This is a genomic window from Cupriavidus sp. USMAHM13, assembly GCF_001854285.1.
Taxonomy (GTDB): Bacteria; Pseudomonadota; Gammaproteobacteria; order Burkholderiales; family Burkholderiaceae; genus Cupriavidus; species Cupriavidus malaysiensis.
This window is the reverse complement of record NZ_CP017753.1, coordinates 114,230-229,572: the sequence shown is the minus strand read 5'-3', so window position 1 is coordinate 229,572 and position 115,343 is coordinate 114,230. Positions and strand designations below refer to the sequence as shown.

The 115,343-nt window shown below is 62.1% G+C and carries 93 protein-coding genes and 16 pseudogenes (1 of these 109 cut by a window edge); 60 read left to right on the top strand and 49 right to left on the bottom strand.

The annotated features are described in order from the left end of the window. Positions 1 to 542 (bottom strand): annotated as a pseudogene (locus BKK81_RS37190) (hypothetical protein); it reaches 391 nt to the left of the window's first position. Between the two features lie 361 nt (positions 543 to 903). Here BKK81_RS37190 and BKK81_RS33805 point away from each other — a divergent pair. Then, entirely contained in the window at positions 904 to 1,242 is a 339-nt protein-coding gene (locus tag BKK81_RS33805; protein ID WP_071023318.1) for a hypothetical protein, read from the top strand. A gap of 1,639 nt (positions 1,243 to 2,881) precedes the next feature. Beyond that, positions 2,882 to 3,013, top strand: coding sequence for a hypothetical protein (locus tag BKK81_RS36805; RefSeq protein ID WP_257786976.1), 132 nt, complete (start codon positions 2,882 to 2,884; stop codon positions 3,011 to 3,013). 20 nt (positions 3,014 to 3,033) lie between these two features. Here BKK81_RS36805 and ftsH read toward each other — a convergent pair whose 3' ends face one another. Continuing rightward, positions 3,034 to 4,980, bottom strand: a complete 1,947-nt coding sequence (ftsH, locus tag BKK81_RS33795; protein WP_071023312.1) for an ATP-dependent zinc metalloprotease FtsH — start codon at positions 4,978 to 4,980, stop codon at positions 3,034 to 3,036. Positions 4,981 to 5,016: 36 nt separating this feature from the next. Beyond that, complete coding sequence (locus tag BKK81_RS33790) at positions 5,017 to 5,463, bottom strand: universal stress protein (RefSeq protein WP_071023308.1); 447 nt, start codon at positions 5,461 to 5,463, stop codon at positions 5,017 to 5,019. Between the two features lie 366 nt (positions 5,464 to 5,829). On the opposite strand from BKK81_RS33790, the gene BKK81_RS33785 reads away from it, so the two are divergent. Beyond that, complete coding sequence (locus BKK81_RS33785; protein WP_231908272.1) at positions 5,830 to 6,513, top strand: phosphoribosyltransferase; 684 nt, start codon at positions 5,830 to 5,832, stop codon at positions 6,511 to 6,513. Positions 6,514 to 6,683: 170 nt separating this feature from the next. On the opposite strand, the pseudogene BKK81_RS36685 reads toward BKK81_RS33785, so the two are convergent. Beyond that, positions 6,684 to 7,025 (bottom strand): annotated as a pseudogene (locus BKK81_RS36685) (IS630 family transposase); the annotation flags it as partial. On the opposite strand from BKK81_RS36685, the gene BKK81_RS36215 reads away from it, so the two are divergent. From BKK81_RS36215 to BKK81_RS33740, 12 genes and pseudogenes are all read left to right on the top strand, one after another. Next, positions 7,014 to 7,334, top strand: coding sequence for a hypothetical protein (locus tag BKK81_RS36215; RefSeq protein ID WP_071023302.1), 321 nt, complete (start codon positions 7,014 to 7,016; stop codon positions 7,332 to 7,334). The pseudogene BKK81_RS36685 and the gene BKK81_RS36215 sit on opposite strands and share 12 nt — an antisense overlap. Positions 7,335 to 8,983: 1,649 nt before the next feature. Continuing rightward, complete coding sequence (locus BKK81_RS35010) at positions 8,984 to 9,274, top strand: ATP-binding cassette domain-containing protein (protein WP_335582895.1); 291 nt, start codon at positions 8,984 to 8,986, stop codon at positions 9,272 to 9,274. 208 nt (positions 9,275 to 9,482) lie between these two features. After that, positions 9,483 to 11,258, top strand: a complete 1,776-nt coding sequence (locus tag BKK81_RS33775) for an AMP-binding protein (RefSeq protein ID WP_231908271.1) — start codon at positions 9,483 to 9,485, stop codon at positions 11,256 to 11,258. Continuing rightward, on the top strand, positions 11,242 to 14,061 hold the full coding sequence (locus BKK81_RS33770) for an AMP-binding protein (RefSeq protein WP_071023460.1): 2,820 nt from the start codon (positions 11,242 to 11,244) through the stop codon (positions 14,059 to 14,061). Before BKK81_RS33775 ends, BKK81_RS33770 begins: the two co-directional genes overlap by 17 nt. A 221-nt stretch (positions 14,062 to 14,282) precedes the next feature. Further along, complete coding sequence (acsA, locus tag BKK81_RS33765) at positions 14,283 to 16,052, top strand: acetate--CoA ligase (protein ID WP_071023297.1); 1,770 nt, start codon at positions 14,283 to 14,285, stop codon at positions 16,050 to 16,052. Beyond that, on the top strand, positions 16,049 to 17,071 hold the full coding sequence (gene pdhA / locus BKK81_RS33760; RefSeq protein WP_071023294.1) for a pyruvate dehydrogenase (acetyl-transferring) E1 component subunit alpha: 1,023 nt from the start codon (positions 16,049 to 16,051) through the stop codon (positions 17,069 to 17,071). Before acsA ends, pdhA begins: the two co-directional genes overlap by 4 nt. Continuing rightward, positions 17,068 to 18,042, top strand: coding sequence for an alpha-ketoacid dehydrogenase subunit beta (locus BKK81_RS33755; RefSeq protein ID WP_071023291.1), 975 nt, complete (start codon positions 17,068 to 17,070; stop codon positions 18,040 to 18,042). The genes pdhA and BKK81_RS33755 overlap by 4 nt, the downstream gene beginning before the upstream one ends. A 60-nt stretch (positions 18,043 to 18,102) precedes the next feature. Next, complete coding sequence (locus BKK81_RS33750; protein WP_071023457.1) at positions 18,103 to 19,200, top strand: dihydrolipoamide acetyltransferase family protein; 1,098 nt, start codon at positions 18,103 to 18,105, stop codon at positions 19,198 to 19,200. Beyond that, a complete protein-coding gene (locus tag BKK81_RS33745) occupies positions 19,197 to 19,445 on the top strand; it encodes an acyl carrier protein (protein WP_071023289.1) in 249 nt (82 codons plus the stop codon). The genes BKK81_RS33750 and BKK81_RS33745 overlap by 4 nt, the downstream gene beginning before the upstream one ends. A gap of 337 nt (positions 19,446 to 19,782) precedes the next feature. After that, positions 19,783 to 20,070 carry a hypothetical protein gene (locus tag BKK81_RS35890; protein ID WP_156811594.1) on the top strand — a complete coding sequence of 96 codons (288 nt, stop codon included), beginning with the start codon at positions 19,783 to 19,785 and terminating at the stop codon, positions 20,068 to 20,070. Positions 20,071 to 20,280: 210 nt separating this feature from the next. Further along, positions 20,281 to 20,622, top strand: coding sequence for a transposase (locus BKK81_RS37185; protein WP_083384905.1), 342 nt, complete (start codon positions 20,281 to 20,283; stop codon positions 20,620 to 20,622). A gap of 108 nt (positions 20,623 to 20,730) precedes the next feature. After that, a pseudogene (locus BKK81_RS33740) lies at positions 20,731 to 21,761 on the top strand (IS481 family transposase). A 286-nt stretch (positions 21,762 to 22,047) separates the two neighbouring features. Here the strand turns inward: BKK81_RS33740 and BKK81_RS33735 are convergent. The 4 genes from BKK81_RS33735 to BKK81_RS36670 all read right to left on the bottom strand — a co-directional run bounded on the left by BKK81_RS33735 (position 22,048) and on the right by BKK81_RS36670 (position 23,251). Then, positions 22,048 to 22,296 (bottom strand): hypothetical protein, encoded by a 249-nt coding sequence (locus BKK81_RS33735; RefSeq protein ID WP_071023286.1) that lies wholly within the window; start codon positions 22,294 to 22,296, stop codon positions 22,048 to 22,050. A gap of 351 nt (positions 22,297 to 22,647) precedes the next feature. Then, positions 22,648 to 22,968: a helix-turn-helix domain-containing protein gene (locus tag BKK81_RS33730; RefSeq protein WP_071023283.1), complete on the bottom strand. Its 321-nt coding sequence runs from the start codon at positions 22,966 to 22,968 to the stop codon at positions 22,648 to 22,650. Next, the gene (locus BKK81_RS36675; protein ID WP_231908270.1) at positions 22,965 to 23,114 is read right to left on the bottom strand and encodes a hypothetical protein; all 150 of its coding nucleotides are present in this window, start codon (positions 23,112 to 23,114) and stop codon (positions 22,965 to 22,967) included. Before BKK81_RS36675 ends, BKK81_RS33730 begins: the two co-directional genes overlap by 4 nt. Beyond that, positions 23,111 to 23,251: a type II toxin-antitoxin system RelE/ParE family toxin gene (locus BKK81_RS36670; RefSeq protein WP_231908269.1), complete on the bottom strand. Its 141-nt coding sequence runs from the start codon at positions 23,249 to 23,251 to the stop codon at positions 23,111 to 23,113. Before BKK81_RS36670 ends, BKK81_RS36675 begins: the two co-directional genes overlap by 4 nt. A 270-nt stretch (positions 23,252 to 23,521) precedes the next feature. Between BKK81_RS36670 and BKK81_RS33720 the strand changes: the two are divergent. Beyond that, positions 23,522 to 23,818, top strand: a pseudogene (locus tag BKK81_RS33720) (SDR family oxidoreductase); the annotation flags it as partial. 100 nt (positions 23,819 to 23,918) lie between these two features. On the opposite strand, the gene BKK81_RS33715 reads toward BKK81_RS33720, so the two are convergent. Then, on the bottom strand, positions 23,919 to 24,329 hold the full coding sequence (locus BKK81_RS33715; RefSeq protein WP_156811593.1) for a hypothetical protein: 411 nt from the start codon (positions 24,327 to 24,329) through the stop codon (positions 23,919 to 23,921). A 651-nt stretch (positions 24,330 to 24,980) separates the two neighbouring features. On the opposite strand from BKK81_RS33715, the gene BKK81_RS33710 reads away from it, so the two are divergent. Then, entirely contained in the window at positions 24,981 to 28,001 is a 3,021-nt protein-coding gene (locus tag BKK81_RS33710; RefSeq protein ID WP_071023454.1) for a transglycosylase domain-containing protein, read from the top strand. A 126-nt stretch (positions 28,002 to 28,127) separates the two neighbouring features. Here the strand turns inward: BKK81_RS33710 and lon are convergent, their stop codons facing one another. The 10 genes and pseudogenes from lon to BKK81_RS33665 all read right to left on the bottom strand — a co-directional run bounded on the left by lon (position 28,128) and on the right by BKK81_RS33665 (position 40,559). Next, positions 28,128 to 30,518: an endopeptidase La gene (lon, locus tag BKK81_RS33705; protein ID WP_156811592.1), complete on the bottom strand. Its 2,391-nt coding sequence runs from the start codon at positions 30,516 to 30,518 to the stop codon at positions 28,128 to 28,130. An 8-nt stretch (positions 30,519 to 30,526) separates the two neighbouring features. Then, complete coding sequence (locus BKK81_RS35000) at positions 30,527 to 30,907, bottom strand: Hsp20/alpha crystallin family protein (protein WP_231908291.1); 381 nt, start codon at positions 30,905 to 30,907, stop codon at positions 30,527 to 30,529. 2,462 nt (positions 30,908 to 33,369) lie between these two features. Beyond that, positions 33,370 to 33,939: pseudogene (locus BKK81_RS33685) on the bottom strand (IS5 family transposase); the annotation flags it as partial. A 233-nt stretch (positions 33,940 to 34,172) separates the two neighbouring features. After that, complete coding sequence (locus BKK81_RS34995; RefSeq protein ID WP_083384899.1) at positions 34,173 to 34,295, bottom strand: zinc-binding dehydrogenase; 123 nt, start codon at positions 34,293 to 34,295, stop codon at positions 34,173 to 34,175. Between the two features lie 697 nt (positions 34,296 to 34,992). Beyond that, positions 34,993 to 35,652, bottom strand: coding sequence for a carbonic anhydrase (locus BKK81_RS34985; protein WP_083384894.1), 660 nt, complete (start codon positions 35,650 to 35,652; stop codon positions 34,993 to 34,995). A 259-nt stretch (positions 35,653 to 35,911) separates the two neighbouring features. Next, a complete protein-coding gene (locus tag BKK81_RS33680) occupies positions 35,912 to 36,877 on the bottom strand; it encodes a TIGR01777 family oxidoreductase (RefSeq protein WP_083384891.1) in 966 nt (321 codons plus the stop codon). Next, complete coding sequence (cho, locus tag BKK81_RS33675; RefSeq protein WP_083384889.1) at positions 36,874 to 37,797, bottom strand: excinuclease Cho; 924 nt, start codon at positions 37,795 to 37,797, stop codon at positions 36,874 to 36,876. The genes BKK81_RS33680 and cho overlap by 4 nt, the downstream gene beginning before the upstream one ends. Further along, positions 37,794 to 39,323 carry a cryptochrome/photolyase family protein gene (locus tag BKK81_RS33670; RefSeq protein ID WP_071023268.1) on the bottom strand — a complete coding sequence of 510 codons (1,530 nt, stop codon included), beginning with the start codon at positions 39,321 to 39,323 and terminating at the stop codon, positions 37,794 to 37,796. The genes cho and BKK81_RS33670 overlap by 4 nt, the downstream gene beginning before the upstream one ends. A 31-nt stretch (positions 39,324 to 39,354) precedes the next feature. Beyond that, positions 39,355 to 39,507: a DUF2256 domain-containing protein gene (locus BKK81_RS34980; protein WP_083384887.1), complete on the bottom strand. Its 153-nt coding sequence runs from the start codon at positions 39,505 to 39,507 to the stop codon at positions 39,355 to 39,357. A 131-nt stretch (positions 39,508 to 39,638) separates the two neighbouring features. Continuing rightward, positions 39,639 to 40,559: an alpha/beta hydrolase gene (locus tag BKK81_RS33665; RefSeq protein WP_071023265.1), complete on the bottom strand. Its 921-nt coding sequence runs from the start codon at positions 40,557 to 40,559 to the stop codon at positions 39,639 to 39,641. A gap of 220 nt (positions 40,560 to 40,779) precedes the next feature. On the opposite strand from BKK81_RS33665, the gene BKK81_RS33660 reads away from it, so the two are divergent. Genes BKK81_RS33660 through BKK81_RS33650 form a run of 3 tightly spaced genes read left to right on the top strand, consistent with a single transcriptional unit; the run spans position 40,780 to position 43,876 of the window. Then, the gene (locus BKK81_RS33660; protein WP_071023262.1) at positions 40,780 to 41,982 is read left to right on the top strand and encodes an SAM-dependent methyltransferase; all 1,203 of its coding nucleotides are present in this window, start codon (positions 40,780 to 40,782) and stop codon (positions 41,980 to 41,982) included. Between the two features lie 2 nt (positions 41,983 to 41,984). Continuing rightward, positions 41,985 to 42,782: a DUF1295 domain-containing protein gene (locus tag BKK81_RS33655; protein WP_071023259.1), complete on the top strand. Its 798-nt coding sequence runs from the start codon at positions 41,985 to 41,987 to the stop codon at positions 42,780 to 42,782. Continuing rightward, positions 42,779 to 43,876, top strand: a complete 1,098-nt coding sequence (locus BKK81_RS33650) for an SAM-dependent methyltransferase (RefSeq protein ID WP_071012736.1) — start codon at positions 42,779 to 42,781, stop codon at positions 43,874 to 43,876. Before BKK81_RS33655 ends, BKK81_RS33650 begins: the two co-directional genes overlap by 4 nt. Here the strand turns inward: BKK81_RS33650 and BKK81_RS33645 are convergent. Next, on the bottom strand, positions 43,866 to 44,426 hold the full coding sequence (locus BKK81_RS33645) for a DUF2878 domain-containing protein (protein ID WP_071023256.1): 561 nt from the start codon (positions 44,424 to 44,426) through the stop codon (positions 43,866 to 43,868). The genes BKK81_RS33650 and BKK81_RS33645 overlap by 11 nt on opposite strands. Before the next feature lie 54 nt (positions 44,427 to 44,480). Here BKK81_RS33645 and BKK81_RS33640 point away from each other — a divergent pair, with 54 nt between their 5' ends. Together BKK81_RS33640 and BKK81_RS33635 are read left to right on the top strand one after the other, a co-directional pair. Then, positions 44,481 to 45,044, top strand: coding sequence for a lipocalin family protein (locus tag BKK81_RS33640; protein ID WP_197524087.1), 564 nt, complete (start codon positions 44,481 to 44,483; stop codon positions 45,042 to 45,044). Positions 45,045 to 45,099: 55 nt separating this feature from the next. Beyond that, on the top strand, positions 45,100 to 45,609 hold the full coding sequence (locus BKK81_RS33635) for a chalcone isomerase family protein (protein ID WP_156811590.1): 510 nt from the start codon (positions 45,100 to 45,102) through the stop codon (positions 45,607 to 45,609). A 112-nt stretch (positions 45,610 to 45,721) separates the two neighbouring features. On the opposite strand, the gene BKK81_RS33630 is transcribed toward BKK81_RS33635, so the two are convergent. Together BKK81_RS33630 and BKK81_RS33625 are read right to left on the bottom strand one after the other, a co-directional pair. Continuing rightward, positions 45,722 to 46,564, bottom strand: a complete 843-nt coding sequence (locus tag BKK81_RS33630; RefSeq protein ID WP_071012732.1) for a DUF1365 domain-containing protein — start codon at positions 46,562 to 46,564, stop codon at positions 45,722 to 45,724. Next, entirely contained in the window at positions 46,561 to 47,856 is a 1,296-nt protein-coding gene (locus tag BKK81_RS33625; RefSeq protein ID WP_071023253.1) for an NAD(P)/FAD-dependent oxidoreductase, read from the bottom strand. The genes BKK81_RS33630 and BKK81_RS33625 overlap by 4 nt, the downstream gene beginning before the upstream one ends. Positions 47,857 to 48,000: 144 nt before the next feature. Here BKK81_RS33625 and BKK81_RS33620 point away from each other — a divergent pair, with 144 nt between their 5' ends. From BKK81_RS33620 to BKK81_RS33610, 3 genes and pseudogenes are all read left to right on the top strand, one after another. Then, positions 48,001 to 48,624 (top strand): TetR/AcrR family transcriptional regulator, encoded by a 624-nt coding sequence (locus BKK81_RS33620; protein WP_071012729.1) that lies wholly within the window; start codon positions 48,001 to 48,003, stop codon positions 48,622 to 48,624. Positions 48,625 to 49,498: 874 nt separating this feature from the next. After that, positions 49,499 to 50,733 (top strand): annotated as a pseudogene (locus BKK81_RS33615) (IS110 family transposase). A gap of 172 nt (positions 50,734 to 50,905) precedes the next feature. Continuing rightward, positions 50,906 to 52,285 (top strand): ISNCY family transposase, encoded by a 1,380-nt coding sequence (locus tag BKK81_RS33610; protein WP_083384526.1) that lies wholly within the window; start codon positions 50,906 to 50,908, stop codon positions 52,283 to 52,285. Positions 52,286 to 52,443: 158 nt separating this feature from the next. Here BKK81_RS33610 and BKK81_RS35880 read toward each other — a convergent pair whose 3' ends face one another. Both BKK81_RS35880 and BKK81_RS33605 read right to left on the bottom strand, forming a co-directional pair. Continuing rightward, positions 52,444 to 52,779 carry a hypothetical protein gene (locus BKK81_RS35880; RefSeq protein ID WP_071073779.1) on the bottom strand — a complete coding sequence of 112 codons (336 nt, stop codon included), beginning with the start codon at positions 52,777 to 52,779 and terminating at the stop codon, positions 52,444 to 52,446. 894 nt (positions 52,780 to 53,673) lie between these two features. Further along, positions 53,674 to 54,627, bottom strand: coding sequence for an aromatic alcohol reductase (locus BKK81_RS33605; RefSeq protein WP_071023251.1), 954 nt, complete (start codon positions 54,625 to 54,627; stop codon positions 53,674 to 53,676). Between the two features lie 92 nt (positions 54,628 to 54,719). Between BKK81_RS33605 and BKK81_RS33600 the strand changes: the two genes are divergently transcribed. Together BKK81_RS33600 and BKK81_RS33595 are read left to right on the top strand one after the other, a co-directional pair. Then, the gene (locus BKK81_RS33600; RefSeq protein ID WP_071023248.1) at positions 54,720 to 55,133 is read left to right on the top strand and encodes a winged helix-turn-helix transcriptional regulator; all 414 of its coding nucleotides are present in this window, start codon (positions 54,720 to 54,722) and stop codon (positions 55,131 to 55,133) included. Positions 55,134 to 56,257: 1,124 nt separating this feature from the next. After that, positions 56,258 to 56,845, top strand: coding sequence for a LysE family translocator (locus BKK81_RS33595; RefSeq protein ID WP_071023245.1), 588 nt, complete (start codon positions 56,258 to 56,260; stop codon positions 56,843 to 56,845). Between the two features lie 27 nt (positions 56,846 to 56,872). Here BKK81_RS33595 and BKK81_RS34970 read toward each other — a convergent pair whose 3' ends face one another. Continuing rightward, entirely contained in the window at positions 56,873 to 57,709 is an 837-nt protein-coding gene (locus BKK81_RS34970) for a helix-turn-helix transcriptional regulator (protein ID WP_083384885.1), read from the bottom strand. A 1,142-nt stretch (positions 57,710 to 58,851) separates the two neighbouring features. On the opposite strand from BKK81_RS34970, the gene BKK81_RS33590 reads away from it, so the two are divergent. From BKK81_RS33590 to BKK81_RS33560, 7 genes are all read left to right on the top strand, one after another. Next, the gene (locus BKK81_RS33590) at positions 58,852 to 59,292 is read left to right on the top strand and encodes a universal stress protein (RefSeq protein WP_156811589.1); all 441 of its coding nucleotides are present in this window, start codon (positions 58,852 to 58,854) and stop codon (positions 59,290 to 59,292) included. Positions 59,293 to 59,343: 51 nt separating this feature from the next. Then, positions 59,344 to 60,060 (top strand): ABC transporter ATP-binding protein, encoded by a 717-nt coding sequence (locus BKK81_RS33585; RefSeq protein WP_071023239.1) that lies wholly within the window; start codon positions 59,344 to 59,346, stop codon positions 60,058 to 60,060. Positions 60,061 to 60,074: 14 nt separating this feature from the next. After that, positions 60,075 to 62,420: an ABC transporter permease gene (locus BKK81_RS33580; protein WP_231908290.1), complete on the top strand. Its 2,346-nt coding sequence runs from the start codon at positions 60,075 to 60,077 to the stop codon at positions 62,418 to 62,420. A 4-nt stretch (positions 62,421 to 62,424) separates the two neighbouring features. After that, positions 62,425 to 63,612 carry an efflux RND transporter periplasmic adaptor subunit gene (locus BKK81_RS33575; protein ID WP_071023234.1) on the top strand — a complete coding sequence of 396 codons (1,188 nt, stop codon included), beginning with the start codon at positions 62,425 to 62,427 and terminating at the stop codon, positions 63,610 to 63,612. Between the two features lie 262 nt (positions 63,613 to 63,874). Continuing rightward, positions 63,875 to 64,786 (top strand): cation diffusion facilitator family transporter, encoded by a 912-nt coding sequence (locus tag BKK81_RS33570; RefSeq protein WP_071023231.1) that lies wholly within the window; start codon positions 63,875 to 63,877, stop codon positions 64,784 to 64,786. Between the two features lie 106 nt (positions 64,787 to 64,892). Then, positions 64,893 to 67,190 (top strand): heavy metal translocating P-type ATPase, encoded by a 2,298-nt coding sequence (locus BKK81_RS33565; RefSeq protein ID WP_071023228.1) that lies wholly within the window; start codon positions 64,893 to 64,895, stop codon positions 67,188 to 67,190. 5 nt (positions 67,191 to 67,195) lie between these two features. Then, complete coding sequence (locus tag BKK81_RS33560) at positions 67,196 to 67,807, top strand: hypothetical protein (protein ID WP_071023437.1); 612 nt, start codon at positions 67,196 to 67,198, stop codon at positions 67,805 to 67,807. A 98-nt stretch (positions 67,808 to 67,905) separates the two neighbouring features. On the opposite strand, the gene BKK81_RS33555 is transcribed toward BKK81_RS33560, so the two are convergent. Next, the gene (locus BKK81_RS33555) at positions 67,906 to 69,261 is read right to left on the bottom strand and encodes a sensor histidine kinase (RefSeq protein WP_071023225.1); all 1,356 of its coding nucleotides are present in this window, start codon (positions 69,259 to 69,261) and stop codon (positions 67,906 to 67,908) included. Positions 69,262 to 69,263: 2 nt separating this feature from the next. Then, positions 69,264 to 69,923 carry a response regulator gene (locus tag BKK81_RS33550; RefSeq protein ID WP_071023223.1) on the bottom strand — a complete coding sequence of 220 codons (660 nt, stop codon included), beginning with the start codon at positions 69,921 to 69,923 and terminating at the stop codon, positions 69,264 to 69,266. A gap of 143 nt (positions 69,924 to 70,066) precedes the next feature. Here BKK81_RS33550 and BKK81_RS33545 point away from each other — a divergent pair, with 143 nt between their 5' ends. From BKK81_RS33545 to BKK81_RS33520, 6 genes are all read left to right on the top strand, one after another. Next, positions 70,067 to 70,480 (top strand): PepSY domain-containing protein, encoded by a 414-nt coding sequence (locus tag BKK81_RS33545; RefSeq protein ID WP_071023220.1) that lies wholly within the window; start codon positions 70,067 to 70,069, stop codon positions 70,478 to 70,480. Positions 70,481 to 70,593: 113 nt separating this feature from the next. Continuing rightward, the gene (locus BKK81_RS33540; RefSeq protein ID WP_071023217.1) at positions 70,594 to 71,061 is read left to right on the top strand and encodes a DUF2271 domain-containing protein; all 468 of its coding nucleotides are present in this window, start codon (positions 70,594 to 70,596) and stop codon (positions 71,059 to 71,061) included. A gap of 25 nt (positions 71,062 to 71,086) precedes the next feature. Further along, entirely contained in the window at positions 71,087 to 73,294 is a 2,208-nt protein-coding gene (locus BKK81_RS33535) for a PepSY domain-containing protein (protein ID WP_071023215.1), read from the top strand. Continuing rightward, positions 73,275 to 74,258, top strand: a complete 984-nt coding sequence (locus tag BKK81_RS33530; protein WP_071023212.1) for an FAD:protein FMN transferase — start codon at positions 73,275 to 73,277, stop codon at positions 74,256 to 74,258. The genes BKK81_RS33535 and BKK81_RS33530 overlap by 20 nt, the downstream gene beginning before the upstream one ends. 601 nt (positions 74,259 to 74,859) lie before the next feature. Continuing rightward, positions 74,860 to 75,363 carry a hypothetical protein gene (locus tag BKK81_RS33525; protein WP_071023210.1) on the top strand — a complete coding sequence of 168 codons (504 nt, stop codon included), beginning with the start codon at positions 74,860 to 74,862 and terminating at the stop codon, positions 75,361 to 75,363. A gap of 299 nt (positions 75,364 to 75,662) precedes the next feature. Continuing rightward, positions 75,663 to 76,148, top strand: coding sequence for a carboxypeptidase-like regulatory domain-containing protein (locus BKK81_RS33520; RefSeq protein ID WP_071023208.1), 486 nt, complete (start codon positions 75,663 to 75,665; stop codon positions 76,146 to 76,148). 293 nt (positions 76,149 to 76,441) lie between these two features. Here BKK81_RS33520 and BKK81_RS33515 read toward each other — a convergent pair whose 3' ends face one another. Continuing rightward, entirely contained in the window at positions 76,442 to 77,335 is an 894-nt protein-coding gene (locus tag BKK81_RS33515; RefSeq protein WP_071023434.1) for an amino acid ABC transporter substrate-binding protein, read from the bottom strand. A 205-nt stretch (positions 77,336 to 77,540) separates the two neighbouring features. After that, a pseudogene (locus BKK81_RS34965) lies at positions 77,541 to 78,039 on the bottom strand (ISNCY family transposase); the annotation flags it as partial. 11 nt (positions 78,040 to 78,050) lie between these two features. Here BKK81_RS34965 and BKK81_RS34960 point away from each other — a divergent pair. From BKK81_RS34960 to ppk2, 3 genes and pseudogenes are all read left to right on the top strand, one after another. Further along, positions 78,051 to 78,703, top strand: a pseudogene (locus BKK81_RS34960) (IS6 family transposase); the annotation flags it as partial. Positions 78,704 to 79,027: 324 nt separating this feature from the next. Then, on the top strand, positions 79,028 to 79,522 hold the full coding sequence (locus BKK81_RS33505) for a hypothetical protein (protein ID WP_071023203.1): 495 nt from the start codon (positions 79,028 to 79,030) through the stop codon (positions 79,520 to 79,522). Further along, entirely contained in the window at positions 79,519 to 80,325 is an 807-nt protein-coding gene (ppk2, locus tag BKK81_RS33500; RefSeq protein WP_071023200.1) for a polyphosphate kinase 2, read from the top strand. Before BKK81_RS33505 ends, ppk2 begins: the two co-directional genes overlap by 4 nt. Before the next feature lie 446 nt (positions 80,326 to 80,771). Here ppk2 and BKK81_RS33495 read toward each other — a convergent pair whose 3' ends face one another. The 3 genes and pseudogenes from BKK81_RS33495 to BKK81_RS33485 form a co-directional block, all read right to left on the bottom strand. Then, positions 80,772 to 81,896, bottom strand: coding sequence for an IS481 family transposase (locus BKK81_RS33495; RefSeq protein WP_071023198.1), 1,125 nt, complete (start codon positions 81,894 to 81,896; stop codon positions 80,772 to 80,774). Between the two features lie 75 nt (positions 81,897 to 81,971). Further along, positions 81,972 to 82,685: pseudogene (locus BKK81_RS36860) on the bottom strand (HAD-IC family P-type ATPase); the annotation flags it as partial. Positions 82,686 to 82,928: 243 nt separating this feature from the next. Further along, positions 82,929 to 83,948: an IS30 family transposase gene (locus BKK81_RS33485; protein ID WP_083384881.1), complete on the bottom strand. Its 1,020-nt coding sequence runs from the start codon at positions 83,946 to 83,948 to the stop codon at positions 82,929 to 82,931. A gap of 438 nt (positions 83,949 to 84,386) precedes the next feature. Between BKK81_RS33485 and BKK81_RS34950 the strand changes: the two genes are divergently transcribed. The 3 genes and pseudogenes from BKK81_RS34950 to BKK81_RS34940 all read left to right on the top strand — a co-directional run. Further along, positions 84,387 to 85,361, top strand: coding sequence for an acyltransferase family protein (locus tag BKK81_RS34950; protein WP_083384879.1), 975 nt, complete (start codon positions 84,387 to 84,389; stop codon positions 85,359 to 85,361). Between the two features lie 89 nt (positions 85,362 to 85,450). Next, entirely contained in the window at positions 85,451 to 85,921 is a 471-nt protein-coding gene (locus tag BKK81_RS34945) for a transposase (protein ID WP_231908267.1), read from the top strand. Positions 85,922 to 86,134: 213 nt separating this feature from the next. Further along, positions 86,135 to 86,772 (top strand): annotated as a pseudogene (locus BKK81_RS34940) (IS3-like element ISAzo10 family transposase); the annotation flags it as partial. Positions 86,773 to 87,550: 778 nt separating this feature from the next. Here the strand turns inward: BKK81_RS34940 and BKK81_RS33470 are convergent. After that, positions 87,551 to 88,615, bottom strand: a complete 1,065-nt coding sequence (locus BKK81_RS33470) for an AMP-binding protein (RefSeq protein WP_071023186.1) — start codon at positions 88,613 to 88,615, stop codon at positions 87,551 to 87,553. Between the two features lie 27 nt (positions 88,616 to 88,642). Continuing rightward, positions 88,643 to 88,972: a hypothetical protein gene (locus BKK81_RS35875; protein WP_156811587.1), complete on the bottom strand. Its 330-nt coding sequence runs from the start codon at positions 88,970 to 88,972 to the stop codon at positions 88,643 to 88,645. A gap of 557 nt (positions 88,973 to 89,529) precedes the next feature. Between BKK81_RS35875 and BKK81_RS33460 the strand changes: the two genes are divergently transcribed. Both BKK81_RS33460 and BKK81_RS33455 read left to right on the top strand, forming a co-directional pair. Beyond that, a complete protein-coding gene (locus tag BKK81_RS33460; protein WP_071023182.1) occupies positions 89,530 to 89,862 on the top strand; it encodes a DUF883 family protein in 333 nt (110 codons plus the stop codon). 69 nt (positions 89,863 to 89,931) lie between these two features. Further along, entirely contained in the window at positions 89,932 to 90,360 is a 429-nt protein-coding gene (locus tag BKK81_RS33455; RefSeq protein ID WP_071023428.1) for a TraR/DksA family transcriptional regulator, read from the top strand. A gap of 39 nt (positions 90,361 to 90,399) precedes the next feature. Here BKK81_RS33455 and BKK81_RS33450 read toward each other — a convergent pair whose 3' ends face one another. From BKK81_RS33450 to BKK81_RS33440, 3 genes are all read right to left on the bottom strand, one after another. After that, entirely contained in the window at positions 90,400 to 90,879 is a 480-nt protein-coding gene (locus BKK81_RS33450; RefSeq protein WP_231908288.1) for a dienelactone hydrolase family protein, read from the bottom strand. A 526-nt stretch (positions 90,880 to 91,405) separates the two neighbouring features. Next, positions 91,406 to 92,035, bottom strand: a complete 630-nt coding sequence (locus BKK81_RS33445; protein WP_335582899.1) for a phosphoribosyltransferase — start codon at positions 92,033 to 92,035, stop codon at positions 91,406 to 91,408. Positions 92,036 to 92,608: 573 nt separating this feature from the next. Further along, entirely contained in the window at positions 92,609 to 92,800 is a 192-nt protein-coding gene (locus BKK81_RS33440) for a hypothetical protein (RefSeq protein ID WP_071023176.1), read from the bottom strand. A 174-nt stretch (positions 92,801 to 92,974) separates the two neighbouring features. On the opposite strand from BKK81_RS33440, the gene BKK81_RS33435 reads away from it, so the two are divergent. Together BKK81_RS33435 and BKK81_RS33430 are read left to right on the top strand one after the other, a co-directional pair. Further along, entirely contained in the window at positions 92,975 to 93,439 is a 465-nt protein-coding gene (locus BKK81_RS33435) for a CBS domain-containing protein (RefSeq protein ID WP_071023173.1), read from the top strand. 49 nt (positions 93,440 to 93,488) lie between these two features. Further along, positions 93,489 to 94,133, top strand: coding sequence for a BON domain-containing protein (locus BKK81_RS33430; protein WP_071023171.1), 645 nt, complete (start codon positions 93,489 to 93,491; stop codon positions 94,131 to 94,133). A 114-nt stretch (positions 94,134 to 94,247) separates the two neighbouring features. On the opposite strand, the gene BKK81_RS36665 is transcribed toward BKK81_RS33430, so the two are convergent. From BKK81_RS36665 to BKK81_RS33415, 6 genes and pseudogenes are all read right to left on the bottom strand, one after another. Then, positions 94,248 to 94,595, bottom strand: a complete 348-nt coding sequence (locus BKK81_RS36665) for a hypothetical protein (RefSeq protein WP_071023168.1) — start codon at positions 94,593 to 94,595, stop codon at positions 94,248 to 94,250. 146 nt (positions 94,596 to 94,741) lie between these two features. Next, positions 94,742 to 95,019, bottom strand: a pseudogene (gene tnpB / locus BKK81_RS36660) (IS66 family insertion sequence element accessory protein TnpB); the annotation flags it as partial. Beyond that, positions 95,019 to 95,288: pseudogene (locus tag BKK81_RS34925) on the bottom strand (hypothetical protein); the annotation flags it as partial. The pseudogenes tnpB (BKK81_RS36660) and BKK81_RS34925, both read right to left, overlap by 1 nt. Before the next feature lie 122 nt (positions 95,289 to 95,410). Then, positions 95,411 to 95,506 (bottom strand): DUF3560 domain-containing protein, encoded by a 96-nt coding sequence (locus tag BKK81_RS37180; protein WP_442873424.1) that lies wholly within the window; start codon positions 95,504 to 95,506, stop codon positions 95,411 to 95,413. 11 nt (positions 95,507 to 95,517) lie between these two features. Further along, a complete protein-coding gene (locus BKK81_RS33420) occupies positions 95,518 to 96,381 on the bottom strand; it encodes a DNA-binding protein (RefSeq protein WP_071023166.1) in 864 nt (287 codons plus the stop codon). 232 nt (positions 96,382 to 96,613) lie between these two features. Next, entirely contained in the window at positions 96,614 to 96,868 is a 255-nt protein-coding gene (locus tag BKK81_RS33415; RefSeq protein ID WP_071023163.1) for an H-NS histone family protein, read from the bottom strand. A 318-nt stretch (positions 96,869 to 97,186) separates the two neighbouring features. On the opposite strand from BKK81_RS33415, the gene BKK81_RS33410 reads away from it, so the two are divergent. The 7 genes and pseudogenes from BKK81_RS33410 to BKK81_RS33385 all read left to right on the top strand — a co-directional run bounded on the left by BKK81_RS33410 (position 97,187) and on the right by BKK81_RS33385 (position 102,995). After that, a complete protein-coding gene (locus tag BKK81_RS33410) occupies positions 97,187 to 97,963 on the top strand; it encodes an EAL domain-containing protein (RefSeq protein ID WP_071023161.1) in 777 nt (258 codons plus the stop codon). Positions 97,964 to 98,095: 132 nt separating this feature from the next. Further along, positions 98,096 to 99,376 carry a sensor domain-containing diguanylate cyclase gene (locus BKK81_RS33405; protein ID WP_071023158.1) on the top strand — a complete coding sequence of 427 codons (1,281 nt, stop codon included), beginning with the start codon at positions 98,096 to 98,098 and terminating at the stop codon, positions 99,374 to 99,376. Between the two features lie 97 nt (positions 99,377 to 99,473). After that, positions 99,474 to 99,881 (top strand): IS66-like element accessory protein TnpA, encoded by a 408-nt coding sequence (gene tnpA / locus BKK81_RS34915; protein WP_083384873.1) that lies wholly within the window; start codon positions 99,474 to 99,476, stop codon positions 99,879 to 99,881. Next, complete coding sequence (tnpB, locus tag BKK81_RS33400) at positions 99,878 to 100,225, top strand: IS66 family insertion sequence element accessory protein TnpB (protein ID WP_071023156.1); 348 nt, start codon at positions 99,878 to 99,880, stop codon at positions 100,223 to 100,225. Before tnpA (BKK81_RS34915) ends, tnpB (BKK81_RS33400) begins: the two co-directional genes overlap by 4 nt. Positions 100,226 to 100,321: 96 nt before the next feature. Beyond that, positions 100,322 to 100,804: pseudogene (locus BKK81_RS33395) on the top strand (LysR family transcriptional regulator); the annotation flags it as partial. Then, positions 100,764 to 101,726 (top strand): annotated as a pseudogene (locus tag BKK81_RS33390) (iron-containing alcohol dehydrogenase); the annotation flags it as partial. The pseudogenes BKK81_RS33395 and BKK81_RS33390, both read left to right, overlap by 41 nt. A 313-nt stretch (positions 101,727 to 102,039) precedes the next feature. Then, positions 102,040 to 102,995, top strand: a pseudogene (locus tag BKK81_RS33385) (IS5 family transposase). 129 nt (positions 102,996 to 103,124) lie between these two features. Here BKK81_RS33385 and BKK81_RS34910 read toward each other — a convergent pair. Both BKK81_RS34910 and BKK81_RS34905 read right to left on the bottom strand, forming a co-directional pair. Further along, entirely contained in the window at positions 103,125 to 103,310 is a 186-nt protein-coding gene (locus BKK81_RS34910) for a hypothetical protein (protein WP_083384868.1), read from the bottom strand. Further along, the gene (locus tag BKK81_RS34905; protein ID WP_083384866.1) at positions 103,307 to 103,924 is read right to left on the bottom strand and encodes a hypothetical protein; all 618 of its coding nucleotides are present in this window, start codon (positions 103,922 to 103,924) and stop codon (positions 103,307 to 103,309) included. The genes BKK81_RS34910 and BKK81_RS34905 overlap by 4 nt, the downstream gene beginning before the upstream one ends. 232 nt (positions 103,925 to 104,156) lie before the next feature. Between BKK81_RS34905 and BKK81_RS33380 the strand changes: the two genes are divergently transcribed. The 3 genes and pseudogenes from BKK81_RS33380 to tnpA (BKK81_RS34900) form a co-directional block, all read left to right on the top strand. Beyond that, complete coding sequence (locus BKK81_RS33380; RefSeq protein WP_071023152.1) at positions 104,157 to 105,575, top strand: HNH endonuclease; 1,419 nt, start codon at positions 104,157 to 104,159, stop codon at positions 105,573 to 105,575. A 26-nt stretch (positions 105,576 to 105,601) separates the two neighbouring features. Continuing rightward, positions 105,602 to 107,734 carry a phage integrase family protein gene (locus tag BKK81_RS33375; RefSeq protein WP_071023426.1) on the top strand — a complete coding sequence of 711 codons (2,133 nt, stop codon included), beginning with the start codon at positions 105,602 to 105,604 and terminating at the stop codon, positions 107,732 to 107,734. A 113-nt stretch (positions 107,735 to 107,847) separates the two neighbouring features. Beyond that, positions 107,848 to 108,150: pseudogene (gene tnpA / locus BKK81_RS34900) on the top strand (IS200/IS605 family transposase); the annotation flags it as partial. A gap of 364 nt (positions 108,151 to 108,514) precedes the next feature. Here tnpA (BKK81_RS34900) and BKK81_RS33365 read toward each other — a convergent pair. From BKK81_RS33365 to BKK81_RS33360, 4 genes are all read right to left on the bottom strand, one after another. Continuing rightward, complete coding sequence (locus BKK81_RS33365; RefSeq protein ID WP_071023149.1) at positions 108,515 to 108,805, bottom strand: hypothetical protein; 291 nt, start codon at positions 108,803 to 108,805, stop codon at positions 108,515 to 108,517. A 379-nt stretch (positions 108,806 to 109,184) separates the two neighbouring features. Then, positions 109,185 to 110,261 carry a ParB/RepB/Spo0J family partition protein gene (locus BKK81_RS34895; protein WP_083384864.1) on the bottom strand — a complete coding sequence of 359 codons (1,077 nt, stop codon included), beginning with the start codon at positions 110,259 to 110,261 and terminating at the stop codon, positions 109,185 to 109,187. Then, positions 110,261 to 110,950 carry an AAA family ATPase gene (locus tag BKK81_RS34890; protein WP_197524091.1) on the bottom strand — a complete coding sequence of 230 codons (690 nt, stop codon included), beginning with the start codon at positions 110,948 to 110,950 and terminating at the stop codon, positions 110,261 to 110,263. The genes BKK81_RS34895 and BKK81_RS34890 overlap by 1 nt, the downstream gene beginning before the upstream one ends. A 1,393-nt stretch (positions 110,951 to 112,343) precedes the next feature. Next, positions 112,344 to 113,681 carry a replication initiation protein gene (locus BKK81_RS33360; protein WP_071023145.1) on the bottom strand — a complete coding sequence of 446 codons (1,338 nt, stop codon included), beginning with the start codon at positions 113,679 to 113,681 and terminating at the stop codon, positions 112,344 to 112,346. Between the last annotated feature and the right edge of the window lie 1,662 nt (positions 113,682 to 115,343).

The window sequence follows — 115,343 nt, the reverse complement described above, 5'->3', positions numbered from 1 at the left end:
TCCACCACAATCCGGTAGTCTTTTGTGCTTAGCGGACCTCTGACGGCGGAAAGTTCCACCCGAAGATAATGTGGCGTGTTTGACGTCGCGAGATAGTTAAATTGCACTCGATAAGACGAAGAAAGCGACTATTCTGTTTTTTTACCGATATTAACCACAAGAACAATACCACTGTTACTAGTTGAGGCGCTGCAGTACTTAATGTTCAGGTGTAGGATCAGCACGTCGCACCAGTTGGCAGGACCTTCAGTCTTGTCGTTGAGCGAGCCGCTGACCACCGAAAAAGGATAGTCGACTACACCGTAAATGTTGCCATTGATCGCGGATGGCGACTCCTGTGATTCGAGGTAAAGCGGTCGGTGAAACTGGTTTTGGCTGAGCTGCTGTGTCAGACTTTGATATTTTTTGCGAAGGCTTGTTATGCTGTCCTCAGGCTGCACGGCGGCGCTATGACACAGGATACGCAGCACAGTCGTCAGCATCACTAGCCGCCAAACTCGCGCCCGCCCGTTGCCTGTTGGGGAGTCGTGAGGTCTGCCCATGCTCTTACTCCTGCGTTGGCCTAGGTTGCCGCGCAACAGGCACGGATCTGATTTTGGCCCACTGTGACGCTCCCATTCCCGCAGCCGGTAGCGCGCCGATCATGCGCTACTCCCATAGGACCACGCGGCGGATGCCCGGGGCGTCGATTGGATGCGCCCGAGGCCACGGGGATGCGGCCGTCCTTGAACGCCTCGGTCTGAGCAAGCACAAGATTCATCGACGATCGGAGAGCCGCGATTGATCAGCGCCCGATCGAACTATTCATGCAACCTCCGCCCAGTCGATAGTTGCAGTGTAAGCATCTTGTAAGCACCGCGTTTGCGTCAGCAGCAGCTAAGCTGGCTTAGCCGGTCGCTCGGAATGATCTATGGCAGCAGCTCGTCGACATGGCTGCCCGTGCCGCACGGAGTGGTGACGGCGGCCGGCCAGTACTTGTTCACAATAGGCTACGCGACAAATCCACGGGGCCAGTGTGAGCCCGTCGCGCGGCTGGCGCACCGCGAGAATGCGAGGGCCCTCGCGCAGCCGACGATCGCGCCAAAGCATCTGAGCGCAGAAGTAAAGACTTTGTTACCAGTGCTGCATGCGACCCGGGACGGCCGGAGTTTCACCGCGCTGTATTCCGACACCATGCGCGCCTATGAGCTCGGGCGTACTGGGGATTGGGTGGTGCTTTATTTCTATGACGACGCTCACTAGGATAGCCAGACGACGGTGGTCACCGAGACCCTCGGTGTCACGCTGATCGCGGAAGGAAGGCTGTAGGTTTGAGGCCAGGCAGACGCGGCGTACCGCAGGCATGCCCCGTCAAATATTGCCGGAGACAAGAGATGCTGAGTCCCCGCGAGATCACAGCCATGATGGTTCTCAGTGACGCAACTGATCATCGCGACCTGGATCCCGCCAAAATTGGCGCTCTTGTCGAGCGCCAGTTGGTCCGCTTCGAAACTGCGACTCCAGGCCGCAGGCCGATCCGCGTGACTGGGGCAAGGCGGTATCTCTTGGAAGCGATCAGCGTGCCGCCAACTGGGCCGGTTCAGAGCGGATGGAGGGCGCGGTGCCTTGGTTTGGCGAGGTATTCTCTGCCAGAAGCATCCTCGCTCCATTTTCCTGTCCCAATGCACGCATCGTCTCCATTGCCCGCCTTTCGGTGCGCCGAATTTTTTCTTGGGACATGCCAGTGAGCCTGCCGAATTCCTCGCAGCCCATCGGGGCAGGGGCCCAAATGTCGAACACGTGTCGCAACGCACTGGCTTCAATTGGCGTCATCGCAGCAAGCATAGTAGAGACACAAGCGCGCGCGACTATCGGTCGCCACCCTGAATGGGGCCGGCGCCGTTTGATTGCAGAACATCTCCACGAGCGCGATATCGCCCAGCGGTACTGGCGCATCGAGCGACTGTGGCTCGTTAGGCAGCATGAGTGAATCGGAGGCTTTCTGCTGGTCCAGTCCGCTCTTACCAGTGATTTGAGCCGGGACGGCCTTCAGCCCGGTGCGCTGACGGATGCTTTTAGACGTCAGACGTACTCGTCGTAGGTTGACATCGATATGCCCCGGCAGTCCGCCAGAGTCAGCCCGCGATGCTGGTATCGCCTGGCGATCGACACTACCAGCCGGAGGCTGGCTTCCACCATGTTGCGGGTAGCACACGCGATCCTTTCTTCGGCGGCTAACGCGTCATTTACCAACGCGCTTGTCGCGGCGAATCCATTCATGGCGGCGCCGCGTCACACTTCGCATATCCCGAGGCTCCGCATGACGCTCCATGCGCTGTCGGAGGTGCGTGTAGGAGCCCCTTGTGCGAGTAACTTCGCAAAGATAGACTGGTGTGCGCGCTGCTACTCAGCCGATTCGGTGCTCCTTTGTCACAAGGCGGTCCAAATGCGCGCAGAGACTGACCGGTCTCCTCAGCCTGTGCGGGGGCTGCGCCTGCAGCCTGCAATGGCGCGGCCAGGCAGATCTGCAGCGCACGACGGCAGGGCGGGCCGCCAAACTCTTGTCTTCTTTTCCAGCATTTGCCAGCATCACTTCCACGTTCTCGGTAAGCAGGAGGACGGCCTCCTTGTGCCGCGCATAGATAGTGAGCGTTCTGTTGATGTGTTCACCCCAGCGGCTCCTGCAGCCCGCCAACTGTGCGTTTCCTCGCGCGCGCAGACATGGGCGCGCAGGTGGCCAAGCCGGAACCGCCCGGTGGGCCCGAGCTGCTGCGCACCGCCAACCTGGACCGAGATCTTCACCATCTCGGACATCGTCGACGAAGCGCATTTCCAGGCGCGAGGCCATCGTGCGCCTGCCCGACCCGGACATCGGCAGCATTCCCGCGCCCTGCGTGGTGCCGTGTTTCTCCGGCCACGTGCCGGCGCCCGCGCGCAGCGGGCCGGGCGTGGGCAGCACAACGCCGGGGTCTACGGCGCGCTCGGGCTGGACGCGGCCGAACTGGAGGCGCTGCGGCGCGAGGGCGTGGTGTAGCGCAGTCGCGCGGCGCAGCTTCAGGGCTGCTGCCGGTCCGGCTCAGGCTTTGGCGCTGCGGGCCTGGGCGTGCTGTCCGCCTGCGGCCGCACGGGCGGCAGCGGCAGCACCTTGCCGCTCAGCAGACGGTCGAGATCGTTGCGGTCGACTACCTCGCGTTCTAACAGCAGCCGCGCCAGCGCGTCGAGCCGGGCGCGCTGGCCGGCCAGCGTGGCGCGCACACGCTGGCCGGCCTCGACCAGCGTCTTGCGTACCTGCGCATCGATCAGCTGCGCGGTGTGTTCGCTGTACTCCTTGCGCTCGTGCTGCGGCAAGCCACTGCCGGCGAACAGCGGATTGGGCGGGCTTTCGTAGGTGGCCAGACCGAGCGCCTCGTTCATGCCGAACTGGGTGATCATCCGCCGCGCCATGTCGCTGGCGCGCTGCAGGTCGTCCTGCGCCCCGGTGGAGACGTCGCCGAACACCAGTTCCTCGGCGATGCGCCCGCCTAGCAGCACGTCGAGGCGGTCGAGAAGTTCGCTGCGCTTGAGCAGGTAGCGGTCCTCGGCCGGGGTCTGCTGCGTGTAGCCGAGCGCGGCGATGCCGCGCGGGATGATGGAGATCTTGGTGACGCGGTCGGCATGCGGGCGCAGCTCCGCCACGATGGCATGGCCGGCCTCGTGGTACGCGATGGTTTCCTTTTCCAGCGCGTTCATCACGCGGTTCTTGCGCTCCAGGCCGCCGACGATGCGGTCCAGCGCCGCGTCGAAGTCGGACATCGAGACCGCGGCCTTGCCCTCGCGCGCGGCCAGCAGCGCGGCCTCGTTGACCAGGTTGGCGAGGTCGGCGCCGACGAAGCCGGGGGTGCGCGCGGCCAGCGCGGCGAGTTCGACGTCGGGGCCGAGGGTCACGCGCCTGGCATGCACCTTGAGGATCTGCTCGCGACCGCGCAGGTCGGGCCGGTCCAGCGCAATGTGGCGATCGAAGCGACCCGGTCGCAGCAGCGCCGGGTCGAGGATTTCCGGCCGGTTGGTGGCGGCCATGATGATGACGCCCTTGTCGGTGTCGAAGCCGTCCATCTCCACCAGCAGCTGGTTGAGCGTCTGTTCGCGCTCCTCGTTGCCGCCCACCGCGTTGAGGGCACGGGTCTTGCCCAGCGCGTCGAGTTCGTCGATGAAGATGATGCAGGGCGCGCGCGTCTCGGCCTGCTGGAACAGGTCGCGCACGCGTGCCGCGCCGACACCGACGAACATTTCGACGAAGTCGGCGCCGCTCAGGCTGAAGAAGGGCACCCCGGCCTCGCCGGCCACCGCCCGCGCCAGCAGCGTCTTGCCGGTGCCCGGCGCGCCGAGCAGCAGCACGCCCTTAGGAATCTTGCCACCCAGGCGCTGGTAGCGGCCCGGCTCCTTGAGGAAGTCGACGATCTCCGCCAGTTCCTGCTTGGCTTCGTCGATGCCGGCGACATCGGCGAAGGTCACGCCGGTCTCGGTCTGCATATAGACCTTGGCCTTGCTCTTGCCGATCTCCATCAGCCCGCCGGCGGCGCCGCCGATGCGGCGGATCAGCAGGCTCCAGATGGCGAAGAAGATCAGCGCCGGCAGTACCCATGAGAGCAGGGTGCCGAGCAGCTTGTTGTCCACCTGGCCGGCGAAGCGCACGTGGGCGGCCTCCAGCTCCTGCACCAGCGACGGGTCGGCCACGCGCACGCTGCTGAAGGCGCGCGGGCCGTCGCCGTGGCCGCGCGCGGCTTCGGCGCGCGCCTTGCCGAGCACGTCGTCGATGCCGGCGGTGGAGAAGGTGCCGCTGATGACCTGCTCGCCGACCGACACTTCCTCGATCTTGCCGGCGTGCAGCAGCGCCTTGAAGTCGCTGTAGGGCAGCGTCTCCACCTCGCCGGAGAAGAGATAGGCCTGTAGCGCAAACATGGCCAGCATGGCCGCGGCCAGGTACCAAAGGGAGAACTGCTGGCGAGACTCCTTCGGTGTCATCGGGCGATGCCCCAGCGTGGTGGCGTCGGCGCGGCGCTAGTCGGCCCGCACCAGCAGTACCGGCCGGCTTGTCTTCGTCAGCAGGGTGTGCGGCACGCTGCCCAGCAGCCGTTCGCCGAGGCTGCGCCGGCTGTGGGTGCCTAGCACCACAAGGTCGGCGTTGCAGGCGTCAGCTTCGGCGGCGATGGCGGCCGCGACCTGCCCGCTGTTGCCCGGTCGTTCCAGCAGGCGCGTGGTGTTGGCCACGCTGGCTTCCGCGCAGCGGGCGGCGGCGGCGGCCAGCAGGTGCCGTCCGTGCGTGCTGGCGTTGCCCGCCTGCGCCGCGTGCGCGCCGTCGCTGCCCTCGAAGAACACGTCGCTGTCGTCGGCCACGTGGAGCAGCCGCAACTCTGCCCCGCTGGCGCGCGCCAGGTCGATGGCATGGGCGAGCACGATGGCGGCACAGGCGCCGCCGTCGATAGCGAGCAAGATGCGTCGGTACATGAGGACTCTCCGCGCCGCAGGGGCTCCGATCGCGGCAGCGGCCGGCCCCGGCACTGCCCTATGCGCATAGCGTAGGCGCACCGCGCGCGGGCGGCTTGATCCGGGTCAAGCTGTGCGGACGGCGCTCGCCTAGCCTAAGCAAGGCGGGGCGGCGGTGTGCGGCGCGCGTTGGAGGACAACCATGGTGGCGAAGCGGAAAGCCAGCCAGGGCCGGCAAGGCCGGTGGCGCGGATGTGCGCTGCGCTGCGCCGGCGCCGATTGGCTGCGTCCGCACAGGCCCAGGCCCAGGGCGGACGCGGTGCCGGCGGCGCTCGCCGCGTGCGCGCGGCGGCGGGCAAGTTTGCGCATGGCAAGGATAGGACAGCGATGACAGCGACACAGACAACGATGGCGGCATCCGGCGCGGCGCGCTGGGCGGACCGCGCGGCCGCCGGCCGCTGCCTGGCGGAGGCACTGGCCGCCTACCGGGGCGCGCATGCCCTGGTGCTCGCAGTGCCGCGTGGCGGCGCAGCTGTCGGGCGCGCCGTGGCGGATGCCCTGGGCGCGGAACTGGACGTGGTGCTGGCGCGGAGGCTGCGCGCGCCGGTCGAGCGCGAGGCCAGCGTGGGCACGATCGACGAACTCGGCTGGAGCCATGTCGTCGCCTTCGCCGACCGCCTCGGTGTGGAGGCCGCCTACCTGGAGCAGGAGCGCACCAGTCAGCTCGAACTGCTGCGGCACCGGCGCGCTGCCTACACGCCGGCGCGCGGCGCCCTGCCGGTGCGCGGGCGCACCGTGATCCTGGTCGACGACGGCGTGCTCAGCGGCGAGACCCTGTACGCGGCGCTGGAGGCGGTACGCGCCCGGCGGCCGGCGCGCCTCGTCTGCGCAGTGCCGGTCGCGGCGGCGGCTGGGCTGACCAGGCTGCATGGGCTGGCCGACGAAATGATCTGCCTGGCGGCGCCGGCGGGAGACTGCGTCGAACTGTCCGGGCACTTCACCGACTTCCGGGAGGTCAGCGATGCGCAGGTGGCAAGGCTGCTGGAGCGGGCGTCGCGCCACGGCGGCTAGACAGGCCACCGCGCGCCGAGCTGATGCTTGCTGTTCGGGCTACAGAGCCGGTCCGATTCCCCATAAGGGCAGGCGCCGGCTGAGCGCGGCGGCGTGAGTGACACCATCGGCTTCCTTCTGGCGCTCGCTGGTCGGATCACACCAACGGCTTCATCTTGTGTGGCTCCCTGCTAATGTGCTGTCCTACTAATACGTAAGCAAAGTCGATGCAGCTTTTCGAGATTTGAGTCAATTGGATCGGCAGTGGCAGTCCAGCGGAACGGCTCGCAGTTCGCGTTGTAAGAGGTTACAAAGTGGTCGATACATTGAACCAACTGCTTAACGCTGGTTAAACCAGGAACTGTAGGTCGGGATGAAGTGCATCTGCCAACGCGGGTGGGGCATCAGCCCGGCATTGACTCTCGAATGGCGTTGCGTGGCGAAGTTGTCGACGATGTAGTGACGTCTAGTTCCATGGGTGCCGCCTGATCGGTCTCTCGCAGAAATGACAGAAACTCCTGATGGCGATGGCGATGGCGTTGGCGTTGGCGTTGGCGTTGGCGTTGGCGTTGGCGTTGGCGTTGGCGTTGGCGTTGGCGCAGCTTACAGCACGCCAGCACAGCGCAGTTCCGTATGTCTTGGCGGATCGAGGCATTGATGCGAAGATCGACTGCGCCGAGCGCGAGAGTATCTGCAAAAAAATGGAAGCGACCTTCCGATGCGGCGAGTACCAACGCGGCGTCATCGCCGGCATCGAGGCCATCAGTCGCCATCTGCGGCAGCACTTCTCGGCACGAGACGGTGGCAAGAATGAGCTGAGCAACGGACCGGTGGTCTTGTAGCGGGGCCAATCCGCTCCGTGGCCGGCTGCTGCGCGTCAACAGCAGCCGAGTGCGCATTCACGACTCGTCTCCCGTCACAATGCGGCCGCCCCCCTTTCGTCCGATGCGTCCCACACAGAATGCGCAAAGCGCAACGCAAGCGTCGGAAGCACAATCGGATTCAGTGCAGTGGAGGTGGCAAGCCCGCGGAGGATCACAATCGCCATGGGCTCTTTGATGTCATTGCCCAACGCGCCGCTGGCAGCGGCGAACCTTAGCAGAGCTAGTGCCGTGCCAAATGTGGCAACCTGTCGTCCCCGAGCGGGGCTGGCCACCAATGCTGTCTGATGTTGCCAACCAGGGGTCACGCGTAGCGCTGCGAGCATGCAAAAAATACGGCCTGCCCCCCCAACTCTAGGCGCAATGGCCCGCGAAGGCGGCGCCAACAGCACCTGAGTGTGCAATGCGCAATGTGCGCGATATCACCCAGATCGGCCTCTGACAAGCGGAGACGCAACTAGGGTAGAAGTCGCAGGCTGCGCCACCTGTCTTTCGCCTCTGATAGCTGATGGCGGCGCCCAATTGCGCAGGGAACAGCCGCCATGCCGGCATTGTCAAGAGAGACATGTCATGTTTGTGCTGGTGACGTCCGCACGTCAGCAGACGATGCGTCGCTCGGCCACATCCGTCGAACTGCAGCCACTCAATGTCTTGACGTCAATCAAGGGGAGCCGATTATCGCAGTCAATAATGATCTCTGCAGTAGCCTAACAGGAGCGAGTGTTATGAGTGATTCCGCGTCCAAGCCGCCGCAGTCGAGGTTAAAAGATGGGCTCAAGCATCCGGAGGTTGTAGCGCTGGCGCGCCAACGTGCTTGCACCGCGACATCGGCCGACTGCTAGGTCCGTTCGATCCGGCCGGTCTCTTGTCGCTTTCTCGCCATCATCGAGTCGGAGCATAGCTATGGGATCAGGGCAAGAATCGCGGTATGGATTGAGAGAAACATCTGGTTCGAGCGCGTCAAGAGGAACCCGACCAAAGGCAACCTTGTTGGACCAGGGAGAGCGGCGCAAGGACTACTCGCAGCGTAAGCGGGAGATAGGCTCCCTTGACGATTCTTCCTTTTGCCCTGTGGTATCAACGCCGACAAGGTCGATGTGCGATTCAAGCATGGTGTGCTGACCGCTGCGGTTTCGAGAATGGCTGAAATCCAGAGCGCCGAAATGAGAAACCCAGTAAGGAATGTCTGATCTCCATGCGCGAGGCTTGGTCATTGCGTCTCCGATGCAAAGGACAGCACGCCTGATTTCTCAGGCTCGCGCGAGCGCGGCCAAGCTCCATTTTGGGGAAAGAATACTTAAAGGAACTGTCAAAATGGAAGAGTCGACCATCCGTCCAATGATTGTTAGGCGGTTCCTACGTACATCTGCCTCCTACTTTTGGCAAGCACGCCAACCGATGCCTCGCATCTCATTGGATCGTCTTCGCAGAAGGGTGCGGCGAGCGGTTGACGCACAAGCGTTGCCGCCGCCGAAATCATGAATGGATGTGGCCGTTTCACAGAGTGAAGGACGAGCGTGCAGGGACAAGGGAACCCTCCCATCGTCGACGCCGACCACTTGGACAGGCATCTTGGCTCCGTATGCCCAGTGGCCGCCTTCCGTTTGTTGATGAGCAAGAGCGAGGTTCCCGGCTTACTCGGGCGCAATGGCGCGGGCAACACGACCGTGATCAAGATGCTGACAACGCTGTTGAAACCTACCTCGGGGACCGCGAAGGTGGCTGGATTCGATGTTGTCGAGCAGGCACCGAAAGTGAGACGGTCAATCCGCTATGTGCAACAGGCGCTATCGGCGGACGGCGACCTAACGGTGTTCGAGAATCTTCTCGTGCTCGCCATGCCCTATGACATGGCACGAGGAGCGTATTCGTGCAACGCTCCATTTTTGCGAACTCTCTGACTCCGGAGATCGCCTAGTGAGAACCTACTCTGGAGGAATGATCCGCAGTCTCGAGATCGCGCAAGGCATCCCGCTTCCTGGCGCCGGTCGGCGCCCGCATCTGCCTGGATATCGCGCAATAAGAAAACGTGCCTTATTGGGCGCCATGGATTCTTGCGCTTGGCGGAGAAGGTGAGAGCGGTGGTCGAAGTGCAGGGCGACATGAAATATGAAAAAGGGAAGAAAAAAGGAAATGAATGTGCATATCAACCCTTGGGAGGTCGACCATCGGGCCGCATGGCTAGCACACTATCCACAAGGCGTGCCTGCAGAAATCGACCTTTCTCTCTTAACTTCGCTGCCAGAGATGCTGTCGCAAAGTTGCCGGCGCTATTCCGCGCAGCCAGCCTTTACTCAACAGCGCGTCTCCCTTACCTACGCAGATTTGCAACGACTGAGCTGCGATCTCGCATCCTTTCTGCAGCAGGAGGGACTGCGGCCTGGTGACCGAGTTGCGATAATGCTCCCGAACCTCTTGCAGTACCCGGTAGCCTTCTTCGGCGTGCTGTGCGCCGGCTTGGTGGTGGTGAATGTCAATCCGTTCTGTCCGGCTTCCGAACTGCAGCAACGGCTGGTCGATTCTGGCGCGCGGGGGATCATCGTGCTTGAAGGCGCGACACACACGTTGCAGGAGATTATTCGCACGACAGACTTGCATCTTGTTGTGACCACCAACGTTGGTGATCTTCTCCCGCCGCTGCGGGGTTGCCTGATGAGCTTGATGGCCAAGTGGATTGGACATGGCGTGCGGAACAGCTCTCTGTCGGGCGAGATTCGGCTGCGAACGGCGCTGCGGCGTGGCCACAATCGTGCATTGGAGAAACCGGAACTCAAGCCTGCAGATATCGCCTTATTGCAGTACACAAGCGGAACTACAGGCACGCCAAAAGGCGTGGTGCTAACGCATGGCAACCTGCTGGCCAATGTTGAGCAGATTTCCGCCTGGCTCGGTAGCGTCTTGGATGCCGGTTCGGAAGTTGTCGTGACGCCGCTGCCGCTTTATCACATATTTGCCTTGACGGCGAACATGCTGACCTTTGTACGGTGGGGTGGAAACAATGTGCTCATTCTTGACCCGAGGGATTCCCACGCTTTGCTGCGTACTTTGCGTACAACCCGCTTTACTGCGATCAGCGGGGTGGATACCTTGTTCCGGCGCTTGCTCGATGCGCCGGGCTTCGAAGCTGCATGTGCGGCAAACCGAGGTGTACTTAAGCTGGCTGTCGCGGGTGGCATGGCGGTCACGCCCGAGGTAGCCCAGCGCTGGCTGCAAGCCACAGGAATCGCTCTGACAGAGGGCTATGGCCTAACCGAGGCTGCGCCGGTGGTCTGTGTTGGCGCAGTCGACGGCCGAATGCGCGAGGGGATGATCGGGATGCCATTGCCCTCTACAAGGGTCGAGATTCGCGACGAGACGGGCCGAGCGCTACCGCCTGGGCAGGCTGGAGAGATCTGCGTGCAGGGGCCGCAGGTCATGCGGGGCTACTGGAACCTTCCAGCGCAGACGGCAAGTGTTCTCGATGCCGCCGGCTGGCTGCGTACTGGCGACCTGGGGAAGATGGATGCGCTCGGCAGCTTTCGCTTCTTGGCGCGCTGTGCGGAAGTGATTGTGGTGTCCGGCTTTAAGGTCTATCCAAAGGAGGTGGAGGAGGTTGCCATGCAGCACCCGGGGGTGCGCGATGCCTGTGCTGTTGCGGTTACCGACGCGCGCTCTGGCGAGGCTGTCAAGCTGCTCGTCGTGCGGCACGATCCCACGCTATCGGCTGGAGCGCTCATCGCTCACTGCAGGGCGCGGCTGATTGCGTACAAGGTGCCTCGCCACATCGAGTTTCGGACCGAACTGGTCCATTCCGAACTGGGTAAGCACCGGATCGGACCCGGGTTAGTCGCACCAAAGAGCCATCGTGGCGACGCGGCAGGGGATCCAGATGAGCGAGACGAATAACTCCATACCGCGCGCGACTGTCGATGCGCAAGAACTGCTTGCCATCGTGCGCCGCCTGGCCGCCGAGTTGCGGCCAGGGGCGGCGGAAGTCGACACGCTGGGGCTCGATGATTCGCTTGAACGCGATTTTGGATTGGATAGCTTGGCGCGCACCGAATTGCTGGCGCGTGTCGAGCGGGTCTGCGACAGTAGGGTCGACGAGAAGGCGCTGATGGCCGCCGAAACTCCCCGTGACCTGCTGCGTCTCGCCGGAAAGGCGGAGGCCCCGGCCCGGCTCGCCCGGGTAGCGGCAGCACCTGTGCCGGGCTCGGCCAGGACTGTGGCCTCCCATCGTCCGCCCGAATGTGCTGCTACGCTGATGGACCTGATCGACTGGCATGTGGCCGCGCATGGCGACGAGCCATACGCCGCTATCGCCGGGGCAGATGAGCTCAGCTACCGGTCGATTCTTATGGGCGCACTCTCGGTCGCCGCCGGCCTCACGCAGCAAGGGCTGGGTGCCGGCGAGCGGGTGGCACTTATGTTGCCGACTGGGCGCGAGTTCTTCGAGGTCTTCTTCGGCGCGCTCTATGCGGGGTGTGTTCCAGTGCCACTCTATCCTCCGGCCCGCCTGTCGCAGATTGAAGATCACATGCGGCGTAGTGCTGGCATCCTAGCCAATGCCGAGGCGACAATCCTGGTCACGCTGCCGCCGGCCAAACCGCTGCTTCGCCTTCTTCATGCGCAGTGTCCGTCCTTGCGCCGAATCCTGGCGGCTACGGACCTCCATGCCGTCGGCAATCTGACCAGCGTCGTGAGGCGGGGGGGGGCCGACGACATCGCCTTTCTACAATACACGTCGGGAAGTACAGGCAACCCCAAAGGGGTAGTCCTGACACACGCGAACCTGCTCGCCAACATGCGGGCGATGGAACGTGCTGCGCGCGTCAGCGCGACAGATGTCTTCGTGTCGTGGTTGCCGCTGTACCATGACATGGGCCTAATCGGTGCTTGTATGGGTAGCCTCCTTGTGGGCTTCCGACTGGTGCTTTTGTCGCCCACTGATTTCTTGGCGCGGCCCGCTTCCTGGCTATGGGCCATCCACCAGAATCACGGCACGCTGTCCGCGGCGCCGAACTTTGCCTATGAACTGTGCGCCAGCAGGATAGACGAAACGGACCTGGTGGGTCTGGACCTGCATACGTGGCGTGTGGCGTATAACGGTGCGGAGCCGGTGAGTCCCGAGACGGTGGAGAAATTCGCCGCGCGTTTCGCCCGATTTGGCTTCAACCGAGGCACCATGGCGCCCGTCTACGGTCTCGCCGAGTGCGCGGTCGGACTGGCTTTCCCCCCCCCAGGGCGCGGCCCGCGCGTCGACGAAGTCGATCGCGACGCCCTGGCACGCCGCGGTATTGCGCGAGCCCCGGAGTCTGACAAACGGTACGCTCTCAGGTTGGTCTCCAGCGGACTGCCGCTGCCCGGCCACCAGATCCGTATTGCCGACGCGGCCGGCCGCGAGTTACCTGAGCGCACGCTTGGACATGTGGAATTCCGCGGCCCATCTGCCACCACAGGCTACTTCCGCAATCCGGCGGCCACTGCCGGCCTGTTCGATGGTCAGTGGTTAAGGACGGGCGACATGGGCTATCTCGCGGGAGGCGAACTCTATCTGACCGGGCGCCTCAAGGACATCATAATTCGCGCGGGACAGCACTGGTTTCCGCAAGAGCTGGAAGAAGCCATCGGACAGTTGGTGGGCGTCCGCAAGGGCAGCGTGGCGGTGTTCCCGGCCACCGATGCGCGCAGCGGCACCGAACGGCTGATCGTGCTGGCCGAGACTCGCACACAGGATGACGCTGAGCACGCGCGCATGCGTGGCGATATCGCGCACTTGGCGGTCGACCTCATGGGTATGCCCGTTGACGAGATCCTGCTTGTGCCACCGCGCACGGTGCTCAAGACGTCGAGCGGAAAGCTGCGCCGCGCCGCTTGTCGTGAACTATACGAGCGCGGAGAACTTGGCGGTGCGCCAAAGGCGCCGTGGCGACAGCTGTTGAACCTTGTTGTGGCTGGCGCGCGCATCCGTGTTTCGCGGTTTCAGCAGAAAGTCGGTGGCTGGATGTGGGGCGCCTGGGCATGGTTGGCTCTTGCCCTGGTGGGAGGGCCAGCATGTCTGCTGATTGCGCTGTTGCCCGGTCGCGCCTCATGTCGCGCCGTCGCACGCCGTGCTGCGCACCTTGGTTTGATGTTGACGGGCCTGATTCCCCGAACTGAAGGGCTGTCTGAGCTCGACCGGAACAGGCCTGTCGTGATCGTGGCCAATCACGCCAGCTATACCGACGTGCTGCTGTTGACGGCAGTGTTGCCCGCCCACTTCACTTTTGTGGCCAAGCAGGAACTGCTGCAGAGTAGCGCTCTGGCCCTCTTGTTGCGTCACTTGGGCTGCGCCTTCGTTGAGCGCTTCGACCCTGAGCGCGGCGTTGAGGACACCGTTGTCCTTGAGCAGCGTGCTCGGGCGGGCGAGTCTCTCGTCTTCTTCCCAGAGGGGACTTTCCGACGCGAGCCGGGTCTGATGCCATTCCGGCTGGGTGCGTTCCTGTGCGCCGCCCGTGCGCAGATGCCAATCGTGCCTATCACGCTGGTCGGGACCCGCTCCTTGCTGCGGGATGGGCGCTGGTGGCCAAGCCGGACGCACCTAGCGGTCTTGGCCGGGCAGGCTGTGCACGCGCCAGGAGACGACTGGCCTTCACTGTTGCAGCTACGTGACTTGGCACGCCAAGCAATCCGCGCCAGGTTGGACGAGCCGGATACTACGGAGGAATGACCCGATCGACCGGATCAGGGCAGGAGGCGGTCCGACGATCCAGTGCGCCGCTCTCGCACGCTTGACTTTTATCAAGCCGGCAGGAATACCGCAAGCCATACTTAACCGCACTGTAGGAGGCGGCTAGCAAGGCGGTTGAACTTTTGAGGGCGCGATGTAACCGCTACGCCGCTCGAGCGCAACGGCGCGGAATACGCTGTATCGGACCTCTGGATGGAAACATGAATCCGTTACCCATTATCCACAAGACGCTAGCGGACACGCTTGTGACGCCGAACCTTGTCGATTATGCGCAGGCGTGCCGGCAGTTTTCGTGGGAGAGCGTTCGCAGCACGCTTGCCGTGCAGCCTGATGGCGGCATGAACATCGCCTGGCAGGCGATCGACCGGCACGCACAAGGCGGCATCGGAAATAAGATTGCTTTTCATCATCTATCTCGTAGCGGATCGAGAGCGCAGTCGATCAGCTATGCGGAGCTTGCTAGCCTCACCAATCGCTTCTGCAATGTGTTGCGTGGACTCGGCGTGACAAAGGGAGACAGGCTTTTTATCCTGTGTGACAGGCTCCCTGAGCTGTATACGACTCTTTTCGGCGCGCTGAAAAACGGCACGGTGGTGTCGCCATTGTTCTCCGCCTTTGGGCCAGAGCCCATCGCCACAAGGCTAAATTTGGGGCAGGGTGCGGTGCTGGTCACTACCGATCGGCTTTTTTTGCAAAAGGTGGAGAAATGGCGAAGCCGCATACCTAGCTTGAAATATGTCCTGCTGGTCGCCGAAGAGGGGGGGGCGACCGCTATTAATGGAACGCTGGACTTCGCTTCGTTAATGCGCTCTGCGTCAGAAACGTGTGTCATGACGCCGACCTCGGGCGAAGATATGGCGCTATTGCATTTCACCAGCGGTACGACAGGAAGACCGAAGGGCGCCATCCATGTGCATGGCGCCGTGGCGACGCACTGGGCCACCGGGAAATACGCGCTCGATCTTCATCCTGAGGACGTTTATTGGTGCACGGCGGATCCGGGTTGGGTGACCGGCACGTCCTATGGCGCCATCGCGCCGCTGTTGCATGGCATCAGTTCAATCGTCGATCCGGGAGATTTCGACGCAGAACGCTGGTATCGGATTCTGGCCGAACAGTCGGTCACGGTTTGGTACACAGCGCCGACTGCTATCCGCATGTTGATGAAGGCCGGCGCCGACTTGGCAAACGCGCTTGCCTTCCCACATCTGCGGTTCGTTGCCAGCGTTGGTGAACCATTGAATCCGGAAGCCGTATGGTGGGGCAGGGATGTCCTGGGCCTGCCGATCCACGACAATTGGTGGCAAACCGAAACCGGCGGCATCATGATCGCGAACACGGCCGCCTTTGACATCAAGCCGGGCTCGATGGGCAGGCCGCTTCCCGGGGTGGAAGCGGCAGTCGTCCGGCGGCTTGCCGATGGCGTTGCGGAAGTGCTCGAGATTCCCGGGACCGAGGGAGAATTGGCGCTCAAGCGTGGCTGGCCATCCATGTTCCGAGGCTATCTGAATGACGATGAGCGCTACCAAAAGAGCTTTTCGGGCGACTGGTACCTGACCGGAGACATGGTGCGGCGCGATGCTGACGGCTACTTTTGGTTCATCGGGCGCACGGATGACGTGATCAAATCGGCAGGACACCTGATTGGCCCGTTTGAGGTCGAAAGTGCGCTGATGGAGCATCCCGCCGTCGCGGAGGCCGGCGTAATCGGAAAGCCTGACCCGGTGGTCGGGGAAGTCGTAAAGGCGTTTGTTTCGCTTAACAGTAGCTTCGAACCGAGCGACGCACTACGCATGGAACTCATCGCCCATGGTCGCAGCCGCCTAGGTGCAGCAGTTGCACCGAAGGAGATTGCGTTCCTTCCGACATTGCCGCGGACGCGCAGCGGCAAGATCATGCGTCGTCTGCTCAAGGCACGCGAGCTTGGTCTTCCCGAGGGCGACACTTCCACACTCGAGGCAGGCTCATGACGCCGATCGACCATCCCGCACCGCCGCCACCGACCGGAACAGTGCCTTATGAAAAGGGCTTTGCGCTGAGTCTACTGCGTGACATGCTACGCATCCGCCGCCTCGAAGAAAGGTGCGCCGAGCTCTATGGCGAAGGCAAGATCCGTGGTTTCCTGCACCTGTATGTCGGCGAGGAAGCGGTTTGTGTGGGGGCACTGCATGCGCTCGCGGTTGAAGACAACGTGGTTGCTACCTATCGCGAGCATGGGCACGCATTGATGCGCGGCATGGGTATGGGACCGCTCGTGGCAGAAATGTACGGCAAGCAAGAAGGTTGCGCCCGGGGCCGAGGCGGCTCCATGCATTTGTTTGATCGCTTCCACAAGCTCTTCGGCGGGAACGCCATCGTTGGCGGTGGCTTGCCGTTGGCGGTGGGATTGGCTCTTGCAGATAGGATGCAGGGCAGCGCCAGCATCACTGCTTGCTTCTTCGGCGATGGAGCTGTGGCCGAGGGTGCATTCCACGAAGCTATGAACCTGGCTGCACTTTGGAGGCTGCCCCTCCTGTTTTGCTGCGAGAACAATCTCTACGCGATGGGCACTGCGCTCGAGCGTCATGAAGCGCAGACGGACCTCTGCGTCAAGGCAGCGTCCTACGGCATGCCTGCGGTCACGGCGGACGGCATGGACGTGGTGGCCGTATACGGTGCGGCAAAAGAAGCCGCCGCCCGCGTCCGACAGGGCGCCGGCCCGGTTTTCATGGAGTGCCGCACGTATCGTTTCCGTGCTCACTCCATGTACGATCCGGACCTTTATCGCGATCCGGTCGAGGTGGAGGCTTGGAAGGCCCGTGGCCCCATTCACACGTTTACGGCCCGTCTGAAGGCGGAAGGTAAACTGACGGAAGACGAATTCCTCTCGCTGGACGCCGCTGCTGGTGCGGAAGTTGCTGAAGCTGTGGCCTTTGCTGAAGCGGGAACCTGGGAGCCGGTCGAAGCGCTGTTGCGCGACGTCTATTTTCCCGAAGGCGGTGCGCCATGAGTGTACATCTCAGTTACCGTGAAGCCGTACGCGAAGCTCTACGCGAAGCGCTTCTCCAGGATCCGCGTGTCTTCCTCATGGGAGAAGATGTGGGTCGCTACGGGGGCAGCTATGCCGTTTCAAAGGGGTTGCTAGCCGAGTTTGGCCCCGAGCGAGTTCGTGACACGCCGCTGTCCGAACTCGGTTTCACGGGCGCTGGAATTGGAGCCGCATTAGGGGGCATGCGGCCCATCGTTGAAATCATGACCGTCAACTTCAGCCTGCTGGCGCTCGATCAGATCATCAATACGGCCGCGCTGTACAGGCATATGTCCGGCGGGCAGTTCTCCGTGCCGCTGGTGATCCGAATGGCCACCGGCGCAGGCCGACAGGTAGCCGCGCAGCATTCGCACAGCTTCGAAGGCTGGTATGCGGGCATTCCAGGCATCAGGGTTTTGGCTCCCGCAACAGTCGAGGACGCGCGCCGCATGCTGGCGCCGGCACTGGCTGACCCGGATCCGGTCTTGATCTTCGAGCATGCGGGGCTATACAACGTGGAGGGTGACATTCCGGAAGCCTCCACAGTGGATATCCGCTCGGCTTGCGTGCGGCGTCCTGGGAAGGATGTGACGCTGATCGCCTACGGCGGATGCCTGCCCAAGACCATGCGGGCCGCTGAACAGCTCTCCGGCGCCGGCATCGACGCCGAAGTAGTTGATTTGCGCGTGCTGCGCCCGCTCGACGACTCGACCATCATGGCATCGGTTGCCAAGTGCCGCCGCGCAGTCATCGTGGACGAAGGCTGGCGCAGTGTCAGCCTCGCCTCCGAGGTCATGGCGCGCATCGTCGAGCAGATTTTCTACGAATTGGACGCGCCGCTTGCAAGGGTCTGTACGATGGAGGTGCCAATCCCATATGCGCGACACATGGAAGACGCCGCACTGCCACAGACCGACAAGATCGTGGCGGCGGCAAGTCAGCTGGTTTCCTGATGGATGCTGCAGCCCCTTCCCTGATGCGCCAGACTTGTGCTCAGCTTTCTGGAGCATTGCGTGATTGAGTTCCGACTTCCCGCACTGGGCGCCGACATGGACGAGGGCACATTGCTCGAGTGGGTCGTTCAACCTGGCGATCGAGTGAAGAAGGGGCAGGTCATTGCCGTCGTCGACACGAGCAAGGCGGCGATCGACGTCGAGACCTGGCACGATGGAACTGTGGGAGAGTTGCTGGTGTCTCCAGGCACCAAGATGCCAGTCGGCACGCTGATGACGACCCTTCTCGAAGAAGGCGAAATGCCGGGAACCGTGCGGATAGCGGCCGTCACGGGGCGTCGTCGTGCGGTAACGCCGGCGGCACGTAGGTTAGCTCGGGAGAAGGGAATAGACGCCGAGGCACTGGCTGGAACCGGGCCGGAGGGCGCGGTTACGCTGGCCGACGTACAACGCGGAGGAAAAAGCTTGGCTACGGCGACGACCGCCCGCTCAGCGGAGATCCGTAAAACCATTGCCTCGGCGATGGCGCGGAGCAAGCGGGAGATCCCGCACTACTATGTGGCCGAGAACATTCCATTGCGGATCGCTTTGGCATGGCTGGATCGTGTGAACGCCAAGCGTAGCGTTGCGGAACGCATACTGCCGGCCGCGCTGCTGATCAAGGCGGTGGCAGTGGCACTAAGAGCCTTCCCGGAACTCAATGGATTCTTCCGCGATGGGAAGTTCGAGTCGGCAGCCAGCGTCCATGTCGGCGTAGCGATATCGCTGCGCCAGGGCGGCCTGGCCGCCCCTGCGCTGATGGATGCCGACCGCAAGCCGGTCGAGCAGTTGATGCGGGAGCTGGCAGACCTCGTGAAGCGTTGCCGGGCCGGCTCGTTGCGGAGTGCTGAGCTGATCGAGCCAACAGTGACAGTCACCAACCTGGGAGACCAGGGGGTGGCCCAGGTCTTCGGTGTCATCTATCCGCCACAGGTAGCGCTGGTGGGATTCGGTCGGATCGTGGATCAGCCATGGGCGGAAGACGGCGCCTTGCGTATCGCACCAGGCGTCACCGCCAGCCTGTCGGCGGATCACCGCGTCTCCGACGGCCACCGCGGTGCCATGTACCTGGCTGGCTTGCGTGATGCGCTGCAACTACCGGAGGAGCTCGACAGATGAAGGGTACTCCCATTCGCGCCGTTGTCCTGGCAACGCTGCAGGGGATAGCGCCGGAGATCGAACCGGCCACGTTGCACCCCGACCGCCCCCTGCGTAGGCAGGTCGATCTCGATTCCATGGACTGGCTGAATTTCTTAATTGGGCTTCACGAGAAGTTGCAAGTCGAGATCCCGGAATCGGACTATGCGCGCCTGGTTACGCTGGATGACATCGTTTCCTACCTGGAGTCGGCGGCCAACTGCTGACATTTCCCTGCGGCTTTCTTGCACGAACGCGTGGTCGTCATCCGGGCCAAACGCCTTCACCTCACGGTTGCAGCACCAGATCCTGGTACCTCTTGATGGTGCCCTGTCGTAAGCAAAGCGCGGTACCGGCGCTCAGCAGCGCCGTCGACGCCACAGTCACGCCGTAGCCGAATGACTCTTCCTCGACGGGAACCCGGGTTAGTGCCGAGACCATGGCGGAGAGGCAACTGTCTCCGGCGCCGATTGCGCATTCCGCCGCTTGCCCAGCAGCTCTTTTTGAAACGACCTCTGAAGTGGGCCAGCAGTGTAGGATGTGCATGTGCCACAGAGAAATTCCATGACCCTCGAAGAAGCATTTGCAGCAATCGAACACCTACCCGCCCATGAGCCGCTTCTGGTCGCTCATATCAAGGGCAGTGAAACCAAGAGGTCGGCTGGACACATTGATCCGCTCGAAATACTGAATAGCCTCGACGGCACAGCCGCAAGAATTATTGACGAGTTCCGATATGGCGACGCCCGAAGCGCCATACTGATGGCCGAGGCCACAACCGATGAGCAGACGGTCATCGCCATGGGGCCGGAATCACCTCAGTCGATTCGGAGGCGATCATTCGCTGCATGAGAGAGTATGCGCAGGAGCACGCTCACTGACGGGCACTGATATGCCACTTTTGGTGGGTGGCCGCTCCCGCTCATCGAGTATACAGTTATTAGGGGGTGTTCGACACGTCCCGTTCCCTTTCAGCCCCCGTTACCTTGCTGGGGCTTTTTCTTTTGTGGATTCCCCCCCATGTCAGGATAGTTGTCGCCCCGTCTAATTCGATGAAAGACAATGGAGGGCGGTGGCGGTTGGAAGGTGAAACGCTATCCAGCGGAGTACCGGGAGTGGGTGGTTGAGCAGATGATGTCGCCCTTGAATCGATCGGTCATCGAGTTGGTCAAGGAAACGGGCGTCACAACGGTGACGCTGCGCACTTGGCGGGCCGAGGCCAGGAAGCAAGGAAGAGTTGTGCCAGGCCGCGCGCGTACGCTTCATTCACAGCATTGGTCGAGAAAAAACCGGGATTGGTGCTGCAGGACGCCGTCTGCCTCAACCCGGAAAGACTCCTCAGACAAGCTGACGCCTACCGAGAGGCAGCATAGCGACGGACGCGACAACTACCTTGACATGTGAAAGACTAGACTTAATCTGACAGTGGTTGGTTTCTCGAGCCGCTGCACGGCGGCGCCGAGGGCGTAGCCCGAAGCGTCGCAGTGCAGCGGGATTCACAAGGAGTCCGCCATGACTCAGGAACAGAAAGTCATCCGCGCCAAGGTCGGCATACTCGAACTGGCTCGGCAATTGGGCAATGTCAGCCAGGCCTGCCGTGTGATGGGCTATTCGCGCGACAGCTTCTACCGCTTCAAGGAGTTGTACGATCGCGGCGGTGAGGCGGCACTGCAGGAGATCTCTCGGCGTCGCCCGTTGCACAAGAACCGCGTCGATCCCGAAGTCGAGAGCGCAGTGGTGAATCTGGCGCTGGAGTTGCCCGCCTACGGTCAGGTCCGGATTGCCAACGAAGTTCTCAAGCGGCATGCCTTGCATGTCTCGCCACAGGGAGTTCGCAGCATCTGGCTGCGCCACGACCTCGAGACCATGAAGAAGCGCCTGAAGGCGCTGGAAGCCAAGTCGGCCCAGGAAGGGCTGGTACTGACCGAAGCGCAGTTGGCCGCGCTCGAGCGCGCCAAGCTGGAGAAGGAAACTCACGGTGAATTCGAGTCCGAGTGCCCCGGTTACTGCGGTGCCCCGGACACACCTTCTACGTGGGCACCCTCAAGGGCGTCGGCCGCGTCTACCAGCGGACCTTCGTCGACACCTATTCGAAGGTGGCCTTCGCCAAGCTCTACGACCGCAAGACACCGCTCGACCTGCTCAACGATCGTGTGCTGCCATTCTTCGACGGTCACGGCATTCCGCTGGCGCGGGTGCTGACCGATCGCGGCACGGAGTATTGCGGCAATCCGGAGCACCACGAGTACGAGCTCTATCTGGCCGTGGAGAACATCGACCATACCCGCACGCGGGCCAGGTCACCACAGACCAACGGCATCGTGGAGCGATTGCACAAGACCATGCTCAACGAGTTCTACCGGGTTGCCTTTCGCAGGAAGGTCTATGAATCGATCCCAGCCTTGCAGGAAGACCTCGACACCTGGCTTGACCAGTACAACAACGAGCGCGAACATCAGGGACGATGGTGCTATGGCAAGACGCCAATGCGCACCTTTCTTGACTCGCTAGAACTCGCCAAGGAAAAGCTCGTTCCTCATTGAATCGGTGGGTGCCGATTCAGCAGTCCAGCCACATGTCAGATCGAGTCATAGCTAATACACATGAGAGAGCACCGCCCGCGGTGTCTGCACCTTCCGCCTCGGCGGGAGAACCTCGACATTGCAATTTACAGGCGTCGGTAATTTGGCGCCGGTCACCCCATTGAAGTGATTTGGGGATGCTTGAGCCGTATGCGGGGAAACTCGCACGTACGGTTCTTCGGGGAGGCTACGGCGGCGACGCCGTGGCCTTACCCGCTCATTAGCCCCGCCGGGGCGGGTTTTGTGTCTACGCCAGACGCTGGAAGCGCAGCAGATCGACAAATTGCTGTCCTGTCTGGTTTTCCCGGTGGCGCAAGATGATTTTGACCTTACCCTGTTGCTCCAGCGCTTCCAGGTCAGCGACGAGTGCGGCGAAACGCTCCAGGTGTGCGTGCGGCGCGGACTCTCCCCCGCCGGCGATCACCTCAGGGGTGGCCGAGATCAGCATGGTGCTGCCCACTGGAGTCTTTTCGTAGATCGGCGTGATTGTGCTCATCGATTCTCCCTCAAGTTCCGTCAGCAGCCCCTGTCGTCCGACTTATGAATTGCCCTGAGTGACGAACTATTGAGCAATAGGCTTGCAAACCTTGGCGCAAGAACGTGGCGTCGAACCACTCGGCTTGGGGCGGAATGCCGCGAAGCTATTAGAATTCGACAGCGGTGAGCCTGAGCGGTTGGGCAGCCAGGGCGCTTATGGTGCTAGTCCCGCTCCATGTTGTGCTCCATAGCGGTGCGCTCATCCGCCGACATCCCGCCAGACGCGTAGACGCACAACCCTGCCCCTTTCCAGTTGCAAAAGCGAGCCAAATGGCACCGAATCGCCCCTCGCGTTGTCAGTCTTATTTACTCAGCCCTTGACAGCTTTGCGTTGTCGCTTGAACGCTTTCAGATCAGCCACGGCAAATAACTGGTTGCGGCCAACTTCGGCATGGGCCGCCAACTTGCCATCGCGCACGAAGCGACGAAAAGTAGCCATTGAGACCTCTAGGTATTCGGCGGCTTCGGCTACCGTGAAGTCGTCGTCTGCCAAATGGCCGAAGACCTCCTCGTGGCTCACGTTCTCGTCGCGGAAGGCCTGTTGACCCACCAGGGCGAAAAACTTCACCCGCTCTTGTGCGGGCATCTTGCCAAGGCTCTGCATCAGCTCTTCTGCGATCATGATGTTCATGCTTTCCTTTCTGCCTTCAGGTACTTCTTGAGCTCGCTATGAAAGTTCTCATGCGAGCCCACCTGGTAAAAATCGATCCACAACAGATCCACCTCGATGCCTTCAGCCCGCTTCTCCGGGGTGAGGGGGGGGCGATAGGCAATCAAGTATCCTGACGGTTGAACTTGTGGACCAAGACCCCCGCGAGATCACCCACCCTCGCTTCCCCGACGTCCTGATTGTCGCAGACCACTTCCACTTCGTCCTCAATAGCCAGTTGAAGTGGCTTATGCGCTTTCTTCAAAAACTGACTGAAGGGCTTCTTATAGCTAGCTTTTGTGAACTATTGTTTGATTAAATCTGATTCTATAAGAATTCAAGGTGTGAGGGTGATCGGCTTCGTAAGCCGATTTTCTAGACGACACTTCGCAGACATAATGGTAATGTATGAAGCACATATCGGGCTGGGGCTATGTGAGCGCGCGTGTGTCGGGAGTAAGCGGAGAGTCGGATCGAGCTTCTTCATAACGTCTTGGTTGCCGGTGGCGCTTTCTTATTGCTGTGGCTATCCGGCAACGCGCTCACGCAGGCGCTGGCGATGGAGTAAGTGGAGCACAATATCCGCGTCATCGCGACCGCGCCGGGCGGCACCCAGGCACCGCCGCGACGGATCCCGCGCAGTGCCGCCGGAGGCAGCGAGCAGGAGAAGGCGCGGATGGACGACGCTGTGCAGCCGGTGACCGGTTCGGCCTTCCTCAAGCGCTATGGCATTCTCGACGAGCAGGTCGCGCCCATCCTGTTCCTTACCTCCGACGAGGCGAGCTACATCACCGACAGCCTGCTGCCGGTCGCGGGCAGCGATACCGGCTGAACGGCGGGCGCGCGGCTGCGGCGGCACGCTTCGCCGCAATGGGGAAATCGCCGCCGCAGTTGCACTGCAGGCGCGCTCGAGCCGCTCCGGCCCGCCCTGCCTACGCTTGCGGCGGCTTGCCGGCACGGTCGCCGGGCGCCTGGTACTCCATCGCCCCTTCGCCGTAGCGATCGTAGATCAGGCGCAGCATGCGTTCGATGTCCTCGGATTCGTCGAGCATGCACATGCTCATGATGATCGGCGACACCAGCTTATCGTCGTCCAGGTCCTTGTCGGCAATGTCGTCGCGTTTCAGGCCGTACGCGCTCTTCGGCACGATCGATACACCTTCGCCGGCGGCGACCAGCCCGAGCGCGATCTGCAGTTCACGGGTCTCCAGCACGCGCGAGGGCTTGAGCGCGCGGTCGTGATAAGGGACTTTCACCCTCAAATGAGTGCACCCTGTCGGGCGCACCAAAAAAAAGCATAGGTGCGGGGAGCCCCTATGCTCTGGAGAGTGCAACAAGCTCATGGTGGAGTTGCCGAGTCGATTACCCCTAAACAAGATAGGGGTTTTTCATCCCCCCTTGCGTATGCCCTCCCAATGAAGAGGGGTAAGCATCATGCGGGCTCTGGAATCGCTGCGTTGATTTTGGGGGCCAGGCAGACGCCGGAAATCGCTACTTCTGGACGGTACTAATTCCGGTGTAGGGTCACCACAACCCTCGTCGCTGGTCACGCAACACGTGAGATTGGTCGCCCATAGGCATCGTCACGCTTAACCCGGAGCGCGAAATTGCCGTGCCTAGCGGCATCAAGCCAAGTGCTGGAGAACAGCGTTTGGCTGCATGAACGAGGCGACAACTGTCTTGACGCGCGCCGGACGGTGCTTGGCACGCACTGAGTCAGTGCGACGATCGTGAGGGGTAATGTCAGGTGCTTTTATGTCCGCATTTGGACGGCTACGGCGTGCGTAGTGGCTGATTTGAGAGTTTGAGGTCAGAAGCACGTACATTTTGCTCGAAGGCGACAATACTTGTAGCATCATCGATGTCCGTCGCAACGCTGCCGCTGGATTATCGCCGTGCTGCCAAGGGTCCTGAACCGGTCTTCCGCCTCCGCGCGCAGCGCGAAGCGCGAGGCCGCTCGCCGCCCGCCACGGCGGGGCTGGCTGCGCCTGGTGGTGCTGGCCACCACCCTGGGTGGCGTCTACGTCATCGGCCACGGCATCGCCGACGAATTGCGCACCTCGCGCCTGCAGGCCCGCTACCTGTCCCGCCTGGGGCGCGACATCCGCTTCGAGGTGCAGCCGGGGGCCAGTGACAGCATCCGCTTTCCCGACCCCTCGCCTTATGACACCCGCCTGGGCTACGCGCTGCTGCCCGGCATCAGCAAGCGCCTGGCGGCCCGTGGCTACGCGCCGGTGGCGCAGGCGCGCATGTCGGACGACATGCTGCGGGCCATCGACTACGGCCTGTTCGCGCCCTACCCCGAGAAGGACCAGGCCGGGCTGTCCCTGCTGGACTGCAATGGCCTGACCTTGGCCGCGCAGCACTATCCGCAACGCCAGTACGCCGGCTTCGCAGCCGTGCCGACGGTGATGGTCAACGCCCTGCTGTTCGTCGAGAACCAGGGCCTGCTCAATCCCGAATTCCCGGAGCGCAATCCGGCGCTGGACTGGGTACGCTTCTCGCATGCGATCGCCGACCAGGGCCTGCGCCTGGCACTGCGCCACCATGACTCGCCCGGCGGCAGCACGCTGGCTACGCAGATCGAGAAATACCGGCACTCGCCAGAGGGCCGCACGGTCTCTGTCAGGGAGAAGTTCCGGCAGATGGCGTCCGCCTCGCTGCGCGCCTACCTGGAAGGCCCCGACACGCAGGCCGCGCGCGAGCGCGTGGTGGTGGACTACCTGAACACGGTGCCGCTGGCGGCGCGGGCCGGCTTCGGCGAGGTCAACGGCATCGGTGACGGCCTGTGGGTCTGGTACGGCGAGGATTTCGCCGAGGCGAACCGCCTGCTGACCGGCATGGACCCGGTCCATCCCACGCCGCGCGAGGCGCAGGTGTTCAAGCGCGCGCTGTCGCTGATCATCGCGCAGCGCCGTCCCACCTTCCATCTGCGCCGCGACGACACCAACCTGGATGCGCTGACCGGCAGCTATCTGCGCCTGCTGGCCGCCAACGGCAGCATCACGCCCGCGCTGCGCGACGCCGCGCTGGCCCAGCCCCTGGACAAGGCGGCACCGCCGCCGCGGCCGCCGCAGCCGCCCTATGTCACACGCAAGGCGGAGAACCAGTTGCGCGCCGACCTCTCGCACCTGACCGGGATACCGAGCCGCTATGAACTCGACCGGCTCGACCTGCGCGCCACCAGCAGCGTCAACCGCGAGGCGCAGCGCGACATCAGCGCGGTGCTGCAGCGCCTGCACGATCCCGCCGGCGCGCGCGAGATGGGGCTGTACGGCTACAACATGCTGCGTCCCGGCGACGATCCGGGCAAGCTGGTGGCGAGCTTCACGCTGTACGAGCGGGTTGGCAACGCCAGCCTGCTGCGCGTGCAGGCCGACAACGTCGACCAGCCGTTCGACCTCAACAGCGGTGCGCGGCTCAACCTCGGCTCCACCGCCAAGCTGCGCACGCTGGTCACCTACCTGGAGATCGTCACCGAACTGCAGGCGCGCTATGCCGACATGAGCCGCGCCGAACTGCAGGCGGCCAGGCTGGCGCGCAACGACGTGCTGAGCCGCTGGGCGGTCGACTACATGCTGAAGACGCGCGAGGTCGATGAGCGCGCGCTCGAACCGATGCTGGAAGCCGCGCTCGAGCGCAAGTATTCGGGCAATCCGGGTGAGGCGTTCTTTACCGGCGGCGGCATGCAGAGCTTCTCCAATTTCGAGCGCTGGGAAGGCGAGCGCATCATGACCGTGCGCCAGGGTTTCCAGCATTCGGTCAACCTCGTCTTCATCCGCTTGATGCGCGATATCGTGCGCTACGAAGTGGCGCAGGCCCATCCCGATGTCGACCGCCTGATGGAAGACCGTGCCGCGCCGGAGCGGCGCGGCTACCTCGAGCGCTTCGCCGATATCGAAGGCAGTGCCTATATGGCGGGCTTCTACCGGCGCTACCGTCACCTGGACCAGCCGCACCGCATCAGCGCGCTGCTGGATCGCGTGCGCACGCCGCCATCGCATCTCGGTGCGGTGCACCTGGCCGTAGCCCTGCTCAGCGTCGAGCCGTCGCTCGACGAGGCCGGTTTTGCCCGCGTCCTGCGCGCGCGCCTGCCGGCGCTGAAGCTTTCCGACGAAGACATCGACAAGCTGTACCAGAAATACGGCCACGACAAGTTCAACCTCAATGACCGCGGCTACCTGTCGCGCATCCATCCTCTGGAACTGTGGCTGGTCGAGTACCTGGCCGGGCATCCGGACGCCACGCTGGAACAGGTATTACGCGACAGCCGCGCGCAGCGCCAGGAGGTCTACCGCTGGCTGTTCCGCACGCACAGCAAGTTCGGCCAGGACAATCGCATCCGCACGCTGCTGGAACAGGATGCCTTCGCGCGCATCGCGCAGCGCTGGCACCGCCTGGGCTATCCCTTCGATGCGCTGACGCCGTCCTATGCCACCGCCATCGGCGCCTCGGGCGACCGCCCGGCCGCGCTGGCGGAACTGGCCGGCATCCTGCTCGGCGGCGGGCTGGCGGTGCGCACCGCGGCGCTGACTCGGCTGGATTTTGCCGAGGGGACCCCCTACGCCACGCAGTTCGCGCTGCAGGCGCCCACACCTCAACGCCTGCTGCCGCCCGAGGTGGCAGCGCTGGTGCGCCGCTCGATGACCGAGGTGGTGCAGGGCGGCACCGCCAGCTCCATCCGGGATGCCTTCACCGTGGCCGGCCAGCCGCCGTCCGCGCAGCTGGCGGTGGGCGGCAAGACCGGCACCGGCGACCAGCGCTACCAGGTCGGCGGCCCTGGCGGGCGGGTGGTGGCCTCGTATGCGGTGAGCCGGTCGGCGACCTTCGTCTTCGTGCTCGGCGAGCGCTACTTCGGCACCGTCACGCTGTTCGTCAAGGGACAGGACGCATCGCACTACAACTTCACCAGCGCCCTCGCCGTGCACCTGCTGCGCTCGCTTGCGCCGCAGCTCACGGCAATGGCGGGCAGCACGGGCACGGAGCGCGCATTGCTGCGGTGTCCGCGCGAGTGAGGAGGGCCTTCGAAGCTTGATCAAAGGTGTTGCGACGGCAGGTTGAATCCGCCGATTCATAAATGTGTCGGACTTCGCTTCCGAAGCCGCCCCTCATCGGAGATCGGATGCGCCAAAGCGACCACCTTATTCGCGAGGCACTTCGAGAGCTTCCAGCAAGGCGTCATCGACTGTCTCTAGCAACGCAAAACGCAGGCAACCTCGGGCGTCCAAAGGAATCTCTTCGATGTCCGGGGCGTTGCGTGCAGGCAGAAGAATTGTCTTAATGCCACCGCGCAGCGCCGCAAGCACCTTCTCCTTGATGCCTCCCACCGGTAACACCACGCCACGCAGGCTGATTTCGCCTGTCATTGCCACATCGTGGCGTATCGGTCGGGCTAGCAGCAGGGAGGCGATTGCAATAAACATAGCCACACCTGCGCTCGGGCCATCCTTAGGCACTGCACCGGCCGGTACGTGGACGTGAATATCGTTCTGGTCGAACACCGTGTTGTCGATATGCAAGCTCGCGCTGCGAGATTTGACCAATGTCAGTGCCGCCTGGGCACTTTCCTTCATGACCTCGCCAAGTTGACCGGTCAGCATCAGCCTGCCTGATCCTGGCGTAAGACTAGTCTCGATAAACAGGAGATCGCCTCCGGCGGCCGTCCATGCCATCCCGGTGGCGACGCCAGGCAGACTGGCGCGCATTGCCACTTCACTCTCGAAGCGGCGGTGTCCCAGGATGCCTGGCAGTGCCGCGGCGTCGATCGACACTCGGAGCGCTGCACCTTCCGCAATACGGGCGGCTACGTGCCGCATCACCGCGCCGATCTGCCGCTCAAGGCCGCGTACGCCGGCCTCGCGAGTGTAGTGGCGGATGATGTCCCGCAGCGCTGCGTCGTCCAACTCACATTGGGTGGCCATCAGGCCGCACGCGGAAAGCTGCCGCGGTATAAGGTAGCGTTCGGCGATCTGCTGCTTCTCGACATCGGTGTATCCGGGTAGCTCCAGTACCTCCATGCGGTCGCGCAGTGGGGCTGGCACGCCTTCGATCTGATTGGCGGTACCGATGAAGACCACCGCAGATAGGTCGAACGGCACGCCAAGAAAGTTGTCGCGAAAGCCTGAGTTCTGTTCGGGATCCAACACCTCCAGCATAGCGGCGGCGGGATCGCCGTGCATCCCGTGCCCGAGCTTGTCGAGCTCGTCAAGCAGCATCACGCAATCGCGTCTGCCGGCTCGGCGAATGGCCTGGATGATATTTCCCGGCATTGAACCGACATAGGTACGCCTATGGCCGCGGATCTCGGACTCGTCATGCAGACCGCCCAGGCTCACCCGCACAAAGGGGCGCCCCATCGCACGCGCGATACTCAGGCCAAGGGACGTCTTGCCGACTCCAGGAGGACCGAGGAAGCAAAGGATCGGCCCTTTCCCTAGTGGATTGAGCTTGCGTACTGCGAGGTATTCGAGGATGCGCCGCTTGACTTTCTCAAGTCCGAAATGCTCATCGTCGAGAATCTGGCGCGCCACCGCGATGTCGATGGGCTGCACTGGCGGCAAGCCCCAAGGCAACTCTGCGAGCCATTCCAGGTGGCTCATGGTCATCGAGTACTCAGTGGATGCTTCGGGCATCCGCGCGAGGCGGGCGAGTTCCTTGCGCGCGTGAGTCGCTATGTCGGGTGGCATCTCGCTGCGATCGATGGTTTCGCCCAGTCTGCGCACTTCCTCCTGGCTTTCGTCGCCTTCGCCGAGTTCATGCTGGATGGTTCGAAGTTGCTCCCTGAGGAGCATTTCGCGCTGGCGCTGGTCGATGCGGTGGCGGGTCTGTTCGCCGATCTCGCGCGACAAGCGCAGGACTTCGATGCGGCCAACCACGGCGTCCAGCACTTTGTCGAGGCGCTTTCCGACATCGAGTGTCTCAAGAATCTCCTGCTTACGTTCCAGCGGGATGTCGACCAGGCCAGCCACCGTATCGGCCAGCAGGCTTGGCGATTCGATGGCCTGCAGGGCATTTGCCAGTTCGGCAGGGGCATTAGCGAGCAAGCCGATCATCTCCATCGCCCGCTCCAACAAAACGAGCGCGCGCGCGTCTGTGCCCGCATCAGATCGATTTCGGTCCGAAAGGAACTCGACTTTGAATACGCGCAACGGATGTCCGGCCAGTGGCTCTAGCAGCCGGAAGCGCTGGCCGCCTTGGCAAACCAGGTGATGCGAACCGTCCTCGGGATTGGTTACGTAGCGCAGCACGTTGGCCAGCGTTCCGACAGGGTAGAGCCCCTCGACGGAAGGATCCGCAACCTGAGAATCACGCTGCAGCACGATTCCGAGTGGCAGCCGTTCCAGGACAGCCGCCTGCACATCGGCCTTGCTGCGCTCGCGTCCGACTGCGAGTGGGACGACCGTGCCCGGAAAGAGGATGGTATTGCGAACGGGCAGTACGATGATGCAATCGGGCGGCAGCCCAGGCCCAACCTGGGACGGTTGATTCACTTGGGAAGCGGCCGGGGCAGCGCTGTTGATGTCATTGTCCATGGTTTTCCTCACTGCGCTTTGCATCCGACCTCATGATCCAGGCGCTGGAGCACCAACAGCAGACAGCCGTCCTCGGCATGGCGCTGGACGAGTTGGTACGGCCCTGGCGGAAGCTGGAGGCGCCGCTCGAATCTGCCATAGGGGATCTCCAGGCGGTGGACCTTGCCTCCGCTGAAAGCATGGGGCAGCGGGCGCTCGGCCAGGATGGCAAGGATATTCCCCTCGAGTCTCAAGTCGATCGCGGCAGGACGGACTCCGGGCAAAGCCACCAGGAGCAGGAGCCGTCCGTCGTGCTCGACGAGTTCCACGGGCGGCTCCCAGATAGGGTCGCCGGCCGGCTGGCCGGCAAACCGGAAGAACTGGCTCTGGAGCTTGCCGGCACGTTCCATTGCCGTGAGCGCTAGTTCCCATAGGATGGCGGGCCTATTGACTGGCATGACTTAGCCTCCCGTCTGTTGATGGTTCTCTGCGTGGCACGGCCGAAGTCAGCCCCATCCGCTCTCGCCGGCCGTCTCCCGTTCGTCCCAAAAGCAGGGCGGTACATCGATGAGCGAGTAGATCCCAGACTTCACGAAAGTCAAGGCGCGCACGGTGGCTAGCATGACGCGCGCCGCCGGCACGGCTCCGTTACTGCGCGCGCCAAGTAGTTGTGAAGCATGACTGCGATCGCTCGCTACCGCGTGCCCCTCTAGCAGATTGCCTCGATTCGTTTCCTCTAGCAGCAATACACTGTCCACCGGAAACACGAATGCCTCGGCGTCCAGATAGCAGTGATCCTGGTAATCGCGTTCTCGACCTCGGAGTGGTCGGCCTGAGGATCGAGTTCGGCGCACACAAAGCGCTGGCTGGTCCCGTCCTGCACTCCTTGCTCCATGGCGGGGACCTTCCATATGACCTTCACTGCCTCGGCGACAAGCATATGGTCGAGGCCTGCTGCGGCATGCAGATTTCTCTTCATTTAGCCATGAGGAATCGCCAGGGCAAACTCGCTGCAAAATAGGGACAAAATGCCTTGATCGCAACCCGCCCCCGACGATGGCTACCGACGCGTGATGAAGTGTGGCCTTGTGCAGGGCTGCATCGTGACGGAGGAACACCTCGCCATGCAAGCGGGCGCATTCCACCAGCCGGAGCCGTCGCTGCGGGAGATCCTGTGCGATCCTGTTCACGACGTCAGGCGGAACGCAAGGCAGTACCGCATCGACGCCAGCGAGTTTGCTGATATGCCCCACGACCGTGGCGTCGAGCCAGACCCGAGGCTCAGTGCGGCGGCTGACCGCCTCGGTCATGGTCAGACCGTCCTCGCAGTTGGCATGGGCACAACTGCCCCTCCGATGCCCGAGGCCAATGATCGCCGGCGATGATTTCTTCATGGCTATGCAGGTCCTCAAGTGCCCTTGCTCGAACAGCCTCTGGCTGCTTGCGCCTTTTGCGCGGGCAAAGCCGACCGCGCCATAGATGGCAACTTAGGAGACGTGCGCCCCACCCGGCTTGATCAGGAACAAGGAATGCGTTGCTCTCGATGTCGAGACGTACGGTGCGCAGCACGATGCGGCAAGAGGCGCACCACATGAGGACGGGCACAGGCTGCCACTGCGGCAGGTGACATGCCTAACTGAGTAGGCCCGCATGTTGCGCTGCAACAAGGGAAGCTTGGTGGCTGTCGCTTGACTGAACGGAGGCGGTGGGTCACCCGCTCAAGGAGCACAGGATGCCGATCTTCATCATGGAGCCTCGAGTGGGTATCCTACGCTGCCTGGGTCGCAGCGGGTGCGGACAATCGTCCGAGTCTCCTGGCAAGCCTTATGGCACAAGGGCTCGCAGGGAAACCCCTGACCCACGAAAAGTTCGACTCCCCCAGCTACCGCTTGTAGTAGTCGCCGACGTCCGCAGATTGCCGTTGAGGGCGCCAGTCGCAAGGATCGCGTCGATCTGCTGTCGGCCAAGTACTCGACTACGAGGACTTCAGCTTATCCCCGCTACAGATTGGGAACTGAGGGTCCACCAATTGAGGCGCAGACCCGATCACGGCATGGCGACGAGCGTTAGCGTGGATGGAACATGGGTGCAGATCTTCTGCGGCCGCAACCCCTTTGAACACCGTGGGTTGCAAACGACTAGCCTGACTAAACGTGATCATTTCCTGACTCGAGCGGGCGTGGAGGTCGCGAGCGTGTCTAAGGACAGTGAGGGACCGGAGATACAGTCTGAGGAGACGCTCGGCGCTAGCTGTGTTAGCTCCACGATATCGATCTATGCGGATCGCTCGAATCAATGCCCGGATCTGGTTCTTGCATTGAATACAGTGTGCCCTCGATTTAGTAACCGCAGCTACAGTTAGAGGTTCGTTCACGCCCGGCTCCAATTTACCAAACTCCCGACTACCAGCAGCCTACCGAAATTGAATGCGGCCAGCAATCCGCCCATCCTGTCCGAAATATGGTCTCTTCGGACACACTTGGCCACTGGCGTGCCTCCCTTGTATGGACATGAATTGAAACCCCCGGAGCGTTGCCTTGAGCGGTTTTCATTTCATGCCCTTGCCCCGCAACTAGCCACTGCTCACGGACTGTGGCGTGGTCCGTCTCGCTCGCTAGCAGGGCATCCTTTGACATGGGCCGGGCTCCGCCGCAAACTCGGTGGTCTGCTACTGCGTCGGCGTCACCGAAGTCGATAGTTGAAGCTCAGGATCGCGTCGAACGGCCCTACTTCAGGGGCGAGTGCCTCCGCGGTTGCGGTCTGGAAGGAGAGCCCTGGGATAGAGGAAGCGCAGCACTTCTTCTTGGCAGTGTCGATCGGCGTTGTTGCATAAGTCAAATTTGAAGGCGGAGCTACCCCCTTGGGTTGGAGTTCAGGCCACGCGGACGGACTGCGGGCGAGCGAGCTCAGACATGCGGTTGAGCACGCCCACACGGATTGCTACCTCGGTCGCCTGGGAACTGACCTCGCGCGCCCACAGCGAATGGCCAGTGAGCGTCTTGAGCCGATACATCAGGTTCTCGACCAGCGAGCGGCGGTGATAACCGCTGGCCTTCTTCCATTCACGCCTGCTGCTCTTTGCGATGACGTCGATGGCTACATTGCGCCACGCCGCGCCGGGCGTGGCATCCGGCCAGGGCATCGCACCCTCGCGCGGAGGAATCGACGGCTGCGCACCTCTGGCAGCAATCGCCGCGTGGCACGATTTGCTGTCGTACGCGCCATCACCGCCGACAATGTCCACAGGCGTCTCAGGCGGCAACTGATCGAGCAAGTCAGGCAGGACATCGGCATCCCCGACATCCTGATGGGTCATCAGGGCGGCACATATCTGGCCGGTCTTGGCGTCCATCGCCAGATGGACCTTGCGCCAAGTGCGACGCTTGGAATAACCGTGCTTGCGCACCTTCCACTCGCCTTCACCGAACACCTTCAGACCGGTGTCCCTGGAGCTTCAGACCCGACGGTTACCCATCGCGCCTGCCCAGGTAGACAATTGCTGGTCGCACAGCAAGTCACGGCGCGGCATGCCGCGCGTGACAAGACAGAAATGAGCCGCACCGCCTACAGCATGCGCGCCCCGTGCGGCCGGCAGGTGATGCGACAACGCCACTCGTTTGCTGCCGCAACGGTGACAGATTTAATGCGCTCTACAACCGCCGGATGTGGGCGCCGTCATGGCTTGACCACCACCTTGCCGAAGGTCTTGCGCCCTCCGAGGTGCGCCATCGCCTGGCCGGCCTCGCTAAGCGGGAGGACGCGGCCGACCACCGGGCGGAACGCGCCGCGCGCCACCATATCGAGCAAGCTTTCGATGTCGGCGCGAGCACAGCCGTCACTGAACGGTCCCCGGGCGGGGACGTGTAAGCTTGGCTTGCATCATAGTGCCGCCCCAGCGTCGAGCGCGCACCGACGCGTTACCCACCTGACGAAAGCGACAAACGGCCGCAATGGCGGGCCGGACCTCCAACCATGAACAACAGACAACGCCGCGCGGCATGCTGGGCGAGCCTGTACAAGCCCGGCACCAGTTGGGTATTTCGCGGCAAGCGCCTGACCGTTACCCGTCTTGTGAGCCCAACCGAGGTGCGCGTGGAATGGCCAGACGGGGCCCGTACCTACGTCTCCACCCGAGTGCTTGACGTAAGCTGCCAGCCCGCGTGACGGATTCAGGCAACGACATTAAGGGCCGCTTCTGGCCGATCGCCACCTTCCGTCGTGGGCCGGCAAGAACCTTGTCCACCTGCAGCACTTGCTGGTGACAAATTTACTACGCAGCTCGCGAACGCTTGTCTGGCAAGGGCTGGCGGGAACTGGACCCGTCTCGCCCGGGGTGTTGACACATTTACCGTAGCAACGGTGACAGATTTAATACGGTCTACGCCCGGCGTGGCCAGCCCCACGGCAGTGGACTTGGCAAGGCCCGCTGGGTTGTCGAACGCACTCATTGGCGTTGCCCCTGTAACTCAGTACACGCGTTCTCCGCCAAGCTCGATCACATCTCTGCGCCGTTACGCGAGGCCACAGCAACTGTGCTCGGAGACTCCGCAAGCGGCGTAAATTGTCGCGTCGCGCCATCGAGGGCGGCGATGCTACCCGTCTCGATGTCGTAGACCCAACCATGCAAATTCATGCGCCCTTGTTCGAGCGCGAGTGCCACAGACGGGTGAGTGCGCAGATTGGCTAGTTGCGCTATCACGTTTTCTTTCACGAGACCGTCGAGCTTTGCGCGAGGGCTATCAAATTGATGGGCTGCATTAATCGCTTTCGCGGCGTCAGCATGACGCAACCAACTTGCCACCGCTGGCAGGTGATCAAGGCAAGTGCAGCGCGAAATCGCTCCCATCGCGCCACAGTCGGAGTGCCCACAAATCACAATGTCCTGTACTCCTAGGACAGCGACGGCATACTCAACCGTCGCCGAAACGCCGCCAGGTTCAGGGCCGTAGGACGGTACGATGTTGCCAGCATTGCGTATGACGAACAGTTCTCCTGGCTCACGCTGCGTGAGTAGTTCGGGCACGACGCGGCTGTCCGAGCAAGTAACGAATAGTGCCTTCGGACTTTGTGCGGTCGCAAGCTGTTTGAAAAGTTCTACTCGCTTGGGATAGACGTCGCGCTGAAAGCGCAGGAAGCCGTCGATGATGTCGCGCATGGCGCCCTCCAAATGCAGATACACAGTAGAGACATAACGTTCGAGTCGGCGTCATACCCCTAGATTTGCAATTATCGCTGATGTGAACAGCGCTGTCCGCTAGCGCTGCGATCCTCTGTCTGGCGACCGTTCGAGATACCGCAAATCTTGCGCTTAATCCTCGCATGCTGACCGACATTCCAGCCTGCTAAGAAACAGCTGGTCATTGTTCTGCTCGAATGAGATGTCGAGGTAGGGCAAGGCGAAAGGGGGTGTCTTTCTATTGCCAAAGCGATGTAAGCGCGTTTCGCAATTCGCAAAATCGGAACTGGTAGCCGTCCTGCAACAGGAGTGTCGGGATGACCTCCGTGCTGCCTAGCAACAAGGCCGACTGTTCGCCAAGCGCCAGGCGGAACAACGCGGCGGGCAAGCGTAGGAGGACCGGCCGTCGCAGCACGCATGCTGCCGTCCGCACGAACTCGGCCTGGCTGCAGGCGCCGGGTGCGGTCAGGTTATAGACCGATGCCTCGCCGCCCAAACCACCATGGCGGCACGCGATCCACTCGAGTGCACCGAGCACGTCGGCGATGTGCACCCAACTCTGCGTCTGTGTCCCGTTCCCGATCACCGCTCCCAGTCCTGCCTGGAGGGCCCGACGCATGGCCGGCAATGCGCCGCCGTGGCCCAGAACAATGCCAAGTCTCACGCAGACCGTGTCGACGCCCAGCGCGCAGGCCGCACGCGCTGCTACTTCCCACTGCTGGCACAGCCGGGCAGCGTAGTCGCTGCCCGGCGCGCTGGCCTCGTCGAGACGACCCGGCGCGGCGGCGCCATAGTAGCCGATTGCCGAAGCACTCACCATCAGCCGAGGGCGCTGCTGCCGTGTCGCCAGCCAGGCCACCAGTTGCTGTGTCAGGCCGATGCGGCTGTCTTCCAGCACGCGCTTGCGGCCCGCCGTCCAGCGCGGGCCCAGGATGGGGGCTCCGGCCAGGTTGATCACCACGTCGAAGGCAGCGTCCGCCGGCAGCGCCTGCAGGCTGGCCGTAAGACGCGCGCCCGCAGGCAATCGCCGCGCCGCGCCGGCAGGTTGACGCGACAACACGGTGACGGCGTGGCCTCCCATCAGCAGGCGGGATACCAGTGCGCGCCCGATAAAGCCGCTGCCGCCGGTGACGAGGAAGCGCTGCGCAGCGGTTCCCGCATCGCATGCAGCCCGCGAACTTGGGGGAATCGAAAGAGCGATCATAGTTTGATCAGGTCGTGGTTACCCAGGAGGATCGACTTGCACAACACGCGATAAGCGTCAGCGTCAAATGCGGGGGCGACCCGGCGCAGCGTGCGTGCGTTGGCGAGATCGGGAGCACTGCCCAGATAGCACCAGTTGCGCACCACGTGGATGCGGGCGACTTCGCCATCGTCCTCGCGCAGCCCAATCGCGCCGTCAAAGGGCCAGCAGGCCACCCGCAGAGATTGCAGCGAAGCCACGAGGCGGCTTCGGTGCATGGTTTCGGTTTCGGCGCCCGCACAGGCGCCGGCGCAGCGGCCCAGCATGGCTCGAAAGCAGCGACCGCGTGCGACGGGCGGCTCCAGGCCCAGAAGATGGAGGCACAAGCGCTGGGCGTCTGCAAGCTCCCGCAGGTGATCCAGTGCCGCGTGGCGGCCGGCGAAGAGGCCATACAGATCGGGTTCGCAGGCGAAGTCGATGCGGCTCGCGTAAACCACCTCAGGCACGCCATCGACGAGGCGCAGCGAACAAAGCTGCTGCTGGCGGCGCAGACGCTGGTTGAATAGCGGCAACTGCTCCTTGATGAGGCGCGCTTCCAGTAGGAGCGCGCCGATCTCGCCGCCGGTGCGCTCATGGTCGATACGCCGCAGTTGCCGCAGCATGCGCGTTTCCCGGGCATTGCGCAGATGCGACAGCACGCGTGCGCGCAGATCAACGCTCTTGCCGATATAAAGCGGCAGTCCGCCTCGCTCGCCATGGAACAGGTAGACGCCCGCGGCACGGGGCAGCGCGCGGGCTGCCTCGCGTAGCGGCTCCAGGACCGACGGCAGCGGGGCGGCGCTCGGCAACGCGTCGTCCTCGGGCCCGACAATGCTGGGAATCGGGGCGGATTGGCGACGGATCCTGCTGTCAGGCTTACGGGGAGGATGCGCTCGCTTCATAGCGAATCGAGTTGCTGTAGCGTGAGTTCAGCGTGCTCCCGCACCTCGGCGCGTGCTTCCGTGCTGAAGCGGTCCCACTGGCGGTAGGCCACGGCCAGGCGCGGCAGCGTGCCGAGACGCCCGCGATGGCGATCGAGGAATTGCCAGTAGAGTGCGTTGTAGGGGCAGGCATTGGCGCCGGTGCGGGCGCGCTTGTCGTATTGGCAGCCCTTGCAATAATCGCCCATGCGGTCGATGTAGGCGGCGCCAGAAATATACGGCTTAGTGGTGATCTGTCCGCCATCGGCGTACTGGCTCATACCCAGCGTATTTGGCAGCTCGACCCATTCGAACGCATCGATGTAGACGCCCAGGTACCAGCGATGCACCGCTTGCGGGTCTAGTCCTGCCAGCAAGGCGAAGTTGCCGATCACCATAAGGCGCTGGATGTGGTGGGCGTAGGCGTCGCTTAGCGATTGCCCGATAGCCAGAGCCAGGCAGCGCATATGCGTGCGCCCGTTCCAGAACCAGGAAGGTAGTGGGCGTCGATGATCCAGCGCATTGAGTTTTCCGTACTCGGGCATGCGCGACCAGTAGACGTTGCGTACGTATTCACGCCAGCCCAGCACCTGGCGAATGAATCCCTCCGCGCTGGCCAGCGGCACGGCACCCGCTCGCCAGGCTTGCTCGACGCGCGCGATGACCTCGCGCGGTGCCAGCATCTTGGTATTGAGGGCAAACGACAGCAGCCCATGGAAGAGCCGCGGCGCTTCGCTGTGCATCGCGTCCTGATAGGGGCCGAATTGCGGCAGTGCGTTGGCGACAAAAGCTTCGAGCTGCTGCAGCGCCTCGGCTCGGTCCTGCGGCCACGGAAGCGAATGCGCCTGCGGTGCGCCGAAGCTGTTCACACCGGCCGCGGTGATAGCTTTCCATAAGGCGGCATGATCGTGGTGCGTGCGGATGTCGGCCGGCAGCGGCGGCGTGCCGCGCCAGGGGTTCCTGTTGTCCGCATCGAAGTTCCAGCGCCCGCCCGCGGGCTCACCGCTGCCGTCGAGCAATACCGCATGGCGCAGACGCATGTGGCGGTAGAAGCGTTCCATCAGCCAGCGCTCCCGGCTGCCGAACCATGACAGCGCCTCGCGCCGCCCGCTGAGGAAGTGTTCGCTGTCTACCATCTGGGCGGAGATCGACAGCTTACACGCGTAATGCTCCAGCATCTGGTCCAGCCGCCATTCGTCAGGTGCCTGGTATTCGAAGCGTCGCACCGCGTACCGGGCAATCAGTGCGTCCAGGTTGGTGCAGAGATGCTGGTGGTTGGCGGGTGCGTCGATGGCGAGGTAGTGTACGCGGTGCCCCGCGGCGCGCAATGCCCTGGCGAAGCGCCGCATCGCGGCGAAGATGGCCAGTATCTTCTGGGCATGGTGCAACACGTAATCGGTCTCCTGCCGAATCTCCATCAGCACGTAGACGACTTCCGGGTCGACCTGGGCGAACCAACTGTGGCGGGAATTGAGTTGGTCGCCGAGAACTAGTCGTAACGTGGTCATGGTCAGGGCCTCCGTGCGGACGTGGTCGGCCTCATTGCCCGGCGCGACCCAGTCGCGAGCTTCGGCGGCAGCGTTCGCTACAGTACCTTACGACGTCCCAGTCTCGGCGCCATTTGCGTCGCCAAGTAAAGGGGCGCCCGCAATACGTGCAGAGTTTGGTCGGCAACGGCGCGCGAGCTGGCATGAGAATGGCAATGGAAGGTAGGCTCGACGGTACCCTGGCAGCGCGGTGCGATCCGTGAGTGCGAAGCGGGAGCATGAACGAGCGTTGTGGCGCACACGCTGCAATGCGGCCGCTTGGCAGGTGGTTCGCGTTCAGCATGTGGGCTGAAGCATCGGGCGCACGTCGGCGCTCATGAGCCTTGACGACGAGCGTCGCTCTTGCGAGGTTCGGCGCATAAAGGCGTCCACGTCATCGAGCACTGGTGCCAATCGGCGCAATGGTGCTGCAAGCGCTCCGACCATCATAGCGTGGCTGGGGCGCTCGTAGTAGCGCACCTGTACGGTGTCGCCACGCGCTCGCAGCACGGCCGCGAAGCGACTCGTGTTGCCCGGATCGACCAGCGCGTCGCGCTGGCCTGAAAGGAGCAGCATCGGTGGTTCATCACCTTGCACGAGATGAATTGGCTGGCTGGCTTCCCTCAGCGGCTCGGGAAAGACTTCTTTCAGCACGGGATCGACCAGGGGCAGGAAATCATAGGGGCCTGACAGGCCGACGACTCCTGCCAGTGCCGTTTTGGCCATGCCTTGGCGAGCGAGGTAGCGTGCGTCGGTGGCCAGCAGGGCAGCGATCTGCGCCCCGGCGGAATGTCCCATGAGGTAGAGCGCCCCGGGATCGGCACCGAGCCCAGCTGCGTGATGGCGTGCCCAGTGGACTGCCTCGGCTGCATCGTCGGCAAACTCCGGAAAGCGTACCTGTGGATAGGTCCGGTAGTCGGGAATCACGACAACGTAGCCGCGCGAGGCCAGCGCTTCGCCGACGAACAGGTAGTCGGAGCGGCTGCCGGACTTCCAACTGCCGCCATAGAAGAAGACCACTATCGCTCGAGGTTTCGTACAGGCTGTTGTCGGCAGATAGACGTCGAGGCGCTGGTCCTTGGTGCCGTAATCCTGGTCCGAGAGCATGTGCCAGGTATCGCGAGGCGCCAAGGCGTTGACTACGCCGACGGCGCTGCAACCTCCGAGCAGCAGCCCTGGCAGTGCTCCGATCAGGGCTCCAAGCGTGGACCAGCGCATCGTGCTTCTCCTCGGACGATCTGCTTTGGGTGGGTGAAAACTATCTGGTAAATATTGCTACTGTGTAGTAACTTTACTTCCGAGATAGTATTCAGGCAACCGGTCATTGGGGCTCAAGTGCCACGACCACGCGCTTTGCAGGTCGATCACGATGGCAGAAGTGCACAGAAATCCATGCGAGTCGCAAGCGAGTAACCGAAATCGTCACCTTCCTGTAGCTATGACACTGGCCACCCCGCTTCCCTTGGATCTCCGTCAAGTGCCCTCGGCTGGACGGTTGCTGCTGAACCTACTGCGACGCATCGTCGCTGGCAGCCTTGTGCTGGTGACCCCTCATGGCGAGAGTATTCGTCTCGGTGAGCCTGGGGCCTTGCCAAGTGCCGAACTGCATATCCACGACTGGCGTGCCTGCGCGCGTATTCTCGCCAGTGGCGATGTGGGGTTCGCCGAGGCGCTGCGGGAGCGTTGGGTCGACTGCCACGACCTGACCAGCCTGCTGCGGCTGGCCCTGGTCAACCGTGCCGCCCTGGATCCGGCCATCTTCGGCAGCGGGCTGGCGCGACTGTGGCTGCGCCTGCGTCACCTGCTGCGACGCAACAGCCGGGCCGGCAGCCGGCGCAATATCCAGGCCCACTACGATCTCGGCAACGCTTTTTACCGGCTCTGGCTGGACGCGGGGATGACCTATTCCAGCGCGCTGTTCGACGGCGACTTCAGCCTGTCCCTCGATCTCGCCCAGCAAGCCAAGTACCGCCGCATCTGGGAACGGGTGGGCGGGCGCGCCGGCATGCATGTGCTGGAGATCGGTTGCGGCTGGGGGGGCTTCATGGAATTGGCCGCCAATGAAGGTGCCTCGGTGCTCGGCATCACGCTCTCCGGGCAGCAGCACGACTTCGCGCGCGAGCGCCTGGCGTCATGGGCCGGGGCCGAGGTGGCGCTGCGCGACTATCGCGAGGTGTCGGGCGAGTACGATGCCATCGTCTCGATCGAAATGTTCGAAGCAGTCGGCGAGGCCTATTGGCCGGCCTATTTCGGCACGCTGCAGCGCTGCCTGCGCCTCGGCGGCCGCGCAATGGTGCAGTCGATCACCATCGATGAGGCGCAGTTTGAGCGCTACCGCGCCGGTTCTGACTTCATCCAGCAGTTCATCTTCCCGGGCGGTATGCTGCCGAGCCGCGAACGATTCGCCACCGCCGCGCAGCGGCATGGGCTGCGCGTCGTCGAGCGCCACGATTTCGGGCGCGACTACGCCGAGACGCTGCGCCGCTGGCGCGCCGGGTTCGAGGCTGCGCAGGAACAGGTGCTGGCGCAGGGCTTCGACGAGGCCTTCCTGCGTATCTGGCGTCTCTACCTGTGCTACTGCGAAGCCGGCTTCGACGAGGGTCGCATCGGGGTGTCGCAATTCCTGCTGGAGCGCAGCTGACCATGGCGCCGGCAGACTTGCTAATGCTGGCAGCCGAAGGGCTTGCCTTGGTGTTCCTCGGGGCTTGGCTGTGGCAATTGCGCACCGGCAATGCCGGCATGGTCGATCCGCTCTGGGCCCTGCCGCTGGGGGCGCTCGCGCCGCTGTATGCGGCGTTGGCCGGCGGCGCGCCGCTATCCCGGTTGCTGGTTGCCATTGGTGGTGGTTTGTGGGGCTTAAGGCTCGGCTTGCACTTGTGGCGGCGCAATGCCGGCAAACCGGAGGACGCGCGCTACCGCAAGCTGCGCGAGGTCTGGGGAGACAGCGTTCAGCCGAAGTTGCTGGGGCTGTTTCTTCTTCAAGGCATCATCTCCCTGGCCTTATCTGTTGCGTTCCTTTTTCCGTGCTTGCGCGACCATTCGCCCGGGGCAGCGACCGTGCTGGCGTTTATCGTTTTATGGCTGATTGCCGTCATCGGGGAGAGCGTGGCCGATAGCCAGTTGCGGCGCTTCGCGTCGCAGCCGGAGAACCGTGGAGAAGTCTGCCGCGTCGGCCTCTGGCAATGGTCGCGCCACCCTAATTACTTCTTCGAGTGCCTGCACTGGGTGGCCTATGTGCCGCTCGCGCTGGGCACGCCGTGGGGGTGGCTGACAGCGCTGGCCCCTGTGCTGATGGGCGCGCTGCTCTGGTACGTGTCCGGCATTCCGCTGCTGGAAGCACACCTGCTGGCAACCCGCTCGGGCTATGCCGACTACATGCGCACCACCAGCGCCCTGGTTCCCTGGCCACCGCGCCACCCAACGCAAGAGAGGAAAGCATGAGCATCCTGACCCCGACCTTGTCCCCCCGTGTCGCACCGGAACCTGGAGAGCACTGGCTGGTCAAGGCCTCCGAGCGGGGCTGGTTACCGGATTGGCTGATCCGTTTTGGAATGCGCCAACTGATGCGGCAGCGCTTGATCGAAGAGGGGCAGGACGACGGCGAATTCCGCTCGGATCGTACGCGTCGACTGCTCGACGAGCTGCGCCAGGGTCCGATCGCGATTGCCACCGAGATGGCCAACCAGCAGCACTACGAGTTGCCGCCGGCCTTCTTTGCCGCGCATCTGGGGCCAAACCTGAAGTATTCCTGCTGTCTCTACCCGTCTGGAGCCGAGTCCTTGCAGGTCGCAGAGGAGGCGATGTTCCAATGCTATGCGGAGCGCGCCAAGCTGGCAGATCGACAGACCATCCTTGACCTGGGCTGCGGCTGGGGTTCGCTGTCGCTGTGGATGGCCAAGCGCTATCCGCGTGCGACCATTGTCGCGCTGTCGAACTCGCACGGCCAGCGGCAATGGATCGAAGCGCGCGCGGCCGAACTGGGCTTGGGCAACCTGACCGTGCATACCGGCGACATCGTGGAATTTGATTTCCCTGACATGCCGTCGGGCGGGCGTTTCGACCGGGTGGTCTCGATCGAAATGTTCGAGCACATGAAGAGCTACGGCAGCCTGCTGGCCAAGGTGGCGCGCTGGATGAAGGCGGATGCGATGTTGTTCGTGCACATGTTCGCCCACCGCACGCTGGCTTATCACTTCGAGGTACGCGACGCGACGGACTGGATGAGCCGCCATTTCTTCACCGGCGGTACCATGCCGTCGGAAGCGCTCCTGCTGCATTTTCAGGACGACCTGCGTGTGGAGCGCCAATGGTGGCTGAGCGGCGAGCATTACGCACGCACCGCCGGGCACTGGCTGGCCGGCCTTGACGCGGCGCGCGGCCAACTGATGCCAATCCTGGCGCAGGCCTACGGCGAGGCCGGGGCACCGCTCTGGTTTCAGCGCTGGCGCATGTTCTACATGGCCGTGGCCGAGTTGTTCGGCTATGGCGGCGGCAACGAGTGGGGGGTGGTCCACTATCGCTTCGTCAAGCGCTGAGGCGGGTGCACTGATCTTCCGGTGTGCCGGTGCCGTCGCAGCGGGCAGCCGCATGGACCAGCAGCGGCAGGGCCAGGGCCCAGCCAGCGGCCAGCACCGCCAGCGCGTGCACGGGATCGGGAAACGTGGCGGCGCCCAGCGCGACGCCGGCACGGAACGACAGCGGCCCGGCCACGGCGCCGAGCAGGGCCGCCAGCCATGGCCGGCCACGCAGCCAGGAAAAGAGGACATTCAATTGCAACGCGAGCAATATCCACAAGCCGACCAGCCAGAGCGGCGCGCCGCCCGGCAGCGTGATGACGTGTGCGTATTGGACGAGCCCCAGACGGACGAGAGTCGTTTCCCAGAATGCGCCGCCCAGCGCTACGCCGGCGAGCAGGCACGCCTCGCGGCCCGGCCGAGGCACCTGCCACAGGTGGAGTGCCAGAACCGTGAGCGTGAAGGCCGGGCCCAGCCACGCCGCACCGTGCGCGGCGCCGAGCACCGCGGCGAACCAGCCGGCCTGGCCGAGCAGGGCGTAAGCAAGCCGGCGAGAGGTGGTGTGACGCATGCTGATTCCCGGTCAGCCCGCTGGAGACGGGCAATCCGACTTGGCGCCGTGGCGATGACGTTGGCGCTCGTCGCCGCCTGCGGTGCATCCCCACCCAACCAGAACCCGCGTGCGGAACTGCCGCTGAAGACGGTGCCGGTCGACCTGCCACGCTATATGGGCAAGTGGTATGTCATCGCCAACATCCCTTACTTCGGCGAGCGCGGCAATGTGGCCAGCTATGCCGAGTGGGTGCTGCGCGATGACGGCCGTATCGATGACCACTATGTCTACCGGCCCGGCAGCTTCGATGCGCCGACCAAACGCATGACCTTTCTCGATACGCCAGTGCCCGGCTCGGGCGGTGGCGAATGGCGCGTGCGGCTGTTCTGGCCGGTGACCGTGCAGCAGCTCACCCTCTACGTGGATCCAGACTACCAGGTCACGCTGCTCGGCTATCCAGGCAAGAGCCTGGGCTGGGTGTTTGCGCGCCGGCCGGACATGGACGACGGTACGTATCAGGCGCTGCTGCGGCGGCTTGACGAGATGGGCTACGATATCTCGCGCTTCCGTCGCGTTCCGCAATTCCCGTCGCAGCTGGGCCAGCCGGGCTTCCAGTCGCCGGGCGACAAGGAGTGAGTGCGCAATGGCGTCGCGTCGGGTCGCGCAACGCCACTGACAAAGGGGAAGCGGGATGCGATGGCTTGTCATCGGACTGGCGGCGCTGTGGTTAGGGTCGGCCTGGGGCCGTTGCGAGGACGGCCCGCCACCGCTGCGCCTGCACGGTGAGGGGCAACTCTGCCTTCTGGGATTCTGCCTGTACGACGCTCGCCTGTGGACCGCTCGACCCGGATTCAGCTATGAAGCGCCGTTCGCGCTCGACATCGTCTACCGACGCAGTATTCCTCGCGCGCGCATGATCGATACCGCGCTCGACGAGATCCGGCGCCTCAGCGATCCACCGCCGCCGGAGGTCACCCTCGAACGCTGGCGTGCGGCCATGATGCCGGCTTTCATCGACACGCGGCCGGGCGACGCCATCTGCGGCGTCTATCTGCCTGGCCGGGGCGTACGCTTCTACGTCAACGGTAGCGCCAGCGCGGAAATTGATGACCCCGTCTTCGCGCGGGCTTTCTTCGATATCTGGCTGTCTCCCGCGACCCGGGCCGGCAGCTTGCGGGAGCGCTTGCTCGGCGGCCGATGAAGGAGTTCTGCATGTGGCGTCTGCCTGGTAAGGGCTGTTGCGGGGGCAGGTGGCGGCGTTTGCGATCGCTATTTTCAATCCACTGCTCAATCCACTGCGCAAGCCACGATGCTCAGGTCGAAGGCGGTTCACGAGAGGCGGCATGAGATGCTGCGTTCGCCTGCGTCGTGCCGCCGGCGGTCGCTACAGCCGCCTCCGGCGGGCGGCTGCCGTAGAACGGCACCTTGCGCCGCCACAGCCGCAAGGCCTGCCAGTGGATGCGCACGATCACCGCGAGCGCCATCCATGGTTGGCGACACAGCGCGCCCAACACCGGGCCAGCGGTGAAGGGGAGCAGGCGGCCGCCGATGGCGGTGCGGATCAGCGGGCCGTCGGCGTCGTGGTAAGTGATGCCTACGAAAGCGGTATCGGGCGTGGTGCGCACGCGGAACTGGTAGCCACCCTCGACGCGGCAGAAGGGCGATACGTGCAGCACTTTGCGGCAATGGAGGACGGTGGCGGGCTCGATGGGGCCGCCGTCGGGCGCCGCCAGCAGGTAGGCGTGGTGCTCGCCGAAGGTGTTGTTGACCTCGGCCAGCAGGGCACGCAGGTCGCCGGAGCGGTCGTGGCATAGCCAGAAACTGACGGGATTGAAGGCATACCCGAGTACGCGCGGGAAGGTCTGCAGCCAGATCTCGCCGTCGGCGGCCAGGCCGGCCTCGCGCAGGCGGGCGCGCATCCAGGGCGCCAGTTCGCTGCCGTCGCGCGGGCCGTAGTCGCGCCTCCGCAGGCTCAGCAGGCGAAGACGGTCGACGCCGAACCACCAGCGCCGCAGGTGCGGCAGGGCATCGAGGTTCAGGCGCAGGCAGAACACCGGGTAGACAAAGCGATGGCGCACTGGGCGCAGGCGCTCGTGCATCACGTCGGCGCGCAAGAGTTGCGCATCGCTGCCGCCCGCGCCCGGCATGTGGCTCATGGCTTGCCCCAGGCCGGCAGGACGTCGAAGTCGGTCGCCACGCGCAGCGCCGAGCGCAGGCCATCCTCGTGGAAGCCGTAGCCGGTCCAGGCGCCCGCGAACCAGGTACGCCGCCGTCCCTGCAGCGCTGGCAGGCGGGCCTGCGCTGCCACCGCGGTCAGGTCTAAGAGTGGATGCTGATAGACGAAGCGGCGCAACTCGCTGCCGGGCGCCGGCGCCACGATCGGGTTCAAGGTCACCACCACCGGCTGGCGGAAGGGCAGGCGCTGGAGCTGGTTGAGCAGGTAGCTGACGCAGACCGGCCGCTGCCCGGCGTCGTCCCGGCCGCCGACGTAGTTCCACGCGGACCAGGCGCGGCGCCGGCGCGGCAGCAGCGCGGCATCGGTATGCAACACGGCGATGTTGCGCTGGTAGCGCACGGCGTCAAGCACTTCGCGCTCGGCGCCGTCGGCGTCCTGCAGCAGCGCGGCGCTGATCGGGGCATGCGTGGCCAGCACCACGGCATCGAAGCGCTCCATGCCGGCATCCGTGCAGAGGTCAACACCGTCGGCGTCACGTCGCACGGTCCGCACCGGCGTGCGCAGGCGCACATCGTCCAGTGTGGCGGCAATGCGGCGCACGTACTCGCGGGAGCCGCCGGCCACGGTCTGCCATTGCGGCCGGCCGTTGACCTGCAGCAGGGCATGGTTGAGGCAGAAACGCAGGAAGGTGGCGGCGGGAAAGCGCAGGATGTCCGCCGGCGCGCTCGACCAGATAGCTGCCGCCATCGGCAGCAGGTAGTGCTGCCGGAAGGGCTGTCCGTAGTTGCCGGCCACCAGCAGTTGCTCGACCGAGCAGCCGTCGCGCAGGCTCACCTTCAAGTGCTGCTCGGCAGCACGGTTGAAGCGCAGGATATCGCGCAGCATGCCGAGGAATCTGGGCGAGAAGGCATTGCTGCGCTGGGCGAATACGGTATTCAGGTTGCTGCCTGCCCACTCCAGGCGGCCCTGGTCGAGCGATACCGAGAAGGACATGTCGCTCGGGTGCGTCTGCACGCCCAGTTCGGCGAACAGTGCGAGCAGATTGGGATAGGTGCGCTCGTTGAAGACTAGGAAGCCGGTATCGACGGGATGCGTGCGGCCGTCCAGTGTGATATCGGCGGTGTTGGCATGGCCGCCCAGGTAGTCGCCTGCCTCGAACAGTGTGACGGCATGGCGGCGCGCCAGCAGGTAGGCGCTGGCGAGGCCGGCGATGCCGGCACCCACCACCGCGATACGCCGCCCGCGCGGATACGTGCCAGGTGCGCCACTCATCGGCAGCCCCAGGCGCTCGTTCCTGGTATGCCACGAAGCTTGGGCGCAACTTTTACAGTTCTTCTCATGGTCTCGCCGGATTGAGTGCTAAGATAAAACTACCGCTTTGGAAGAAAGATTACTACATAGTAGCGAGATTTACTAATGAGTATTTTTGGCAGGCTCAGCTTCAAGGATCAAGCTTTCAAGCTCCGCGAGGACGCCATTCTCGATGCCGCCACGCGCACCTTGGCGGCCAAGGGCTTCGACCTGATGACGATGGACGACGTGGCGGCCGAGGTCGGCATCTCCAAGCCCAGCCTCTACAAGCACTTCAAGTCCAAAGAGGATCTGGTGGGCGAGGTGATGGTGAGGCTGGTGGACGGCGCCTTGGAGCAACTCGAGGCGCAGCCGGCCGGCCTGACACCGGCTGGCCGTCTGCGTGCGCTTCTGGAGTGGGCGCTGCGCGTGCGCCTGGGTGGCGGGCTGCCCTTCCTGCCATCGACCAGCCCGCATGTGCGCGCCATGCTGACGCGCAACCTGCGCTATGTGACGCGCGTGCTCAAGCTCAACAAGCAGTTGGAGGGACTGGTGGACGAGGCACGCCGCAACGGCGAGTTCAATGCCGACCTGCCCACCGATGTCATCCTGTTCAGCTACTACGCGCGCAGCTGCGATCCGGCTGTGGAGTACCTGCAGCTCTACAGCAAGATGGATACGGACGCCATTGTCGAATCGATGCTCAAGGTATGCTTTGATGGCCTTTGCACTGCTTCCGAGCACCGGTAGCACAAGTGAATCGGCACTTTACGACTATCTGCGTGACAGTCGCTTGCAAGCCAACCCCCCTCGTTATGGGGGTATATTTTTTTGGCGAGTATCCGGTGATTTTTTCATCAAAAAGACTTCGGTGCTTCGAGCTCGATGGTGCCCCAAGAATGCTGCGAGCTTCTGAGGTACGGCCTGATCTCTGGGTTGCCGTCCACGCCTAGGTTGACACCTCCGTAGCGCGTATCGAGTGTTGCTGACTAAGACAAGTGGACGATTCTGCCGCAAGAAAAGAGGGCATAGGCGCGGGGAGTGCCTATGCCCTTGTTGAAAATGCAACGGGGTCATATTCGTTGCATGGCCACATTATGTTGTCGCGCAGCAATCTCTCATCCCCCCAAAAGCATGGTTAACCAAAAAGTGGGGTAAAGGATCTGCCAGTGTCGTTTCAGTTACTTTGTTCGGCAAATATTTTTGTGATTTATGAATAACAATCAGGGGCACTTCAGGTGAGTGAATTGTTAAGATAATTGTCCCATCAGTGCCCACAAATCGTCGTCGATAATCGGCTTGCCCGTCCCCTCTGTCCTGTGTCACAACGGATGAGGTTCACAGGTTCGCCTTGCAGTTAACAGTTGCTCATCGGGCCTGGCCCGACCTCGAAGGATGAAGCAGGCTTGTGGCATCCGCCGCGAACGCCAGGGGTAACATGAGCACGCAGCGGCAACTGAGGTCGGCGTTGGGATTGGTGGTGCCCCGGAGCCCGTTTAACAGTTGGACCCGCAGCCCTGCGCGCACCCCAAATTGTGACCACGGCAATCACTGCCTAAAACACGCTTACCAGAATTCGATTACGAGGGCTGCTGCCCCTGCTGTCTATCTGGCAGGAGGCAACATGCAGGTTCTCAACCCCCGCTGCGCCGGACTGGACGCGCACAAGGACACCGTTGTGGCCTGCGTGCGCTGCGTATCGGCACCTCAGCATCACGAAGTACGCACTTTCCTCACCACCACGACTGGCCTGCTGGCCCTGGCTGACTGGCTGACTGGCTGGCCCAGCACGCCTGCACCCATGTGGCCATGGAGGCCACTGGCGTCGTCTATTGGAAGCCCGTCTAGCACATCCTCGATGCCCAGTTCGAGTTAGTCCTGGCCAAAGCCCGGCACATCCTCAACGTCCCCGGGCGCAAGACCGATGTCAACGACGCGACGTGGATCGCCGATCTGCTTGCACACGGCCTGATCCGCTCCAGCTTTGTTCCGCCCGCGCCGACCCAAGAACTGCGCGATATGACGCGCACACGCAAACAATTGGTGCGCGAGATTAGCCAGCAGAGCCTGCACATCCAGAAGGTGCTCGAGGACGCCAATCTCAAGCTCGCCAGTGTGCTGTCGAACATACTCGGTTGCAGCGGTCGCGCCATGCTCAATGCCATCGTGGCGGGCGAAGACAACCCCGAGCGCCTGGCTGCGCTGGCTCTGGGAACTGCGCGCCAAAAGACGCTTGAGCTGCGCGAGGCCCTGCGCGGGCGCATTACCGCGCATCACCGGACCCTGCTCAAGCTGCATCTGGACGTCATCAATGCACTAGAGCACACGCTCGCGGAACTGGACGCCACCGTGGGAAAAGCACTCGCGCCGATCCGGCAACGTGTCCGCCTGCTCACCACCATCCCCGGGGTTAGCGACGTGACCGCCCAGGTCATACTGGCCGAGATTGGCGCCAACATGACGCGCTTCCCCGATGCAGCCCATCTCATATCCTGGGCAGGCCTCTGTCCACGTAACGATGAGAGCGCCGGAAAGCGCCGCAGTACCCGCGTGCGCAAGAGCGCTACATGGCTGAAGACCGCGCTGGTCACCGCCGCATGGGCCGCAGTACGCGCGAAAAACACTTACCTGCATGCCCAGTTTCTGCGTACCAAGGCCAGACGTGGCGCAAAGAAAGCCATCCTGGCGCTCGCTGCCTCCATCCTCACGGCCACCTGGCACATGCTCTCCGATGGCCTTGAATATGCGGACCTCGGCCCCGATTACTTCAGCCGACACGACGTTAGCAAAGCCATCCAACGACTCCTTAAACGACTTGCCGACCTGGGCTGCCAGCTTCAACCAACCTCTCCGACATGAGGCATAGGCACATTAGTTGCGCACACAACTAATTTAACATAATCTTTATTATGCGAATTTTGTGTGTTACGGCCAAATAGTATTGTCGTACTTGGGCCAATTAGAACTGTCGCAGTGCTTGCCAGTCCTGGCAAGCTGGCGGCTTTCCGTCCGTCCGAGACTGGAGGCCGCCATGGGCAAGCCCGAGATTCTGACCGTGACGATGCGCGAACTGGACCGACTCAAGGTGATACAGGCCGTGGTGGAGCACGGCCTGGCGGTCTGGCGCGCCGCCGAGAAGCTGGGCTTGTCGCGCCGGCAGGTGGAGCGCTTGGCGCAGCGGTACCGGGCGGATGGGCCGAGCGGCCTCGCTTCGCGCAAGCGCGGCCGCCCCGGCAACCGCCAGTTGCCGCCTGGCCTGGAGTCTCGCGTGTGCGGACTGATCCGTGACAGCTACGCCGACTTCGGCCCAACGCTGGCCGCCGAGAAACTGCGGGAGCGTCATGGCATCGACCTGGCCAAGGAAACGGTGCGCCGGATCATGGTCGACGCGGGCTTCTGGGTGCCGCGCAGGCAGCGCCCGCCCAAGGTCCACCAGCCGCGCAATCGGCGGGCCTGCCTGGGCGAGCTGGTCCAGATCGACGGCAGCGACCACCACTGGTTCGAAGACCGCGCGCCGGCGTGCACGCTGCTGGTCTATGTCGACGACGCCACCGGCCGGCTGATGCAGCTGCTGTTCGTGCCGACCGAGTCGACCCCCGCCTATTTCACCGCCACCCGGGCCTATCTCGAGCGGCACGGCAAGCCGCAGGCGTTCTATTCGGACAAGTTCAGCGTGTTCCGGGTCAGCGCTAAGGCCAACGCCGAAGGCCGAGGCTATACGCAGTTCGGACGGGCGTTGTTCGAGCTGAATATCGACATCCTGTGCGCCAATTCCAGCCAGGCCAAGGGCCGCGTCGAACGGATGAACGGCACGCTGCAGGACCGCCTGGTCAAGGAGCTGCGGTTGCGCGGCATCAGCTCGATGGACGCCGCCAACGCCTATGCGCCGACGTTTATCGCGGACTTCAACGCGCGCTTTGCCAAGGTGCCAAAGAGCGATTTCAACGCGCACCGGCCGCTGCGTGGCGACGAGGATCTGGAACGAATCTTCAGCTGGCGCGAGTGGCGCAAGGTGTCGGCCAGCCTCACGCTGCAATACGACAAGGTGATGTACCTGCTGGAGGACCGGCCCGAGCACCGCCGCCTGATCCATCGCTACATCGAAGTGGCCGACTATCCGGACGGGCACGTGGAACTGTGGGCCGATGGCGCTGCCCTGCCCTACACCACCTACCACCGGCTCTCGGAGATCGACCAGGGCGCCATCGTGGAAAACAAGCGGCTGGGGCACGTGCTGGATATCGCCGCCCAGGTACAAGCGCTGCGCGACGACCGGCATCAGGCCGGCCCGTCGCGGACGCTGCAGGGCGAGCCACCACGGCCGCAGCACCCGCCGGGGCACGTAAAGCGTCAGCGGCTGATCAATCGGATCGACCTGGAGCGGGCGATCAAGGGTACGCCCCGGCCCTAGTTGGCCGCTTGCTGCCCGATAGCGGACGCCGGGCCCGCCCGATGCTGAAGGGCGGCTACCGACCCTAAGCATTCATTGGGCAACCTGGTAGTGGTGACCGCCACCGAACCCTTAGCGGTCAGTCGTCCTTGCTGGAAGCAGACATTCCATGCGTCGGATTAAATCACCCGAGGAACCCCAGGAGTTCGAGTTGCGCGGGTCTCTCCCGCGATCAGGCTGTCGAGCATTCCGTCGAACTCTCGGGCCAATTTAAGGTGTTGGCGCACGGAAGGCAGATACTCCGCTCGACTTGTTATGGCACTTACGGTCGACCGGAGGGTGCGCAGAATCTGCTTTGACACGCAGTATTCATGCTGAAGTCCCTCACCCTTCTGCCATAGATATTCCTTGAGGGCATCAAATGCTGAGGGATCGAAACTGTCGGCCGTGAGAAGCTTGCCGACAGAGCGATCCACCAACTCATCCAGTTTGATATCAAAATCGTTTTCCGACATAAGCGTCCTTCGGTTCCTGCGTCGCTAATGCGTCGCATATCAGCGGAGGAGTATAGCGATTGTCCAGCGGTGACTGTCCCCGATTGGCCGTCAGTCGCCATCTAAAGGGGCCGTCCAACTTGGTCGAAGTCCGCGCGAATGCTCGTCGCGCACCTTCTCCAGCGATGCCTTGTCACCCATCTCCGCTTCAATTTCTCCGATGCATCCCCAACAATCGCCACCGCAGTCCACGGACAATGGATCGTCGCCTCGATTCAGTTCACGCCCGCAAATCTGGCATCTCATTGTCAAACTCCGAGGATAGATGTAATTCCGATATTGGCTACATTCTGCCTTCATTAGACTGTTCGCCTCGAGCGCCTAATGAAAGCCTGAAGGTCCATGGACATCACTGCGGCAATCAGTTCAGTAATGTTGGTATGCCGCCCGGAAGGGGCGGCTGCGGCGAACGCTTCTCAGGATTGTGTGCAATCAGGGCCCTCATGTCGAGTGCCGGCTTCTGGCCGAACCCGGTCGGCAGCCGCCTGGTCGCCACCGATCGGAGCCAAGCGTCCCTGACCGGTCTGGCCGAGGCGCGACACCTTGCGGAGCGCGTCCGCGCGACCGCCCCGGCTGAGCGCGCGGCCCCGCAGCCCCCCGCAAGCACGCGGTCAGTTGAACTTGGCCCACCGCGCCGCCAGCGCCCCACCCGGCGCGGGACTCCGTCGCGTCAGGCCAGCCCCACCGCCCCACCGAAAACTCGCCAAAGCCTCCAAGCTCGCACAAAAAGCACGCCCGTGCCGACATTTGAATGTAGCCAGCCACGCGACAACTGAGAACCGCCTAGACATTGTGTGTAGCGGCTAAGTAGAAATGTCCGCCTAGCCTGTCGTTCATGGTATCCAGCCTGCCCGGTTATTCGCTGCGGCCCGAAGCAAGGTTTGCGTCGATCCACGATGCTACGTCGGTGACTGGAATGGCATGGCGTTGATTGAACGTCCCATGCTTGTCCCACGCGACACCCCGCCCTTGAGCAAAAGCCGCACGATACTTGCGCATCATATTGTGCGGATCGCGCGCCAGCTCATCCAGCAAATACTGCTCACTCCACTCCGAACGGCTGAAGGGGCGGCCGAGGGCCGCTTGCAGCTTGTCTGCGACCTCTCCGTATGTCACGGTGTCGCCGGCGAGATAGACGATCTCGTTTCGGATACGGGGTTGGGCGAACACGATCGCGGCAGTCAGCGCTCCGATGTCATCGGGCGTCGTCAGCGTCACGGCGGTTTCGAGGCTGCCCAGCGCGTGGACTGCGTCGTTTTGCAGGTCAACGACACCGAAGTCTCGCTCAAACAGGTAGCTCATGAACATGCCGGTCGAGATGATGACCCACTCGGTATCGTGCTGACTGCGCAGCAACTCGCGCACGTCGAGCTGTGCGTCGAAGATGTCCTGCGGACTGCCACGACCGATCACATCGAAATCGACCCCGAACTGCCACGGGAAGTACCTCGGGATGCGCGCCTGCAACGCCGCCCGCGCCAACTTCATTGGCGTGTCGATGCCGGCTGCGTAGCCCGCACAACCGATTACCGTGTCATATCCTGCGAATACGCCTGCGAGCTCATCGATAGAACTCTTCACAAGATCGCCTACGACGATCTGGATCCCAAGGTCTCGAATCTCCCAGATATCATGTTGCTTGGCCGGTGCGTTGGACTCAACGGCACTTGCGCGCAGCAGCACGCTGATCTTCGCGCCGGCCACGTCCTTCGCTCGACGTGCGAGATTGCGTAGCACTGGAAGGCCGAGTTCGCCGGCACCGAGCACGAGAATGTTTTGAGACCTGGCGTTAGGATCTGTTTGGTTCATCTTCTAGCATGCTGAGGAATGTGTTGCGGCAGTCTAGCAATGCGTGGACGTGTATGAAAGAAGGCACATGCGTGATACTGGGAGCCAGATAGTTGGATCGAGACGAACTTCTCCGATATTCGCAAACCGTGTGCGATGGCCTGCGAGACGATGATGACGGACTGCGGCGAGAGGTGCTCGCACACGCCGGGAGTCGTTGGTCGCTCGGTGTCGTCCACACGCTCGGCGTGTACGGCAGGCTGCGCCATGCCGAAATCGGCAGGCGCATGCACGGGGTGACTCAGCGGATGTTGACGCGCACGCTACGACAACTCGAACGTGACGGCCTAGTGCTCCGTCACGATTTCGATGAAGTGCCCCCTAGAGTCGAATACGAGTTATCCGACACGGGCATGGACCTGCTCGTTCGCATGGTCCCGTTGTGGACCTGGATCGTCGAGAATGCGGACCGCTTCAGAGAAGCGAGGCGGAGTTTCGACACCCAGAACCGCGACGCGAACTTGTAGCTTGCCGATTGTTGATTCGCATTCCCTGCTTCATTGGCAAGGATAAGGATTGACGCACTCCGAGTGAAAGGCTTATGGCGGCCGCGCACTTCGTACTTCGTCGTCAATCCATCCCGACGAGCCGCACCGTCCAAGGTTCGCGCCCTCGCTGACGTCTTGTTTCGGCTGGTGCAGGAAGATTGGTTGTTATCAGGGAATACTTTCCTGTACTGCGAATTCGCAGTCAGCAGGTGACGTAAGCGCGAACACCGCCAATGCCAGTGTTCAAATCTTCGATGATCACGTTACGCGTCGCCAATCGGGCTGCCGAAGCAGGACGGCACATTTCGACAAGGCAGAGTCTGATAGCTGAGCGGAACTGACGTTCGAATGTCCGCCCGAGCGCGCGGTCGAACGACCGCAAGTGGCCGTTCTGCGACGGTCGCGACTGCGGGCAACGCCGACGCCCGATTTTTCCGGCCAGGATCTGGTAGTGACCAGTTCGCCCTCAAAGGCGGCGCTGCGAAGCCAATCTGCGTGCGCCCCACCCTGCCCGTGGACCCAGCCGCTGCCGGCCAGCGACACTGCCCGATCAAAGGCCCAACGAAGCATTCAACCCCGCACAAACCGCACGCCCGTGCCGACATTTGAATTTGCCGCGCGCCCCGACATCTGAGATCGCCCTAGACAGTGAATGTAGCGGCTAAGTTGTAATGTCCGCACCTCCGTTCTAGCAAAGCTGAAATGTCCGCTTGAGCGCCGAACCATGCTATCCAGCCTGCCCGGTTAGATACGATGGAGACGCCAGGCGATAGCTAGATCTGAGGTCATTACGGTGCAGGGCCAGCCACCGCCGCCGCAGCACCCGCCACTGCACGTGAAGCGCCAGCGGCAGATCAACCGGCTAGACCTGGAGCGTGCGATCAAAGGCACGCCCCGGCCCTGGTTGGCTGGTCGCGTTCCGATAGCGGACCCCAAGCCGTCTCGATGCCGGATGGCGGCTACCGCCCCGAAATGGACTGCCACAGTTGCAAAAAGCGGTCGGTCTACGGAAAGCAAAGGGTAATTTGCTTCAATACGTGCGGTCCCATCCCGCTATACCTTCGGGCTCTGTGATTTCCCAACGAGCGTATCGAAGGCAATAGATGAGCCATCTTCTTTCCATGAGCGCCTTTGCCCTGGCTGCATCGATTTCTCCCGGGCCCGCCAACATCGTTGCGTTGAGTACAGGCGCTCAGCATGGACTACGCGCCAGCATGCGGCATGTTACGGGAGCGACCATTGGTTTTACGTTGTTGCTCTTGCTGACCGGGTTGGGATTACACGAAATCCAGAGTCATTGGCCGTATCTGACGAAGTCAATTCAGTGGGCCGGGGTAACGTTTCTGTTTTACATCGCCTACAAGCTCGCCGTCGATGACGGGCGACTCGGAGCGGAGGAGGCAACAAGAGGTCCGTCGTTGCTCTCCGGAGCAGCGATGCAGTGGCTGAATCCGAAAGCATGGCTAGCATCCCTTGCGGGCATGGGGGCATACGCAGCAAACGGCGACCGCATGTTGGTCTGGCAGTTCACGGTAGTCTATTTCGTGATCTGCTATGGATCGATTGCCTGCTGGGCATATGCAGGATCATTTTTGCGTCAATACTTGAGCGATCCCAAGCGGGTCCGGCTATTCAATCGCCTGATGGCGCTGTTGCTTGCGGGCAGCGCCGTCTACCTGCTTCAGGCATAGGCGGCTGGCTCGGCCACGCCCTGGGGCTCAACCACGATACTGGCGAGGCGTGGCCGCCACAAATTGCCGAAAAGTCCGTTGCAGGTGGGCCTGATCAGAGAATCCCGCTTCAATGGCGACATCGGCGATGGCTCGCCCCCGCCTGAGCTCTGACCGGCTGTATTCGATACGGCAATTGATAAGGTACGCGTGAGGCGTCATGCCGTAGCGATCCTTAAAAGAGCGGATCAGATAGGACGCAGAGAGATCTGCTGCTGCACAGATCTCCGCCAGCTTGAGCGAGCGCGTGCAGTTTTCTCGTATGTATTGCGCCGCGCGGACGAGCTTTCGATTCGGGCTCCCAGTCAATGCGGGGGCCGGGCTCAGCGCTTGCTGCACTTCCGAAAAGAAGGTGAGCGCCGCACTATGCTTTTTCAGATGGTCTGCGTGCTCGTCGGTGCATACGGCATATAGGCGATTCAACCCAGCATACAGGTCAGGCCGAGTCGTCATGGTGGTCGAAAACGCACGAAAGCCGCAGTTGTGACTGAAACCGAGTTCATGCTGAAGGTCCATCAGCCAAGAAACGTTCACATAGAACATGCGATACGACCACGGCTGATTGTCGATCGGATTGCAGGCGTGGACATCTTCCGGGTTGATGACAACCACTGCGCCGGCACCCACGTGCTCCTGGACTCTCCCGTTGAGATACGTACTGCGGCCGCCCGTGATCGCACCGATTGAGAACGTGTCATGCGCGTGTTTTGCATAGCAAACCTGGCGACCGCCCTGTATTGAACGAGCCTCGATAAACGGCAGCGTTTCGTCGCGCCAGAACGTCGGGGCTATTGTCTCTTTGACCGTAAGGGGCACACTGTTCATCTGGTTTCGCGGCTATGTCCACGCGTGGCATTGGGTACTGTAACGCTTCCTCGGTCGAGCACGGTGCCCAGATTGGCCCGGGATGTCGGCCAGCCGCTTCTGGCCGATCTCCGCCGCCAGCTCTTCTCTCGACGATCGGCGACGGCCTTTGACGGCTCCCGCCCCGGAACCGCCGTTCGGGATTGGGCCACAGCAACGGCGGGTTCCGGACGTACTGCTGCCGTTCGCAAGTTGAGTTAATCGTTGAGTAATCGGCTATCTCAGTCCCGCCTATAGAAGGGCCATACCTTCTGACCGTCTACTTATTAATAGCTCCCGGCAGGAGATCCCATCGAGGATCCAGACCATCCGTTCCTGGCGAACTGTAATCGGCACGGGGTAGTCGTCGATGAAACTAGAGCCGTCGAGGGAGAAGTTCGCTAGAATGACCATTGATGCTTTGAACGCTCTAATCGAAAGCCGAGTTCCCAGTGCAGCCAGCTTGAACCGTCAGATGCGTAGGAGATGGCTGTACCGCATTGTGAGCTGAAATGCCTATGCATAATGGCTTTTTCTTCATCACGATTGGAATTACGTCCTAACGGCTGGCTTCCTCGGACTGCTGGCTTTGAGCTAGCATGCGCGCCACCTTATGACGCCGCGTAGCCACGGCCGAATCAATCTCACTGCCGGACACAGAGAAAGCCTGCCCCCTGCCGGCGATGGATTGCTCGGGTTGCTGACATTTGTATCGCGCGTCGGCGGAGCCGTGGTTCGAGGTATCCGGGAGGAAATTGTTGCTCTTGCGTGACCTGGGGAACTCCTTGCGCCATGGCGGTCCCGGCCAGACCTCTACCCTACTTGATGGCGCCAACCCGACGATGGCGGCTGGATCTCCGGTGTGCGCCACCGAACGGCCGGGAGCGCGGCTCAGTTGGACAATAGCGATCTCTTCATAACGGTCCGCCGTATAGCGCGACTTCTTGCGCTTACAGCTTCTTTGATCCAGCCCAAAACCGTGAATGGTTCATCACCTACCTTACGAACATGACCATGTGACTTGCGCGGTAGAAGTGAGTCGCTGAGGCCTGTGATCCGTCGCGTTTCGCGATGCACTGCTACCCAACTTACGATCGTAGCCATCTTTGCCTCTCAAGGAGAAAGTGATGCAAATCGTACTTGCGGCCGATGGATCAACGTACAGCGATGCGGCGGCACAATGTGTGGCTGCCGGGAAATTGCTGAAGGGGCCATTGCTCGTACACCTCGTTCACTGCATGCCAGACGTGTCGGGAGAGGTGAAGTCCTACATCAGCGCCGCGGATCTTGCCGCATGGCACTCGGACGAGAGTGGGCGGACGATGCGCTCTGCCGCTGAGATCCTGAGCGCAGCGGGTGTTCCGTTCGAACAGCACGCGCTGACGGGTTTTGCACCAGAGCGCATCGTCGAGTTTGCACGCTCTGTCAATGCGGCAGCGATCGTGATGGGCACTCACGGCCGTGGCGCATTCCTGGATGCCATTGTCGGTTCCGTAGCGGGCCGCGTCATTGCTCACGCCCCATGTCCTGTCCTTCTGGTGAAGGCTGACACTGCCAGTAGCTAATGACTGGGAATGGCATACGGAATGACCTCCGGAAATCAGGTTAGCTCTGCTATGTCCAACGATCGCAGTCCGCTCTTTCGTGTGCGCGACGTCTACAAGACGTATCAAGCGGGCGAGGTGGTCGTTCACGCGCTGAACGGCGTGGACCTCGACCTTTTTGACCGGGAGTTTGTCGCCCTATTGGGAGCATCGGGCAGCGGAAAATCGACGTTGCTGCATATACTTGGCGGACTAGACCGCCCGACGTCCGGGACCATCGAATACCAGGACCATGACCTGGCACACGCCGATGAGGCGGGTCTTACCCTTTACCGCCGCGAGCACGTCGGCTTTGTATTTCAGTTCTACAATCTGATTCCGAGCTTGACGGCCCTGGAAAACGTCGCACTGGTGGCCGATATCGCCGAGCATCCCATGAATCCGCTCGATGCCCTTGAGTTGGTAGGGCTATCGGCGCGCAAGGACCACTTTCCAGCGCAACTCTCCGGCGGAGAACAGCAGCGCATCGCCATTGCCCGTGCCGTCGTCAAGCAGCCGGACATTCTTCTCTGCGACGAGCCGACTGGAGCGCTGGACTACAGCACGGGGAGGCTTGTACTTGAGGTTCTTCAGCGCGTAAATACGGAGCAGGGGGCAATCACTGCCGTTATCACCCATAACACAGCCATAGCTGCAATGGCGGACCGGGTGCTGCACATCAGCAGTGGCCGCATCACGGAGATTGAGCAGCATGCAACCCGGGCAAATCCATCGGAACTGCGATGGTAGCCGCGCGCTTGACCATGCTATCGCGCGAGTTGTGGCGGCTTCGCGCCCAGGTTGCTGCCGCGGCGCTGGTCGTCGCATGCGGCATAGCCGTGCTGGTCGCGATGAATGGGGCATGGCGCTCTCTTACATCCGCCAAGGACAGCTACTACGAGATGCAGCGCTTTGCCGACGTGTTTGCCAATGTGAAACGTGCGCCGGTTTCCCTCGAAGGACCCATTCGGGCCATCCCGGGCGTGCGGGAGGTCCTCATGCGCATCGTCCATGACGTTAATGCGGATGTACCGGGCATGCGCGAGCCGGCCACACTTCGGCTGATTTCCCTGCCAGCCGTTGGCAAGGCCGGCATCAATGCGCTATGGGTTTCACGGGGCCGACTTCCCGACCCTTCCCATGACGACGAAGCCGTCCTTAGTGTCGCCTTCGCAAATGCCAATGCACTGGGTGTCGGGGGGCACGTGACGGCCATACTCAATGGTCATACCCGCCGGTTGACGATCACTGGCCTCGGAATGTCACCAGAGTACGTTTATGAGGTAGGGCAGGGCATGGTGTTTCCGGACAACCGTCGGTTCGGCGTCATGTGGATGGGGCAGGCCGCAATGGAATCCGCCTTCGATATGAAGGGGGGATTCAATGATCTGGCTATCCAGCTTGACGCGGAGGCCCGCCCCCAGGAGGTCGTCACAAGGCTGGACCGGATGCTTCTCCGTTACGGCTGCCTCGGGGTGTATGAACGGACGCTGCAACAATCGAATCGATTTCTTAGCGATGAACTCGACGAGATCCGCGTGATCGCTAACTATGTCCCGGCCCTATTCCTGGCGGTGGCGGCCTTCCTCTTGTATACGTTGCTGAGTCGCCTCGTCACCTTGCAGCGGGCTGAGGTTGGTTTGCTGAAGGCGTTTGGCTACAGCACCGGGGCCGTGGCGATCCAGTATGTGTATTTTGGCCTGGCGACGGTATTGCTTGGGGTGCTGCTCGGCGTGCCTAGCGGCCTGTATCTGGAGAAATTGCTGGTCGATCTATACCGCCAGTATTTCCATTTCCCCGAGCTGAACGCCGAAGTCTCTCCCGGGATCGTGGTCGGCGCTGTCATGGCCAGTGTGTGTGCGGCCTCCTTGGGCAGTGCATCGGCCGCGCTGCGCGCAGGCCGCTTGTCACCGGTTGAAGCGATGCGCCCCGAGTTACCCCTCGGCTTCCGGGCGAGTTTTCTCGACCGTGCAGGCCTCTTGGCGGTGCTGCCGATTCCCCTGCGTCTGATTTTGCGCAATCTGGCTCGCAGGCCGGGTAAGGCCTTGATGTCCATCGCTGCCATCGCGCTGGCCGTAGGTTTGACCATCGTCGGAAGGTTCGGTCTCGACGGCGTCAATAGGATTCTCGATCTCCAGTTCGGCCGCGTTCAGCATGAAGATGTAACGTTGATCTTCAACGAGCCGCGCCCCCTGCGGGTCATCCATGACTTGGCCCAGATGCCGGGCATCCTGCGAGTCGAGCCATTTCGAATTGTGCCGGTATGGTTGCGCAACGCGAATCACTCCAAACGCACCGAAATCACTGGGCTGGAACCCACGGGCGAGTTGCATGAGATTGCGGGCTACACCTCCGGTCGCCATCGGATTGCTTCAGACGGGCTTGTACTCTCGGCAAGACTGGCGACGGAGCTGGGCTTAACGGTGGGCGAGCGAGTCGAGGTTGAAGTGCTCGAGGGCCGCCGCAACAATCTGGTCATGCGGGTATCGGATGTCGTCGATGACCTGCTGGGCGCCGCTGCCTACATGGACTACAAGGCATCGTCCCGCTTGCTAGGCGAAGCGCCGGCAATCAGTGGGGCGTACCTCCGCGTCGACGCCGACAAGGCACAATCTCTGTACCAAAGGCTCAAGAGCCTGCCCGTCGTGGGTTCCGTGATCATACGGTCCGCTGTGATCGCCAGCATCGAAAGAACACTTGATCGAACGTTCGTCGTCTCCAGTCTTGTGCTGGCGGCCTTTGCCACGGTCATCGTGGCGGGGGTCGTTTACAACAACTTTCGCATTGCGCTGTCCGAGCGCGGGAATGAACTGGCCAGTTTGCGGGTACTTGGCTTTTCCCAGCAAGAGGTTGCGGGGATTCTGCTTGGCGAGCAATTCCTTCTGACGATCTTGTCCTTGCCGGTCGGCATCGCCGTGGGCTATGGCTTGTGTGCTTTGCTCGTCCCCATGTTCGACCGCGAGGCCTTTCGAATCCCGCTCAGCCTGAGCCGGCAAACACTGGCGCAGGCATTGCCGCCAGCCATCGGCGCCGCGGCCGTGGCCGGACTGCTCGTCCAGCAGCGGCTGCGACGGCTGGACCTGATCGCTGTGCTGAAAACCAGAGAGTAAGGCGATGCGGTGGTCAAAAGCCGAGACGCTCCTGATGGTGGGCTCTGTTGTGATTGCGGCAGGCCTTGGCTATCTGCTGATGCCAGAGCCAGTGGACATCGAGGTGGTGCGCCCCTCCGTTGGCGCGATGGCAGTCATCACGAGCGAGGAGGGCGAGACCCGTAGTAGGGAGCGCTACGTTATTGCTGCGCCTGTCGCAGGAAGACTGATTCGGATCAGCTTGCGGGAGGGTGACTGGGTGCAGGAAGGCGAAGTAGTGGCGGAACTTGCGCCACTGCCGCTGACAGCCCAGGAACGCGAAGAAGTCGAAGCAAGGGTGGCTGCGGCGCGTGCAGCATACCGTGAGGCACAGGAGCGCGTCCGGCATGCCGCCGAAGACTATGCTCAGGCGCAGCGCGAACTGCAGCGTGTCGAGAGGCTGGTGCGGGAGCGCTTCCTGTCTACTCAGGCCGGGGAGCAGGCCGCCAACGCCACCATTACCGCCGGCAACGATCTTGCCGCGGCGCGCGCCCGCGCCAGCACCGCCTTGGAGGAGGTCCGCGTGACAGAGGCCGGCCTGATGGCCATCAAGCAGCACAAACGTGGGCGCTGGCCGGCCGTGCCAGTTCATGCACCGTTCACCGGGGCCGTATTGTCCATTCCGGAGCGCAGCGAGCGGGTTATCGCTGCGGGCGAGCCCTTGCTTACGATCGGCAACCCACATGACCTGGAGATCGTGGTCGAGCTACTGTCAACGGAAGCAGTCAAGGTGCGGCCGCAGATGGCGGCGAGGCTGGAAGGATGGGGCGGCGACCAAGTGGTACAAGGCAAGGTTAGGCTCGTGGAGCCCCATGCGTTCACCAAGGTATCCGCCCTGGGCATAGAAGAAAAGCGAACTCGGGTAATTATCGACGTTATTGATCCACCCTCTGGATTGGGTGACGGATTTCGCGTCATCGCGAGCATTGTGCTGTGGCAGACCGATCGCGCGACAAAGTTGCCCGCGAGTTCGCTATTCCGCTGCGAGGCTGCACAATGGTGTGTGTTTCGGCTTGAGGGCGACCGGGTGCGCAGGACGGAGGTCAGAATTAGTCACCGCAATTCGGATGAGGTGGAACTGCTTTCTCCCTTGACCGACCACGTACAAGTGGTTCGATATCCGCAAAGCAGCCTTCAGGATGGCCAGCGGGTCAAGCTGCGTACCGGCCACTAGTCCATTGTGTCAGTCGAAATGTCCCGAATCGACTGCGCCCCCAGATTACATGCCACGTAGGATGATCGCAACGACCGCGCCGTTGCCGCGTATTGCGCTAAATGTACGGCGTCGGAGGTGCAGCTTTCCAGTGCGGTTACGCTGGCGCCGTGTGCGAATGAAGGCTGGTTGTCTTCCATGGTCGCCGCCGCCGGCCCAAGTTGGTTGAGGTGTCGCGCGGGCGCTAATATTTGGCTTGTCGTCGAATCACAAGGCACTGTCAATGCAAAAGCAAGATGGATTGAATCCCGGAGCGGACGAAACGCCAGCCAGTCAGGCTGCGGCAAGACGAAGCACGCTCGTGAGCGTCGCGGTCAATATCGGCTTGACACTCGCCCAGGTTGCCGCCGGAATCTTTGCTGGCTCCCAAGCGCTGGTGGCCGACGCAATTCATTCCCTTTCGGATCTGGTTTCGGACTTCGTTGTCTTGTATGCCAGCCACCATAGCAAGAAGGCGCCAAGCCAAGCCTATCACTATGGGCACCAGCGTTTCGAGACTGCCGCCTCGCTGATACTTGGACTTCTTTTGCTAGTCGTCGGCGTCGGCATGCTGTCAAACGCCGTACTCAAGCTTGAACATCCGGATTCAATCCAGCCAGTACGATTAGTCGGGCTCTGGGTCGCCCTTGGCGCGCTGGCAACCAAGGAATTGTTGTTTCGCTATATGCTCGCGATCGCCGAACGAGTCCGGTCAAGCATGCTGGTTGCGAATGCCTGGCACGCTCGGTCGGATGCAGCATCTTCGCTGGTGGTAGCAATGGGGATCCTGGGCAATACCCTGGGTTACCACCTGCTGGATCCGATCGCGGCACTCGTGGTTGGCCTGATGGTGACAAGAATGGGCTGGCAGTTTTCCCGAAGTGCCCTGCGGGACCTGATGGATCGTGCGATCGACGCGGAGACGGTAACGGCGATTCGAAATGCCATACTGGAAACGCCAGGCGTGATCGGTGCGCACGATGTGCGGACCCGGAAGATGGGTGACATGATTCTCGTGGACGTCCACCTTGACATCAATGCAGCGGCGAGCGTGAGAGAGGGTCATGACATTGCACTTGAGGCGAGACGGCGAGTGATGAGCCGCAAAGATGTCCTCAACGTCATGACGCACGTTGATCCGGTCGACGTGACATGAAGTCTTGTGGTCAATCTACAAAATGCACTTGGCAGAACTGGTATGAGGAACAATTGCGATTTGTTCTCACAGAGATAATCAGGTGCATTTCTCCCTAGGTGCAGACATGCGCTTCGGCTCTCGCCTCCTCAATACTGCACTGCTTGTCAACTCCGTCGTGACGCTGGGTGCTGGCTTGTTGGCAAGCCGGTGGGATTACCTGTCGGCAGCGGCCATCCATGTCATCTGGCTGTTGGGCGTTGTGCCGATCTTGGTTGCACTGAGCGCTGCGATCGTGCGCGCCGCACTAAGGAGGCAGCAGGGCGTAGATATCCTGGCGTTCCTGTCAATTGGCTTCTCGCTAGGCGTGGGCGAGTTTCTCGTGGCTGCCGTCATCGCACTGATGCTAGCCAGTGGGCGCGCGCTAGAAAGCTTCGCAGAGGCCCGCGCGCAAAGGGAGATGACAGCGCTTCTCAGCCATGCGCCGAAGGTGGCCCATCGCTTCCAGGACGGCCAATGGCGGCAGGTCGGCCTTGAGACCGTCCAGGCGGGGGACCGGTTGCTAGTCCGCCATGGAGAACTTGTACCGGTCGATGGCACACCGAGCGTTCCAGTGGAACTGGACGAATCAGCCCTCACGGGCGAATCCGTAGTGCAACGCCGGGTGGCCGGGGACGCCGTCTGCAGCGGCGTGCTGAACGTGGGCGCCGCTTTTGAGATGGTCGCGAGCGCCCCCGCCGAGCGCAGCACCTTTGCCGGCATCGTGCGAATGGTCGGGAAAGCACAAGCCGAACGCAGTCCGTCCGCCCGCTTGGCAGACCAGTATGCACTTGCCTTTGTGTTCGCGACGGTGCTTCTGGCTGCTGCGGGCTGGATTGTCAGCGGGGACCCGGCGCGCTGCCTCGCTGTTCTGGTCGTGGCCACGCCCTGTCCGTTAATCCTGGCAGTGCCGGTGGCCATCGTTTCCGGCATGTCCCGCTGCGCGCGGCGCGGTGTGCTTGTCAAAGGCGGCGGCGCGCTTGAGAGGCTCGCTGTGGCCAGCATCCTGTTCTTCGATAAGACGGGGACGCTGACCGGGGGGCACGCACGCCTGGTGGATGTTGCGTGCGCGGAGAGGCATGAGCCAGAAGAGGTACTGAGGCTTGCCGGTTCGCTGGCACAGGCGTCGAACCACGTCATTTCAGAAGCGGTCACGCTTGCGAGCCGCGAGCGAGGCATATCGCTACAGCCTCCGAGCCAAGTGGTGGAAACCCCTGGGGCCGGGGTCAGAGGTGTCGTGGACGGACGCAAGATCACGGTCGGATCGCCGTCTTACGTGCTGGGTGAGGGCGAAGTGCCGGCCTGGTGCACGAAGTTCCTGGAGCGGATTGGCTACGAGGGTGCGTCGGCGGTATTCGTGGGGGCGGACGGGAGGGTCATCGGGGCACTCCAGATGGTAGACCGTATTCGCCTGGAGACGCCGCGCGCACTCCGTCTCCTGCGACAGGAGGGCATTGTCCGGCAGGCGATGTTGACGGGCGACCGCCAGGACGTGGCGGAATCGGTCGGCGCCATGCTCGGTGTTACCGAGGTATACGCCGCCCAGACGCCAGGCGACAAGCTGTCGGCCATCCACGCCGCCCGCGCCAATGGGACAGTAATCATGGTAGGTGATGGTGTCAACGATGCGCCGGCGCTAGCTGCCGCGGATGTTGGCGTCGCCATGGGCGCGCGCGGTGCGGCGGCGTCCGCCGAGGCGGCAGACGTGGTCGTGCTGGTGGATCGGCTCGATCGTCTGGTCGACGCCGTACGCATCGCGCGGCGTGCCCGACGTATTGCGATCCAGAGTGTCGGCGTGGGGATGGCCTTGTCCCTGGTCGCAATGGCTGCGGCCCTGTTCGGCTATTTGCCGCCGTTGGCCGGTGCCATGCTGCAGGAAGCAATCGATGTCCTCGTCATTGTCAATGCATTGAGGGTTCTCGGGGCGGAGAAGGGAGGGGTCACGCCGCGCCTGCCTGCAGTGGATGTCGAGCGCTTGAAGGCCGAACACGCGGAGCTCGAGCCCATCCTCGACCGGGTTCGGGCTCTGGCCGACGCATTGCCACGGGTGACGGCCGAGAAGGCTGCCGCGGAGCTGACGAACCTCAGCCAGACACTGAATCAGGTTCTGGTTCCACACGAGCGTCGGGATGACACGCAGCTCTATCCTGGCATGGCGCGCCTGCTTGGTGGCGATGATCCGCTCGCGGCGCTGAGTGGCATGCATCGCGAGATCTTCAGAGTAACTCGGTTGCTGGACAGGATCGTTGCCAACTTGCCGTCAGACGGGCCAGACGAGACGAGCGCACGGGAATTACAGAGGCTCCTCTATGGACTCGATGCCATCCTGCGGCTGCATTGCGCCCAAGAAGATGAGCTTTATTTTGTCTTGGGAGGACAGGGATGAGCGACATTGCAGACTTGCTTGTCCTGGTCGTCGTGATCTTTGGCTTGAATCTGATGCCAGCCTTTGCCCCGCCGACATGGATGGTAATGTCATGGGTAGGTTTTTCGCAGCCAGAGGCCAACCCCGCCCTTCTGGCGCTTGCAGCGGCATGTGCAGCGACTACCGGCCGCCTGGTTTTGGCCCAGATGGCATTTGCACTGGTGCGCCAGCGCTGGATGCGTGAGGATGATAGACGGAACATCGACGTAGTTGCTCAGTGGCTGGAGCGCCGCAAAAGCATGACGGTGGGGTTCATGCTTGCTTATGCCTTCAGCCCATTCCCCTCGAACTATCTCTTTATTGCCTACGGCCTCACGGGGATGCGGCTTTGGATGATTGGACTGCCATTCTTTGTTGGACGCCTCATCAGCTATTTTGCATGGACGCATCTGGCACAGGTGGGCTCGCGCTATCTGGACACGGATCTTGACGGGGCCTATCTCGGTCTCTATTTCGTTCTCTCGCAGTTGCTTTTTCTGGCGGCCGTGTACCTCTTCACAAAGGTGGACTGGCTATGTCTGCAGCATGAGCGTCGCCTACGTTGGCGACGCACACGGAAATTATCTTCCCCACCGTGACGAAGCAACGTGCCGGAACCTGGTCGATTTTGGGGTACCTATCGGTCGAGCCAGGGGTTTCCGGTGCAACCCCTCGCAATCGATGTCGCCAGGCCAGCTTACGCGCGCTTCTGCGTCGTGGGCGCAACAAGCAAATGGTCGATGCTTACTTGCAGGCCGTCTTGCCAGCCCGGAACCGGCGAGCGTAGCTCAAGGGACGAACCCGCGCCGCGTACAATCGCTTCGACGATAGCAAGGCCAAGTCCGCTGCCCTTGGCTGCCGTCGCGCCACGCTCGAACGGCTTTGTCAGACGTTTAAGTTCATCGCCTGGCAGCACCGGTCCGTGATTCCGCACAGTGAGCGAACCGGTGGCCAACAGCGAAATCCCCACAGGTTGCCCATGTGAGCCATGCTTCTGTGCATTTTCGACCAGATTGCGCACGACAATGGCAAATGCGTCCTGATCGATCCACGACTGAACCGGCTGGTCTGGCAGGTCAAGCTGGATCGGGTTCGCAGAGGCCACGCGCCGGAAATCCTCGATGACAAGTTCCAGTACCGGTCGAAGATCCTGCGGCGCATCGCCGAGCACGCGTCCATTTTCCGCCTTCGCGAGTTGCATCAACCTTTCGCTGACCCGCGACAGCGTGTGCAAGGATCGTTCGACGTTCTGCACGCGCTCCCGCATGGCGGCGGAAGGCATCTCGTCCATGAGACGCTGCGTCTGTGCGAGGGCCGCGGCAATCGGCGTGCGCAACTCGTGTGCGCTATTGGCAGTGAAGCTGCGCTCGGCGGCCAGCGCGCGATCCAGCCGAGCCATCAGGTCATTGACTGCGTCGGCAATCGGCGCGACTTCCGCCGGTAACTCCTTCTTTGCGAGCGGCGTCAGGTCGTTCTGACCGCGCGCAGCAATGCTGCCGCAGAAGCGTCGGATTGGCCGCAGCCCGGTCCGGACAATCAGCCAGATTCCACACAGGCCCACCGGTAGAAACAGGATGAGGACCTTGGCGACCGCGAGCGCGGCTTCCATCACGGCATGCCGGCGCGTGGCGAGCGGCTCGGCGATCATCAGAGAGATAGTGCCCTGTAAGCCCGGCTCGGCGTAGATCCGGTGCGATGGCGTAGAAGTGAAGCCGGCTTTCAGGCCCGGCGGGAAGATGGCCATAGCGGCGTCGTGCGATCGCAGCAGCAGTCTGCCCTTGTCGTCGCGGACCGCGTAGGTCAGCAATTCGTCGTGCGGGCGAACGGCTGCGATACGGCGGCTGCTATCCTCATCATCATCCGCATCCCGCCCGACGATGTCCATGATGGCGAGCGGCAACAGGCGCTGCGCGGTCTCCTGCAACGCACTGTCCGACATCCGATCGACCTCGCGACGCAGTACGTAGAATGAAGCCGCGGCGGCGGCGAGCGACAGCACAGCGAGCCCTGCAACCAGCGCTGCCGCGAGTCGACCTTGCAGGCTGCGCAGCATGGTCAGTCCCGCTTGAGCCGATAGCCGAGCCCACGCAATGTCTCGATGACATCGGCACCAAGCTTCTTGCGCAGCCGGCTCATGTGTACCTCGATGGTGTTGCTGCCAATCTCCTCGTTGAAGGAATAGAGGCGATCCTCCAGCCGGCTCCTTGACACGATCATTCCCGGACGCTGAATCAGGGCTTCGAGAAGTGCCCATTCACTGGCCGTCAGGTCGACGTGCGCGTCGCCGCGCATCACGCTACGCCCCGCCGTATCGATATGCAGTTCGCCGAGTTTGACCACGGGATTCGGGTTGCCGGAATACCGGCGTGACACCGCGCTCACCCTTGCGGAGAGCTCCGACAGGTCGAATGGCTTGACGAGATAGTCATCCGCGCCGGCGTTCAGGCCGGCGATGCGGTTCGATACCTGATCGAGCGCAGTCAGGATAATGACGGGCACGGTCGAACCACCCGCGCGAAGCTCTCGCAGGAAGTCGAGCCCCCGACCGTCGGGGAGCAGCAGATCGAGCAGGATCAGGTCGTAGTTGGCGGCCGCAAGGTGTCGGCGCGCCTCGGCGAGGCTGGCCACAAAGTCGGTCGGATGTCCGTCTTTCTCGATCTGGTCGCGAACGGCCTCCCCGAGCCAGGGTTCATCCTCGATGAGAATGACTCGCATTAAGATCTTCCTGATGGATGTCTCACATGACTTTGCCACGCGAACCTGTCGCGAACATGAAGAAAATCTTTCGTCTCCGCAAGCTTGGCTTCAGGTTTCAGGCGCATTGTGGAGTCCAAGGATGCGAACTGGAGATGTTAGCAATGAAACACCGGCGAATTGCCAGAGTTCTGGCACTCGTGATAATTGCGATTGTCGGCGCTGCCGGCATCCATTCCGCACAGGCGCACGACAGCGAGGACTGCGAGGCGCCGGTCAACGCCTGGAAGCCGCGCGACGATGTCCGGACGATGGCGCAGCAAAAGGGCTGGCAGATCGACAAGCTCAGGATCGACGACGGTTGCTACGAGGTCAAGGGTCGTGATGCCGATGGCCGGCGTTTCAAGGCAAAGCTTGACCCAGTCACCCTTGACATCGTGCGCATGAAACGTGAAGACGACGACCACGGCGGAGCACGCGGGCGCCTGCCGGGCGCGAATACTGGCAAGCCACCGGCTGACGCACCCCCCGAAAGCTTGCTGAAGCCAGGCACGAAGCCCCAGGTCCAGATCCGCTGACCCCTTATTGCCGACGCACCGCGTACCTCATCGGCTTTAATCCTGCTGAAGCAGCGGCAGGCCGATTCGATGGGTGCGAGGCCCCCCTTTTTGCCCAAATCAGGAGAATCCAGATGAAACACGCATTCCCAATCACCGTGCTTGCCGGCGCGCTTGCCGCGCCTTCACTGGCATCCGCGCGTCAGGTTTCGTTCGAGACGCAACTGTCGAGCTATGGGGGGGATGGCGCTTACGTCGCCATGTATGTCACCGATCGCGCCGGACGGCACCAGGGCACGCTGTGGGTGGCAGGGCGCAAAGCCAAGTACTACCGGCATCTGCGCGACTGGTATCGCACTACGGGCGGCACCGCAAAGGTAGACGGCATTACGGGCGCCAGCGTCGGCGCAGGCAAGACGCTGCATGCGACGCTGGATCTGTCCGACACGCTGCTCGACGCCGGATATGAGGTCCACATCGACACGGCGGTCGAGGACATGAAGGAATACCCGTCCGAGGTCGTCGTGCCGCTGACCACCTCGGGCGCGAACAAGACGGTCAAGGGGAGCGGCTATGTGAAGTCGTTCCGCTTTTCACTGTAACCAGGGGCAGGCGAGGAGGTGCTCGATGTTACGCAAGCTCCATTCAATCCCCGGTCTCGTCGCCGCATTGCTGATGACGATCGTCGCCTTGACAGGCGCGGCGCTGTCGGTGAATCCGGCACTTGAGCACGCAAGTGCCGTCCGTCCGGGCCAGGCTCCGCTGAGCGTCGCAACGCTCGCCAGCCGCGTGAGCACCTCGGTGCCCGACGTCGAAACACTCGTACGCAGGCCGTCAGGGGCGATCATCGCGTACTACCAGGCCGGCGGTGAACAGCGTGCATCCATCATTAATCCCGCTACCGGCAAGGCTGTCGGCGACTATCGCCCCTCACCTGTCGAGCGTTGGCTGAAGAATCTACACCGTAAGCTCTTTCTCGGTGATGCTGGGCGGACCGCAACCGGTGCGACTGCTGCCATCATGCTGTTCGCCGCGTTGTCCGGGCTTGTATTGCTCTCACGCCGGATGGGCGGGTGGAAGCACATGTTGGCCCCGATCCGGGGTGACGGGGTGCAGCGGTTGCATAACGAAACTGCACGAGTTGCGCTTGCCGGCCTCACGCTGTCGGCGATGACCGGAGTCGTCATGTCGTTGGCGATGTTCGGCGTGATCCCGGAAGGCGGCGCGCCGGAGCCCGCTCTCAGCGTTTCGGCAATTACCACGCCCCCAATCCCACTGCGGCAGATGCCTGCACTAGCAATAGATGTCTCCAGGCTGCGTCAGTTGACGTTTGCCAACGCGGCAGACCCTAGCAGCAGCATCGAAGTGAATACGACGGATGGCGCCGGTTATGTCGATCCATCGTCAGGCAGATGGCTTGCCTTTCAGCCGGCCGACGTCTGGCAACGTGTGCACGGGGTTGTCCGCATGCTGCACACGGGCGAAGGATTATGGTGGCTTGGGCTGATCCTCGGCGCATCGTCGGCGTCGGTGCCGTTGCTGGCCGCAACCGGCCTGCTGCTTTGGCTGCGTCGTCGACGCGCGATGCCGAAGCTCGCCGGCAACGTGCCGGCACGCGACGCGGATACTGTGTTGCTGGTGGGCACCGAGGGCAATAGCACGTGGGGCTTTGCTTCGGCGCTGCATGCAGCACTGACCCGGGCAGGCCTTCGCGTGCATGTTGCGCCGATGAACGATCTTGCGGCCGGCCGCAGCCTGCGGTATCTGCTGGTCCTGACTGCGACCTACGGTGACGGCGATGCGCCGGAGAGCGCTATACGATTCCTGCCGAAGCTCGAGCGCCTGACGATCCCAGGCGGGGTGGCGTTCGGGGTTTTGGGCTTCGGCGACCGCCAGTTTCCTCATTTTTGCGGCTATGCGCGAACGGTTCATGACGCGCTGACCGCCAGGGGGCTGGAAGCACTGACCGATCCGGGCACGGTTGACCGGCAGTCTGAATCCGAATTCCGGCAGTGGTGCACGGGGCTTGCCGAAAGGCTCGGCGTTTCGCTCGATATCCGCTACGCGCCATCGCTGCCGCCCACGATACCGCTCAGGCTCGTCTCACGTGACGACTATGGTACGGATCCGGAGGACATGACTTCGGTGCTGCGTTTCATGCCTGCCGAGGGCGCAAGATCCTGGGCTATCCTGCTACGGCCGCGGCTGCCCCGGTTCGAGACGGGGGATCTGCTCGGCGTCGTGCCGCCGGGCGCTACCTCGCCCCGGTACTACTCGCTCGCGAGCGCGACGGCGGACGGCCTGGTCGAGATCTGCGTGCGGCGTCATCCGTACGGCGTGTGCTCCGGGTATCTCACGGGCCTGAAGCCCGGCGACACGATTGAGGCATTCATGCGGCCGCACGCGTGCTTTCGCCCAAGTGCCGGAAGCGCACCCGTGATCCTGATCGGGGCCGGTACCGGGATTGGTCCGCTAATCGGCTTCATCCGGCACAATGCGGCCCGCCGTCCGATGCACCTGTATTTCGGTGCGCGCAATGCTGACGATAGCTTCCCGTACCACGACGAACTCAGGCACCTGGTAGCCGACCGGCGGCTGCAGGCACTCACGACTGCCTTCTCACGTTCCGGAAGCCGGAGCTATGTGCAGGAGCGCCTTCTTGCCGATGCACAGAGCCTGCGCACTCTGGTTACGCACGGCGCGCAAATCATGGTTTGCGGCGGCCGCAGGATGTCGGAGGGCGTCGCGCAGGCGTGGGAACGTATTTTGACGGATACCGGCTTGTCCGTCGCACATCTAAGAGCGCAGGGACGCTATGTCGAAGATGTCTATTGAGACGTTGCCAGGCACGCAACTCAAGCTTTGGCGTGTGAGCGGCGCGACGATGGGAACCCGCTACACAGCAGCCTTCCATGCGTCGCCGAAGACGGATGAAAGAGAACTGTCGGCGCGGCTTGCTGCGGCAGTGGGCGCGGTTGACGAGCAGATGTCGAACTGGAAGGACAGTTCCGACCTCTCTCGGCTGAATCGTTCCGAGCTGGATTGCTGGGTGCCGGTCCCCGGCAATCTCGCGGCTTTACTCGTGCGTGCGCTGGAGATCGGCCGTGACACCCACAATGCCTTCAACATCGGCGTCGGTGACCTGGTCGGCATGTGGGGATTTGGGCCATCGGGGGAGCAACGTGCACATCGTCCGGGCGGAGTGGGCACGCCGCGGGCAAGCTCATGCCGGCCTGTGAGCGAACTGATCGACGTGGACGTGCAACAGTGCCAGGTGCGCAAGCTGGGAGCTGTTGCGCTGGATCTGTGCGGCATTGCAAAAGGATTCGGCGTCGACGAACTTGCACGCGTGTTGAACGAGCACGGGATTGACTCATGGCTTGTCGGCATCGACGGCGAAATGCGCGCGTGTGGAAGCAAGCCGGATGGGGCACCGTGGGCGATTGCGCTTGAGGCCCCAGACTACGTGCGGCACGCCGCAATGGGCGTGATCGAACTAAGCAACGCCGCCATCGCGACGTCCGGTGACTACCGCCACTGGGCTGACATCGACGGTGCGCGTATCTCGCACACAATGGATCCCCGAACCGGCGCGCCACTGTGCAGTTCCCTTGCGTCCGTGACGGTCATTGCACCGACATGCGCGGATGCGGACGCCTACGCGACAGCCTTGCTGGTGCTCGGCGAGCAGGCCGGGCGAGATTATGCTCAGCGGCGGCGCCTAGACGCACTCTTCCTGGTACGCGATGGCGATGCGCTGCGCATGATCGGGACCGGCACCTTTGCAAAAGTGCACTAGGATCCTGGCCAGTTCTTTTGCTGCCGGTAGGAGCAGTAGCCATATGGCCTGCGGTCTGTCTTCCGTGACGGTATCCCGGTTACGGACATCATCCGGACCTGGCTCGACGTTTGGCTCACCGGCACGCGGCGCCGAGCAGGCCGCCGAACTCGAAGACGAGATTCTTGCAAACGTCGTAGGAGAAGGTGCTCGAGCGACCTCATCGAGATTGTCCCGGTGGCTAGCTTTGAAATCGAAAAAGAACTTGAATTCCTCGCCACGGACACATCGCCGGTGTCTCCGAAGACTTGACAAGAGGATGCGGCCGCGCGGCGTCGAAGACCGACGGTGTGGATTTCGGTGAGCGCCATGTAGGTCTTTCACAGCGCCGGCAAGACGGCAGGCTTCGCGCTTGAACGGGCACAAATGACAGTTCGGGATTGGCAATCGCAGTCGCTGCTCAAAGCCTCGTCTGCCCACTTGGCCGGCCGCTGACGCTCGCCATGCAAGGCTTTCTTGCGCCAGCGCAAATCACTGCTGTCGTTGAGATCTAGATTGAACTAAATGGGTAGGAGTGCGCCTTGCCGATGGCGTGACCGTGTCAATGTGAAGGAGTTGAGAGATGAAACGAAGAATCCTGGCGGCCACGGCCTCCGCCCTTGTACTCTCGTCTATGCCTGTTCTCGCTCAGCAGCCGCCTGCCGCCCAAGCAAAGCCAGCGGCGCCCAATGTGCAGGAATTCGACAAGCAGATGGCGCAGGCGCAAGAGAACATGAAGAAGATGCAGGAGCAAATGGACAAGATCCGACAGACCCAGGATCCCCAGGCGCGACAGAAGCTGCTTCAAGAGCACTGGGACACAATGCAAGCCAATATGCAGTTGATGCACAACATGTGGGGACCTGGCGGCGGAATGGGCCCGGGAATGATGGGTAGGGGCCCGGGGATGTTGGGCGGGCCAATGATGGGCTGGGGGCACATGGGTGGGTACTATGCCAAGCTCACACCGGAACAGCAGCGGCAGCGCCAGTACATGCGGGATCAGTACATGCCCATGCAGCAGATGATGATGGATCACATGATGCAGCATCAACAGTGGATGTGGCAGTCTCCGCTGCCGAAATGAAACCAGCGAGACCGTGCCTGCTTTCTACGCGAAATCCAAGCTATCTTCCAGACCATTGGGCCATTCATCTTTGAAAGTAGCGTCGTCTGTGGAGCGCGGACGTCATCGCGTTGGGAATGGACCGGACCGACGCTTTAGAGTCGCCATCCTGAGTTCCGTCTCAGATCAACTCGCTGCCAGGTCGGTTCATCCAGTGCTGCGGGAACGCGATCGGTCCGATGGTGACGCGCTGAGACAGTCGGCCCGTATTCGTGGTCGGTAATCGGGGCCACTGTCGAAATCTAATGGGGGACCGGTAAATGCAGATTTCAAAAGGCCCTGGCATCGGCATATCGTCGCTGTTGGCTGCGCTATTGATCGCGGGTTGCGCAACGCGGACGGAACCGGCGGAAGACCGCGTGCAGATCATGGAGCAGCGGGGCATTCCCTACGCTTGTGCCAGAGACGACGAAGCCGGTAGGCGGGCCATGGAAGATGTCGCCGCGCACTTCAATGTCCGACTCAGCATGATCGATGCGGGCAGCGCTAGGCCGCTAAGCGGGGCGACCGTGGTTGTGACCAGCGCCGATGGCAGGGCGGTGCTGCGCATTGTGGCCGGTGGTCCACGGTTATACATGCGACTTAAGCCAGGTGCGTACCGGCTCACGGTGGGATACCAAGGCCGTGACCAGATGCGCGACGTCGTCGTGTCGGACCAACCCCTGGACATGACGTTCCGATTCCAGGTCAACACGCTGGAAGATGACTGGCTACTTTGCAAAAACACGAGCTGTCCGTGCCGCTGAACTGAGCCGCCGCTCGGCACATTACTACTACTTGCATTGCGCGCCGGCGCGAGCACATGTCAGATCGAGTCCTTGCTAGTACAGATTGATGGGCCCATAGCAGCGGCCGCAGCCTACGGAGGGCTCCCCGCATCCGATGTCCAATCTCTGGGTCATGGCTCTCGAGGTAGAGCGCTGTGCAGCGCTCCACTGTCGCCGCATCTAGCGATATCAGGCGAGGCAGCACGGCGAGAGCATGGATCCGGCGTGTAACATAGCAGAGTCACTCATCTTCGGCCGTCGTCTATTGGCGCCTATTGTGTAGGCCTATCGCTGCGCGCCTTGATGTTGGCGCGTAATGCGTCGCTCATTGGCATATTCAGATTCGCGCCGGCGGGAGGGATCGGCGATTCGAACCATTTCTTATACAGCCGAGCGAACTCCCCCGACTTCATCAACCGTGTGATCGTGCCGTCCACCAAGCTCTTGAACTCGGTGTCGTCCTTGCGAACCATGCAAGCATACGGCTCCACTTGGAGAGTATCGCCTACGATCTCGAGTGCGGAAGGATTGCCGGAGTTGGCTCGCAAGCCAAACAGCAACACGTCGTCGAGGGCAAGCGCCACGGCGCGGTCGTTCAATACCAGTTGCAAGGCATCCGCATAGTCCTTGCCAGAGACGAATTGGATATCCAGATCGTGGTCGGCGCTGTATTTGCTCAGCAGTTTCTCGTTGGTGCTACCAGCCGTGCTGGCCACCGTCTTCTTCGTGAGATCGGAGTAGTTCCTAATGCCGGAGTTCTTCTTGGTCAGCAGGCGCGTTCCAGCGTAGAACACGTTGATCGAAAACGCCACCTCTTTGCCGCGGGCACTGGTGTTGGTGGTAGATCCGCACTCTAGGTCATAGGTGCCATTTACCAACATGGGGATTCGGTCTTGTCCGGCCACAGGGACGTAGTCAACCTTAAGATAAGGCTTCTTCAGCCGGCTGCGCACATCGTCAATGATCGCTTCTGTCAGATCGACTGAAAATCCGACTGGCTTGTTTGGCGCCAGCAGATAGCTGAACGGTACGGCGGCCTCCCGATAGGAGACCGTGATCGTGTCGCCTGAGGCGATCCTCTCCAAGGTTTGAGCATAAAGATCTGCGGTGCCGAGCGGCTGTCCGGCAGCGATCAGCATAGTGGCGACTACGGGAATGCTCTTCATGTTCATGTTCTCCCTCCACGCGTCCTAGCGGGCGGCCGATCTGCTCGCCGGCATGCTGATACCACTGTAGATGCCACCGCGGGCGCGTGGTTGACCAACGTCAATGCGTGACGAACGGGGTCAGCGTTGTGGGTCGATATTTGCGATTTACGCGGAACCCGTGGTTCGGGCTTCAAAACGCCCTGACTTGGGGGGCCTCCTTTGTCAGTGATTTGACCAACCGGTCCTGCATGATCAGGTGCGTTTGTTCAACACGCCCTTGGCCTGGCTGCTGTTGGCGCAAGTACCCTCGATGCTCAGTTCGAACAAAGCTCGTGCAAACTCGGTATGGCCATCACCACTGGTCTGGCCTTGTTTGTTGACCCGGAACACGCTTGCCTTGCCAGTGTGGAATGCCAACGGGTTGCCATGCTGCTCCAGGTAGGAACGAGTTGCCGCGAAGTACGTGAACGTGGCTTCCGAGTGGGTGAAGCGCATCTCCATGATGCGGCTGGTGGCGTCATCGACGTCGTCCAGCAGCGTGCACGCTGGTGCACGGCCCTCGAACCAGCGGTGATCGCAGCCGTCAATCTGAATCGCATCAGTTCGCCATAGCAAGCTCGGCGGTTCCGGGGCAGATAGACCTTGGGCGGGCGCTGTTTGCGGGGCACCCGCAAGTCAGCGGCCGTCATCAGCCGGCGGATGGTTTCCTTTGACAGCGTGAGTCGATACCGCGATGTCGGATTCTTGTGTGAACTGGGGTGAAGTTGCCAAAGTCCTGAAGCGTCTGCACTACCCGTTGGAGGTGATGCTGACCTGCGTGCGCTGGTACGTGGCCTATCCGCTTAGCCTTCGTCATCTCGAAGAGATGATGGCCGAGCGTGGCGTCTCGGTGGACCATTCGACAGTGCACCGCTGGCATTGGAACTGCGACCGGCTCTGAACAAGATCCTCCACCGGCACAAGCGCCCAATAGGCAAGAGTTGGAGAGTGAACGAGACCTACGTCCTGATAGGCTGTCAGTAGAAGTATTTGTATCGGACCGTCGACAAAGCGGGCGACACCATCGACTTCCTGCTGCATGCGAAGCGCGACAGGGCTGCGGCGCGGCGCGTTTTCGAGCGGGCCATCGCGCAGCACGGCCAGCCCGACAGGGTCACGATTGGCAATCCCGCTCACCTGGCGGCACTGCATGACCTTAACGCCGGACAGGAAACGTCCATCGCCGTTCGGCAAGTCAAGTACCTGAACAACATCGTCGAGCAGGACCACCGGGCCATCAAGCGCCTGACCCGGCCGATCCTGGGGTTCAAGGACTTTCGCTGCGCGCTCATTCTGCTGGGCGGCATTGAGCTGGCGTACATGATAGGCAAGGGCCAGATGCAGAACCCTAGCCGTCAGTGTCGTGGCCGCAGCCGGAATCTCGCCAGACCAAGAACGCGAACTACACGAACTCGTTCAGCGAGATCTGGCAGACCTTCCCAATCTGGTACAGCAACTTGCCATCGGTCACTTCCATGTTTTCTGAGTGTTGGCTCATCGGACTTCGCACCGAGCCCTTGACGGCAATCAATTGGGAGATCCATTCGCAAGCCAATACTGAGAATGCGAATCGCCAGTCGCAGCGTTCAGTTGCCTGAAGGGGGAACTTTCATGTCAGCCAAGTCGGCAACGGCAATACGGTATGAGCACGCCTGCGCGACAGGATATCTGTTGAAGCAGAGCGATCTGTTGGACCGACTTGACGTCCTGCTCGGCGGGCACGTTGCTGAGAAGATTGTCTACGGCGATGTCTCGACCGGCGCGCAGAAAAACCTGCAACGCGCAACGGACATGGCTCGTCGGATGATCACGCAGTTCGGTATGAGCGAGCAACTCGGCCTTGCCACTTACGCGGACGTGCCGAATCCCCTGCTGAGCGGAACAGGCGTGATGGCGCGCGACCGCAAGGAATACGGGGAGGAAGCCGCCCGCGCGATCGACGTGGAGGTCAGAAAGATCCTGGCGGAAGCCAGCGCGAGAGTGCAACAAACACTGCAATCGCATCGCTCCAAGCTCGATGTCGTGGCTAAACTTCTCCTTCAGCAGGCGGTGGTGGGGAGAAGCGACCTCGAGGTCCTGCTATCCGAGATAGGTTACCCAGTTGTCAACGACGAAGCCGGCCGCGTCGGCTGCGCCGGGACCGAGCTATTCGGAGCCACTTCATGAAGACGAAGGCAAAGAGTTGCGCTGAGGAAGCGGAACTCAGTTCCCTCTCCATTGATGCGTATGAGCGAGAGCTACGCCTTCTCCAGATTGAACTGGTGAAACTGCAACGGCACATTCTTTGCTGCTGCAACGAAAGGATTCTGGTCATCTTCGAAGGGCGGGATGCTTCCGGGAAAGACGGGACGATCAAGCGCGTCGTCGAACATCTGAGTCCTCGCGAGACGCGTGTCGTAGCCCTCGGGAAGCCATCCGATCGTGACCTTGGCTCATGGTACTTCCAGCGCTACGTGGCGGAACTGCCGGCCAGCGGCGAGTTCACGCTCTTCAACCGCAGTTGGTACAACCGGGCAGGGGTGGAGCACGTCATGGAATTCTGTACCCGGGAGCAGCATGAAGATTTCCTAGTCACTGTTCCGGAGTTCGAACGGATGCTGGTGCGTTCCGGGATTCGCCTGATCAAGTACTATCTCGACATCAGCAAGGATGAGCAGAAGCGCCGCATCGAATCGCGTCGCCGCGACCCCCTGAAACAGTGGAAGATCAGTCCCATCGACGAGCAGGCCGTGGCGATGTGGCAGAAGTACAGTCAGGCCAGAAATGAAATGTTTGCTCGCACAAGCCACGTGGTGCCATGGCATGTGGTGCGGGCGAATGACAAGCGGGTCGCTCGCTTGAACGTCATCAAGCACTTACTGACGCATTTGCACTACGCGGGCAAGAATGAGAAGCTCATCCGCCCGGATTCGGAGATCGTGTTTCCCTATGCCGAATCGCATCTTCAGAGCGGAGCGATCGTGAAGTAGGGCAAAGCGAAACAAGTGGCCAGGCAACAGAAAGCGCAGGCGCGAACCGCAGCGCAAGCCCCACGGGGGCCAGATGGAGGCCGCGTTATTGGTCGAGACATTGCGCACAACGTGCCGCAGAAGAAGGACCTGAGCAAGCCATCGAAACATCCCTAATCGCAGGCTGTTCTCGTGGCGCTTCCGTCTGAGGTAAGCGGTCTCATCAGGCGTGGTGTCAGATCTCGGCGTTCCGCAGCCGCAATGCACTCGCGACCACCGACGCCGAACTAAGGCTCATTGCCAGAGCAGCAATCATCGGCGATTGCAACACTCCGGTGGAGGCGTACAGCGCTCCGACAGCGAGAGGAACGCCCAGGGCGTTGTAGGCAAAGGTGTACAGACCGGGGACATAGGTGACACCTGTGCGTGGACATGGTTGACACATATTAGGCCGCCTGGTGGTCGTTCTAATCGATGTAGCCGAAGCAGTGATCGACGAAATACAGATCGAATCGTCCATCGTGGTTGGGTTGTGGGAGCAAGGCGACCGGGAAATCTCGTAGGGCATTGGACACTTTGAAGGTTTGCCCGCGAAAGCGCAGTTGTCCGTCCCATTTGATCTTCACCACCAGATCGTCAGGGCCGTACTCGATCTCCGGTAGCACCTCCGGATAGGAGCGAGGACTGGGCTGATAGCGTGTCACCGGCGTCGCCAGGCCGAGTGCCTCGTGTGGGCGCTGCAGGTTGTAGATATCGCGCCAGGCATCAAACGCATGCTGGGCTTGCAGGCTGGAGGCAAAGCCACGGGCATTGATCACTTCGGCTTTGAGGGTGCGGTGAAAGCGTTCGTCCTTGCCATTGGTTTGAGGATGGGCCGGACGGCTATGGGTCAGGCGCACGCCTAGCCGGATGAGCCAGACCCCCAGGCCGGTGAGCTGCCCCGGTTGTGAAGGACTGCCCCACGGCGCCCCATTGTCGGCGTTGATGCGCCAAGGCAGTCCGAAGTGGCGAAAGGCCTGGGCCAGGTGCTCCTGGACCACAGCGGTGTGGGTCTGCGTACAGGCGGCCAGCGTGACGGCGAAGCGGGAATGATCGTCCAGTACCGTCAATGGCGAGCACATCTGGCCATCGTGCGTGCGGAAGCCGCCCTTGAAATCCATTTGCCACAGCTGATTGGGCGCCGCATGTTCAAAGCGTTGCCAGGGCTGGGCCTTGACCGAGGCTTCGGGTGAGATCAGGCCATGCCGATGCAGGATGGACGTCACGGTGCTCGGAGCCGGCACCGGTGTGTGGCCCAGATCCTGAAGCCGCCGGCTGATCTTGCGCCCGCCCCAAGCCGGGTGCTGCAGGCGCAGGGCGACGACCAGTCGCTCCAGTTCCTCCGCCGTTCGGGTCGGACTGGTCGCGGGCCGGCGCGACCGCTCGACCAAGCCAGCCATCTCCTGTTCGGTGTACCGAGCAATCCACTTATAGCCGGTCTGCGGGGAGATGCCGTAGCGTTGGCAAAGCTGGCGGCGATTGCAGCCCTCTTGCTGGGCGAGCAGGACGAATTCGTGGCGCAGGCTCATGGTGTCGCGTGGGCTCCAGGGCATGACGGACTCCGGCAGAAACTCTGCCGTGAAGTGTCAACCATGTCCTCGCACACCCGTCCACCATGTCCCCGGTCTATACACAAAGGCAAAGCCAAGGTTCTGCTTCATATTCCGGATCGTTGCTCTGGATAAATTCCTTGCCCGTGTAATGCCACTCAGGTCCCCTTTGACAAGCGTCACCTGTGCGCTGCTCACAGCAATATCTGTGCCGGTTCACACGGCAATCCCAACATCTGCCTTGGCAAGTGCTGACACGTCGTTGATGCCGTCACCGGCCATGGCGACGACCTTTCCCTCGGCCTGCAGCCTCGAAACTAACGCCAACTTGTGCCGGCTTCACCTCGCCGTAAAGCGCATCGATGCCGAGCTTCTTCGTCACGGTACTGGCCGTCACCACGCCGTCTCCCCTCGCCATAACTGCGTGTATGCCGTCCTCCTTCAGCCTTGCCAAGGCTTCCGGCGTAGTGGACTTGATCCGGTCCGACACGGCGATGATCCCCGTGATGGCCCCATTCACCGCCAGGTGCATAACGCTGGCGCCCTGGGCACGAAGCGCATCCGCATCTTCCATCAGCTGTGGGTTGCAACGTCTTCTGCCTGCATCAGTCCCGCGTTGCCGAGGCCAATCTTGCGACCGCCAACTACACGACGCACGCCAACGCCCGTGCCGGACTCGAAGCGTTCCGGCTGCACAAGCGCCAGATTGCACTCTCGCGCCGCCGAGACGATGGCAGCCGCAAATGGATGTTCGTTTCCTTGATCGAGGCTCGCCGCGAGTCGCGATAGCTCAAATTGCTACATAACAGGCGCGCCACCTCGCCGCAGCGCGCGTGACGGTTTCAAGCAACGACACGCTTTGGGCCGATCTCCACCTTCCGTCGGGGGCCGTCAGGAACCTTGTCCACCTGCAGTAGTTGGCTGGTGACAGATTTACTTCGCAGCTTGCGAACGCGTGTCCGGCAAGGGCTGGCGGGAACTGGCCCCGTCCCGCCCCGTCTCGCGCGGTGTGTTGACACATGGCGGTCTCAAAAGTCAAGTGCAACGCTTAGCAAATCCATTGAGCTCCAGCTCCTTGGCCATTGCTTCTTCAAGCGTATCCCACCCGAGGGTCTGACGAGGTCGGCCGTTGAGCAATTTAGCGATGTCATTGAGCTGGGTCTGCGTCACTGCCGATAGGTCTATGCCCTTGGGCAGAAACTGGCGCAGCAAACCGTTGGTGTTCTCGTTGCTGCCGCGCTGCCAAGGCGCATGCGGATCAGCAAACCAGATATCGAGATTCAATCGCCGGGAGAGCTCGACATGGCAGGTCATTTCCGTTCCGCGATCGTAGGTCAGACTCTCGCGCAGAAAGGCCGACAGCTTCTTCATTTGCCGTGTGAAGCCCTCCAGGGCATCTTGGGCCGTGCAGCCGTCCATGCGACACAGCACCACGAAGCGCGTCTTGCGCTCAACCAACGTGCCCACCGCCGAACGGTTGAACGCACCTTTGATGAGGTCGCCTTCCCAATGGCCCGGCAACTGCCGCAACGCAATCTCTTCGGGCCGGTGAACGATGCGCAGCGCCTCGGGCACAAATCCTCCGCCGGCAAGCGTGGTACGCCGGACATCGCGCACGGGCTTTTCCTGGCGCAAGGCTTCTACCATCGCTTGCTTGAGTCCACCGCGCGGGTGAGCGTATATCGCGGCGTATATCGTTTCGTGGCTGACACGTTGATCGGGGTCATCGGGATGCATACGACGAAGTCTTGCAGCAATCTGCTGCGGCGACCAGCGCCAATAGACCAGCCGGTCATGCACATGTTGATACAACGTACTGCCGGCAAGCAGCTTGCGCCGACGGCCGCAACCTTGACGACGAACGCGGTATGCCGACGCCGCCTGCGTTGCATCGTAGGGCAGCGCGGACATATTGCCGTTGCGCGTCAGTTCGCGCGAAACGGTCGAGGCGCTTCGCCCGAGCAGGCGCGCGATGGCCCTTGTGCAACTGCCTTTCCGCTGTTCGATCATGATGACCGCACGTTCCTCCGCGCTCAGATGCTTGTACTTCCTCATCGCAACACCTTACTTGATTCCAGGTGTTGCACTTGAAGCTAGAGACTAAGGACTAAGCATTTACCGTCGCAATGGTGACAGATTTAATGCGGTCTACTCCAGCGAGTCCCTGATTGCGCAGGACATTCGTGAGCAGATAGTAGGGGCAAGGATGGAGGGGTATCGCAAGGCGATGGAACGTTATGACTCAGGGCGGTCGGGGAGTGTTGCTTCGGCTTTCGGGAACCATCTGGTGGAGAGTATCATGGTAGCCAGAGAACGATTTCATAGGCAGGGTATGAAACACATTGATTATCCAGTGGGTGGAACATAGACCAGCAACTGCTACCAATGAGCCAGCTCCAGAAAACCAAAAATCAGGCGAAAATCAAAGCAGGGAATATCTGAGGCGTCAATAATTTTCGATATTCACATGTAACCAAAATATTGGTAAATTTTATGCGCGAGATAAAATACTCACCCCAATTGGATGGATTAAGGGCCATATGCATTATATTTACAATCTTCAATCACATAAAGGGCTCACCCAGCTTTATAAACGGGACCGCTGGCGTAGATGTGTTTTTTGCTTTAAGTGGATTCCTGATAACAGGCATTTTATTAAGAAGCGACTGGACAGATTTAAAAGGCTACTATATCAGACGTTTTCACAGAATATTACCCGTCTATTATTTAAGCCTTATAATCACAGTGGCACTGGCCATAGTATTATTTAAGTTAAATATTGGCGACCCAAAGATAGATCAGTTGTCAAGTATACTTTTACCCTCGATGTTTGTATCCAGGGAGTTGGCGCATAACGCACCAACTTTATTTGGTCAAGCATGGACAGTGGGGATAGAAGAAAAATTCTATCTGGCTTGGCCGGTACTATTTCTGTTACTTGGCAGCAACAAGGCAAGACTATTCTTTCTAATGGCAATTATAGTTTTATTATTTGAGATCGGAAATGAATTCTTCCTCAGAGGGTATGCAGGAATTGCCCTCGGTACAATTGCGGCAATATTCTACTTTAGGTGGGGGTTTTTTGCAAACGAACATTATGGATTTTCTTTAATGCTTGCTGCTTATTTGGTTTGTATATTATCTGATTTGTGGTGTAGAAATTTGTTAATATCAATATCCGCGGCAATATTCATACCCGCTTTATATGCGCGAGAATCATTTTATTCTCGCGCGCTTTCCAATAAATATATATCCTTCATCGGCAGGCTAACTTTTTCAATATACATGTTCCATGTTTTAATTATCAATGCGGTAGAGCTCTCATTACGTCATTTTAGATTGGACGCTTGGTATATTATATTTTTTATCGCGTACCCGACAACGGTTTTGACAGCTTGGCTCATTTATAAGTACTATGAAAATCCTTTGATTGCCCGTGGTAAGAAACTTGCCGCACGAAAAGTATAGAATTCCCTACTTTTGTTTTGAATGTACCAATATGAGTTTCATTGGGGAACTTCTCGAAACCCCTCCCCAAGCTGGCGTGATGTGACACGATGACGGCCATGATCACGGCGCGCACCAATTCCAGCTTCTTCTCTCGCCAACCTGATGCCGACCTGTTCATCGAAGCGCAGCGAATCAGCAAACTGCGGAGCTATGTTGCCACCTTGGCGCGCATGGCCGAATTGGTGGACTTCCCGGAGATCGCCGCCTCGGTGGATGCCGCTTGTCCCAGGCCGGATCGCAGCCGTGGTGGGCGCCGGCCATACCCGACGGAGATCATGGTGCGCGAGGTCTTTCTGGATGCGCTCTACAACCTCTCGGGCGAGGAATGCGAGCATCAGGTGCTGGACCGGCGCAGCTTCAAGTGCTTCTGCCTGCTCGACGGGTGGGTTATTGCACATTCCCGATGCGCGCACACTGTAGGCCTTCAAGCAGCGCCTGGCCCAAGGCGGACTGGCTGCACGTGCCATCTTCGATGCCGTGAGCCAGCAATTGCAACAGCACGGCTAGTGCCGTGTTGACCTCGGCAGCAGTTCTGCTGGCGTAGCCAGTTGTTCAGCGACGACCCACGGCGTGAGTTCGCCTATCGTTCGGCCCGGGGACGGCGGTCGCCGACCATCAGGCCATCGTGGGCTTTCCAGCGTTGCAGCGTGCGCACAGTAATGCCGCCCCCCCCGCGTCAGAATAGTTGTCGCCCCGATAGAATCTGAACCCGGGGGCGATAAGGGATGGCAGTGGCTCAATACGGACAAGCATTCAAAGACCGTGCAGTAGCGCGGTTGTTACCGCCGGAGAGTGCAGCGGTGGAAGCGGTCTCAAGGGAATTGGGTGTGGCGGTGGCCACGCTGGAGCGCTGGCGTGCGGACGCTTTGTCCATGCCCGCTCGCGAGCGGGCATAGACAGCAGCGGCCCGGTTCGAGGCGGTGCTGGCGACGGCTGCGATGGACGAGACTCGCAAGAACGCCTGGTGCCGTGAGAACGGCGTGTATCCGCAGGAGCTGGAGCAGTGGCGACAGGCTGCCACACAGGCGCTGGCCAAGCCGGAGGACGCACGCGCCAGCCATAGCGAGACGAAGGCCGACCGGCGGCGCATCAAGGAACTTGAGCGCGAACTGCTCCGCAAGGAGAGGGCCCTGGCCGAAGCCGCAGCCCTGTTGGTGCTGTCAAAAAAGCTCGAGGGGATCTTTCCGGAGGACAAGGACGAGGACGCATGATCGGCCTGGAAGATCGCCAAACGATGGTCCGCCATATCGAGGCCGCTCAGGCAGCCGGGGCGCGTCTGCGTCTGGCCTGCGAGGTGGCCGGCATTACTGTGCGCACGCTGCAACGCTGGAAAGCCCACGATGGCCTGATGCAGGCGGCGCGCGAGCCGGATGTGCACCCCCGCAAGCGTAAGGCGCAGCAACTGGCGACATGGCGCAAGCTGTCCGCCTTCCATCTCTCCCCGCTCGTACAACTCGCGGCAAGCGGCACGGCGCAGCTTGCCGTTGGAACTCTTGAGCACCGTGCGCGACGGCACCAGCAGGATTTCATCGGCCGGATACCCACCAGGTCGCTGGCCAGATGGCCGATGTCGGCGCGTATCCGCCCGCGCGCCGCCTTATTCCGCTCGCGCGTCTCAGCCAGTACAACCAAGCGCTTGGTAACGCTGCGCCCGTCCGTGGCGGGGAACACGGCAACGCCGCCCTTGCGTACGCCGCCTACCTAGCTGGTCGCCTCTTCCAGTTCCTGCGGGAAAAAAGTGCTGGCCGGCACCGATGATGATGTCCTTCAGGCGGCCCCTGAGGTACAGTTCCCCCTCGACCATACAGCCCATGCCGCCGGTCCTGAGCCAGGGGTCGTCGACCAGGCTAGCCGTCGCCTCCGGATTGCGAAAATAGCCGGCCGTGGCGGACGGCCCGCGGAACTCCACGTTTCCGAGCGAGCGCTCGGGCAGTTCACGGCCTGCTGCATCGGCGATGCGGATCCGGTGGCCCGGCAGCGGCAGGCCGCCGGAGCCGACCCGGAGCGCGCTGCCCCCACCTGCGTGGGCGATCGGGCGATGCCCTGCCGCGCCAATGCATCCCGGTCGATCTCGTCGATGCGCGGCCCCCGTCCGAGCGGCGGGAAGGCCAGCCCGCGCGAGCATTCGGCCAGCCCCTAGACCGGGGTCATGGCGGCGCGATCGAAGCCGAAGCGGGCAAAGCGCGCGGAGAATTTCTCCAGGGTTCCAGGGCTGACAGGCTCGGCGCCATTGTAGGCGAGCCGCCAGGTGCGTAGGTCCAGCGCGGCCAGGGCCACCTCGTGGATCTGGCTCGCGCACAGTTCACAGGCAACGTTCGGCGCCGCTGACAGAGTGCCGCCATGCTGGTCGATGACCCGCAGCCATGCCGCGGGCGCGCCAGGAAGTCGGTCGGCGACAGCAGTATGAGGCGAAAGCCCGCCAGCAGGCTCCCGATGCACGCGCCGATCAGCCCCATGTCGTCGTACAGCGGCAGCCCTGACACGAAGACGTCGGCCGCAGTAACGCGCGCGGCGCGCTCCATCATTCGCGGGTTGGCAAGCAGATTGGCGTGCGTCAGCACCACCCCCTTGGGATTGCCGGTAGTGCCCGACACGCATTGCAGGAAGGCGATATCGCCGGGGCCACGTGCTGCGAGGCTGGTCAGAGCGCCGTCGCCCCGAAGCTCTGGGGGTGTCAGGATCTGGCGCGGCGATATGCATTGCGCGCGCAGCAGCCGCAGCAATGGTCTTGCCGCCGGCACGGTCACCAGGATCGCCGCCTCGGCGTTGGCCAGGATGCCGGCGCTCCGTTGCATGTGATCCTCGATCTGCGCGAGGCGCACGGGCGGGTACAACGGCACGGGAATACAGCCCGCGTAGAGCGCGCCGTAGAAGACGCCGAGGAACTCAGGCCCAGTCGGCAGCATCAATGGCACCCTATTGCCATCGGTGAGCCCCAGCCGCGCGATGGCAGCGGCCGCCGAGAGTGCGCACGCGTGCATTGACCGGTAGCTCAGATAGCCCGCGCCGTGGAAGCTAACGTCGGTCTGGTCACCGTGCGTCGCCACGTGCCAGTCGATCAGTTGCATCAGCGTGCCCACGTTGTCCGGTGGCCGATTGGATGCCGCGATCCTTGCCACAACGGGAGCGGCAAGGACCGACGCCACCGCCGTGGTGGGCGCCGCCTCTTGGGCCGCCAGTCGCAACAGGTCGCGCGGGGTCACGGCTGCCATCAGTGCCTGTTCATCGACCCTGGCGCCTCAGGCTTGCTCGATGCGCGCGAGCAGCTCGTTGCGCGCGAGGCTGTCGAGGCTGAAATCGCGCTCAAGCGAGTAATAGAGGCCCAGCGTGCCGAGCCGCAGTTCGGTTGCCAGCTCGCGCACGACGGCCAGCATGACCTGCGCGTCGGACAACACCGGATCCCCTGCCGCGTGGAGCGCTGGATCTTGCATGCCATTCATCTGATTCTCCTGCAGCGCCGGCGCAACAGCCCGATCGCGCAGCTTGGCGGCGCGCTCCGCGGATAGCGCACCAGCCGGATAGCTGCCCGACCGGGCCCAGCGGCTTGCAATGCGCCACCAGTCAAGCACGGTAGCTTCGATCCTCCCAGCCTGGCTCCCAGTACGGGCCGGGGCGGAACGCGCACGTTGCAACCGCCCTACTCCACCATGGCAGCGCGCACGGCAGCGTGCCCTACGCGGGAACCCTGTTACCCCTTCTGCTCTTGCGCGATATGTCGGTAGATGCACGCGTTGATACCGGCCAGGATCGCCAGCGTCCCCGACTTGCCCGCCCGGCCGTTACGCCGCAAGCGACGGCTGGCACCCGCGCACGGCCGGAAAAGGCGCAATCCGAACGGGGAACGGGTAGACGGCAGAGCTTCAGGAGCCGCCTCACGGCAGATGCTCGACTCGCCCGCGCCTGCCAGGCTCCCATCGTAGCCAAGCTGCGTGACGGTGCCAGCGGCAGGCGCCCTGCCTGCATTGTCGCCGGCACCCGGGGCATGGTGGAACGGCTCGCTCACCCGTCCAGGTGAGGCACCGTCATTTGATCCGGGTCACTCCTAGCCGCCGGCACCTCCTTATATTGATACTAGAAATGGCGCGCTGGTGTACGCTGGTGCCAGGTCTTCAGCAGAGGGGGCGACATGGACGATAAGCAATCCGATCGAAGGGCACAGAGAGATGCTTTGATCCGTGATACCAGCGTGCTGCTTGCCGACGTTCAGGCATTGCTGATCAGAATCGCGGAGCAAGCGGGCGCGGAAGGTGACGATGCGCGGGCAGAACTGGTGGCGCGTGCGCGGGCGCTGCAAATGCGCCTGGAGTCGCTGCGTGGCGAAGCAAGGCATCGCATTTCGCACTGGGCCGAGGAGACCAAACACTACGTCCAGCGGCACCCCTGGCATTGCTTGGGTACCGTTGCCGCCATTGCTGCGGCCGCGGGGGCGATCATGGGATGGAGTGCCAAGCGTCGATGATACGCAAGCTTGGACGACGCTGCCTCCCAGGGGATCGCCAGTATTCGGGCTGAATTCAGGAGAGAGTTCATGTACGGTCTGACACTGCAGGAAATGACACAGCTCTCGACTCTACTGGATGCGGAAGAAAGGCGCATCCACGCGGTGGTCGGCTCGGCCAATACGCCGCTGGTGGGGCCGGTCCAACGCGAGGCGCAGGACGAAGCCGATCAGGCGGACGAGGAAATCGCGCAGCGCGTGGACGATGCGGTGCTCAATCACTATCGGATGGAGTTGGCCGATATTGCTGCGGCACGCACGCGAATGTCCAGAGGCAAGTACGGTACTTGCGTTGACTGCGGGCAGGCCATCGACTTCGCCCGGCTGCAGGCGTACCCGACAGCCAAGCGTTGCACGGGATGCCAGCGGCGTCACGAGCACCTGTTCGCGCGAGAGGCCCCCGATGGGCCACAGGCCGCCATCGGCGCCGGCACGTCGAAAACCGGGGTGCCGAAGTAACGGCTGGGATCGGCACGCCGGTCATCGCGACTAGATGCGTCATTTCTGCCGCGCCGTTCCCAGGTGCTGCGAGAACCAAAGGGCCGCCCGCCCGGCCACGTCTTCCAATGCGGCCGGATCCTCGAACAGGTGCGAAGCCCCCGGCACCAGATCGATCTTCCATTCACATTGCATATGGCCAGATGCAAGCTGGTTGAGTTTCACCACGTCGACATCGTCTGCACTAACGATCATCAGCGTCGGCGCGGCCAGCCGCTGCAGCACCTCGAGCCCCGTGAGGTCGACACGTCCACCACGGCACACCAGCGCGTCGATCGGAGATAACAACTGCGGATCCGAAGCCGCGCGGATGGCCGCGGCGACACCGGTGCTGGCGCCGAAGTACCCGATCCGCAGCCCACGTTGTCGCGCATAATCCTCCACCCAGCGGGTGGCCACCAGCAACCACGCAGCAAGCAGGGCGGTATTGAAGCGGTTCGACATGCCCACGTCTTCATGCGGCGCCAGCAGGTCGAACAACCGGGTCGCGATGCCCGCCTCATGTAGCACGCTGGCCACATAGCGGTTACGAGGGCTCCTGTGCGAACTGCCGCTGCCGTAGGCGAAGAGGACCAGACCGCATGCCTCGGCTGGGCAGATGCGCTCCCCGGTCAAGATTGCTTCCCCGCTGTCGATGCTGACCGCCTCGCTTACCGTCCCCGACTCTGCCTTGCTCGCGTCGTTCCCCTTCTCCCTCCCCTTCTTCTGTCGGCTCGAAGCGCTCGGCCATGAACGACGATAAAACCGCTCGAGAAGCCGCCCGGCATCATAGCTTGGACCAAATCACGATTTGGACGTGCCATCGGCAGGCGGAGCGCTCGTTCCTATCACCGGGCGGCCAGCATGTGGTCGATGCCGTCGGCCAGCGCGCACGAGACAGATGGCATCGGATGTATGGGCTTTCGTGTCGTAGCTCGCCACTTCGGCGGAGGCATGACCGGCTCGCCCCCTTCGACCTCTTCTACTCGGCCCGCGCGGGGTCCGCTCCGGCTCGCAGTACCGCCCGTCATTGAGCCGTCATTGCTTGCCCGCGAGAGCGGCAACCACGCTTTCGTCGCTGACCTGTGGGAACGAAACGTAATACGCCCCAGCCGGGGGGTGCATGCAAGCAGACGACCTCGTCGGCATACGTGCGTATCAGCTGCAGGCCTTCTGGCGAGGCGACCGGCAATGCGCATACCAGCCGGCTTGGCGCTTGCTCGTGCACCGCGTGCAATGCGGTGATCATCGGGGCGCCGGTTGCCAGGCCGCCGTCGACGATAATGGTCAGGCGGCCGGCGGCCGACGCAGAGGTTCGCCCGGGCGTGTACAGGCTGCGTCGTTGGCGGATCCGTTCCAGTTCGCCCGACCTCACGCTTTCGACGTAGGGGCTGTCGGCGGCAACGGCTTCCGCATAGAGGGCAACGTAGGTCCAGCCATCTTCCGCGACGGCGCCGATGGCGAACTCGGGATTGCCGGGTGCTCCGATCTTGCGCACCAGTACCACGTCGAGGTCGGCGTCCAAGGCATCGGCCAGCACGCGTCCAATGGAGACGCCGCCGCGCGGCAGCGCCAAAACCAGCGCATGCATTCCCTTGTACTGTTCAAGCGCCTTGGCAAGCTGCCTGCCCGCTTCTTCCCCGTCGGCGAATAGCATCCGTTTCTCCCCTTCGTTCGCGGCCCCCCGCCCAGGCCGCGATCAAGACTGCATCGGCGTGTTGGCGGGAGCGGGAGCCGTACCGGCGTCGGCGGCCCCGACCGCTGGGAACGATAATGGAAGTGGCTGCGCCATGGAGCTGCGGCGCAACATTCTATTTTTCTCTTACGGAGACTATGCAACGGATGGCGGCGGGCCTTGGCCTGGATCAAGATCGCCTGCACTTGCACCTGGCCCAGGAAGCTTGCGCGGAATCAAGCCAAAAACTGCCCCACACCTCTCGTGGAGAGAGAAGCCAGGGCGCGGCGCCAGATCAGGAGCGCAGCGCCTCGGCCCTCCCGTGGGACTCATCGACGCGCACACCCACGCCGCTGCGCAGCTGGCGGCGCTGCCGACCGCCCTGCGCGCGCTCGATCCTGCAACGGCGGTTCCGGTGGCGGTCAGCGCCGCACTGATGGAGCTTGCACGCGTCGCCGAGGGGCTTTCCGGCCGGCCGCGAGGTGTTTGCAGCACCAGTGGCGCCCAGACTGGCGGACGCGGTTCTGGGAGACCGGTTCGTGCTGCAAGCGGCTGCTAGCGCCTGCCATCATCGTCGATGCCGCGGCGCGCGGCCCACTGGTGCGCCTGCGCGATGGCGATGCGGATCGCCTTGCCTTCGTCCATGCCCTGCTCCAGCAAGGCATTGGCAATCTCGATCGCCTTTTCGCGCACCTCTAGCGCAAGGCGCCGCATCGAGGTTGCGTAATCATCGGCTCGCCATGGCATGGTGATCTCCTGTGCATCGGCGCCGCGCCGGCTGCGCCGTGATCGCTTCACCAGAGGCATGATAGTCGCTGCGGCAACAGCATCCCGGTATGGTCCGCTTGCGTTAGGTCAACCCGTGTACGGCGACGGCGTCTATATTGCCCTTCAGACATTGTCAGCCTCTGGGGAAGCATCATGAAGGTGCAAGATATCTGCTCACGCGAGGCCGTGCATATCCCGCTTTCCTGCACCCTGCAGGAAGCCGCCGTCCAGTTTCGCGACCGGCATGTCGGCGCGCTCGTGGTCACCGAGCACACGGCCACCGGGGCACGCGCGGTCGGTTTCGTGACCGACCGCGACATGGCGCTCGACGCCGTCGCGGCCGGTGCCGACCCGTGCCGGACCACGGTCGACGAGGTCATGACGCGTGGCCTAGTGACCGTCCGGCAAGACGCCAGCGTCAGCGACGCCATGCAGACCATGCTGTCGCACGGCGTGCGCAGGCTTGCCGTGCTGGATGGCGAGGCGGTGATCGGGGTTTTGTCGATTGACGATGTGGTGGAAACTTTGGCGTCGGAGCTGCGCATGCTTTCCACCCTGTTGCATAACGAGCGGGAACGCGAGAAGACCGGCGCCGTGCAGGGCAAGCTGCCGACTTGAGCATGCCCGTCCTTGACGCAAGAGGCAATCAGGAACGTGAGGAAAGCAAATGAAGACCGATCTTGAGATCAGGCAGCAAGTGCTTGCCGAACTGGAGTGGGAACCGGCGCTCAATGCCGCGGCAGTAGGCGTCGAGGTCAGCAAGGGCATTGTGACGCTGAGCGGCCATCTGCGCAGCCACGCGGAGAAGCTAGTCGCCGAGCGCGCGGCCGAACGCGTGTCGGGCGTGCGCGGCGTGGTGATAGAGCTCGACGTGCGGCCTGATAAGGCCGTCGGCGACGAGGCCATCGCCGAGGCCGCCTGTTCGGCGCTGCGCTGGAATTCCAGCTTGGCGGCGGCCGCGGTCAAGGTGCGCGTCGAGAAAGGCTGGGTGACGCTGTCCGGCGAGGTCGAGTGGGGCTACCAGCGCAAGCTCGCCGAACGCGCAGTGGGCAATCTGCGGGGGATCGCAGGCGTGCACAACTATCTCACCGTGAAGTCGCGAACGGCACCGCCTGATATCGCCCAGCGCATCGAGGCGGCCTTGTGCCGCCATGCGAAGCGCGAAGCGCATCATGTGGGCGTCCGCATCGAGCGGGGCGTGGTCACGCTGAGCGGGCACGTCGACTCTCTGGCCGAACGCAAGGCAACCGTAGGGGCTGCCTGGTCGGCGCCTGGTGTGGTGAACGTGATAGACGAACTGCGTGTGGACTAGCAATCGCGCGTCGCAGGAGGCCCGCAAGCGCTGCGCCCGGCGAACGTGCGCAGCGCCTCCAATTCCCGGTCTCCAGCAGAATGCGCGGGTTCGGAGCCGGTTCGTTGCCCGCCCCTACACCCGCAATCTGGCGGCGCCAAGCCAACGCAACTTCATCGCCACCAGTCCACGGGAGCGGACCGTGAACGGCATCACCACAGCGTCGCCATCGGAACTTGCAACAATCCGATAGCGGCCAGGCTGCAGGCGGACAAGCTGCAGCGGCCCGTCGGACACAACGTAGAAGACAAGGCGGCCATTCGGCCGGTATATGCGCGTGTCCACGCCGGCAAGCCCTGCGCCTGAACGGTTGAGATAGGCCAGGCAGAGACAGTAGCCGCGCGCCGCGCCCACGAGTGCCGCCTGATCCTCTTTGTCAGTGCCGCTGGCCAGGTACCAGACGTCGTCATACCGTCTTGCCACCGGGCCCTCGAGCCCGCCCTCGCGGCCGCCGCCTCATCAAGAATCTGTTTGGTAATCGCAACGTTCGCTGCGCGGCAGGTGCTCCGGCAACGGCTTGCGTTGTATCTGTTCCGGTGCCGTGCGCGACGTCTTCGGGATTTCGATGGGAGCTGCGCCTGGCTCAGGCTGACAATACCCCCTTCTGCACGCGGCCAGCCGAATCGGCCTCGTTCAAGCCGTTTCATCAGCAGACACATGCCATCACCGCTCCACCAAAGCACCTTGACCAGATCACCTCGGCGACCGCGGAACACGAACACGTGACCACTGAACGGGTCCCGCTCCAGCACAGTCTGCACCTTCGCCGCCAGGCGTTGAAGCCGCCGCGCATGTCCGTCACGCCCGCAGCCAACCACACCCGAGTTCTGGCGGGAAGGCCCAGCATCACGTACCCACTCCCAGCAAGCTCACCAGCACAAGCTGCAGTACATCAGCCTCGGGCTTACCGTCGAAACGCACACGCACGCCACGACATTCGATGAAGAAGCCGGAAGACCCAGTCAGCTCTGGTTTAGGTTGCGGTGCCATCTGTACGGGCAGGAAAAACTCGGCCGGCTCGCATGCGGATGCCGAGGCTCGCTCCTGATCCCGCCGCCATTTCGACACGCGATTCGCGTTCAAGCCGTGCGTGCGCGCAACTTCCGCTAGCAAGCGCGACGGGTCCCGTGCTTCAGCGGCAACCTGCGCGCGGAACTCCTTCGAGTAATTTCTGGACGGCTCGGCCGCCGTCCGGCAGCCCGCTCTGGCGGTGGCCCCTCATTTGTCAGTAATACGCATCAGTCGGTGGCCGGCTCCCGCCGTCGGCGGGTGCGGTTCGCGATGCGCTCGGCATCTTTGCGTGCGCGCGCTTCGCTGTAATGGCCGACAAGGATCGGCCGGGCCCCTATTTCTTGTGCGGCGCGGTGTTGCGCTCCACCTTGGCCGCAGACGCCGCCTCTTGGGTCTCGACGGCACGGCTAGGCGCGGCGCCCTTGGCTTGCAACTCCGCGCTTGCCTCGGCCAGCTCGCGCAGCAACCCGACGTGCTCGCGGTGCGCCTCCTGGAGCCGTTGGTCGGCTTGCGCTTCGCGCTCCTTCACAGCTTGCAACTCCGCCTCGATCCGCTGGCGCTCGCGCACCTCGCCCTCCAGGCGGGCGATCGCCACCGCCGCGCCCTGCTCGGCTGCGACGCGCCCGGCGCGCTCGCGCTCCAGCGCCTCGCGTAGTGCCTGCAGATCGGCCTCCACGCGAGGCATCGCCTCCAATCGCAGTTGGGTCTTGGCCAGCTCCGTGCGCGCAATCTCCGCCGCGAGCCGTTCCTGCTCCGCCTCACCGCGCGCTAGGCCGAGATCCACCTCCAACTGCGCTGCCCGCCCGGCCACCGCCTCGCGCTCGCGGACAGCGATATCCAGGTCCTGATCCAGTCGCTCGATCGTCGTGCCCAGCCGCTCGCTCTCAAGCGCGAGGTCCGCGCTGATCTGCTGCTGCTCCGCCAGTTCAGCAGCCAGCGCGGCCTTGCCATCCGCCACCGCCTGGCCGACGTAGTTGGCGAGTGCCACCTGGAACGCGGCCGGCAGCGTGACTGGCACCTCGGCCGCAGGAACTTGCTGGCCCTTCCACACGTCGAGCAGCCGCATGACCGTCGCCTGGCTGCCGATGTTCCCGAGGCGCTCGCGGACCGCGCGGACCGTCGGCTTGGCGCCGGCGGCGCGCAGCGCCTCAGCGGCGGCATTCACCTGCTCCTGCGTGATCGAGGCTTCACGAGCCATGCTTACTCCTTTTTGCTTTGTTTCGTAACGTTATGTTATGGATGTTATGAAAAGTGATTTACGTAAGCAAGGGGGCGTGGATGCCCGGGCGGTGGCGCGACGGGCCACGGTTGGGGGGAGACGAAGTGGGGCCGCGCCGAGCGGGCGGGCGGTTTGGGCAAGGCGGAAGACGAGGGGCGACAGGGCGACGAGCGGACTCGTCACTCCTCGGCGCACAGAGATAGCGCGACTGCTAAAACTGGCGGAAGAAGTCTGCGGACTGCCCGGCGTTGACCGCGCGCTGCAGCCAATCGGGCATAGCCCCCTCGCCGTCCCAGGTTTGGCCGTTGGCATTGGCATAGCGGGCGGGCGTGGCGACAGTGGCGCGCTGGCGCGGGCGCGGGCCGAAGCAGCCGGCCGCCAGCAGGTCTGCGGGGGTGATGCCATGACGGGCCATCTGGACTCGAATCCAGGTCACCGCCTCGGCGCGTTCAATTTCAACTGACATGGCCCTGCATGGTACACCGTCCCGGCGCGTGTGGCCGCTCATCGCACCGCCACTGCAGCATAGACGCCACCGCGTTCGCCAGCACTGGCGTCCCTCCGCCTTGCCTCGCTATACTTCGCCCGCATAATTCCAACAGACAAGATTTAATCGCAATATATGAGAGTCAACGGGGTAGCTAATCGGAGGGCCGCAGGTCCTCTCACAGCGTGCAACGAACCTGTGCAACTCCCGCCCCCCAACTTTCAGCTGCATTGGGACATTGCCCTTCGAGCGGCATGATGCTTGCCTGACCGTTATTCTTTTCTGAGTTTTGCCAACATGATACAGATCCATGGCTCAAGCCAACCAGTGGCGCAACATGGCAGCTGCTCCGGTTGCAGTTCCGATGAGGCGGCCCCGATTGAAATGGCGTTCGCGTTTCAGCCCATCGTCGATCTGACATCGGGCGGCGCCTATGCGTATGAAGCCCTCGTGCGCGGCCCCAATGGCGAGTCTGCGGCATCGGTGTTGTCGCAAGTAGATGATGCGAACCGCTATCGTTTTGATCAGCGTTGCCGCACCACTGCGATTGAGCAGGCGGCCGGGATGGGGATGGACAGCTTCCTGTCGATCAACTTCATGCCGAATGCAGTCTATCAACCCGCCGCATGTATTCGCACCACGTTCGAAGCGGCCGAAAAATACGGCTTTCCAATCGACCGGATCATCTTCGAAACGATCGAAGGCGAAAACATCATCAACCGTCCCCATCTCTTACAGATTTTCCGTGCTTATAAGTCGTTCGGCTTCCAGACCGCAATCGACGACTTTGGCGCGGGGTATTCGGGCCTTACGCTCCTGGCGGAGTTCCAGCCCGACCTGATCAAGCTTGACATGGCACTTGTGCGTGGCATCGATGCGGATCACGTGCGTCAGCGCATTGCTTGCGGCGTTCTGACGATCTGCAACGACCTGGGAATTCGCGTGATCGCCGAGGGGATTGAAACGCCGGGCGAGCGCGACTTCCTTGCGGCAACCGGTGTAACGCTCATGCAAGGCTATCTGTTCGCGAAACCCGCTTTCAGGGCGATTCCATCGATATCGAATGCAGACTAGTGTTACCACAGACGTTTGAATGGAGTGGTTGTAGGCGCGCCGATTATCCCGTCTCAGGTCAAACGGTCAAGTCGGTGTAGGGCTGGGTCACATGAATCTCGGGATCCTGTTCAACCAGGTCGGGAATAGCACATGAGCGCACCACTGCTGAAACTGTTTCAGGCCACTGTCATGCAAGCGTGGAACGCGATCGTGATCACCGATGCCGATCTCTCTGCAGGTTGCCGAGTACAAATCGCTAATCCGGCGTTCAGTGCAATGACTGGTTATTCTCTGGACGAGTTGCGCGGCCGCTCTCTCAAGGTCCTTCAAGGACCGGACACCGATCCCGCCGTGATCGATGACCTTCGCACCTGCTTGAAAGAGGCCCGCTTTTTTGAGGGTACTGCAACGAACTATCGTAAAGACGGTTCAAGCTACATCGTTCGGTGGAACATTTCGCCGGTTCGCGACGACAGTGGAGTGCTCACCAATTTTGTCTCGGTGCAGGAGGATATCTCCGACTACGTACGCGCGGAACGTGCGAACCGCCTGCTAGCACGCGCACTCGACGCGACTAGTGACCTTGTGATGCTAACAGACGAAAAAGCACGGATCATCTTCGCAAACACAGCCTTTGCTAATGCTACCGGCTACGCGGTCGAGGAGATCAGGGGCAAAACGCCCGCCTTGTTTAAATCCGGGACGCATGACGAGGCTTTTTATGCCGCTCTGCGTCAGTCACTTGCGAGCGGCCAAGATTTTCGCGCAACCTTCATCAATCGGCGACGTGACGGCTCCCTTTACCACGCCGAGCAGAGCATTTCGCCGATCTGCGACGACAAAGGCCGAATCACTCACTACATCAGTGTCAGCAAGGACATTTCCAGACGGGTCGAAATGGAGCAGGCGCTGTGGCATGCGGCAACCAAGGACAAGCTCACTGGCCTGCACAACCGTCATTATGGCGAAAAGATCCTCGGCGACGCCTACATGAACGCCCGGACGCGTGGCGGCCCGCTTACCCTGATCATATGTGACATTGACCACTTCAAGCAGATTAACGACCACTTTGGTCACCCCACTGGAGACCGCATCCTGACCAAAGTTGCCGGCATCTTGCGGCAAGCGGTGCGCAGCGGCGACGCAGTGATTCGCTGGGGCGGTGAAGAGTTTGTGGTCGTGCTCGATAATTGCACGCGAGTTGATGCCATCGAACTCGCCGAGCGTATCCGGGCCCGCGTTAACGCCTTTCAAGACGCCGAAGTTGCCACGCTGACGCTTTCCCTTGGACTTGCGACACTCACGCTGGACGAAACAATCGATCAACTTATCGCCCGTGCCGATGCCGCGCTTTACGAGGCGAAGCGGGGGGGGCGCAACCGTCTATCAGTTTCGGGGAATGAGAGAAAAGCCTCACCTGACCCGAGTTGAGCTAAGGTCACGAGATGGAGGCTCATCGTAAGCGTGTCCCCGGCACCGTCTCGACGATGTGAAAAGAAGTTGCCAGAGTAGTCCCCACCAAAAAGTAGTGGGGACCACAGTGGCAACAGAGGCACCGAAGAGAAGCTCACGCAAAGGCATCCCGAACCACCCCATCGAATTCCGGCGGCATCTGGCCAGGCTGGCCTGCGAACCAGGCGTATCGGTGGCGCGTTTGGCGATGGAACACGGGTTGAATCCGAACCTGTTATTCAAATGGCGCAGATCGCTTCGTGCTGGCGAATACGATCCGGTGGCTTTGCTGCCCGTGACAGTGGAAGCACCGATGCAAGAGATGGAGCATCCGGCCCCGGCTCCAGTTGCCAGCGCTGCTGCGGCAGGCTCCATCGAGATCAGCGTGGGTAACACCCTCGTGCGCATTGAAGGCTCGCCCAACGAAGCCACGTTACTGCTGGTGCTCCGCATGTTGCGCGGCACATCGGGATCGGCAGCATGATCGGCTTACCCAGCCACACGAGAATCTGGCTGGCCGCCGGCGTAACCGACATGCGCTCGGGCTTCAACAGCTTGGCCGCCAAGGTCCAGACGGTGCTGGAGCGAGATCCATTCAGCGGGCACGTGTTTGTGTTTCGAGGCAAGCGTGGCGATCTGATCAAAGTGCTGTGGTGGAGCGGCGACGGCATGTGTTTGCTGATGAAGCGGCTGGAGCGCGGCCGGTTCGTGTGGCCACGTGCCGATGGTGGCGTGGTGTGCCTGAGCCAGGCCCAACTGTCCATGCTGCTCGAAGGCATCGACTGGCGGCAGCCCCTACGCACGACAGAGCCGACATCGGCGTTGTAAACCTGCTGGCCACCGCGTAAACTGCCGGCATGACCACGGCAGACGCCTATCCGGACGACATCGAAGCGCTCAAAGCCTTGCTGCTTGAGCGCGATGCGCGCATCGGGCAAGCGGCTCGGCGTGGACTACACCACTGTGGCGCGCCGGACCCGGGCGCTGGAGGACGCCATGGGTACGCTGCTGTTCGATAAGTCTCGTGCGGGCGGTTTCACCTTGACGGCCGAGGGGCAGCAACTGGTCGCCTATGCGGACGCCATGGAGACCACCGTGCAATCAGCCTGCGACCAAGTGGCGAACACCAGCCATGCCCTTTCCGGGCACGTGCGGGTCGCGTCGACGGAAGGCTTCGGCTGCTTTTTCCTGACCCCGCAACTGGCGCACTTCCGCATCGCCCATCCCCATGTCACGGTCGACCTGCTGCCGGTCCCCCACTTTGTCAGCCTGAGCAAGCGCGAAGCCGACATCGCCATCACGATCGAACGCCCGGATCGCGGCCCTTACGTCTGCACAAAGCTGTGCGACTACCGCCTTCGCCTGTATGCCACGCGCGAATACCTTGCCAGCCACCATCTCCTCGCTCCACGCACTGGTTCCCCAGAACGCACGCGTCCTGATTCTCTATGGCGGCCAGAGCGCCGAACGCAACGGCACTCTGGTTGAAGTGCGCAAGGCGCTGGGCGAGCGTACGCAGTACGAGTTCGGCGGCATCGAGCCGAATCCCAGCTTCGAGACCCTGACCAGGGCGGTCGAGCAGGTTCACGAGAAGGCGATCGACTTCCTGCTAGCCGTCGGCGGCGGATCGGTTATCGACGGCACGAAGTTTGCCGCGGCCGCGGCAAAGTACGCCGGCGATCCGTGGCATATCCTGGAAAGCGTGGGCAGCGCAATCGAGGGGGCCCTGCCTTTCGGCGCCGTGCTGACCCTGTCCGCGACCGGCTCCGAAATGAACTTCAATGCCGTGGTGACACGCCAGTCGACGCAAACCAAGGCCTTCTTTGCCTCGCCCCATGTCTTCCCGCAGTTCTCGATCCTCGATCCGAGCAAGACCTATACGCTGCCGCCCCGGCAACTGGCCAACGGTGTGATCGATGCCTTCACCCATGTCGTCGAACAGTACCTGACCTATCCGGTCGACGCCCGCGTCCAGGACCGCTTCGCCGAAGGACTGCTGCAGACCCTGATCGAGATCGGCCCGACTGTGGTCCACCAGCCGGCGGACTACGCCTCCCGCGCCAATATGGTGTGGGCCGCCGCCATGGCGTTGAATGGGCTGATCGGCGCCGGTGTGCCGCACGACTGGGCCACGCACCTGGTCGGCCACGAACTTACCGCGCGCTACGGCATCGACCACGCCCGCACGCTGGCCATCCTGCTGCCCTCGATGCTTCGCGTTCGTCGTGAAAGCAAGCGTGCCAAGCTGCTGCAGTACGCAGAGCGCGTCTGGCAACTCACCGCCGGGAGCGAGGATGACTTCCTACGGCGCATTCAAACTTTGCTGTCGGTTGCGACTACGCCGAACGAGCGATGGCCGACCTATATGCGCTGTATCTGAGCCGGTCGCGATAATTGGGCGACGCAAGCATTTGTGATCGACTGCCATACCCGGGAATTGCCAGGGGCGATGCCGGCTGACGCGGATACCAGATGTGGGGAAACGTCGACCTGGCGCGCAAGCCCAATCCTCCGCAAGGCGTTGTTGCATAAATCCGCCGGCCGCGCGGGGCGCGCGTGCTGACGTTTACGCGCAACAGTTGGGCAGATGGGGCTGTAAACACTCCGGCTGACTGCGTAGATTCTCGACTTTTGCCGGGAAGATGCGCAGGGACACACAGAAGCGGGCCGAGCCGAAGGGCACCTATCGCGTCAGGAACTGGACGCAATACAACGCCGGCCTGATTGCCAGAGGAGACGTCACGATGTAGATTGACCAGAGCCTGTTCGCACCGTCCGACGCGGGCGTATCCAGGCGCGGTCGCCCGTGCGTCTATCCGGATGCCGTCATCCAGATGCTACTCGGCCTCAAGCAAGTGTTTCAACTGCCGTTGCGCGCGCTGCAAGGCTTTGCCATGAGCCTGCGCAGGCTTGCCTTCGCGGAACTGCCGGTGCCGAACTACACGACCCTGAGCCGCCGCGCGCAGGACCTGGAGGTGGCTTGCCCGCTACGCGCACGGGTGAGGCGCTGCATCTGGTGGTCGACAGCACCGGCCTGAAGGTGTTCGGTGAAGGCGAGTGGAAGGTGCGCAAGCACGGTTATTCCAAGCGTCGCACTTGGCGCAAGGTCCATCTGGCGATGGACGCCAAGACCGGCCAGATATGTGCCGCCCTGATGACCCATCAGGATGTCGGGGATGCCGATGTCCTGCCTGACTTGCTCGATCAGTTGCCGCCTGAGACGCCTGTGGACATTGTCGGCGGTGATGGCGCGTACGACAGCAAATCGTGCCACGCGGCGATTGCTGCCAGAGGTGCGCAGCCGTCGATTCCTCCGCGCGAGGGTGCGATGCCCTGGCCGGATGCCACGCCCGGCGCGGCGTGGCGCAATGTAGCCATCGACGTCATCGCAAAGAGCAGCAGGCGTGAATGGAAGAAGGCCAGCGGTTATCACCGCCGCTCGCTGGTCGAGAACCTGATGTATCGGCTCAAGACGCTCACTGGCCATTCGCTGTGGGCGCGCGAGGTCAGTTCCCAGGCGACCGAGGTAGCAATCCGTGTGGGCGTGCTCAACCGCATGTCTGAACTCGCTCGCCCGCAGTCCGTCCGCGTGGCCTGAACTCCAACCCAAGGGGGTAGCTCCGCCTTTAAGTTCGATTTATGCAACAACGCCTCGTAGGGGCGCTCGCCCTAAGTTCTCCCAAGAAAAAAGCCTCCCGAAGGAGGCTCTTAGCGAGAGTGACGGAAATTAGCCGGCAACACGAATACGCCGACCGGCCAACACCGACCCACGTACCGTAGGTTCTTCCACATTGCTGCGACGAGTTGCCTTCGCGCGAGTGACCAGCGCGAACGCAGCCAACCGCGCACGGATAGCTTCCGGCGACTCAAACTGCGCATTCTTGCGGACGCGACGAGTGGTGTTTGCTTTCATGGCTCATCTCCCTGGGTGGCTGCGGCAATGTCATCACGCAGATCCCGTTCAAGTCTATCAATTTTACCTTTCTTCTTGACTTCGCGGTGAAAGCCGAGTGCCTTGTAGTAGGCGACAAGTTCCGGTATGGGCCGCTGTAGCGAAGCGACCGTGCAACCGAAGGCGGCGGCACAGAATTCGAGATACCGAATCGCCACTTTTGCCACCTGCCCCTTCAAGGGATTGGGATCCGGCGCCCGGCTGAGCAGGTGTATCGAGGCAACAACATGGCTATTGCTGATGCGACCCAGGATTAGGCCACACAAGATCGGCGGTGCACCCGGAGCTTCTGAGTAGACCGCGGCTTCGACCCGACGGGGCCGCCGCCGTGCCCGCGTGAGTTCGCGGTCCCACGACCATCCGGGTATGAAACCATCCAAGGTCCACTTATCGGCATCCAACACGTCGCGCCGACTGATTGGCCGGAATGTGACCTGAAGGCCGAGTTCGACCGAAAGTGCCTCGGCAGCCGATTGGCCTGCCAACTCGCGGCGCAATGCGCATCGCTGCTCGGCATCCGCCCAGACCGCCCGGTTGGCGGCCGCCCGGGAGGTCGCGGAAGTCACGGACGTCATGAATAGTCAGGAAGTGGCGGATTCCAGCCATTTTACCACCTCACCTCGGTTATCAACCCAAAGATCACAATTTTTCAGTACATGATAACCATACTTATCAAGCACTAGCAAAATAAGGTACGCATGGGCTACCTCTGAACCGGCCCCTGGGGCTACAATGTGACGCATCCGCGCGGATCCCACGCCGGCACAGGGCTGGCGGGCCGCGCGGGCCCGTCACCAGCGAGACCCCATGGCCAGCGCCCGCGACCCGGCAACCCTGCAACAACTCACCCGCGGCCACCTCCTCGCCGCCGCCCACGCCTGGAACCCGGCGAAGAAGGTGGCCGATTTCCAAATGGCGACGGAGCGCGTGGCCACCATCGACGGCCGCCGCTTCCCGACCAAGGCGATCGTCGCTCTGGCCCACGAACTGGCGGGCCTCGGCACGCTGACCAGTGCGCAATTGGCCGGCGCCGCCGCCCGCCGCCTGTTAATAGCTCTCGGTTTCCCCATCAGCGACTCCGTTGCCCGCCGCCGGCCCGGCCAAGCGCCGGCGACCATGGAACCGGACGCCGCCGCCGTCGAGCCGGGGCTGCTGCTGCGCGAAGATGTTCTCGACGCCATTCGCGAGCTGGATGCCAACGGGGACGCCCGGCGCGTCGGAGAGGATTTGCACGAGACGGCCTGGCGCATCCCGGCGGACGGCCGGTGGTATTCCATGCTGAGTGTCTTAGAGATCGCCCTGCGGCGGCATGGCATTGTCACGCGCGACCAGTTGAAGGCCTTGCTGCGCCCGAAAGCTGGGCTGAAGCAGGGCCGGTGGCGCCAGCGGCTCGCTATCCTTGGTTTTCGGCCTCAGCGCGGGCGCGGCGCCGGTGGGACGCCACCACCGGGGACGCCCGAAGCACCGGGCCGATGGCCGGCCCCCGATGATCTGACGGCCAAGCGGATCCGGGAAGCCGCCGCGGCGTGGCATCACCAAGCGAAGGACTTTCGCGTCTCTCATGCCGCGCGCGAGTGGGAGGTTTGGGTCGACGGTGAACCCTACCCGGTCAAGGCCCTCTGCATCCTGGCCTACCTCGCGCTCGGCTACGCGCCGGAGGCCATCAAGGCGTGGACAAAGGGGGGCCGAAACAGCCCGTGGGACCAACGGATCGAAGCCTTGGGCTTTGACATCCGTCCGATCGGCGCCCCCCTTGAGGAGCAGGAACTGGCGCTGGAACGTTTCCTCGAACGCGAGGACGCGCCCACCGAGATCCGGCGCGAAGCCATTGCACGCCTGACGCAAGGCAGCTTCCGTCGCGACCTGATCGCAGCGCGACGCGGCGCCGAGCAATGCGACGTGACCGGCCTCGCGATTTCCCAGTTGCTGCGGGCCAGCCACATTCACCGCTGGGCCGACTGCAAGGACACGCCGGCCATGCGCAAGGACCCTGCCAACGGCCTGCTGCTGGCTGTGCATCTCGACGCGCTGTTCGAGCACGGGCTGATTGCTTTTGCCGACGACGGCAGCATGCTGCTCTCGCCCCAACTGAAACCAAGAGATCGAGAGCGGCTGCAGATCTGGGAGGGACAGCGACTGGCCTTCGCCCCCACGCCCCGTCAATGCGAGTACCTCCGCCGGCACCGAGACCGCACGCGTGCGGCCCGCGAGGAGGACCTGGCGTGACGGGGATTGGCGACGACGCGGTGACCATGGTTTTGGCACCGCCGGCCGTGCGCCGCCGGCGGCGCTCCGTCACGCGCCGGCAGTTGCACCGTGGCCACTTCGGCTTCTTGCGGGCCATCATCCAGGGCCTGCACGCCCGGCCGATGTGGGAACGCTACCTGGCCGAGGAGGGCGAGATCGAGGCGGACGCCGAACTGGTGGCCAGCCTGCCGGCCGCCGACGACGCGGAACAGGCGGACAATGACCGCCGCGAGGCCCAGGCCGCGCGCGCCTTCGCCGGCCATCCCAAGGTGCGCCGGGTCACGGCCTGGCTGCGCGGCGAACTCGCCGCGGCGGCCAGCCGAGCCGAGCGCCCGGGCACCGCGCGGCGCCTGCGGCTGGATCTGAAGGACTTCCGGCAGATCGGCCGCCCCGGGCTGGGCCTGCCCTCGCTGGACGAGTTCGTCGCCGAGGCCGGCCTGGATGGCTTTGGCGAATCCGAGCAGCTGGCCGCCTACACCGAGCGCTATGGCAGCGCCCTCAAGCGCGAGTCGAAGCGGGCCGCGATGATGCGCCGCCAGCTCGCGGCGATCGACTGGCTGGAGGAGAAGTACGTGCAGCCGGTGCTCGCCGGCGACGCCTGCCGGGCCTGGCTGGCCGAGCCGCTCGCCGCCCGGCTGGAGGCGGCAGGGGTCAGCACGCTAGCCGACCTGCTCGACCGCATCAATGGACTGGGCGCCGGCTGGGCGCGCGGGATTACGGCCATCGGTGCCGGCAAGGCCCGCGCCATCGAGGCCTTCTTGAGGGTCCACGCCGAATCGCTGGGCCGAGGGATCGGTGGTCACGTGGCGGTGCCGCGGCGCCAGCGCTATGCGCACGAGCTTGATCGCGTGGTCCCGCGCGGCGCACCGGACAATGCCCTGGTGCCGCTGGACAAACTCGTGCTGCCGGCCGCACTCGACGGCCGGGACGGCGCCTATCGGCTACCGCAGGCACGCTGCCTGATCAGCGCCCACAACGACTATGAAGCGGTCCTGTCCTGGTTACGGTCCAAACCGGGGCTGCCGCCAGAACAGGTCCTGCGACTGCGGGAGCGTCGCCGGGACGTGAGCACGGTGCCGGGCCCGTATGACTGGCTACAGTACCTCTCCAATACGCAGCGCGCCTACCGCAAAGAGGCGGAGCGCTTCCTGCTGTGGGCGATGCTCGCCCGGCGCAAGCCCCTGTCCTCGATGGACACCGACGACTGCCTGGCCTACCGGGATTTCCTCGCCGCGCCGCCGGCCGACTGGTGCGCGCCGCGCTCCCGCGAGCGCTGGACGCCCCTGTGGCGCCCCTTCGAGGGGCCACTCAATGCGCGCGCACAGGCCTACGCCATCGGCGTGCTGACCAATCTGTACGGTTACCTGAACGCCAAGAATTACCTGGCCGGCAATCCATGGCAGGGTATCCACGTGCCCAGAAGCGCCAAGCCCGAGCTCGATGTCGGGCGCAGCCTGACCGAGGACCAGTGGACCTTTGTCAGCGGCTGCCTCGCGCGCCTGCCGGCCACCTCGATCAACCAGCGCCTGCAGGTGGCGCTGCCGCTGCTGTACGCAACCGGGCTGCGGCTGTCCGAGGTGATCTCGGTCACCACCGACGACCTGGAGTGGGTCAGCCTCGCGAAGCCGGGGACGAGCGAGCGAGAGGAGGGCTGGTGGCTCACCGTGGTCGGCAAGGGAAACAAGTTGCGCCGCGTGCCGGTGCCGGACACTGCCGTCACCGCCCTGGGCCGCTATCTCGAAGCACGCGGGTTCACCGCGGATCCGACCGCCAGCCGGGGGGTCGCGCTGCTGGGCCATGCGACCGACCAGGCCGAGCGCGCGCCCTGGGCCAAGCGGCACGGCGCCGGGCCGGCGTCGGGGCTGGCGGCGGCCACGTTGTATCGCCAGATCAAGCGGTTCTTCCAGGCGTGCGCGGCCGAACTCGCCCCGCTGGATGCGCGCGGCGCCGAGCGTCTGGCCGCGGCCAGCACGCACTGGATGCGCCATACTCACATCTCCCACGCGCTGGCTGCCGGCGCACCGCTGGAGGCAGTCAAGCAGAACGCCGGCCATGCGTCGCTGGACACCACGACGCGTTACGTCACGACCGAAGATGCTCTGCGTATGGCCGCAATGAAGCGACTCTGGGACAAGTAGGAACAGCAGTGGCCATACTCCCAAATTGGCGAAATGCCGTCGTCACAGCAGTTTCGAGTAGGATTCCCACACCCTGGTGCTGTACCGGCGTTTTCACCGCCCAAATACTGGCCGACCTGCGAACACTATTCGCCCGCGTGTGCCAGGACTTCGAGGCAGAGTTGGTGGAGTTCGACGGCGAGGACGACTATGTACACCTGCTGGTGAACTATCCGCCCAAAGTGACCGTGTCTTTGCTAGTGCACAGTCTCAAAGGTGTCTCCAGTCGCATGATTCGCAAAGAGAACTACACGAGCATTCGGCGCAAGCTGTGGGGCGGCTCCCGTTGGTCCCCGTCGTACTTCGTCGGCAGTTGTGGTGGCGCGCCCATCGCCGTCATTCGACAGGACATCGAACGACAGCGCAAGCCACATTAGACGGTTGCGGCGACATTGAGCCGCCTCACCGCCGCGCTATCGTTCCCTGCCCTGAAGGACGGGATATGCCGCGCATCCTAGTCAACGCAAAGGTAGGGTTGTAGTTCGTGTCCAGGTAGATAACCTGCGGCGAACCGTCCTCCAATTTCAGTTCCACCAACAGATCCTGTGGCAAGACCACGTGCCCAGCAAAGTCGGCGTCGACATCCGTCGTAACCCGGCTCGCTGTGTAGAGGTGCACAGCCATTCCGCCAGCCAGGTACACGGTCAGCGGCTTCTGGAGCGCAGACGCCCTTCAAGCTCTTTCAGCAGTTGGCGAAGACCCTCCGCGAGCGCGGTGTGGGTGTAGAAGCCGCCCGTCATGTCAATGGTGGCGGAGCTGCATCGTCAGCATGTCCCTAAGGCGGGGCACGCTGAGCACCCATCCGTTCCGTACAACCTCAGCGCTGGCCAGAAGGTCGGTCGGGTGCTGGCTGAAATAGCATTCACTCGCGGTCGTCAGCCGCGCCGCTTCGGAAGGCATTCGTGAACGCAGGAGCATCGAGGCCAGTCGGAAGACATTTGCTTCACGCTGATCAGATGCGCGCGCGAGCTTACCCGTTGCCGCTGCCGCGCAGCGACTCAACAGGTAATGCTCAACATCTCTGGATGTCATCGCTTTACTCCGATCAGGTGCGGGACAACCCGCAGTATTGGTTCCACTTTACCGGTTTCCACGCACGGGCTCAAACTGGGAGCCCCGCCTACATCTAGGCGAGTATCCCGTCAGGGCAGGCACCGCATAGGGCCGGTCCCACCAGGCAACCGTCCGCCTTGTGATGCATTGTGGCTAAATACACATTGGTTAGCACGTACAAGCCTACAAGCCACATCAGAGCCCCCTCCCCTGCCCCGACCGGCGGCGGTCCCTCAGGTGCCACCTGCCGGGCAAATGCATTAAGCTACGCAAATGCGGCGGAGGGATTAGTTTTCAGTATATAACTTAGACGGCAGTCGCAAGACCCCTAGCGCGAAAAGCCTCTCTGATCATCACACTAATGCCCCCCAGCTCCCTCGGCAGGCTCCGGTAGCGTCCCCTTAGGTGCAAATCTTGCCTTGATTTCTTCGACAAGCGCTTGACGCTGAACCGGATCTGGGAGATTGATCTCAAACGACACTTTCCCTGAATCCCAGTCTTTGAGTACCCCTAAAGGAACACCGTCGGAGCCGATCAACCTGTGCTGTCGGCTGGTTTCCTTCGGCTTACGATTGGTCTTCGCTTCGTATTTCGCCCGAGCCAACTCGACATCTTTGCAGACGGCAACTTCGTCACGAACCTTAAGTGCCATCGCGGCGGTAACGACTGGCCCCGCGGCTTTCTCCAAGAGCGTTAGTTGGTAGAGCGTGGAGAGAGCAAAAGCGTCAGGACGTTCCTTGATTGTCTCCAGCACTGCCTCTGAAAGCTTGAGAATCGCCAACGTCTTATTCACATTCGGCAGCGACATTCCGGTGACTTCGGCAATAGCAGACTCATTCGCGTAGACACCTCCCTCGATAAGGGATTTCCACGCAATCGCATTATCAAGCGGAGACTGCGCTTCTCGTTCGGCATTTTCCATGTACGAGAGCTGATAAAGCTGCTGATCCGTGATCCCCGGATGGATCATTAGCTTCATCGTAGGAATGCCAGCGACCTTCAGACCTCGAAAGCGATAGTGGCCACCTGCCAGCACAGTGCATCCGTTCCGAATCGTGGCAATCCCCGGCACCATCTGGCCATTAGCACGAAGGTTCCCCGCCATTTCGTGCACACGCTCAGGGCGATAGATGCGACGTGCATTGAAAGGGTTTTCTTCGATCTGCTCAAGCGGAACTTCGCTGTAGTATGGCGCTCCATCGCTTGTCCGTACGGAGGGCGTATTGCTTATGGATCGGACGTTTGAGACTGAGGCCACTTCCTGTTCGGGGACCGTGTACTCAGCGACATGCTGTTCCGGAGACTTTTCGGCGAAACCGTTGGGCTGCCGAGCAACCAATGCTTGCGCTCGTGCGAATCTATCAGCGGGTGGAGCCGCGGAGAGAGCTTTGGCCGCCTGATCTCGCATCTTTTCCAATCTGCTCTTGCTGGACATCAAGCCACCTCCTTACGCTTCGTTGCCCGAGGTTTCGCGCCCTTCTTCACATCTTCAATACCGAGCTTCGCAAGAACCACTCTTGACAGTTCCTCCACTTCCTTTGTCGCGGCAGACGACTTAGAAAGTCCGTGTACGCTTGTCCCGTACATCTGTGACTCACCATACGCATTTCGCTGCTGAAGCCCTTGGTCAATCAGAGGGATTTCCGTGTCCGCCTCGAGAAGTTCTGTGCCTACCTTAAACACGTTTCCGCGGCGATAGTTCATTGGGACACAGTAAGTTTGCAGGTCCGGATTCTCGCTCATGGCTCGGCGAGCAAGTTCCTTTGCCTCGCGGCTAGCCCAAACGTTGTCCATCACGGGAATCACCGGGATGAGCGCGAGGTCCGACACATTCAGCGCCGCCCACGGAATTGAAGACTCAATGGCTGGTGGGCAATCGATGAGGATGAGGTCATTCTCGGCGGCATGCCGTGAGATCTCTCCAATCAGTTTTTCCCGCAATGGAGCCAAGCTGATTACGGTCGCGGGATACGGATGCTCGTCCTCGCTCTGCCCCGCCCAAATGGTGCTTGTTCCCTGTTTGTCCATGTCAACAAGCAATGTTCGGTGTCCTCGCAAGCCAAAGCTTGCAGCAAGTTGCATCGAGAGCATTGTCTTTCCGCACCCACCTTTCTGGTTGAACACGGTAATGATCCTCGCCGCCATAATCACCCCAAGAAATATTTCATAGATTGAGAAATCTTCGGTAGATTCTACAACGTGCTCAGCGAGGCGCTCTAGCTAATTTTTCTCATTTCGCAAGAGCACGCGGAAACATCGTTGCCAAGAGGCAACAGACTGCGTTGATATGATCAGTGAAGCTATCGATGTCTTTAGTTCCCGCTGCGTCCGGGGCCAAGCAATCACTTTCATGCGTGAAAGTGATCCGGTACGTACAGGGCCCGTGGGCTTCCAACTGCGCGCTCCGCGTCACTTTCATGCTTGAAAGCCACGAGCATCTCTCACAACAGCCAAGTACAAAGGCGCCCATGCCCGACGTTGCCTACAAAATCCACCCAGGTGATCAGAGATCTTCTTTGCGAGAGCCTGCACGAGCAATCGTCAATTGCGATGGAAAGGACGTCCGAATTACATCACGAACGGCCTCGCTCACCTACCCGAACTTTCAAGTGTGAAAGTTCGGCACGACTCCCCTCACCGGCGCACGCATCCACGTGAACCACGAGATATTGGTGGATTCATAGAGACAAGCCGGACAAGCATCGAGGTTGCGCGACGTCCTAGTGTGGAGCCGTGCGTTTCACAGCGCCCCGAATAGAACCACGTCCTGTGCGACAGGACTGCGATCTCAGCGCCCTGTACGTCCCCACACCCCGATCACTTTCATGCGTGAAAGTACAACAACTCACATTCCATGCGGCGCAGCCGCGTCATCCGAATCGGGCCGGCAAGACGGCAAGTCTTGCTTGACGCCCAGTGCCACTTTCATGCTTGAAAGCACCGTCCACGCTGCTAGAGCGACAGCGGCGTCGTGTGATGGCATCTAATTGCAGAAGTCCGGGGCGATCTGCTCTGCATGCTTGATACTCGGGTCGTTAAGATTTCGCTGTGATCGCAGACCGAGCTCGCCACTTTCATACATGAAAGCCCAATAAGACTCCCCTCATTCCGCGCAGGCTACAAATTCCGCTGAAACAGCGGTAGGGTTGTAGTGACGCTCAAGACCAAGGCTGCTAGTCGAAGCCAGCCGCAATGTGTGCTTCGCCATGTTGTTCTTGATATGTGGCCTGAGATGCCACATATCAGCGCGCAGCCAAGCACGACAACTCCCCAGTCGCCGAATCGCTCTGAGCAGTGCTGGACGAGACCCCCACCTTGCTGTCCAATCGACGATCAGGTCCGAGAGTCTCTCAAGGGAAGCTGAAGGCGGGAAAGTCGTTCACTGCTGTGAGGCGGTGAGCGCCAAGGTGAATGGGGCAGGGGACTTGAATGCATCTTACACATGTAAAACATGTGTAAGATGAAAAATACTACTTTTTATCTTTATTTAATAAGATGCTACCAAAACCAGTTCTTGCTATTCGGCAACGGCGGGGCTGCCAGACATGGAGCGCTTCACAAACAGACCCAACTCCGCCCTTAGTGCCTTCCGTCCAAGGATCGCGGCCTCGTCCGGCGTAGACTTCACCTTCGCGCGCCTGGTGGCCATCTTGAACGTTGCCTCGCTATAGAGAGACTCGAGGATCTTCGCCTTGGCACTTTCACCGAGTTCGCAATATGCGGCCAATCCGACCTCCACGTCGTGCTCAAGATTCCTCATGAATTCGATCTCAGCAACCGGCATCCGAGACTCCTTTGCCCTACTGTCATCAGACTGGCCGGCCACCTCTCGTTCCATCTCGCTAAGCGACCATCCCTCTTTGATTGCACGCATCAAATATGCCCCAGGTGACTTCACCCCACCCAATTTCACCCGGTGCTTGACAAGTTCGATCGCAGCCCGAATCCGCTCATCAGTATTGACCTCACGGTTGCTGATAATCTCGTTGATCTGACGGTTACTTAACCCGAACCCCTTCACCAGAGCCTCGTACAGGCCCTTCAGCTCGTGTGGCTGGGCGAAGTCCAGTACAAGCTTACCCTTCGGGTTATCGCGCAGTCTGAATCGAATTGCCGCAACTCGCCGCGAACCTGGCGCATTCTTCGTCTCAAACTCAACGTGAAGATCGGTAAGCTCATTGATCTGCGAAACACTCTTGTCGAGTACCAACCGCTTGAACTGCTTGTACTCAGTCAAGGACTTCACCGCATCCGCATTGACCCACTTGCGCACCGTCTCAAGGGGAATCCATTCACTTGTTCCCTGGAACCTGATTGAACTCAAGCGCTCATACAGAACGTAGGAGTATGAGCTCAATGCAGCGGACATCCGTAGCGACAGATAGGTGTAACGGCGCGGATCCTTTAGCTGCCGGCGGATCATCTCGTCTACCTTGAAGACCACCCGTCCGCCGGCGATACCGACGGACCCTAGCAGTGGAACGGAAACCCACTGCGGATCGCCACCGTCGTCCTCGACCGAGACTTGTACCGACGCCGCCTGGCATTCACGAAGCGCCTTCTTCAGGTGAGCGATATTGTTTGAGGTATCAAACTTGACGAGCCACTTGAAGTAGCCGAGATCGATGTCATAGTGCTCGTGATCCGGCGCCTCTGATACCGTCAACCAAAGCGCGTTGATTGCACGACGCGCAAGCAACGGCATCGGTGAAACGTCGATGAGAACGTTGGTCTTCCGATAGCCAATCTCACGCGAGGATTCCGTGATCGACGTGCTGGGCCCGAGTTCTTCACGGACGGCATTGAAAATATCAAAGCCAAGCTGTTCCTGAATGTCCTTCGTGACGTTTGACATGATCCGCGGGATCGCCAGAGACTTGTGGTGACCGTAATATCACTGTAAAGGTGTACTTCGTCAAGCAGACTATTGCACCTTTGCGGCAGAGCAACACCATAGCCGATGCTTTGCGGAACCAATCTGTTACACCTCCGCAGCCAAAATTTGCCACCTTGCGCACACGGATCCCGCCACAAATCCTTGGTAGCACGAGCATGTCAGGCCGCGAAGCCATTCATGACCAATAGTTAACACCTTGAACCAATCACTTACACCTTCAAACCAACAAACACCACCATATGACACCAATCCATAACACCTTTGCGGACCAAAGCGATGCACCTTTGGGCCAATCAATTGCACTTTGATACCAACCGTTAACACTTTGCGAGCAGTAACCCGTTGATCTAGAACGAGAAATCCGGGCCTGTATACGTTAGTAAGTTAACAACAAAGAAGCTGCTAGCTCTCCGCAATAAATTGCGGAACGTCAAAACCGATCGTACTTATCCACAGCCATCGTCTGCGCGCACCGTTCAACGTTCAGACACCAGCGAGCCTCTCCTATCGACCTAACCTATGGTCATATCGGTTGGTCCGCAAACGGTAGGGCGCAACGCCACCTCAGCCCCGAGACTTCTGCGGATTCCTCTAGTACTCCTTTATCCTGGCAGCGCAATCGCAATGTAGGTGCAACAATTTGGTCCGCAAAGCCCTGTGCGTAGAGTCTCGAAGCAACTATGGTGCTATGTGTTGGTCCGCAAAAAGGCCATCCCAGGTCCCGGCATCTTCCCCTTTGCGCATATCTGTATGCAGGCTACGCAAGCCGACGACAACACGCCGATAGTGCAAGCTGTTGGTCCGCACTCCCGCTGTAAGACCAACCGCGAACGATGTCTTCTGAACAATGGTGTATCAAATTGGTCCGCATCCACCGACAAGGTGCAATCCATTGGCCCGCTAGCACCCCACGCCCATCTGTAAATAGAAGCTTGGATTAGAAGTGAGCGCTTGCGAAGGAATACTCGCCCCTACTGCAAACACTTCGCTACCGGCGCCTATGGTGCAATAGGTTGGTCCGCTACCGATGCAATGGTGCATTCCGCTGGTCCGCAAGGAGTGTCTTAACGGACACATTTCGTGTCCAAAATCTGCTCGCGCCATCTAGACCAAACGAACATGCCCGCTAAAGTGCAATAGGTTGGTCCGCAGAGAGCCTGCTGAACCGTATGGAGCAGCGATGGTGTCATCCATTGGTCCGCAAGCATCCGCCCAGGGCCGCCGGCGCCTTTTGCGGGATGCATCAAGGTGTTGTCTATTGGTCCGCAACCGCAAGATTCGCTTCCTCAATGGTGCAATCCGTTGGGCCGCAAACTGCAGATTCGTCGGATCTCAGACAGAATATCGCCAAATTTCGAATAGGAGGTGCTCACTTCCATAGTGGCTCCGCAGATTGCGCACCAACTCACTACACCTTGCTGGCCATCGCTTCAAAGGATTGCGGCCCAACTTTTTACACCTTTCCCCCAATCGCATCAGTCCCAGCGTCAAGACTTGATCCTGCGGACCAAACGAATGCACCTTGGATTCGTGCCGCGGGAGACCCCCAAAACCGCGTTGGCTAGCCGGATAAGAGCAAAGCGTTCAGGTTTCTGATGCTTACCGCGGCTCCGAGTAGCG

Coding starts and splice junctions, on each gene's coding strand:
- BKK81_RS33630 (WP_071012732.1), bottom strand. CDS start 46,564: ATGAGCCACATGCCGGGCGCGGGCGGCAGCGATGCGCAACTCTTGCGC.
- BKK81_RS33555 (WP_071023225.1), bottom strand. CDS start 69,261: ATGCTGCGCAGCCTGCAAGGTCGACTCGCGGCAGCGCTGGTTGCAGGG.
- BKK81_RS33755 (WP_071023291.1), top strand. CDS start 17,068: ATGAGTGTACATCTCAGTTACCGTGAAGCCGTACGCGAAGCTCTACGC.
- BKK81_RS35890 (WP_156811594.1), top strand. CDS start 19,783: ATGACCCTCGAAGAAGCATTTGCAGCAATCGAACACCTACCCGCCCAT.
- BKK81_RS33660 (WP_071023262.1), top strand. CDS start 40,780: ATGACACTGGCCACCCCGCTTCCCTTGGATCTCCGTCAAGTGCCCTCG.
- BKK81_RS33730 (WP_071023283.1), bottom strand. CDS start 22,968: ATGAACATCATGATCGCAGAAGAGCTGATGCAGAGCCTTGGCAAGATG.
- BKK81_RS34910 (WP_083384868.1), bottom strand. CDS start 103,310: ATGAAAGCAAACACCACTCGTCGCGTCCGCAAGAATGCGCAGTTTGAG.
- BKK81_RS33545 (WP_071023220.1), top strand. CDS start 70,067: ATGAAACACCGGCGAATTGCCAGAGTTCTGGCACTCGTGATAATTGCG.
- BKK81_RS33540 (WP_071023217.1), top strand. CDS start 70,594: ATGAAACACGCATTCCCAATCACCGTGCTTGCCGGCGCGCTTGCCGCG.
- BKK81_RS33530 (WP_071023212.1), top strand. CDS start 73,275: ATGTCGAAGATGTCTATTGAGACGTTGCCAGGCACGCAACTCAAGCTT.
- BKK81_RS34905 (WP_083384866.1), bottom strand. CDS start 103,924: ATGACGTCCGTGACTTCCGCGACCTCCCGGGCGGCCGCCAACCGGGCG.
- BKK81_RS33785 (WP_231908272.1), top strand. CDS start 5,830: ATGACAGCGACACAGACAACGATGGCGGCATCCGGCGCGGCGCGCTGG.
- BKK81_RS34895 (WP_083384864.1), bottom strand. CDS start 110,261: ATGTCCAGCAAGAGCAGATTGGAAAAGATGCGAGATCAGGCGGCCAAA.
- lon (WP_156811592.1), bottom strand. CDS start 30,518: ATGGACAATGACATCAACAGCGCTGCCCCGGCCGCTTCCCAAGTGAAT.
- BKK81_RS33535 (WP_071023215.1), top strand. CDS start 71,087: ATGTTACGCAAGCTCCATTCAATCCCCGGTCTCGTCGCCGCATTGCTG.
- BKK81_RS33805 (WP_071023318.1), top strand. CDS start 904: ATGATCTATGGCAGCAGCTCGTCGACATGGCTGCCCGTGCCGCACGGA.
- BKK81_RS33520 (WP_071023208.1), top strand. CDS start 75,663: ATGCAGATTTCAAAAGGCCCTGGCATCGGCATATCGTCGCTGTTGGCT.
- BKK81_RS33620 (WP_071012729.1), top strand. CDS start 48,001: ATGAGTATTTTTGGCAGGCTCAGCTTCAAGGATCAAGCTTTCAAGCTC.
- BKK81_RS33575 (WP_071023234.1), top strand. CDS start 62,425: ATGCGGTGGTCAAAAGCCGAGACGCTCCTGATGGTGGGCTCTGTTGTG.
- BKK81_RS33440 (WP_071023176.1), bottom strand. CDS start 92,800: ATGCCATGGCGAGCCGATGATTACGCAACCTCGATGCGGCGCCTTGCG.
- pdhA (WP_071023294.1), top strand. CDS start 16,049: ATGACGCCGATCGACCATCCCGCACCGCCGCCACCGACCGGAACAGTG.
- BKK81_RS33635 (WP_156811590.1), top strand. CDS start 45,100: ATGCGATGGCTTGTCATCGGACTGGCGGCGCTGTGGTTAGGGTCGGCC.
- BKK81_RS33405 (WP_071023158.1), top strand. CDS start 98,096: ATGAGCGCACCACTGCTGAAACTGTTTCAGGCCACTGTCATGCAAGCG.
- BKK81_RS33430 (WP_071023171.1), top strand. CDS start 93,489: ATGAAGACCGATCTTGAGATCAGGCAGCAAGTGCTTGCCGAACTGGAG.
- BKK81_RS33595 (WP_071023245.1), top strand. CDS start 56,258: ATGAGCCATCTTCTTTCCATGAGCGCCTTTGCCCTGGCTGCATCGATT.
- BKK81_RS33585 (WP_071023239.1), top strand. CDS start 59,344: ATGTCCAACGATCGCAGTCCGCTCTTTCGTGTGCGCGACGTCTACAAG.
- BKK81_RS34980 (WP_083384887.1), bottom strand. CDS start 39,507: ATGCCAGCTCGCGCGCCGTTGCCGACCAAACTCTGCACGTATTGCGGG.
- ftsH (WP_071023312.1), bottom strand. CDS start 4,980: ATGACACCGAAGGAGTCTCGCCAGCAGTTCTCCCTTTGGTACCTGGCC.
- BKK81_RS33770 (WP_071023460.1), top strand. CDS start 11,242: ATGAGCGAGACGAATAACTCCATACCGCGCGCGACTGTCGATGCGCAA.
- BKK81_RS33525 (WP_071023210.1), top strand. CDS start 74,860: ATGAAACGAAGAATCCTGGCGGCCACGGCCTCCGCCCTTGTACTCTCG.
- BKK81_RS33470 (WP_071023186.1), bottom strand. CDS start 88,615: ATGGCAGCCGTGACCCCGCGCGACCTGTTGCGACTGGCGGCCCAAGAG.
- BKK81_RS33435 (WP_071023173.1), top strand. CDS start 92,975: ATGAAGGTGCAAGATATCTGCTCACGCGAGGCCGTGCATATCCCGCTT.
- BKK81_RS34995 (WP_083384899.1), bottom strand. CDS start 34,295: ATGGTGGCGCGCGGCGCGTTCCGCCCGGTGGTCGGCCGCGTCCTCCCG.
- BKK81_RS34985 (WP_083384894.1), bottom strand. CDS start 35,652: ATGCGCGACATCATCGACGGCTTCCTGCGCTTTCAGCGCGACGTCTAT.
- BKK81_RS33610 (WP_083384526.1), top strand. CDS start 50,906: ATGGGCAAGCCCGAGATTCTGACCGTGACGATGCGCGAACTGGACCGA.
- BKK81_RS33790 (WP_071023308.1), bottom strand. CDS start 5,463: ATGTACCGACGCATCTTGCTCGCTATCGACGGCGGCGCCTGTGCCGCC.
- BKK81_RS33495 (WP_071023198.1), bottom strand. CDS start 81,896: ATGCCCTGGAGCCCACGCGACACCATGAGCCTGCGCCACGAATTCGTC.
- BKK81_RS33380 (WP_071023152.1), top strand. CDS start 104,157: ATGGCCAGCGCCCGCGACCCGGCAACCCTGCAACAACTCACCCGCGGC.
- BKK81_RS33365 (WP_071023149.1), bottom strand. CDS start 108,805: ATGACATCCAGAGATGTTGAGCATTACCTGTTGAGTCGCTGCGCGGCA.
- BKK81_RS33655 (WP_071023259.1), top strand. CDS start 41,985: ATGGCGCCGGCAGACTTGCTAATGCTGGCAGCCGAAGGGCTTGCCTTG.
- BKK81_RS33420 (WP_071023166.1), bottom strand. CDS start 96,381: ATGGCTCGTGAAGCCTCGATCACGCAGGAGCAGGTGAATGCCGCCGCT.
- ppk2 (WP_071023200.1), top strand. CDS start 79,519: ATGAAGACGAAGGCAAAGAGTTGCGCTGAGGAAGCGGAACTCAGTTCC.
- BKK81_RS33515 (WP_071023434.1), bottom strand. CDS start 77,335: ATGAAGAGCATTCCCGTAGTCGCCACTATGCTGATCGCTGCCGGACAG.
- BKK81_RS33460 (WP_071023182.1), top strand. CDS start 89,530: ATGGACGATAAGCAATCCGATCGAAGGGCACAGAGAGATGCTTTGATC.
- BKK81_RS33665 (WP_071023265.1), bottom strand. CDS start 40,559: ATGCGCTGGTCCACGCTTGGAGCCCTGATCGGAGCACTGCCAGGGCTG.
- BKK81_RS36215 (WP_071023302.1), top strand. CDS start 7,014: ATGGCGATGGCGATGGCGTTGGCGTTGGCGTTGGCGTTGGCGTTGGCG.
- BKK81_RS37185 (WP_083384905.1), top strand. CDS start 20,281: ATGGAGGGCGGTGGCGGTTGGAAGGTGAAACGCTATCCAGCGGAGTAC.
- BKK81_RS33715 (WP_156811593.1), bottom strand. CDS start 24,329: ATGAGCTTGTTGCACTCTCCAGAGCATAGGGGCTCCCCGCACCTATGC.
- BKK81_RS33580 (WP_231908290.1), top strand. CDS start 60,075: ATGCTATCGCGCGAGTTGTGGCGGCTTCGCGCCCAGGTTGCTGCCGCG.
- BKK81_RS33455 (WP_071023428.1), top strand. CDS start 89,932: ATGTACGGTCTGACACTGCAGGAAATGACACAGCTCTCGACTCTACTG.
- BKK81_RS33650 (WP_071012736.1), top strand. CDS start 42,779: ATGAGCATCCTGACCCCGACCTTGTCCCCCCGTGTCGCACCGGAACCT.
- BKK81_RS33670 (WP_071023268.1), bottom strand. CDS start 39,323: ATGACCACGTTACGACTAGTTCTCGGCGACCAACTCAATTCCCGCCAC.
- BKK81_RS33640 (WP_197524087.1), top strand. CDS start 44,481: ATGACGTTGGCGCTCGTCGCCGCCTGCGGTGCATCCCCACCCAACCAG.
- BKK81_RS35010 (WP_335582895.1), top strand. CDS start 8,984: ATGAGCAAGAGCGAGGTTCCCGGCTTACTCGGGCGCAATGGCGCGGGC.
- BKK81_RS35880 (WP_071073779.1), bottom strand. CDS start 52,779: ATGTCGGAAAACGATTTTGATATCAAACTGGATGAGTTGGTGGATCGC.
- BKK81_RS34970 (WP_083384885.1), bottom strand. CDS start 57,709: ATGAACAGTGTGCCCCTTACGGTCAAAGAGACAATAGCCCCGACGTTC.
- BKK81_RS33565 (WP_071023228.1), top strand. CDS start 64,893: ATGCGCTTCGGCTCTCGCCTCCTCAATACTGCACTGCTTGTCAACTCC.
- BKK81_RS33360 (WP_071023145.1), bottom strand. CDS start 113,681: ATGTCAAACGTCACGAAGGACATTCAGGAACAGCTTGGCTTTGATATT.
- BKK81_RS33680 (WP_083384891.1), bottom strand. CDS start 36,877: ATGATCGCTCTTTCGATTCCCCCAAGTTCGCGGGCTGCATGCGATGCG.
- BKK81_RS33570 (WP_071023231.1), top strand. CDS start 63,875: ATGCAAAAGCAAGATGGATTGAATCCCGGAGCGGACGAAACGCCAGCC.
- BKK81_RS33605 (WP_071023251.1), bottom strand. CDS start 54,627: ATGAACCAAACAGATCCTAACGCCAGGTCTCAAAACATTCTCGTGCTC.
- BKK81_RS33645 (WP_071023256.1), bottom strand. CDS start 44,426: ATGCGTCACACCACCTCTCGCCGGCTTGCTTACGCCCTGCTCGGCCAG.
- BKK81_RS33735 (WP_071023286.1), bottom strand. CDS start 22,296: ATGAGCACAATCACGCCGATCTACGAAAAGACTCCAGTGGGCAGCACC.
- BKK81_RS33375 (WP_071023426.1), top strand. CDS start 105,602: ATGGTTTTGGCACCGCCGGCCGTGCGCCGCCGGCGGCGCTCCGTCACG.
- BKK81_RS33485 (WP_083384881.1), bottom strand. CDS start 83,948: ATGAGGAAGTACAAGCATCTGAGCGCGGAGGAACGTGCGGTCATCATG.
- acsA (WP_071023297.1), top strand. CDS start 14,283: ATGAATCCGTTACCCATTATCCACAAGACGCTAGCGGACACGCTTGTG.
- BKK81_RS33775 (WP_231908271.1), top strand. CDS start 9,483: ATGAAAAAGGGAAGAAAAAAGGAAATGAATGTGCATATCAACCCTTGG.
- BKK81_RS33410 (WP_071023161.1), top strand. CDS start 97,187: ATGATACAGATCCATGGCTCAAGCCAACCAGTGGCGCAACATGGCAGC.
- BKK81_RS33745 (WP_071023289.1), top strand. CDS start 19,197: ATGAAGGGTACTCCCATTCGCGCCGTTGTCCTGGCAACGCTGCAGGGG.
- BKK81_RS33625 (WP_071023253.1), bottom strand. CDS start 47,856: ATGAGTGGCGCACCTGGCACGTATCCGCGCGGGCGGCGTATCGCGGTG.
- BKK81_RS33415 (WP_071023163.1), bottom strand. CDS start 96,868: ATGTCAGTTGAAATTGAACGCGCCGAGGCGGTGACCTGGATTCGAGTC.
- BKK81_RS34945 (WP_231908267.1), top strand. CDS start 85,451: ATGACGGCCATGATCACGGCGCGCACCAATTCCAGCTTCTTCTCTCGC.
- BKK81_RS35000 (WP_231908291.1), bottom strand. CDS start 30,907: ATGGAACGTGCCGGCAAGCTCCAGAGCCAGTTCTTCCGGTTTGCCGGC.
- cho (WP_083384889.1), bottom strand. CDS start 37,797: ATGAAGCGAGCGCATCCTCCCCGTAAGCCTGACAGCAGGATCCGTCGC.
- BKK81_RS33445 (WP_335582899.1), bottom strand. CDS start 92,035: ATGCTATTCGCCGACGGGGAAGAAGCGGGCAGGCAGCTTGCCAAGGCG.
- tnpB (WP_071023156.1), top strand. CDS start 99,878: ATGATCGGCTTACCCAGCCACACGAGAATCTGGCTGGCCGCCGGCGTA.
- BKK81_RS34950 (WP_083384879.1), top strand. CDS start 84,387: ATGCGCGAGATAAAATACTCACCCCAATTGGATGGATTAAGGGCCATA.
- BKK81_RS33550 (WP_071023223.1), bottom strand. CDS start 69,923: ATGCGAGTCATTCTCATCGAGGATGAACCCTGGCTCGGGGAGGCCGTT.